The organism is Streptococcus sp. SPS1, assembly GCF_030439915.1.
In the GTDB taxonomy this organism is placed as follows: Bacteria; Bacillota; Bacilli; order Lactobacillales; family Streptococcaceae; genus Streptococcus.
This window is the reverse complement of record NZ_JAQFJG010000009.1, coordinates 1-90127: the sequence shown is the minus strand read 5'-3', so window position 1 is coordinate 90127 and position 90127 is coordinate 1. Positions and strand designations below refer to the sequence as shown.

Genomic DNA, 90127 nt, shown 5'->3' with positions numbered 1-90127 from the left:
GCTCCAATGACTTACCAAGAAACAATGACGAGCGACTTTTTTGAAGCTTGGTTTCAGAAGTTTCTCTTACCAACATTAAATACACCATCAGTTATTATTATGGATAATGCAAGATTCCATAGAATGGCTAAGATAGAACTCTTGTGTGAAGAGTTTGGGCATAAACTTTTACCTCTTCCTCCCTACTCACCTGAGTACAATCCTATTGAGAAAACATGGGCTCATATCAAAAAGCACCTCAAAAAGGTATTACCAAGTTGCAATACTTTTTTTGAGGCTCTTTCGTCCTGCTCTTGTTTTAATTAACTATATTAGTTGCTTATTTGCTTGCCTAGTAGTATACTAATCTTATACTCTTCAAAAATCTCTTCAAACCACGTCAGTGTCGCCTTACCGTACTCAAGTACAGCTTAAGGCTAACTTCCTAGTTTGCTTTTTGACTCTTATTGAGTATTCACCTTACAGAAAGTGGCAACAAATAATGAAAATGTCTACTTTTTTCAAAAAAAGTTTCTGGCCAACCTTTTTGATTGTTAACCAAACAGTTATACTATTCCATTTAAAGGATGGCTTGGATCGACAATACCTAACAACTGAGTCCATATATTGGGTGATAGGAACCTTTCTATTTGGAAATATTCTAGTGGCTGTGTTTAGTAATATGAAAATTTGGGATAAAAAGAGTGATAGTAGTAAGAAAAAATATATTCTGAAAAAGTAATCTGAGATGTAGGGAATGGGGTTGATTAAATCATGTTTTTACTTGACAAGTGCTAGTAGAAATAATAGAATAATAGAAAACCTTTAAAGCAGTCCAGAGAGGCAGCTAAGGTTAGACGGTGAAAGGGTGAAGACTACCCATTTTTCGTGGAACCTTGCTGTTGGCAGGTTCCTTTTTTCGTGGCTTCTTGTGGCCAGACTCTCTCACTAGCAAAGGTAAAAGGAGAAAACTATGCGAGAACATCGTCCAGTCATTGCTCTTGATTTTCCTAGTTTTGAGGCGGTCAAGGAATTTTTAGCTCTTTTCCCAGCAGAAGAAAGCCTTTATCTCAAGGTAGGGATGGAGCTTTATTACGCAACGGGGCCTGAGATTGTGTCCTACTTGAAAGGCTTGGGTCACAGTGTCTTTTTGGATCTCAAGCTGCATGACATTCCCAATACAGTCAAATCAGCTATGAAGGTCCTGTCTCAGCTTGGTGTAGATATGACCAATGTTCATGCGGCTGGTGGTGTAGAGATGATGAAGGCTGCGCGTGAAGGTCTTGGAAGTCAAGCTAAATTGATCGCTGTCACTCAGCTCACATCAACGTCAGAAGTCCAGATGCAGGAGTTTCAAAATATCCAAACCAGCCTGCAAGAGTCTGTGATTCATTATGCCAAGAAGACAGCTGAAGCGGGATTAGATGGTGTCGTTTGCTCGGCTCAGGAAGTACAAGTCATCAAGCAGGCTACCAATCCAGATTTTATCTGTCTGACACCGGGGATTCGTCCAGCAGGTGCTGCAGTTGGAGACCAAAAACGCGTCATGACACCTGCTGATGCCTATCAAATCGGCAGTGACTATATCGTAGTGGGACGTCCCATTACCCAAGCTGAGGATCCTGTTGCAGCTTATCATGCCATCAAGGATGAATGGACACAGGACTGGAATTAAAGAAATAGATTAGAAAAATAAAAGGAGAATACCATGACACTTGCTAAAGATATCGCTAGCCACCTCTTGAAAATCCAAGCCGTTTACCTCAAACCAGAGGAGCCTTTCACTTGGGCATCTGGTATCAAGTCACCGATTTATACTGATAATCGTGTGACACTAGCCTATCCAGAAACTCGTACCCTAATTGAAAATGGCTTTGTGGAAGCTATCAAAGAAGCCTTTCCTGAGGTTGAGGTGATTGCAGGAACTGCGACAGCAGGGATTCCTCACGGAGCCATCATTGCTGATAAGATGGACTTGCCTTTTGCCTACATCCGTAGCAAACCAAAAGACCACGGAGCTGGTAACCAAATCGAAGGTCGGGTAGCTCAAGGTCAAAAAATGGTAGTGATTGAAGACCTTATTTCAACAGGTGGTTCTGTTCTCGAGGCCGTAGCAGCCGCTAAACGCGAAGGAGCAGATGTGCTTGGAGTAGTAGCAATTTTCAGCTATCAGTTGCCAAAAGCGGATAAGAACTTTGCGGATGCTGGTGTTAAGTTAGTCACACTTTCAAACTACAGCGAACTCATCCATCTAGCCCAAGAAGAAGGCTATATCACACCAGAAGGCCTTGATCTTCTAAAACGCTTTAAAGAAGACCAAGAAAATTGGCAAAATGCTTAAGACATAGAAAATCAGGTAGTCACTAGGATTACCTGATTTCTTTTTGTGATTTTCGAAGAGTATTAGTCGACTTTTCCACCCTCAACAACTAGGTCATCTGCTTTAGCAGCGTCACCGTAGGTTGGGTGAAGTGTTTTTTCATAGGCCTTGTGGAAGAAGTTTTCCTTACCTAATTTTTCAATATCTTTATTGATGAAGTCTAGCAATTCTTGGTTGCCTTTTTGAACTGCTGCCGCAATGGTATCTGGATTACCGAGGGAAGTAATTCCTACTTCAAAGCCTTTATTTTCAAGCGCCCAAGCTAGAACTTCCGTATTGTCAGTTGAAAAGGCATCTCCACGTCCGTCAAGAAGGGCTTGGTAGGCATCGCTATATTGGTCGTATTTTTGGAGTTTTACTTCTGGGTGATTTTTCTCAAAATAAGTTTCAGCGGTCGTTCCTTTTGTGACAATCAAGGTTTTACCTTCAAGTTGTTTGACGTCTGTAATGAGACCAGTCTTAGGTGATACGACACCCAGAGAAACTTTCATATATGGAAGGGCAAAATCAACTTGTTTCTTACGTTCGTCAGTTACTGTAAAGTTGGCAAGGGTAATATCTACCTTGTTTGAAATCAAGTATTCAGCACGGTTGGCAGCGTCGACTGAAACGTATTTAACCTTCACCCCAAGGTCTTGTGCTAATTGGTTCCCAAGTTCAATATCGTAACCTTGGTAAGAACCGTCATTGTCAACGTAGCCAAAGGGTTTTTTGTCTCCAAATACGGCGACTCGTAGCTCACCGCTTTTTTTGATTTCATCGATTGTGCGAGCCTTGGCAGTGGTTTTACCTGACGATGCACCACCATTTCCACCTGAGCTACAAGCTGTGACAAAGATAAGGGCAAATGCAAGAGCCAAAACAGTTAAGAGTGGTTTGAGTAGTTTCATAAAAATCTCCTTTATAGATATGAGCCAAATTGGCTAAAGTCAAAGACGTTTAAAAATTCCTGGGCTCGTTTAGTTTGAGGATTGGTAAAGAAGGCTTGAGCCGTTCCTTCTTCAGCGATTTTTCCTTGGTCTAGGAAGATAATCCGATCGGCAATAGCTTGGGCAAACTGCATTTCATGGGTTACTAAAATCATGGTGCGACCTTCTTGGGCCAAATCATTGATAAGTTCCAGCACCTCACGCACCATTTCTGGATCAAGCGAAGCAGTCACTTCGTCAAAGAGGATAATTTCTGGGTGCATGAGGAGGGCACGAACAATTGCAACCCGTTGCTTCTGTCCACCAGATAATTGACGGGCAAAGCTATGTTGTTTGTCTAGCAAATCAACACGTTCCAGTAGTTGCAAAGCTTCTTCCGTTACTTCCTTCTTGTCCCTTCCCTGAGCCTTGATAGGGCCTAGGATGAGGTTTTGTAAGACATCCAGATGGGGAAAGAGTTCATAACTTTGAAAGACCATGCCAATCTTTTGGCGAACTAGGTGAAAATCTTTCTGATTGCCAATAATGGACTGGCCATCCAGAAGAATATCTCCACCTTGAATACTTTCTAAGCCGTTGAGGCAACGAAGTAGGGTACTTTTCCCACAACCAGATGGCCCTAGGATAACCACAACTTCTCCTTTTTTGATTTGCAGGGATAGACCTTGGAGGATGGGATTGTCTCCGAAGGATTTTTTTAGTTCCTTGATTTCTAAGATAGTTTCAGACATTTAGTTCCTCCAATGTTTTTCTAAGTGAGTGGATAGTTTGGAAATAGGAAAGCAGACTGCGAAATACAAGACCAGAATGGTTCCATAAATCCAGAAGGAAGCGGTTGGGATGGTTAAGCGATTGCTATCGATGATTTGTTGTCCAACTTTGGTCACTTCCACAACCCCAATCAAAACAACTAAGGAAGTGGTTTTAATCATCCGAGTGACAAGGTTGATGGCTTGCGGTAGCAGTCTTCTCAAGACCTGTGGGATGATGATGTGGTAGTAAAGTTGAACATTGGTTAAGCCTAGTGCCTGTCCACTTTCAAACTGATGCTTAGGGAGGGAAGTAATGGCTCCACGTACCAAGTCTCCCATTTCAGCTGTTCCCCAGAGGGTAAAAACGATAATAGCTGAAGTCTCACCTGAGATATTGATATTAAAGTTTCGAGCTAAGCCAAAGTAAACGATGAAGAGCAACACCAGCTGGGGCATGATACGGATAAATTCCAGATACAATCGTGTTAAAAATCGTATGATTCTAGAATGGGAGGTCATGATGATTCCCATGACTGTTCCGAACATCATGGATAAGAGGACAGAAAGGATGGATATACCAATCGTAACGCCCAATCCCTGTAAGATTCTCAAGAGATTATTTCCCTGAAAGAGTACTTGGATTCCCGAATCCTGCATGGCGGAGCCTCCTTTCTATCCAGCTAAAGACCAGTGAGATAGGTAGCAGCATGATTAGATAAGCAACTACCAACATAGCAAGCGCGATGTCTGTTTCATAGTAGAGCCCAATCAAGTCTTTGGCGACGTACATGAGGTCGGCCAAAGCTACTGCTGAGAAAACAGAGGTTTCCTTGATGAGGAAAATGACATTGGCACTAAAAGACGGTAGGGCCACCGCTGTTGCTTGCGGCAGAACCACATAGCGAAAGACCTGTATAGGTGTCAGACCGATAGCTAATCCAATCTCCTGCTGGGTTTGACTAACGGCTTCCAGCCCACTTCGGAAAGATTCTGCCATATAGGAGCCTCCTAAAAAGACCAGTCCTAAAGTGGCACAGACTTCTGAAGATAGGACAATCCCTACTCTAGGAAGACCGAAATAGAGAAAGAAAAGTTGAATCAAAAGGGGTGTGTTGCGTGACAATTCAATGTAGGCTGTCGCTACTTGCGCCAAAACGGGAATTCGATAATGCCGGATGATACTAACGATTAAACCGAGCAGAAAGGATCCCAAAATTCCCCAAACTGCAATATGCAGGGTTAGAAGAAATGCCTTTTGATATAGTGGTAGATATTGTTCAACAATGGACCAATCCAAAAATAGAACCTCCTATCTAGAAATAATACAGTTATTGTAGCACTTAAAATCTTTTTTGGATAATATCTATTTTTTATTGCCGTTATAAGGATTTTTTATCATAGACATAAAATTTCTGAAATCTCCAAACAAAATATTTGAAAAGTTTTGAAAAAAGAGTTAAGATATTTTTGTAATATACAAAGTAAACGCTTACTTATCAAGGAGGGCATTTTATGTCATACAAAACAAGCAATGCAGAAGGTCATGTAGATTTCATCAATACCTATGATTTGGAGCCAATGGCGCAACAAGTGATTCCTAAAGCAGCATTTGGCTATATCGCTAGTGGGGCGGAAGATACTTTCACTTTGCGTGAGAATATCCGCGCCTTTAACCACAAACTCATCGTTCCGCATACGCTTTGCAATGTAGAAAATCCAAGTACAGAGATTGAATTTGCAGGTGAAAAATTGTCTTCACCAATCATTATGGCGCCTGTTGCGGCTCATAAATTGGCAAATGAACAGGGTGAAGTGGCGACTGCGCGTGGTGTTCATGAGTTTGGTTCCCTCTATACAACCAGTTCTTACTCTACTGTCGATCTTCCTGAAATTACGGAAGCTCTTCAAGGGACACCTCACTGGTTCCAATTTTACTTTAGTAAGGATGATGGCATTAACCGCCACATCATGGATCGTGTGAAGGCTGAAGGCTACAAAGCGATTGTCTTGACGGCAGATGCTACTGTAGGGGGTAATCGTGAGGTTGATAAGCGTAATGGTTTTGTCTTCCCAGTTGGCATGCCGATTGTTGAAGAATACCTGCCAGAAGGTGCTGGTAAATCAATGGACTTTGTTTACAAATCAGCTAAACAACGCTTGTCTCCACGTGATGTAGAATTTATCGCTGAATACTCTGGACTTCCTGTTTATGTCAAGGGACCACAATGCCGTGAGGATGTTGAACGTTCGCTTGCTGCGGGAGCTTCTGGTATCTGGGTAACCAACCACGGTGGTCGTCAAATCGACGGTGGACCAGCTGCCTTTGACTCGCTTCAAGAAGTGGCAGAAGCAGTTGACAAACGTGTGCCAATTGTCTTTGACTCTGGTGTTCGTCGTGGTCAACATGTCTTTAAAGCCTTGGCTTCAGGAGCAGACTTGGTAGCTATTGGTCGCCCGGTTATCTATGGCTTGGCTCTCGGCGGTAGTGTTGGTGTGCGTCAAGTCTTTGAACACTTGAATGCGGAATTGAAGACAGTCATGCAGTTGTCTGGAACTCAGACGATTGAAGATGTCAAACACTTCAAGCTTCGTCACAACCCATACAACCCAACTTTCCCAGTTGACCCTCGTGACTTAAAATTGTATTGATAAAACAGCTTGCCTCCACTTGATGTGGAGGTTTTTGCTTGTGTTTTATACTCTTCGAAAATCTCTTCAAACCACGTCAGCTCTATCTGCAACCTCAAAACAGTGTTTTGAGCTGACTTTGTCAGTTCTATCTACAACCTCAAAGCAGTGCTTTGAGCAACCTGCGGCTAGCTTCCTAGTTTGCTTTTTGATTTTCATTGAGTATAAACACTTTTGAAATAAAGATTTTAAAAAAAGAGAAATATTTGAATTTTATAATTGACAAATGTAGATTTTAAGAGTATACTATTTAATGTAATTGACAAATGTAGATTTTGGAGGTGTGATTATGCAGATTTCAGATGCAGAATGGCAGGTCATGAAGATTATTTGGATGCAAGGAGAGCAGACCAGTACGGATTTGATCAGGGTTCTGGCGGAGCGGTTCGACTGGTCCAAGTCAACCATTCAAACTCTTTTGGCTCGTTTGGTTGAGAAAGAGTGTCTGACTCGAAAAAAAGAAGGCAAGTCCTTTGTTTATTCAGCCCTTTTAACTTTGGATCAAAGTCGAGATTTGCTTGTCCAAGATATCAAGGACAAGGTTTGTTCTCGTAGGATTAAGAACTTGTTGGCTGATTTGATTGCTGAATGTGATTTTACTTTTGCTGACTTGGAAGACTTAGAAGCTGTGATTTCTGAGAAGAAATCAAGCGCTGTAACAGAAGTAAGATGTAATTGTATGTAAAGGAGACGTCATGTTGAATATTATTGTAACCATTATTTGTATTGCCCTTATCGCGTTTATCTTGTTTTGGTTTTTTAAAAAGCCTGAAAAATCTGGACAAAAAGCCCAGCAAAAAAACGGCTACCAAGAGATTCGAGTGGAGGTCATGGGGGGCTATACGCCTGAGTTGCTTATCCTCAAGAAATCAGTGCCAGCCCGCATTGTCTTTGACCGTAAGGACCCTTCACCCTGTTTGGATCAGATCGTCTTTCCAGACTTTGGTGTCCATGCGGACCTGCCTATGGGGGAGGAGTATGTAGTGGAAATCACGCCTGAGCAGGCTGGAGAGTATGGTTTCTCTTGTGGCATGAATATGATGCACGGCAAGATGATTGTAGAATAGGAGAATGATATGACTGAAATTATAAAAGCAAATCTTGAAAATGGTGTTCAAAAAATCCGTATCACGGCAGACAAAGGCTACCATCCAGCCCACATTCAACTGCAAAAAGGAGTTCCTGCTGAGATCACCTTTCACCGTGTGACACCTTCAAACTGTTATAAGGAAATTCTGTTTGAAGAAGAAGGCATCTTGGAACCAATCGGCGTAGATGAGGAGAAAGTCATTCGTTTTACACCTCAAGAATTAGGTCAACACGAATTTTCTTGTGGTATGAAGATGCAAAAGGGAAGTTATACAGTCGTTGAGAAGACTCGAAAATCTCTATCACTTTTACAGCGTTTTTGGATTACTAGTATCTTTACTGTGCCTCTTGTGATTCTCATGATTGGGATGTCGACAGGAGGAATTAGTCACCAAGTCATGCGTTGGGGCACCTTTTTAGCCACAACACCGATTATGCTAGTAGCAGGTGGTCCTTATATCCAAAGTGCTTGGGCTAGTTTTAAAAAGCACAATGCCAACATGGATACCTTGGTTGCTCTGGGAACCCTAGTGGCCTATTTCTATAGCTTAGTTGCCCTCTTCGCTGGTCTCCCCGTTTACTTTGAAAGTGCTGCCTTTATCTTCTTCTTCGTTCTTATGGGAGCCGTTTTTGAGGAGAAAATGCGGAAAAATACTTCCCAAGCTGTGGAGAAATTACTGGATTTGCAGGCTAAAACTGCAGAAGTCTTGCGTGAGGATAACTATGTTCAAGTCCCCTTGGAGCAAGTCAAGGTAGGTGACCTGATTCGAGTGCGTCCCGGTGAAAAGATTGCTGTTGATGGTGTCGTAGTAGAAGGTGTCTCTAGTATTGACGAATCCATGGTGACAGGTGAGAGTCTGCCTGTGGACAAGACAGTTGGAGATACCGTCATTGGCTCAACCATCAATAATAGTGGAACACTTGTTTTTAGAGCAGAAAAAGTTGGTTCAGAGACTGTTTTGGCTCAGATTGTGGATTTTGTGAAGAAAGCTCAGACAAGTCGTGCGCCGATTCAGGACTTGACGGATAAAATTTCAGGCATTTTTGTCCCAGCAGTTGTCATTTTAGGAATTGTGACCTTTTGGGTTTGGTTTGTCTTGCTCAGGGATAGTGTAGTCGTGCTTGGAGCTAGCTTTGTCTCTTCTCTTCTCTATGGGGTGGCTGTTTTGATTATTGCCTGCCCTTGTGCCTTGGGTCTTGCAACACCGACAGCCCTTATGGTAGGGACAGGACGCAGTGCCAAGATGGGAGTTCTTCTCAAAAATGGAATGGTTCTACAGGAAATCCAGAAAGTTCAAACGATTGTCTTTGATAAGACTGGGACTTTGACGGAAGGGAAGCCTGTGGTAACAGATATCATCGGCGACGAAGTAGAAGTGCTTGGATTGGCAGCTTCCTTGGAAGAAGCTTCTCAACACCCACTGGCTGAGGCCATTGTCCAGCGAGCGACTGAAATTGGACTTGAGCTTCATACTGTGGAAAATTTCCAAGCCTTGCACGGAAAAGGTGTCTCAGGGCAAATCAATGGAAAACAAGTTCTGCTTGGAAATGCTAAAATGCTGGATGGTCTGAACATTTCAAGCACTTATCAGGAAAAACTAGAAGAACTGGAAAAAGAAGCTAAGACAGTTGTGTTCTTGGCTGTGGACAATGAAATCAAAGGCTTGCTTGCTCTGCAAGATATTCCCAAGGAAAATGCCAAGCTAGCCATCAGTCAGTTGAAAAAACGTGGTCTTAAAACAGTCATGCTGACAGGAGACAATGCAGGTGTGGCGCGTGCTATTGCGGATCAGATCGGAATCGAAGAGGTCATTGCAGGTGTCTTACCAGAAGAAAAAGCCCATGAAATCCATAAACTACAAGCGGCTGGCAAAGTAGCCTTTGTTGGGGACGGTATCAATGATGCACCTGCCCTCAGTGTAGCGGATGTGGGGATTGCCATGGGAGCTGGAACAGATATCGCCATCGAGTCAGCGGATTTGGTGTTGACAACCAATAACCTCTTAGGAGTGGTTCGTGCCTTTGACATGAGTAAGAAAACCTTTCATCGAATTCTGCTCAATCTTTTCTGGGCTTTTATCTACAATGTTGTCGGAATTCCGATTGCAGCAGGAATCTTTTCAGGTGTTGGACTGGCTCTCAATCCAGAATTGGCAGGTCTAGCCATGGCCTTTAGCTCTGTATCTGTTTTGATCAGTTCACTCATGCTAAACGTTACTAAGATAGACTAAAAGCGGGCTTGCTCGCTTTTTATACTCTTCGAAAATCTCTTCAAATCACATCAGCTGTACCTGCAACCTTAAAGCTGTGCTTTGAGCAGCCTGCGGCTAGCTTCCTAGTTTGCTCTTTGATTTTTATTGAGTATTATTATAAAACAGAAACTAAAAACGTTTTCAAACTGTACTGTAATAGAGAATAGAAACTTCTGAGCAGATTCTTAGTAAACTAAAAATAAATGTGATAAATTAGTAGTGTAAAAATTTACTGAAACGTTTTCAAAAATTATATGAAACCTTTTTTAGTAGATTTAAAAATATTTGAAGGAGAGTTATCATTATGACTCAAGGGAAAATTACTGCATCTGCAGCAATGCTTAACGTATTGAAAACATGGGGCGTAGACACAATCTACGGTATCCCATCAGGAACACTCAGCTCATTGATGGACGCTTTGGCTGAAGAAAAAGATATCCGCTTCTTGCAAGTTCGCCACGAAGAAACAGGTGCTCTTGCAGCGGTTATGCAAGCTAAATTCGGTGGCTCAATCGGGGTTGCAGTTGGTTCAGGTGGTCCAGGTGCGACTCACTTGATTAACGGTGTTTACGATGCAGCTATGGATAACACTCCATTCCTAGCGATCCTTGGATCACGTCCAGTTAACGAACTCAACATGGATGCTTTCCAAGAATTGAACCAAAACCCAATGTACAACGGTATCGCTGTATACAACAAACGTGTAGCTTACGCTGAGCAATTGCCAAAAGTTATTGACGAAGCTTGCCGTGCTGCAGTTTCTAAAAAAGGTCCAGCTGTTGTTGAAATCCCAGTAAACTTTGGTTTCCAAGAAATCGACGAAAACTCATACTATGGATCAGGTTCATACGAGCGTTCATTCATCGCTCCTGCTTTGAACGAAGTTGAAATCGACAAAGCTGTTGAAATCTTGAACAATGCTGAACGTCCAGTTATCTATGCTGGTTACGGTGGTGTTAAAGCTGGTGAAGTGATTACTGAATTGTCACGTAAAATCAAAGCACCAATCATCACAACTGGTAAAAACTTTGAAGCTTTCGAATGGAACTATGAAGGTTTGACAGGTTCTGCTTACCGTGTTGGTTGGAAACCAGCCAACGAAGTGGTCTTTGAAGCAGACACAGTTCTTTTCCTTGGTTCAAACTTCCCATTTGCTGAAGTTTACGAAGCATTCAAGAATACTGAAAAATTCATCCAAGTGGATATCGACCCTTACAAACTTGGTAAACGTCATGCCCTTGATGCTTCAATCCTTGGTGATGCAGGTCAAGCAGCCAAAGCTATCCTTGACAAAGTGAATCCAGTTGAATCTACTCCATGGTGGCGTGCAAACGTTAAGAACAACCAAAACTGGCGTGATTACATGAACAAACTCGAAGGTAAAACTGAGGGTGAATTGCAATTGTATCAAGTTTACAATGCAATCAACAAACATGCTGATCAAGACGCTATCTACTCAATCGACGTAGGTGACACTACTCAAACATCTACTCGTCACCTTCACATGACACCTAAGAACATGTGGCGTACATCTCCACTCTTTGCGACAATGGGTATTGCCCTTCCTGGTGGTATCGCTGCTAAGAAAGACAATCCAGATCGCCAAGTATGGAACATCATGGGTGACGGTGCATTCAACATGTGCTACCCAGACGTTATCACAAACGTTCAATACGACCTTCCAGTTATCAACGTTGTCTTCTCAAATGGTAAATATGCCTTCATCAAGGACAAATACGAAGACACAAACAAACACTTGTTTGGTTGTGACTTCCCTAATGCTGACTATGCGAAAATCGCTGAAGCTCAAGGAGCGGTTGGATTTACAGTTGACCGTATCGAAGACATCGATGCAGTTGTTGCAGAAGCTGTTAAATTGAACAAAGAAGGTAAAACTGTTGTGATCGATGCTCGCATCACTCCACACCGTCCACTTCCAGTAGAAGTACTTGAATTGGATCCAAAACTTCACTCAGAAGAAGCAATCAAAGCCTTCAAGGAAAAATACGAAGCAGAAGAACTCGTACCATTCCGTCTCTTCTTGGAAGAAGAAGGGTTGCAATCACGCGCAATTAAATAATTCCTCTCGCCGAAAATCAAAGATAAATTTATAGACTTCTTTATTAGCTTACTGCCGACGATTCCATCATTGAAACCATAAATTTCAATGATGGAATCTAGTGTGGAGCCTAGAAAAAGTCCCAAAGGATTTTTCGTAGTTTGATGAGCAAATATTTGCCATCAAACTTGGTTTCACCTTGTTTATTCTTTGATTTTCATAGAGCAGAACTTGAAAAGATCGGAGAAATCCGGTCTTTTTATGGAGGATAGTAAATGAATTTAAATCAATTAGATATTATCGTTTCAGATGTTCCTCAAGTTTGTGCTGACTTGGAGCGTATTTTGGATAAAAAGTCCGATTATGTTGATGACAGTTTTGCTCAGTTTACGATTGGCAGTCACTGTCTGATGTTGTCCCAAAATCATTTGATTCCTTTGGAAGATTTTCAGTCAGGAATCATTCTTCACATTGAGGTTGAGAATGTAGACCAGAATTACCAACGGTTGAAAGAGATTGGTATCGATATTTTACACGGTATTTGTGAAACGGATTGGGGAACAGAGTCCTTATTAGTTAAAGGCCCTGCTGGTCTAGTGATTGATTTTTATCGTATGAAATAGGACGCTTAGTCATTTGACGTTAACCTTAACCATTCTTAAAATAGAAATTGAGAATATGAACTATTGAAAGATCGGAGCAATCCGGTCTTTTTATATAAAGAAATTGCATATAAATAGTTGACAGCGCTTTCCCAAAATCTTATAATAAAAATATAACAGTAGAAAATGAAACTGATATGGAAAGGAGAAATATTTTTTAAACAGCAGTAGTAAGTGGATTTTCTTATTTCATTGGAACTTGGGATTGAAATATCTCCATGAATAGATAGTAGGAGGAAAGAGATGCAAAAAAAGGATATTTATCTAATCTGTGTGACCATGATTATCTGTTCAGTTATTATAGGACTGATTATAGGAAGTTTTATTTTGCATGGTCTTGAAGATATTGCAGCAATAATTAACCACGGCTTACTGACAATCAATCAGTCCATCCATTGATTGACAATAGCTATTCATTTTTACATTTTATGGATCAAACAGATCGGAGCAATCCGGTCTTTTTCTTATCACAAGACTGTGATAGTTTACATTTTTATAACAAAAATCTTAAACTCTTGCTTGTTTTTGCATCAAACATAAAAGCAAGCTCAGCTCCATCATTACCCAGATAGTTCCAAACTTTTTGTCCTCTTTTTAGTATAATAGAACTAATGAATTAAGTGAGGTAAAGTGATGACAGAAAGACTACAATTTCCAGATGGTTTCCTCTGGGGTGGTGCTACGGCAGCTAATCAATGTGAGGGTGCTTATAATTTAGACGGTCGTGGGTTGGCGAACGTTGATGTTGTTCCCATTGGTCCAGACCGTGAAGCCATTATCACAGGTCAGAAAAAGATGTTTTCGTTTGAGGAGGGCTATTTTTACCCAGCCAAAGAAGCCATTGATATGTACCATCATTACAAGGAAGATATTGCTCTTTTTGCAGAGATGGGCTTTAAGACTTATCGGCTTTCCATTGCTTGGACTCGGATTTTTCCTAAGGGTGACGAAACCGAGCCAAATGAAGCTGGTCTAGCCTTTTATGAGGATTTGTTTAAGGAATGTCACAAGTATGGAATCCAACCTCTGGTAACCATTACTCATTTCGACTGTCCTATGCACTTGATTACAGAGTACGGTGGATGGCGCAATCGTCGGATGTTAGACTTCTATGAAAAACTTTGTCGCACACTCTTTACCCGCTATAAGGGTTTGGTCAAATATTGGCTTACCTTCAACGAAATCAACATGATTCTCCATGCCCCCTTTATGGGAGCTGGGCTCTGTTTTGAAGAAGGAGAAAATCAAGAACAGGTTAAATATCAGGCTGCTCACCATGAGTTGGTGGCTTCAGCCATGGCGACTAAGATTGCCCACGAAATTGACCCAGAAAACAAGGTGGGATGTATGTTGGCAGCAGGGCAATACTATCCTAACACAGCCCATCCGAGAGACTACTGGGCAGCCATGGAGGAAGACCGCAAGAGTTACTTCTTCATTGATGTTCAAGCGCGTGGGGAATACCCAAATTATGCCAAGAAGCAATGGGAGCGTGAGGGGATTGAGATTCATATGACGGCAGAGGATCTGGACTTGTTGAAGAACAATACTGTTGACTTTGTTTCCTTCTCTTACTATGCAAGTCGAGTGGCGTCAGGTGATCCAGAAGTTAAAGAATTAACTGCTGGAAATGTCTTTGCCTCCCTCAAAAATCCTTATCTTGAATCCTCAGAATGGGGGTGGCAGATTGACCCGCTTGGGCTTCGTATCACCCTAAATGCCATCTGGGATCGTTACCAAAAGCCTATGTTTATCGTAGAAAATGGTCTCGGTGCTATGGATACACCAGATGAGAATGGTTATGTAGCAGATGACTATCGGATTGCTTACTTAGAAGCTCATATCAAGGCTATGCGAGATGCCATTTACCAAGATGGAGTTGACTTGCTTGGTTATACGACTTGGGGCTGTATCGATCTGGTTTCAGCTGGAACAGGCGAAATGAACAAGCGCTATGGCTTTATCTATGTGGATCGAGATAATGCTGGTCATGGAAGTCTAAAACGGACCAAGAAGAAATCCCTTTACTGGTACAAGGATGTCATTGCCAGCAATGGTACAAGCATTAAATAGAGCACATTTGTTTACTATTTTTACAAAATCTTCTCCCTACTTTATAAGATGTGAAAAAAGAGTTCAAATGGAACTCTTTTTTTGCTATAATGAGGGGAGAAAAATCAGACAGGAGATCAAGATGTCAGAACCATTATTTTTACAATCAGTTATGCAAGAAAAAATCTGGGGTGGAACCAAGCTACGTGATGAGTTTGGCTACGACATCCCAAATGAAAAAATCGGAGAATATTGGGCTATCTCAGCTCATCCAAATGGAGTCTCTAAAGTTGCCAATGGTCGTTTCGAGGGAACAAATCTGGCTACTTTATATGCAGAGCACCGTGAATTGTTTGGTAATCGTCCTGAGACTGTATTTCCACTCTTGACCAAGATTCTTGATGCCAACGACTGGCTCAGCGTCCAAGTTCACCCAGACGATGCTTATGGACTGGAGCATGAAGGCGAACTCGGAAAAACAGAGTGCTGGTACATTATCGCTGCGGATGAAGGTTCAGAGATTATCTATGGTCACAATGCCAAGTCAAAAGAAGAACTTCGTCAGCAAATCGAAGCTAAAAACTGGGATGACTTGTTGACTAAAGTCCCTGTTAAAGCTGGAGATTTCTTCTATGTACCAAGCGGCACCATGCATGCTATTGGAGCAGGTATCTTGATTCTTGAAACCCAACAATCTAGTGACACCACCTATCGCGTCTATGACTTTGACCGTAAGGATGATAATGGTAACTTGCGTGAACTTCACCTTGAAAAATCCATTGATGTATTAAACATTGGTGAGCCTGCAAATAGCCGTCCTGTAACTGTCAAAGCTGATTATTTATGCTCAACTCTCCTTGTATCCAATGATTTTTTTGCAGTTTACAAGTGGGAAATCACTGGAAAAGTTGATTTTGAGAAGATAGCTGATTACAGCTTGTTTAGTGTCTTAGCTGGTCAAGGTCAGCTAACTGTTGATGGAAAAAACTATTCAATTCAAAAAGGTAGCCACTTTATCCTACCTAGTGATGTTGAGGCTTGGACTCTGGAAGGGCAAGGTTTGGAATTGATTGTTAGCCATCCATAAAAAAGAAAGGGCCTGAGTTTACTACTCAAGTCCTTTTTGATTACATAAATTGGGCGATGAAGACCACGATGATGATGATTGGAATGATGAAACGAAGAAGGAAGAGCCAGACTTGGAAAAGTCCTTGTTTCCATGCCGTTTCATCGAGATGGAGTTCCTCCATTGCAAGAGCCTTTTTAAAGATATAGCCTGTAAAAAGTGAAAGGCAGAGAGCTCCAAATGGCATGAGGAGATTGGAAACCAAGAAGTCCATAGCGTCAAAGAAGGTCTTCCCAAAGATGTGAACATCCGCCATGACACCGTAAGATAGGGCTGAAGGAATTCCAAAGACAAAGGTCAAGATTCCTAAAATGGCACTCCATTTGGCACGTTTGCTGTTGTCCTGGTTGGTGATATTGCCCACATTGATTTCCAGCATCACGACAGAAGAAGTGACAGTCGCAAAGAGGAAGAGCAAGAGGAAGAGGATGTAGAAAATGGTTCCAAAAGGCATCTTGTCAAAGAGTTGAGGCAAGACGATAAAGAGTAAGCTAGGCCCCCCTTCAGACTGGATATTGAAAGCTGACATGGCTGGGAAAATGGCTAGACCTGCCATGATGGATACCGAGATGTTCATGGCTACAATGGAAATCCCTGACTGGACTAGATTGGTTTTCTTGTCCAAATAAGAAGCATAGGTAAGCATGGCTGTAACCCCTAGTGAGAGGGCGAAGAAAGCTTGTCCCAGAGCATAGAGGAGACCAGTACTTGTCAGCTTAGAGAAGTCTGGTTTTAGGAAGTAGAGAACGCCCTCCATGGCATTTGGCAAACTGAGAGAACGACCGATGATGATGACAAAGATGATAAAGAGCAGAGGCATCATGACTTTCGAAGCTCTTTCAATCCCTTTTTGAACCCCACGTGATACAATAAAGATATTCAACAGGATAAAGGCAGCTTGAGCTCCTAAGGCAATGGCTGGATTGGAAATAATATCGGTAAAGAGCTGAGCATAGTCACCCGTTCCGCTAAGTTGGAACAATTTTCCAAACTCAATGCCTAGATAGACTAAAATCCATCCTCCAATAACACTGTAGAAAGATAAGAGGATAAAGAGGGCAAAGGCACCAATCCAACCGATAAAGTTGTACTTGCTATTCTTGCCCAGTTTTCCAAAGGTTTTGATTGCTGAGACACCAGCGCTTCGGCCGAGGGCGAATTCAGCAAGCAAGAGGGGGAAACCGATTAAAATAGTGGAAACGAGAAAGACCAGTAAAAAGCCTCCTCCACCGTTAGCAGCAGTCATGTAGGGGAATTTCCAAACGGCACCAAGTCCGATAGCTGAACCAGCAGATGCTAGGATAAAGCCCAGTTTAGAACCCCATTGCGATTTTTCAGACATAGTTAAACTCCTAAAATTAGTGTTACAAAAGAAAAAGCTACTGCCCTTGGCAAATAGCCTCATCAGTACTCAAAGTGAGCGTTTCTTTTGATTGATAGACTTGACTATCCTATCATGTTTTCTAAGGTCTGTCAAGAAAACCATTTTCATGTTATGATAAAGTAAAAAATTTCGCAAAAACGCTTGACTCTGACCTAAGGGGAGGGGTTATACTATCAATGTAAGGAGGAAATCATGTACCATATAAAAGAAGCTGCCCAGCTTTCAGGTGTCTCTGTCAAGACCCTGCACCACTACGATAAGATAGGACTCTTAGTCCCCTTAAAGTCAGGAAACGGTTATCGAACTTACAGTCAAGAGGATTTGGAACGTCTCCAGGTCATTCTTTACTATAAATATCTAGGCTTTTCTTTAGAAAAGATAGCAGAGCTATTAAAGGAAGAAAGGACAGATTTATTGCCTCATTTGACCAGGCAGTTGGACTATTTGACTCGAGAAAGGGAACATCTGGATACCTTGATTTCAACCTTGCAAAAAACCATTCAAGAACAAAAAGGAGAAAGAGAAATGAGCATTCAAGAGAAATTTGCTGGATTTAACTACCAAGACCATCAAAAATACCACAAAGAGGCGGTAGAGAAGTATGGACAAGAAGTCATGGACCAAGCGCTGGAGCGCCAAAAAGGTCACGAAGATGAGGCTACGGTTGCCTTTAACCAAGTCTTTCAAGCCTTGGCACAAAATCTTCAAGCTGGTCTACCTGTAACAGCAACCGAAAATCAAGAAGAAGCCGCTAAACTCTTGCAAGCCATTCGGACTTATGGATTCGACTGTACTATTGAAGTCTTCGGTCATATCGGTAAAGGCTACGTCTATAATCCAGAGTTTAAGGAAAATATTGACAAATTTGGACCTGGAACAGCCCAGTACACATCAGATGTGATTGCTCACTATGTCCAAACTCAGACAAAATAAAATCGGAGGAGTATTCTTCCGATTTTTACTAAATTCAAGCACTACTTGCTTAATAATTTTTCTACTACATTTAGTTTTCGCATTGTCAAATCTACATTGAAAAGCTTTTCAAGATAGTTGGTATGGAGTTTCTTTTGTTTTGCAGTTCTAGGGAGATAGAGGAAAAGACAATGGTTACCGATACAAATTTCTTCTTCACCGTAATCAATTTTCAATTTTTCTAAAGGGAGGCTTTGAATAGATTCTTGATAAAAAATCACGTGTATACGGTCATAAAGATAGTGTTCTCCAAAAGGGTTTTCTTGGACAATTTTTGTAAAATCACTTTTGTTCTTGATTACCATTTTTAAGTCGGCCCCAATTTTTTCCTTTATCAGAGTATGAACACGTTCTCGTATTGTTTCTAAATCTAAGTCACTTTCAAGAATGATATTCCCACTTTGAATATAGGTTCGAACTTGTTGAAAACCAACTTCTGTCAAGATATCTACTAGATAAGACATTTTAGGGATAGCATTTTTTCCATTAGGAGTAACTCCTCTTAACAAGATAATATGTTCCAAAGGACTTCCTTTCTTTTGGGGAGGATTGTTCCATTGAGTACTGTATATTTAGATTGGGTTTGATCCTGCCACCCAACCAGTGCAGAGAGCAGAAGTGATGTTAAAGCCACCTGTGTGGGCATTGATATCCAGTACCTCGCCCGCAAAGTGGAGGCCAGGGACCAGCTTACTTTCAAGGGTTTTAGGGTTGATTTCCTTAAGACTGACGCCACCTTTGGTGACAAAGGACTTGGCAAGGGACATTTTGCCAGTCACAGGGATTTTGAGAGCCTTGATAGACTGGACAAGTTTTTCACGTTCCTTTTCAGTCAACTGTTTGACTTTTTCAGGATAGCCTTGCACAAAAAATTCTGCCAAACGCTCTGGTAATAAAGTTTTTAAAGCGTTTTTCAAGGATTTTTCCCGAATTTCTTCTAAAAATGCAGCCAAGTCCTTCTCAGAAAGTTGAGGTAAAACATCTAGCGAGAGAACCTCCCCACCCTTGACAAAACTAGACATACGCAGAGCAGCAGGGCCTGACAAACCAAAGTGGGTAAAGAGCAAATCGTGAGTGATGACATGCTTACCATAGCTTAGGGCCACATCGTCCAGCGAAATACCCTGCAAGGCCTTGTGTGGAAAATCTGTCAACAATGGACTTTCAGCTGCCTCAAGCTCGGTAATGGTGTGTTTAAAATGACGGGCAATCTCGTGACCAAAACCAGTCGAGCCAGTGGAAGGATAGGATTTCCCACCAGTTGTGACAATGAGCTTATCGCAAGTAAAGCTTTGGCCTGCGGACTTAAGGACAAACTGGTCGCCGATTTTTTTAACCGAAACAATTTCGGTTTGAGTAGCAACTTGGCCACCTAGTTCAGTGATTTTCTTTTCCAAGGCTTCGATAATGGTTCGCGATTTGTCGCTAGTAGGAAAGACGCGTCCGTGGTCTTCGATCTTAAGTTTAACACCATTTTCAGTAAAAAAGTTAATGATATCATGATTATCAAATTGGGAGAAGACACTGTAGAGAAAGCGCCCATTTCCAGGGATGCCAGCTAGCAGGTCGTCCAAGCTACCATTGTTGGTTACATTGCAACGTCCCCCACCAGTCCCAGCTAATTTTTTTCCAAGTTTCCGATTTTTTTCGATGAGGAGGGTTTTCTGTCCATAAAAGCTACTGGAAATTGTAGCCATCATTCCAGCAGGTCCTCCACCGATGACGATAGTATCAAAATGTTTCATAGCTCTATTGTACCACAAAAAAACAAGAGATGATGGTCACCTCTTGTTAAGAATGGAATTAATCAATTTCATATCCCATCAGCAAACCACCATCTTCTGCATAAAAACTGCAGAGACCAGATGTCGGGAGAATTTTAATATCCGCCTGTGGGAAATTTTCACGGATTCGGTCTGAAAGCTGTTGGCAACATTTCTCGTTATTGCGTTGGGCCATGACAATACGACCACCAGCATATCCTGCTTTCACTAACTCTTCATAGGCTGCTTGAATCGATTTCTTTGGTCCTCTTGCTTTTTGTAGCAATTCGAGAGTTCCAGTTTGACTAGCTTCTCCGACCATACGGATATTGAGGAGGCCAACGACCGTACCGATAAGTTTGCTCAAACGGCCGTTCTTCACCAAGTTATCGACTTTAGCTAGGACAAAGAGCAACTTGGTTTTTTCTTGATAGGCAGTGATAGCTTCAACTACTTCTTCAAAAGATAAGCCCTGGTCAATCAAATCATTTAATTTTTCTACGAGCAAGTCAACCTCACCGCCAGCAGACAAACTATCAATTACATGAATCTTAGTATCAGGATGGTCTTCCAGATAAATATTCTTGGCCAGTTGCGCACTATTGTGGCTGCCAGAGAGAGTACCAGTGATGGTTACTAGGAAAATATTTTTGGCTCCTTCAAATGCTCGCAAATAATCATCTGGGCTTGGACAAGCTGATTTTGAAGCTTCTGCGGTTGCATACATGGTTTCCATCATTTGGTCAATATCAAGATTAGCATCATCAACAAAGATCTGATCAGCTACTTGAATGGTTAAGGGGACACTTACAAAGGTTGTGTCAATAGCTGGTTTTGCCAGTTGACGATAATCACAACCAGAGTCAGCAATAATCTTCCAAGTCATAGAAATTCTCCATCTTTGTCAGTTATACATTGACAAAGGTTCTGTCTTTTTTTACAATTATATCATGAAAGCCCTTGAAACAAAAGCCTCATCTGTCTGTTGTGACAAGTAGAAAGAAAATGTTATGTCTGAACGTAGAATCTCTGAAAAGTCTCTTGAAAATCTCAGAAAATCAAACCAAGAATCCAATTTATTAACTAGAGAAGCCATCGAAACAGCCCTCTTGCAACTCTTGGAAAAAAAGGACTTGACCAAGATTAGTATTTCTGAATTGGTCAAACGTGCAGGCGTTTCGCGTGCGGCCTTTTATCGCAATTATGATTCCAAAGAGGAGATTTTAGAAAGCGTCTTTAAACGAACTGTCCACAATATTATGGAACAGTTGCATCATTATGATTTAAAGACAGACCTTTATCTGGTCTGGGTTCACCTTTTCCGCGAGGCAAGAAAAGAAGCCAGAGTGATTCAACTGGCCTTGGATTACCATCTGGAAAAAATCTTTGTCCAAGCCATGCAGGAGTTTCTGGAAAAATACCATGGAAAATCAAAAGGTGTCAGATCTTATCTTCATTCCTTCTGGAGTTCAGCCATCGTCTCAGTCCTTCTAAAATGGATCAAGGATGGCATGAAGGTACCAGCTGAAAAGATTGCGGATTTACGGTTACCATTTTTTAAAAAATAGAGAAAAAGGAGAAGAGATATGACTGAAAAAAGACTAGCATGGGATGAGTATTTTGCAGCCCAAGCCTTACTAATTGCCAATCGTTCCACTTGTAAACGTGCCAAAGTGGGCGCGATTCTGGTAAAAGATAATAAGGTTATTTCCACTGGTTACAATGGTTCGGTGTCAGGGACTGAGCATTGTATTGACCACGAATGTTTGGTCATTGAAGGACACTGTGTTCGCACCCTTCACGCTGAGGTCAATGCTATCCTTCAAGGTGCAGAACGTGGTGTTCCAAAAGGTTTTACAGCCTATGTAACCCATTTTCCTTGTCTGAACTGTACCAAACAATTGCTGCAGGTCGGTTGCAAGCGCGTGGTTTATATCAACCAGTACAGAATGGACGACTATGCCCAATACCTTTATCAAGAAAAGGGAACAGAATTGACCCATTTACCACTTGAGACAGTACAGGCAGCTCTTAAAGAGGCTGATCTAATGTAAAAATTATCAAAAATAAATGGTTTAGAAAGATTTTTAAACCGTTTTTTGGTATAATAAGAAGAATAAATTGAAAGAAGGAATTCCAAAAATGGGAAAAATTGAAGTTATTAATCACCCGCTGATTCAACACAAATTGTCAATCTTGCGTCGTACAGATACTTCTACAAAAGCTTTTCGTGAGCTAGTAGATGAGATTGCAATGTTGATGGGGTATGAAGTACTTCGTGATCTTCCACTAGAAGATGTGGAAATCGAAACACCAATTACAAAAACAGTTCAAAAACAATTGGCAGGTAAGAAATTGGCCATCGTTCCAATTTTGCGTGCAGGTATCGGGATGGTTGATGGTCTCTTGAGCTTGGTTCCAGCTGCTAAAGTTGGTCACATCGGTATGTACCGTGATGAAGAAACACTTCAACCAGTTGAGTACTTGGTAAAATTGCCTGAAGATATTGACCAACGTCAAATTTTTGTGGTAGACCCAATGTTGGCAACAGGTGGATCAGCAATCTTAGCTGTCGACTCACTTAAAAAACGTGGGGCATCAAATATCAAGTTTGTCTGCCTTGTATCTGCTCCAGAAGGTGTAAAAGCCCTTCAAGAAGCTCATCCAGATGTAGAAATCTTTACAGCAGCCTTGGATGAACGCTTGAACGAACACGGTTATATCGTTCCAGGTCTTGGAGATGCTGGAGACCGCTTGTTCGGTACGAAATAAAATTAAAAGAAGAATGACTTGGAAAAGGATTTCCAGTCACGAAAGGAGGTTGAATTTTTGTTTCTGTCTAATGAAAACAGAGCAAAAATTTGACCTTTTTTGACCAAGATATTATAATAGTCTTATCTTCAGTCATTTGACCAACAAAATTAAAACTCAAAAGGAGAAATGAATGATTCCTGTCGTTATTGAACAAACAAGCCGTGGAGAACGTTCCTACGATATTTACTCACGTCTTCTCAAAGACCGCATCATTATGCTGACAGGTCCAGTTGAAGACAATATGGCCAACTCTGTTATTGCCCAGTTGCTTTTCTTGGATGCCCAAGATAGTACAAAAGATATTTACCTTTATGTCAATACACCAGGTGGTTCCGTTTCAGCTGGTTTGGCAATCGTTGACACCATGAACTTTATCAAGGCAGATGTCCAAACCATCGTTATGGGAATGGCTGCATCTATGGGGACTGTCATCGCATCAAGTGGAGCAAAAGGCAAACGTTTCATGCTTCCAAATGCTGAATACATGATTCACCAACCAATGGGCGGTACAGGCGGTGGTACCCAACAAACTGATATGGCGATTGCTGCAGAACACTTGCTTAAAACTCGTAACACCTTGGAAAAAATCTTGGCTGAAAATTCAGGTCAGTCAATCGAAAAAGTCCATGCTGATGCAGAACGTGATAACTGGATGAGTGCCCAAGAAACACTTGAATATGGCTTTATTGATGAAATCATGGCCAACAATTCTTTGAACTAATGATCAAAGAAGGCAAACTCGACTGGGTTTGCTTTTTTTGGTATAATAGGGAGAGATTTCTTAGAAAGAGGATTTATCATGTTTGAAAAAGTCAATCGTTCTGGCTTGATTATCTATCTTTACTATAATCGTGATGCCAAAAAATTGCAGGATTATGGAGATATTACCTATCATTCCAAGAAACATCGCTACTTACAACTCTATGTTCCAACTCAAGAAGTGGAGCAAGTGGTCGGGCGCTTGAGCAAGGAAAAGTTTATAAAAAAAGTCAGAGTTTGTCATATCCAAGAGCTGGAAACACCCTTTGTTGGCAATCTTTATCGAGAGGAAAACGTTATCATCGAAAAAATTCAAGAAAAGTGTTGACAATTTTCTGATAATTCGGTATATTCTTAACATGCTATTTATTTAAGAAATAAGGAGACAAAAAAGATGAAGAAAAAATTTGCCCTATCGTTTGTGGCGCTTGCAAGTGTAGCACTTCTTGCAGCCTGTGGAGAAGTGAAATCTGGAACAGCCAACGCTGCTGGTAACTCAGTAGATGAAAAGACAATCAAAATCGGATTTAACTTTGAAGAAACTGGTGCCGTAGCAGCCTACGGGACATCTGAACAAAAAGGTGCCCAACTTGCTGTTGATGAAATCAATGCAGCAGGTGGTATCGACGGAAAACAAATCGAAGTAGTCGATAAAGATAACAAGTCTGAAACAGCTGAGGCGGCTTCAGTAACAACTAACCTTGTAACTCAATCTAAAGTATCAGCAATCGTAGGACCTGCGACATCTGGTGCGACTGCAGCTGCGGTAGCGAACGCTACAAAAGCAGGTGTTCCATTGATCTCACCAAGTGCGACTCAAGATGGATTGACTAAAGGTCAAGATTACCTCTTTATCGGAACTTTCCAAGATAGCTTCCAAGGAAAAATTATCTCAAACTATGTTTCTGAAAAATTAAATGCTAAGAAAGTTGTTCTTTACACTGACAATGCCAGTGACTATGCTAAAGGTATTGCCAAAGCCTTCCGTGAAGCTTACAAGGGTGAGATCGTTGCAGATGAAACTTTCGTAGCAGGTGACACAGACTTCCAAGCAGCCCTTACAAAAATGAAAGGGAAAGATTTTGATGCTATCATCGTCCCTGGTTACTACACTGAAGCTGGTAAAATTGTAAACCAAGCGCGTGGTATGGGAATTGACAAACCAATCGTTGGTGGTGATGGATTCAACGGTGAAGAGTTTGTACAACAAGCAACTGCTGAAAAAGCATCAAACATCTACTTTATCTCAGGCTTCTCAACTACTGTAGAAGTTTCAGCTAAAGCAAAAGCCTTCCTTGATGCTTACCGTGCTAAGTACAATGAAGAGCCTTCAACATTTGCAGCCTTGGCTTATGACTCAGTTCACCTTGTAGCAAATGCAGCAAAAGGTGCTAAAAATTCTGGTGAAATCAAGGATAACCTTGCTAAAACAAAAGATTTTGAAGGTGTAACTGGTCAAACAAGCTTTGATGCAGACCACAACACAGTCAAAACTGCTTACATGATGACCATGAACAATGGTAAGGTTGAAGCAGCAGAAGTTGTAAAACCATAATCGAAAAATGTTGAAATAGGGAATGAGCCTCGGACTCACTCCCTGTTTCGATGTTTAAGAACCTATCAAAAGGTGAGGGAAAACCCTCGGAATTATAAATAGAAAGAGTGAATCTTATGCTCCAACAACTAGTAAATGGTTTGATTCTAGGTAGTGTTTATGCGCTGTTAGCACTAGGATATACCATGGTTTACGGAATTATCAAGCTCATCAACTTCGCCCATGGTGATATTTATATGATGGGAGCCTTTATCGGTTATTTCTTGATCAATTCTTTCCAAATGAATTTCTTTGTAGCGCTTATTGTAGCCATGCTAGCGACAGCTATTCTTGGTGTCGTGATTGAGTTCCTTGCTTACCGACCTTTGCGTCACTCTACTCGTATTGCTGTTTTGATTACAGCTATTGGGGTTTCTTTCCTATTGGAGTATGGCATGGTCTATCTGGTTGGTGCCAATACTCGTGCCTTTCCTCAAGCGATTCAAACAGTTCGCTATGATTTGGGACCAGTTAGCCTAACAAACGTGCAGTTAATGATCTTGGCCATTTCCTTGATTTTGATGATTTTGTTACAGGTCATTGTCCAAAAAACGAAGATGGGGAAAGCCATGCGTGCTGTATCTGTAGATAGCGATGCGGCACAATTGATGGGGATCAATGTAAACCGTACGATCAGCTTTACCTTCGCTTTGGGTTCAGCTCTTGCGGGTGCGGCTGGTGTTCTGATTGCCCTCTATTATAACTCTCTTGAGCCTTTGATGGGGGTTACTCCAGGTCTTAAGTCTTTCGTTGCTGCAGTACTTGGTGGTATCGGAATTATTCCTGGTGCGGCTCTTGGTGGCTTTGTGATTGGTCTATTGGAAACCTTTGCGACAGCCTTTGGAATGTCAGACTTCCGTGATGCCATTGTTTATGGAATCTTGTTGTTGATCTTGATTGTCCGCCCAGCTGGTATCCTTGGTAAAAATGTGAAAGAGAAGGTGTAAACGATGAAGGAAAATTTAAAAGTTAATATTCTATGGTTACTCCTTTTGTTAGCTGGCTATGGATTGATTAGTGTACTGGTTTCAGTCGGAGTACTCAATCTATTCTATGTACAGATTTTACAACAAATTGGAATTAATATTATTCTTGCTGTTGGTCTCAACTTAATCGTTGGTTTTTCAGGACAATTTTCACTTGGTCATGCTGGTTTCATGGCGATTGGTGCCTATGCTGCAGCTATTATTGGTTCTAAATCACCAACCTACGGTGCCTTCTTTGGAGCTATGATTATAGGCGCTTTGCTTTCAGGAGCAGTTGCCTTACTTGTCGGAATTCCAACCTTGCGTTTGAAGGGGGACTATCTTGCAGTAGCAACTCTCGGTGTTTCTGAAATTATCCGTATCTTTATCATCAATGGTGGAAGCATTACAAATGGTGCGGCAGGTATCTTGGGAATTCCTAACTTTACAACTTGGCAAATGGTATACTTCTTTGTCGTGATTACAACCATTGCAACCTTGAACTTCTTGCGTAGTCCAATTGGTCGTTCAACCCTCTCCGTTCGTGAAGATGAAATCGCTGCTGAGTCAGTTGGGGTTAATACGACTAAAATTAAAATCATCGCTTTTGTCTTTGGTGCCATTACTGCAAGTATTGCAGGGTCACTTCAGGCAGGATTTATCGGTTCAGTTGTACCGAAAGATTACACCTTCATCAACTCAATCAACGTTTTGATCATTGTTGTATTTGGTGGACTTGGTTCAATTACAGGTGCGATTGTATCGGCTATTGTTTTGGGAATTTTGAATATGCTTCTCCAAGATGTTGCTAGTGTGCGTATGATTATTTACGCTTTGGCCTTGGTATTGGTAATGATTTTCAGACCAGGTGGACTTCTTGGAACGTGGGAATTGAGCCTATCACGTTTCTTTAAAAAATCTAAGAAGGAGGAACAAAACTAATGGCATTACTTGAAGTAAAACAGTTAACCAAACATTTTGGCGGTCTAACAGCTGTTGGAGATGTGACTCTTGAATTGAACGAAGGGGAACTGGTTGGACTAATCGGTCCAAATGGAGCTGGGAAAACCACTCTTTTCAACCTTTTGACCGGTGTTTATGAACCAAGTGAGGGAACAGTTACCCTTGATGGTCACCTTTTGAATGGAAAGGCACCTTATAAGATTGCTTCTTTGGGACTTGGACGTACTTTCCAAAATATCCGTCTCTTTAAAGATTTAACAGTTTTGGACAATGTTTTGATTGCTTTTGGCAACCATCACAAACAACATGTTTTTGCTAGTTTTTTACGCTTACCAGCTTTTTACAAGAGTGAAAAAGAATTAAAAGCTAAAGCTTTGGAATTGCTGAAAATCTTTGATTTGGATGGTGATGCAGAAACTCTAGCTAAAAATCTTGCCTACGGACAACAACGTCGTTTGGAAATTGTTCGTGCCCTCGCTACGGAACCTAAAATTCTCTTTTTAGATGAACCAGCCGCAGGTATGAACCCACAGGAAACAGCGGAATTGACTGAGTTAATTCGTCGCATCAAAGATGAATTTAAGATTACAATCATGCTGATTGAACACGATATGAATCTGGTCATGGAAGTAACAGAACGCATCTACGTACTTGAATATGGCCGTTTAATTGCTCAAGGAACTCCAGACGAAATTAAGACCAATAAACGCGTTATCGAAGCTTATCTAGGAGGTGAAGCCTAATGTCTATGTTAAAAGTTGATAATCTTTCTGTGCATTACGGCATGATCCAAGCAGTCCGTGATGTAAGCTTTGAAGTGAATGAAGGAGAGGTTGTTTCCCTTATCGGTGCCAATGGTGCAGGTAAGACAACCATTCTCCGTACCTTGTCTGGTTTAGTTCGACCAAGCTCAGGAAAGATTGAATTTTTAGGTCAAGAAATCCAAAAAATGCCAGCTCAAAAAATCGTGGCAGGTGGTCTTTCACAAGTTCCAGAAGGCCGCCACGTCTTCCCTGGCTTGACTGTTATGGAAAATCTTGAAATGGGAGCTTTCTTAAAGAAAAATCGTGAAGAAAATCAAGCTAATTTGAAGAAGGTTTTCTCACGCTTTCCTCGTCTTGAAGAACGCAAGAACCAGGACGCAGCCACTCTTTCAGGAGGAGAACAACAAATGCTTGCCATGGGACGCGCTCTTATGTCAACACCAAAACTTCTTCTTTTAGATGAACCATCAATGGGACTTGCACCAATCTTTATCCAAGAAATTTTTGATATCATTCAAGATATCCAGAAACAAGGAACGACCGTCCTCTTGATTGAACAAAATGCCAATAAAGCACTCGCAATCTCTGACCGAGGATATGTATTGGAAACAGGAAAAATCGTTCTATCAGGAACAGGAAAAGAACTCGCCTCATCAGAAGAAGTCAGAAAAGCATATCTAGGTGGCTAAAACAATCCAGTGGATTGTTTTAGTCGGCAGATGAAGATTGCGTAAGCAATCTTCGCATAGTCTGGGAGACTAGTTTAGGTTGCGGATGGAGATTACGAAGTAATCATCATTATAGTCCGGGGGACCTTTTTAGTCGGTGAATAGAGATTGCGAAGCAATTATCTTATCCAGTGGATTGTTTTAGTCGGCAGATGAAGATTACGAAGTAATCATTATTATAGTCCGGGGGATCTTTTTAGTCGGCATATTTAGATTGCAAAGCAATCTTCATCTACATTAAAAGGTTAGCTTCTGATAATTGAAATAAAATCGAATGAAACGTATCTTACCTTCATTCACAGAGCTCGATTTCAGAGCTCTTTTTGCTAGCTTATTCATACTTTTCTGAATTTTGAAAAAGAAATGTAAGCGTTTGATAGATTTACAAAAAGATTGTATAATAGGGATAAGAATAGAAAAGGAGAAGTCTCATGGCAGTTAAAGATTTTATGACCCGCAAGGTAGTGTATATTAGTCCAGATACAACAGTATCTCATGCAGCAGATTTGATGAGAGAGCAAGGGTTGCACCGCTTGCCTGTTATCGAAAATGATCAATTAGTTGGTTTGGTAACTGTGGGAACTATTGCACAAGCAAGTCCATCAAAAGCAACCAGTCTTTCTATCTATGAGATGAATTATCTTCTAAATAAGACCAAAGTAAAAGATGTCATGATTCGCGATGTTGTCACTGTCTCAGGCTATGCGAGTCTAGAAGATGCAACTTATCTGATGTTGAAAAACAAGATTGGTATTCTGCCTGTCGTAGATAACCATCAAGTCTATGGAGTTATTACGGATCGTGACGTTTTCCAAGCCTTTCTCGAAATTGCTGGTTATGGTGAGGAAGGAATTCGTGTGCGCTTTGTTACAGAAGATGAAGTTGGCGTTCTTGGTAAGATTGTTTCTCTAATCGTTGAAGAAAATTTGAATATTTCCCATACAGTCAACATTCCGCGTAAGGATGGTAAGGTCATTATCGAAGTGCAAATCGATGGATCAATTGATTTACCAGCCTTGAAAGAAAAATTTGAAGGAAATGGTATTCAAGTGGAAGAAATCACTCGCACTTCAGCAAAAGTCTTGTAAGAAGGGAAGCCGAAAGGCTTCTTTTTTCTTTTTTCATAAAAAAGGGATTATAGCAAAAGATGGAAAGAAATGATAAAATATGCTATAATGAAATGATGTAAAAAGGAGTATTTATGGACATTTCAGTAATTCGTCAGAAAATTGACGCAAATCGTGAAAAATTAGCTTCTTTCAGGGGGTCTCTTTGACCTCGAAGGGCTAGAGGAAGAGATTGCCATCTTGGAAAACAAGATGACAGAACCTGATTTTTGGAACGATAATATCGCGGCCCAAAAAACGTCGCAAGAATTAAATGAATTAAAAAATACCTATAACACCTTCCACAAAATGGAAGAGTTGCAGGATGAAGTCGAAATTTTATTGGACTTTTTAGCAGAAGACGAGTCGGTTCAAGAAGAACTGGTCGAACAGTTATCAGAACTTGATAAGATGATGACCAGCTATGAGATGACTCTACTCTTGTCAGAACCTTATGACCACAACAATGCTATCTTGGAAATCCATCCAGGTTCTGGTGGTACTGAGGCGCAGGACTGGGGCGATATGTTGCTTCGTATGTATACTCGTTATGGCAATGCTAAAGGCTTTAAAGTGGAAGTATTGGATTACCAAGCAGGTGATGAGGCTGGTATTAAGTCGGTAACCTTATCATTTGAAGGGCCTAATGCCTATGGTCTTCTCAAGTCAGAAATGGGTGTGCACCGTTTGGTGCGAATCTCACCATTTGACTCTGCCAAACGTCGCCATACATCTTTCACATCCGTAGAAGTGATGCCAGAATTGGATGATACTATTGAAGTGGAAATCCGTGAAGATGATATCAAAATGGATACCTTCCGTTCAGGTGGTGCTGGTGGACAAAACGTCAATAAGGTTTCAACAGGTGTACGTTTAACCCACATTCCAACTGGAATTGTTGTCCAATCAACAGTGGATCGGACCCAGTATGGAAATAGAGATCGTGCCATGAAGATGTTGCAGGCTAAGCTCTATCAAATGGAGCAAGAGAAGAAGGCTGCGGAGGTAGATTCTCTCAAGGGTGAGAAAAAAGAAATCACATGGGGAAGCCAAATCCGTTCTTATGTCTTCACACCTTATACTATGGTAAAAGATCACCGAACTAGCTTTGAGGTTGCTCAGGTAGATAAGGTTATGGATGGGGACCTAGATGGTTTTATCGATGCCTATCTCAAGTGGCGAATTAGCTAATATAGAAAGGAAGTCACATGTCAATCATTGAAATGAGAGATGTCGTCAAAAAATACGACAACGGAACGACTGCTCTACGCGGTGTTTCGGTCAGCGTTCAACCGGGGGAATTTGCTTACATCGTAGGACCTTCAGGAGCAGGGAAGTCAACTTTTATTCGTTCTCTGTATCGTGAAGTAAAAATCGATAAAGGAAGTCTATCAGTTGCTGGTTTTAATCTGGTTAAAATTAAAAAGAAAGATGTCCCGCTTCTACGTCGTAGTGTTGGGGTTGTCTTCCAGGATTATAAATTGTTGCCAAAGAAAACGGTCTATGAAAATATTGCTTACGCTATGGAAGTAATCGGGGAAAATCGCCGTAATATCAAAAAACGTGTGATGGAAGTTTTAGACTTGGTTGGGTTGAAGCACAAGGTTCGTTCTTTCCCAAATGAGCTCTCAGGTGGAGAGCAACAGCGGATTGCGATTGCACGTGCTATTGTAAACAATCCAAAAGTATTGATAGCCGATGAACCAACAGGAAATCTGGATCCGGATAATTCATGGGAAATTATGAATCTCTTGGAACGGATTAACTTACAAGGGACAACTATTTTGATGGCGACTCATAATAGCCAGATTGTAAATACCTTGCGCCACCGTGTCATTGCCATTGAAAATGGTCGTGTTGTTCGTGACGAATCAAAAGGAGAGTATGGATACGATGATTAGTAGATTTTTTCGCCATTTATTTGAAGCCTTAAAAAGTTTGAAACGAAATGGTTGGATGACAGTAGCTGCTGTCAGTTCAGTCATGATTACTTTGACCTTGGTGGCAATATTTGCATCTGTTATTTTCAATACAGCAAAACTAGCTACAGATATTGAAAATAATGTCCGTGTAGTAGTTTATATCCGAAAGGATGTGGAAGATAACAGTCAGACAATTGAAAAAGAAGGTCAAACTGTTACAAATAATGACTACCACAAGGTATATGATTCTTTGAAAAACATGTCTACTGTTAAGAGTGTTACCTTTTCAAGTAAAGAAGAACAATATGAAAAATTAACCGAGACAATGGGAGATAACTGGAAAATCTTTGAAGGAGATGCCAATCCTCTCTATGATGCCTATATTGTAGAGGCAAACACTCCAAATGATGTAAAAACTATAGCCGAAGATGCTAAAAAAATTGAAGGTGTCTCTGAGGTTCAAGATGGCGGTGCCAATACAGAAAGACTCTTCAAGTTAGCTTCATTTATCCGTGTTTGGGGACTAGGGATTGCTGCTTTGTTAATTTTTGTCGCAGTTTTCTTGATTTCAAATACCATTCGTATTACCATTATTTCTCGTAGCCGCGAGATTCAAATCATGCGCTTGGTCGGAGCTAAAAACAGTTATATCCGTGGACCGTTCTTGTTAGAGGGAGCCTTTATCGGTTTATTGGGAGCTATCGCACCATCTGTTTTGGTCTTTATTGTTTATCAAATGGTTTACCAATCTGTCAACAAATCGTTGGTAGGTCAAAATCTTTCTATGATTGCGCCAGAGGTATTTACTCCTCTGATGATTGCCCTACTATTTGTGATTGGGATTTTCATTGGTTCATTGGGATCAGGAATATCCATGCGCCGATTCTTGAAGATTTAGGTAAAATAATTATTTTTATGAGGAGGTTGTAAAATCTCCTTTTTTTGCTACAAAAATTTTAGAAAAGGGACTTCTAATACTCAATGAAAATCAAAGAGCAAACTAGGTAGTTCGCCACAGGATGCTCAAAATACTGTTTTGAGGTTGTAGAAAGTCAGTCACATATATACGGTAAGGCGACGCTGACGTGGTTTGAAGAGATTTTCGAAGAGTATAAAGAAGTCGCTCAGAGAAGACTTCTTGATGGCTAATTTGAACTTGAAATTTGGCACTAGAAATTTTTTTGAAAAAAGAGTATTTTTTTGAATAAAAGCCTTTACAAAAAAAATTAAAGTGGTATAATTAAATCATAAAAGGCGCAAACGTTTTCGTAAAACGTTTGCCTAAATAAAAATAAAGGAGATTTGAATGATGAAAGATACATTCAAAAATGTCTTGTCTTTCGAATTTTGGCAAAAATTCGGTAAGGCTTTGATGGTGGTTATCGCGGTTATGCCGGCTGCTGGTTTGATGATTTCAATCGGTAAGTCTATCGTGATGATTAACCCAACCTTTGCACCACTTGTCATCACAGGTGGAATTCTTGAGCAAATCGGTTGGGGGGTTATCGGTAACCTTCACATTTTGTTTGCCCTAGCCATTGGAGGAAGCTGGGCTAAAGAACGTGCTGGTGGTGCTTTCGCCGCTGGTCTTGCCTTCATCTTGATTAACCGTATCACTGGTACAATCTTTGGTGTATCAGGCGATATGTTGAAAAATCCAGATGCTATGGTAACTACTCTCTTTGGTGGTTCAATCAAAGTTGCTGATTACTTTATCAGTGTTCTTGAAGCTCCAGCCTTGAACATGGGTGTATTCGTAGGGATCATCTCAGGTTTTGTAGGGGCAACTGCTTACAACAAATACTACAACTTCCGTAAACTTCCTGATGCACTTTCATTCTTCAACGGAAAACGTTTCGTACCATTTGTAGTTATTCTTCGTTCAGCAATCGCTGCAATTCTACTTGCTGCTTTCTGGCCAGTAGTTCAAACAGGTATCAATAGCTTTGGTATCTGGATTGCCAACTCACAACAAACTGCACCAATTCTTGCACCATTCTTGTATGGTACTTTGGAACGCTTGCTCTTGCCATTTGGTCTTCACCACATGTTGACTATCCCAATGAACTACACAGCTCTTGGTGGTACTTATGACATTTTAACTGGTGCAGCTAAAGGTACTCAAGTATTTGGTCAAGACCCACTATGGCTTGCATGGGTAACAGACCTTGTTAACCTTAAAGGTACAGATGCAAGTCACTACCAACAATTGTTAGATACTGTTCACCCAGCTCGTTTCAAAGTTGGACAAATGATCGGTTCATTCGGTATCTTGATGGGTGTGATCGTGGCTATCTACCGTAATGTTGATGCTGACAAGAAACACAAATACAAAGGTATGATGATTGCGACAGCTCTTGCGACATTCTTGACAGGGGTTACTGAACCAATCGAATACATGTTCATGTTTGTAGCAACACCTATGTATCTTGTTTACTCACTTGTTCAAGGTGCTGCCTTCGCTATGGCTGACGTAGTAAACCTACGTGTCCACTCATTCGGTTCAATTGAATTCTTGACTCGTACACCACTAGCAATTAATGCTGGTATTGGTATGGATATCGTTAACTTTATCTGGGTAACTGTTCTCTTTGCTGTAATCATGTACTTTATCGCAAACTTCATGATTCAAAAATTCAACTACGCAACTCCAGGACGTAATGGAAACTACGAAACTGCTGAAGGTTCAGAAGAAGGTAGCAGCGAAGTGAAAGTTGCAGCAGGCTCTCAAGCTGTAAACATTATCAACCTTCTTGGTGGACGTGCAAACATCGTTGATGTTGACGCATGTATGACTCGTCTTCGTGTAACTGTTAAAGATGCAGATAAAGTAGGAAATGCAGAGCAATGGAAAGCAGAAGGAGCTATGGGGCTTGTCATGAAAGGACAAGGGGTTCAAGCTATCTACGGACCAAAAGCTGACGTATTGAAATCTGATATCCAAGATATCCTTGATTCAGGTGAAATCATTCCTGAAACTCTTCCAAGCCAAATGACTGAAGCACAACAAAACACTGTTCACTTCAAAGGTCTTACTGAGGAAGTTTACTCAGTAGCAGACGGTCAAGTTGTTGCTTTGGAACAAGTAAAAGATCCAGTATTTGCTCAAAAAATGATGGGTGATGGATTTGCAGTAGAACCTGCAAATGGAAACATTGTATCTCCAGTTTCAGGTACTGTATCAAGCATCTTCCCAACAAAACATGCTCTTGGTATTGTGACTGAAGCAGGTCTTGAAGTATTGGTTCACATTGGTTTGGACACAGTAAGTCTTGAAGGTAAACCATTTACAGTTCATGTTGCTGAAGGACAAAAAGTTGCAGCAGGTGATCTCCTTGTCACAGCTGACTTGGATGCTATCCGTGCAGCAGGACGTGAAACTTCAACAGTAGTTGTCTTCACAAATGGTGATGCAATTAAATCAGTTAAATTAGAAAAAACAGGTTCTCTTGCAGCTAAAACAGCAGTTGCTAAAGTAGAATTGTAATATACTTGAGGTTGGAAGCTGTATTCCAACCTCTTATTTTGGGAGAAAAGCATGAAATTTTTAACACTCAATACTCACAGTTGGATGGAGAAAGAAGCAGAGGAAAAATTCCAGATTTTGCTTGAGGATATTCTTGAAAAGGACTATGATTTGATTTGTTTCCAAGAAATCAATCAGGAGATCACTTCGCCAGTGGTGGAGGTTAATGACCTTTATCAAGCTTTGCCAGCAGCTGAGCCTATTCACCAAGATCACTATGTTAGACTCTTGGTTGAAAAGTTGTATGAGCAAGGGAAAAATTACTACTGGACTTGGGCCTATAACCATATCGGTTATGATCGCTACCACGAAGGTGTGGCTATCTTGTCTAAAACACCTATTGAAGCCAGAGAAATTTTAGTTTCAGATGTGGATGATCCAACAGACTATCATACTCGTCGTGTTGCCGTGGCTGAAACTGTAGTTGATGGTAAGGAGCTTGCAGTTGCAAGTGTCCACCTTTCTTGGTGGGATAAAGGTTTCCAAGAAGAATGGGCACGATTTGAGGCTGTCTTGAAAGAATTGAACAAGCCGCTTTTGCTAGCTGGAGATTTCAACAATCCGGCTGGACAGGAAGGCTACCAAGCTATTTTAGCTAGTCCATTAGGCTTACAAGACGCTTTTGAAGTTGCTCAAGAGAAAAGCGGTAGCTATACCGTTCCACCAGAAATTGATGGCTGGAAAGGGAACACTGAACCCCTTCGAATCGACTATGTTTTTACTACCAAAGAGTTAGAGGTAGAAAATTTACATGTTGTATTTGGTGGTAACAATAGTCCGCAAGTTAGTGATCACTATGGCTTGAATGCTATTTTAAACTGGAAATAATGACTGAAAAGAGGTTGGAATTATAACATTCCAGCCTTTTTCTGATTAGAAAAGCTACTGGAAATAGCCTAATACTCTTCGAAAATCAAATTCAAACCACGTCAGCTTCACCTTGCCGTACTCAAGTACAGCCTGCGGCTAGCTTCCTAGTTTACTCTTTGATTTTCATTGAGTATAAATAAGTGAGGCTACTGAAATGGAATAAAATATGGTATAATTGGTAAGATAGATAGAATCGAGGATATTATGTCATTTACGAAATTTCAATTTAAAAACTATATTAGAGAAGCCCTGCAGGAGTTGAAATTTACAACTCCAACAGAGGTACAAGATAAGTTGATTCCCATTGTCCTGTCAGGCCGAGATTTGGTTGGAGAATCAAAAACAGGTTCGGGTAAGACTCATACTTTCTTGTTACCGATTTTCCAGCAATTAGATGAAGCTAGCGATAGTGTACAAGCAGTGATTACTGCACCGAGTCGTGAGTTGGCTACTCAAATTTACCAAGCAGCCCGTCAGATTGCTGCCCACTCAGACGTGGAAGTTCGTGTGGTTAATTACGTGGGAGGGACAGATAAGGCTCGCCAGATTGACAAATTGGCAAGCAATCAACCTCATATTGTTATCGGAACTCCAGGCCGTATCTACGACTTGGTTAAATCTGGTGATCTAGCTATTCACAAGGCTAAGACCTTTGTTGTTGATGAGGCAGACATGACCTTGGATATGGGATTCTTGGAAACTGTTGATAAGATTGCTGGCAGTCTTCCAAAAGACTTGCAATTTATGGTCTTCTCAGCGACTATTCCACAAAAGTTGCAACCATTCTTGAAAAAATACTTGTCAAATCCAGTTATGGAAAAAATCAAGACCAAAACGGTCATTTCTGACACTATTGATAATTGGTTGATTTCAACCAAGGGACGTGACAAGAATGCTCAAATTTACCAGTTGACTCAGTTGATGCAGCCTTATTTGGCCATGATTTTTGTTAATACTAAAACGCGTGCTGATGAATTGCATTCATATCTGACTGCTCAAGGTTTGAAGGTAGCGAAGATTCATGGAGATATTGCCCCTCGTGAACGTAAGCGAATCATGAATCAGGTGAAAAATCTGGATTTTGAGTACATTGTCGCAACAGATTTGGCAGCGCGTGGAATTGACATTGAAGGTGTCAGTCATGTCATCAATGATGCCATTCCGCAAGACTTATCCTTCTTTGTGCACCGAGTTGGTCGTACTGGACGAAACGGCCTACCAGGTACTGCTATTACCCTTTATCAGCCAAGCGATGACTCGGATATCCGTGAGTTGGAGAAATTAGGAATCAAGTTCACTCCTAAGATGGTCAAAGATGGAGAATTTCAAGATACCTATGACCGTGATCGTCGTGCCAACCGTGAGAAAAAACAAGATAAGCTTGATATCGAAATGATTGGTTTGGTTAAAAAGAAAAAGAAAAAAGTTAAACCGGGCTATAAAAAGAAAATTCAATGGGCGGTTGATGAAAAACGCCGCAAAACCAAGCGTGCAGAAAATCGCGCTCGTGGACGTGCAGAGCGTAAAGCAAAACGCCAAACATTTTAATAGTAATCGTTGGAGTAATGTGCTCCAACTTTTTGCTTTATGAGAACGAAATATCTACATTGAAACACTACATTAAAGACTGCAAATTGCGCTTAAAAATGGTATAATGGTAAAGTTATATAGTCCCGATAAGATGGTAGGTATTCATTACTAAGAGTTTTCAGTACTTTGTAACTCGCAAAGAATGACGGCTCCAAAGTAGTCGCTCGTCATTCTACGGTTGCCACTATAAGGCAGTCACCCTATGCGCCTTACTAGCTTCAGAAATAAAAGAGTATCGTTTTTATTTCTTTCGCGTCGTAACTCGCAAAGAATGACGGCTCCAAAGTAGTCGCTCGTCATTCTACGGTTGCCGCTATAAGGCAGTCACCCTATGCGCCTTACTAGCTTCAGAAATAAAAAAGTATCGTTTTTATTTCTTTCGCGTCGTAACTCTTAGAAAATGAAAATACCTATCAGTACTTTGTAACTCTATAACACTATTTTTAAGGGGGGACATTTTTATGTCAGAACGTAAATTATTCACGTCTGAATCTGTATCTGAGGGGCACCCAGATAAGATTGCAGATCAAATTTCAGATGCGATTTTGGATGCTATTTTAGCCAAGGATCCAGAGGCGCACGTTGCTGCTGAGACAGCTGTATATACTGGTTCCGTCCACGTTTTTGGTGAAATTTCTACAAATGCCTATGTGGATATTAACCGTGTGGTTCGTGATACCATTGCAGAGATTGGCTATACCAATACAGAATATGGATTTTCTGCTGAGACAGTGGGAGTCCATCCGTCACTTGTTGAGCAGTCACCGGATATCGCCCAAGGTGTTAACGAAGCCTTGGAGGTTCGTGGAAATGCAGATCAAGATCCACTTGATTTGATTGGTGCTGGAGACCAAGGTCTCATGTTTGGTTTTGCGGTAGATGAAACAGAAGAACTCATGCCACTTCCAATCTCACTCAGTCACAAGTTGGTTCGTCGTCTGGCAGAACTTCGTAAGTCTGGGGAAATTAGCTATCTTCGCCCAGATGCCAAATCACAGGTTACGGTTGAGTACGATGAAAATGACTGTCCAGTACGTGTGGACACAGTCGTTATTTCAACTCAGCACGATCCAGAAGTCAGCAACGAACAAATTCACAATGATGTGATTAACAAGGTTATCAAAGAGGTTATTCCATCCTCTTACTTGGATGAGCAAACAAAATTCTTCATCAATCCAACTGGTCGCTTTGTAATCGGTGGACCTCAAGGAGACTCAGGCTTGACTGGTCGTAAGATTATCGTGGATACCTATGGTGGCTACTCTCGTCATGGTGGTGGTGCCTTCTCTGGTAAGGATGCGACTAAGGTGGACCGTTCTGCGTCATATGCAGCTCGTTATATTGCCAAGAATATTGTTGCAGCGGGTCTTGCTAAGAAGGCGGAAGTACAATTGGCTTACGCTATCGGTGTTGCCCAACCTGTTTCTGTCCGTATCGATACCTTCGGTACAGGAACGGTAGCTGAAAGCAAGCTTGAAAAAGCGGCTCGTCAAATCTTTGACCTTCGCCCTGCAGGAATTATCCAAATGTTGGATCTTAAACGTCCAATCTACCGTCAAACAGCAGCTTATGGACACATGGGACGTACAGATATTGACCTTCCATGGGAACGTTTGGACAAGGTAGATGCTTTAAAAGAAGCAGTCAAATAAATGAATTGAAGAAAGAGGGAACTCCCTCTCTTTTTAATATACTATTTCCTCCAAAATCATTGAAATTATAGCTTGAATTTGATATGATGGTCTTATGGATAAAAGTAGAGCAAAGCGTGAGAATCACGATAAGATAAGAATGAGTCTAATAGCCCTGGTAGCTATCTTTTCGGTAAGTATTTGCGTCCTTGGTTCAATGATTGGATACAAAGTATATACAAAGCAAAGTTTCGAAAAAAAAATTGAGTCTTTAAAAAATGATAAAGATAATCAATTAAGTGAGGGAAATCAGAAGGATCATTTTCGTAAGGGTCAAACCGAAGTGATTGCCTATTATCCTCTCCAAGGCTCGGAAGTGATTTCGTCTGCTAAGGAGCTGATAAATCAAGACATTAAGGACAAATTAGAAAGTAAGGACAATCTTGTTTTCTACTATACAGAGCAAGAAGAGTCAGGTTTAAAGGGAGTCGTCAATCGTAATGCGACCAAACAAATCTATGATTTAGTTGATTTTAAGGTTGAAGAGACTGAAAAGACCAGTCTAGGAAAGGTTCACTTAACAGAAGATGGGCAACCTTTTACACTTGACCAACTGTTTTCAGATGCTAGTAAGGCTAAGGAACAACTGATAAAAGAATTGACCTCCGTCCTAGAGGATAAGAAAATAGAGCAAGACCAGAGTAATCAGATTGTAAAAAGCTTCTCCGACCAAGACTTATCTGCATGGAATTTTGATTACAAGGATAGCCAAATTCTTATTTATCCGAGTCAGCCTGTTGAAAATCTGGATGAGATTGCCTTGCCGGTATCTAGTTTCTTTGAAGTTATTCAGTCTTCTTATTTATTAGATAAGGATGCAGAGCTATATAAGGCTTATTATGAAAAGAAAAATCGTAAAGTAGTGGCCTTGACTTTTGATGATGGACCAAATCCTGCGACGACAAATCAAGCATTAGATACACTTTCTAAGTATGGTATCAAGGCAACTTTCTTTGTTTTAGGTAAGAATGTTTCTGGCAATGAAGAGATTTTGAAACGAATGAAAGCAGATGGTCATGTTATTGGAAACCATAGTTGGAGTCATCCAGTGCTTTCAAAACTTTCCCTTGATGAAGCTAAAAAACAAATTACTGATACGGAGGATGCGCTAACTAAGGTGCTGGGTTCTAGCTCTAAACTTATGCGTCCCCCTTATGGAGTCATTACAGACGACATTCGCAATAGCCTGGATTTAAGCTTTATTATGTGGGATGTGGATAGTCTGGACTGGAAGAGTAAAAATGAAGCAGCTATTTTGACAGAAATTCAACGTGAAGTCAAGAATGGTTCTATCATTCTCATGCATGATATCCATGCTGAGACGGTCAATGCTCTACCTAAGGTTATTGACTATTTGAAAGGGCAAGGTTATGACTTTGTAACCATACCAGATTTGTTAGACACTCGTCTTAAAGCTCACCAGCTTTACTATGACCGTGATCAATAATACACAAAATCTAAAGAGATAAGTTTTCCTTGAAAATTTGTTTCTTTGGATTTTCTTCACATAGAAAGGAAAAATAATGAAATCTTATACTTTAAATAATGGTGTTACGATTCCAGTTCTGGGATTTGGAACCTGGAAAGCTGAAAATGGAGAGATTGCCTATCAAGCTGTCCTAGAGGCTTTAAAGGCTGGTTATCGTCATATTGATACGGCGGCGATTTATCAGAATGAAGAAAGTGTTGGTCAAGCAATCAAAGATAGCGGAGTTCCACGAGAGGAATTGTTCGTAACTACCAAGCTTTGGAATAGCCAACAAACCTATGAGCAAGCTCGTCAGGCTTTTGCAAAGTCTTTAGAGAAGCTGGGCTTGGATTATTTGGATCTGTATTTGATTCATTGGCCGAACCCAAAACCGCTCAGAGAAAATGACGCATGGAAAACTCGCAATGCGGAAGTTTGGAGAGCTATGGAAGACCTCTATCAAGAAGGCAAAATCCGTGCTATTGGAGTTAGTAATTTCCTTCCCCATCATTTGGATGCCTTGCTTGAAACGGTAACTATCGTTCCAGCGGTCAATCAAATCCGCTTGGCGCCAGGTGTGTATCAAGAGAAAGTCGTAGCTTACTGTAGAGAAAAAGGAATTTTATTGGAAGCTTGGGGACCTTTTGGTCAGGGAGAACTGTTTGATAGCAAGCAAGTGCAAGAAATTGCGGCAAATCATGGAATGTCTGTTGCTCAGATAGCCTTGGCCTGGAGCTTAGCAGAAGGATTTTTACCACTTCCGAAATCTGTTACAGCCTCTCGTATTCAGGCTAATCTTGATTGCTTCGGAATTGAACTGAGTCATGAGGAGCGAGAAACCTTAAAAACGATAGCGGTTCAGTCGGGTGCTCCACGAGTTGATGATATGGATTTTTAGAAAATCATAAAAAGAATTGTACATTGTTCTAATTTTTGATATAATAGTCAGCAGGAAAGAAAGTCTTATGGCGTTCTTCAAGCGAGCTTGGGATAGTGGGAGCCAAGTAGAGCAAAATAAAGTGCTGGCGCTTTCTGTAGTATTTTCAAAAACAATGAAGTAATAAATTAGGGTGGAACCGCGTTTCTGACGCCCCTAGGTTAAATCAACCTAGGATTGTCGGACGCGGTTCTTTTGCTTATTCAGTCTATTGTGTGAAAGAAAGGAGAGACGTGGAAAACCTTTATCTTGTAAAAGACGATAGTCAACTAGCTGCATTTCGTGATTTTGTAGTAAGAAATACTGAAAAGTTGAAAGATTATCAATATTTTTTAAAGAATGAACTTGCAGTCTGTGATTTACCACAAGCTGTTATTTGGTCAAGTTTTAATGCTGCCACACAGATTATTAGGGAAAGTGCTGTTCCAGCCTATACAAATAATAGACGAATGGTTATGACGCCTGATTTAGCTGTTTGGAAAGAGTTGTATTTGTATCAGTTGATGGACTACGAGTGTTCTCAGCAAACTCAAGCAATAGAAAGTCACTATCATTCTTTATCTGAAAATTTCCTCTTGCAGATTGTAGGACATGAGTTAGCTCATTGGTCGGAGTATTTTTTAGATGATTTTGATGGTTACGACTCTTATATCTGGTTCGAAGAGGGGATGGTTGAATATATTAGTCGCAAGTATTTCTTGACAGAAGAGGAATTTCAAGCGGAAAAAATTTGTAATCAGTCTCTTGTAGAACTTTTTCAGAAGAAGTATGGTTGGCATTCATTGAATGATTTTGGTTCTTCGACTTATGATAAGAACTATGCAAATATTTTTTACGAATACTGGCGTAGTTTTTTGACAATAGATAAGTTGGTAGAAAATCTAGGTAGTGTACAAGCGGTCTTCGATTCTTATCATTTATGGGCAAATACAGATAAAACTCTTCCCTTGTTAGATTGGTTTGTTCAGCAGAAGTTAATTGAAAAAGAAATATAAAAACTAAAGGAGTAAACAATGTCTAAAAAATTGACTTTCCAGGAAATCATCCTTACTTTGCAACAATTTTGGAATGACCAAGGTTGTATGCTCATGCAGGCTTATGACAATGAAAAAGGTGCGGGAACAATGAGTCCTTACACTTTCCTTCGTGCTATCGGACCTGAACCATGGAATGCGGCTTATGTAGAACCATCACGTCGTCCTGCTGACGGTCGTTACGGAGAAAATCCTAACCGTCTTTACCAACACCACCAATTCCAAGTGGTCATGAAGCCATCTCCATCAAATATCCAGGAACTGTACCTTGAGTCTTTGGAAAAATTGGGAATCAATCCTTTGGAGCACGATATTCGTTTCGTTGAGGACAACTGGGAAAACCCATCAACTGGTTCAGCTGGTCTTGGTTGGGAAGTTTGGCTTGATGGGATGGAAATTACTCAGTTCACATATTTCCAACAAGTAGGTGGATTGGCAACTGGCCCTGTGACTGCGGAAGTTACCTATGGTTTGGAACGTTTGGCTTCTTACATCCAAGAAGTAGACTCTGTCTATGATATTGAGTGGGCTGATGGTGTAAAATACGGAGAAATCTTTATTCAGCCTGAGTATGAGCACTCAAAATATTCATTTGAAATTTCGGATCAAGAAATGTTGCTTGAAAACTTTGATAAGTTTGAAAAAGAAGCTGGTCGTGCCTTGGAAGAAGGATTGGTGCACCCTGCCTATGACTATGTTCTCAAATGTTCACATACCTTTAACCTACTTGATGCGCGTGGTGCCGTATCTGTAACAGAACGCGCAGGCTATATCGCACGTATCCGTAACTTGGCCCGCGTCGTAGCCAAAACCTTTGTCGCAGAGCGCAAACGCCTAGGCTACCCACTTTTAGATGAAGCTACAAGAGCTAAACTCTTAGCAGAAGACGCAGAATAGTGAGAGTGACAAATTACGAAAATGGGCGAACAGAGTGAGCCCTGAGCCAGTTGCCGCAGTGATGAAGGTATCCTTAGTGAAACTAAGGATACTAGGCAAAATTGGAGACTTTTGGCTCCAACTTTAGCAATGAAACAACGAAGTTGGTTGCTTGCGTGCCAATCACATAAGGCAAACTGGAAAATAAAAAGATACTTTTCGGAGAAAAAATATGACAAAAAACTTATTAGTAGAACTCGGTCTTGAAGAATTACCAGCCTATGTTGTTACGCCAAGTGAAAAACAACTAGGCGAAAAAATGGCAGCCTTCCTCAAGGAAAACCGCCTGTATTTTGAAGCTGTTCAAACCTTCTCAACACCACGTCGTTTGGCTGTTCGTGTGACTGGTCTTGCAGACAAACAGTCTGATTTGACAGAAGATTTCAAGGGTCCAGCAAAGAAAATTGCCTTGGATAGTGATGGAAACTTCACCAAAGCAGCTCAAGGATTTGTCCGTGGGAAAGGCTTGACGGTTGAAGATATTGAATTCCGTGAAATCAAGGGTGAAGAATATGTCTATGTTACCAAGGAAGAAGTGGGTCAACCAGTTGAAGCCATTGTTCCAGGTGTAGTAGACGTCTTGAAGTCCTTGACTTTCCCTGTCAGCATGCACTGGGCTAACAACACCTTTGAATACATTCGTCCTGTTCACACTTTAACTGTTCTTTTAGATGAAGAAGAGTTTGATTTGGATTTCCTTGATATTAAGGGAGGGCGTGTGAGCCGTGGCCATCGTTTCTTGGGACAAGAAACCCAGATTCAGTCAGCTTTGAGCTATGAAGAAGACCTTCGTCGTCAGTTTGTAATTGCAGACCCACGTGAACGTGAGCAAATGATTGTTGACCAAATCAAAGCAATCGAAACTGAGCATGGTGTACATATCGAAATTGATGCGGATTTGCTGAATGAAGTCTTGAACTTGGTTGAATACCCAACTGCCTTTATGGGAAGCTTTGATGCCAAATACCTTGAAGTTCCAGAAGAAGTCTTAGTGACTTCGATGAAGGAACATCAACGTTACTTTGTTGTTCGTGATCAAGACGGTAAACTCTTGCCAAACTTCATTTCTGTTCGTAACGGAAACGCAGAGCATTTGGAAAATGTCATCAAAGGAAATGAAAAAGTTTTGGTAGCCCGCTTGGAAGACGGAGAATTCTTCTGGCGTGAAGACCAAAAATTGGTGATTTCAGATCTTGTTGAAAAATTAAACAATGTGACTTTCCATGAGAAAATTGGTTCCCTTCGTGAACACATGATTCGTACTGGTCAGATTGCTATTCTCTTGGCAGAAAAAGCAGGTTTATCAGCTGATGAAACAGTTGACCTAGCCCGTGCAGCAGCCATTTACAAGTTTGACTTGTTGACAGGTATGGTTGGTGAATTTGACGAGCTCCAAGGAATTATGGGTGAAAAATATGCCCTTCTTGCTGGTGAAACTCCAGCAGTGGCAGCTGCTATTCGTGAACACTACATGCCTACATCAGCCGAAGGAGAACTTCCAGAGAGCAAGGTTGGAGCCATTCTAGCCATTGCAGACAAATTGGATACGATTTTGAGTTTCTTCTCAGTAGGCTTGATTCCATCAGGTTCTAATGACCCTTATGCCCTTCGTCGTGCGACGCAAGGTGTGGTTCGTATCTTGGATGCCTTTGGTTGGCACATTGCTATGGATGAGCTGATTGATAGCCTTTATGCTTTGAAATTTGACAGCTTGACTTATGAAAATAAAGCAGAAGTTATGAACTTTATCAAGGCTCGTGTTGATAAGATGATGGGTTCTACTCCAAAAGACATCAAGGAAGCCGTTCTTGCAGGATCAAACTTTGTTGTGGCGGATATGTTGGAAGCAGCAAGTGCTCTCGTAGAAGCAAGCAAGGAAGAAGATTTCAAACCATCTGTCGAATCCCTCTCTCGTGCCTTCAACTTGGCTGATAAGGCAGAAGGAGTAGCTACAGTTGATTCAGCTCTCTTTGAGAATGAAGAAGAGAAAATCTTGGCAGAAGCAGTAGAATCACTCGTTTTGTCAGGGGCTGCAAGTCAGCAATTGAAACAGCTCTTTGCGCTTAGTCCAGTTATTGATGCTTTCTTTGAAAATACTATGGTTATGGCCGAAGATCAGGCTGTCCGTCAAAATCGTTTGGCTATCTTGTCTCATTTAACTCAAAAAGCAGCTAAACTTGCACGCTTTAACCAAATCAATACCAAATAAAATCTGTTAAACGGATTAAATCTTATCATAAAGGAGAGAAACATGGATCCTAAAAAAATTGATCGTATCAACGAGCTTGCCAAAAAGAAAAAAACAGAAGGCTTGACCCCAGAAGAAAAAGTAGAACAAGCCAAACTACGTGAGGAGTACATCGAAGGTTATCGTCGCACTGTTCGTCACCACATCGAAGGGATCAAAATTGTGGACGAAGAAGGAAACGATGTTACACCAGAGAAACTACGTCAAGTCCAACGTGAAAAAGGGTTACATGGTCGTAGTCTCGATGATCCAAATTCATAATCAGTATTCTTTCTTTTAACAAAGATAGATGAAATAATAACCAAAAGACTAGCAGACATAAATGGGCTGTACCCCAAAAGTGAGACAGAAAAAATAATCTAATACTAGACCAAAATCAAAAAGCATTATATAATAGTGATATGAAATCAACTAAAGAAGAAATCCAAGTCATCAAAACACTTTTAAAAGACTCTAGTACAGCTAAATATCATAAACGCCTTCAAATCGTTCTATTTCGTCTGATGGGCAAATCTTATAAAGAGATTATAGAGCTTTTAGACTGTAATCAAACAACGATTTGGCGAAATGTAAAAAAATATGAGGAGTTAGGATTCAATCTCATTAAGTTAAGAAATTCAAATACAATTCTGTATTTGGGTTTCTTTTTTATGTGATAAACTATAGTTAAGGAGGTGCTTTCCATGATAAAACAGATAAAATCCCACTTGAATAAGAGTATTCATAGTATCATTGGTCAAAAAGTTGAGTTCGTCAAACAAGCTGAACAGGCCTTTACTCATAAAAGAAGGTTATCACTAGAAACTATGATTCGTACCATTCTGGGAATGGGAGGGAAATCCTTGTCAAAAGAATTACTAGATACCAGACTGACAGTTTCAAATTCAGCCTTTGTTCAAAGACGCTATCAAATAAAACCTGCTATGTGTTCCTCCTTCAACTTGCCAAATACGGAGTGTTTTGAGCAAACATTTTCTCTAACATTATCACGAAAGCAAACCAATCAGCTCAAAAAACTTTATCATGATTTTCCCAATGACTATCATTTTATTCCACACAATTCTACTTTTGATTTTCTTCCAGAAACAAGTCAAAAACAAGATCCTGTAGCACTCTATGAACTTCCTTTTCGTATGGTGCGTTTAGAAGTGAAAGAAGGAAAATACGAAACTCTGGTGACGAATACAGACTATTCAGTCCAAGAATTAAAAAATCTCTACGCCAGCAGATGGGACATAGAGACTAGTTTTCGTGATCTGAAATACAGTATTGGCTTGGTCAATTTTCATGCCAAAAAGAAGGAAGGGATGCTCCAAGAAATTTTTGCTCGCTTTACAAATTTTAACTTTTGTCGTTGGGTAACCTCGCAAGTTGCCATCGACAATAGTCACAAAAAACAAAGATATAAAGTGTGTTTCTCAGATGCGGCTTATGCCTGCCGTTTGTTTTTTAACGGTTCCCTTTCTTCTCTCCAGTTGAAAAACTACCTCAAGAAACAGTTATCTATTATTCGATCGAATCGAAAATATCCAAGAAAGATAAAAGCTCAATCGGTAGTTGATTTCATCTATAGAGTAACATAAATCTCAAAAAACAGGGTAAAAAACCTTTATTTGTTATGCAAAAAATAGAAGATGCGATAGAGAATCACTTTGATGACCTCAATCATATCTCCTATTACAGTAGTTAGATCACTAACTTAATGACATTGGACGAATGTCTCGCTTTTTTGCGAGGAATAGAAGATGAAAGATTTAACGTTTAGACAATTCCAAGACTACTTACTCGAACATTACCAGCAGTCTCGGACTGAGGAAGGTCTCTTTATGAAGTTAGTGGAGGAAGTCGGAGAAGTAGCTGAGGTTTTGAATGGTCGTTCTGGTAGAAAAGAAGGGATAGGATTCGAACGAGGAACTTGCCAGAGAACTGGCTGATATCATTCACTACACCGTCGCAATCGCAGCTATTAATCATATTGACCTTACCAAGACTATCTTTGAGAAAGACAAAACCGCAGCCGTTAACTACCAACATGAACGTGATTTGGAAGGATTTTTGAAGGTGAAGGAGAATTGATGTCCCCTTCCTCCAACTTGAGAAAATCCTTGGAACGTGATAAAATAAGGGATAAGGATTTTTAATAATTCATTATATAGAACGAGTGGATTTCTTTATGAAGAGGATTGAAGTATCTACGAAAATTGGTAGTCTCTCTGTTACTTATCAAAAGCAAAAGAAAGTGCTAGTTTGTTTAAATGGAGCAGGTTTGCTACCAAGTTATGAAAATTTTTCACTTATACTTGAAAAACTTCCTCCTACAATTGGTTATTTGACAATTGATTTTCCGAACACAGGTAGGAGTCCGATTCATGACCAATCTGACAAAAATCTGGATAATCTTGTAGATGCAGTTTATGAAGTACTTGAAGAATTAGGGATTTCTGAATATATACTTTGTGTACATAGTTTGAGTGGAATTTTAGCTTGTAAATTGCTCAACAAACCAATTAAGTGTCAGGCTTTAGTAGCAATTGAACCGACAACTAAAAATGTCATGTTTGCTGATTTTTCAGAAAATCCTTATCCAGAAATGGAAGAGCAGATGAGGCTGATTGACGAGTGTGGTCCTGAACTTTATTTTAAGAACTTAACTCAAGCAACATTTAGTACTGAAATGAATAAAGAAATCTGGGAAATAATGCAAGAAAAAGGCTTAGAGTTAGAAAAACAAAATCCAGGATTTCAGATATCTGGAGAGATTACTGAGGAAGATTTTGAGGATGTATCAATACCAGATTGTATCCCTGTATTTGTTTTTTGTCAGCCTTATAGAGAAAAAGAGTACAGAGAATCAGAATATTGGACTTCCAATGCTAGACTCATTTTAGGAGGGAATCACCATTATTTACAATGGTCAGAATCCGAAAAAATTGCGGCTATTATTCGAGAATTGTCAGAATAAGATGGAAAGAAGGAGACTACAGGAGACAAGATGAACTACTTTAATGTTGGGAAAATCGTCAATACGCAGGGATTACAGGGTGAGATGCGAGTCTTGTCTGTGACGGATTTTGCAGAAGAACGGTTTAAAAAAGGTATTGAGCTGGCCTTGTTTGATGAAAAAGATCAGTTCGTTCAAACAGTGACCATTGCTAGCCACCGTAAACAGAAGAACTTTGACATTATTAAATTCAAAGATATGTACCATATCAACGCTATCGAAAAGTATAAGGGATACAGTCTCAAGGTTGCTGAGGAAGATTTGAATGATTTAGACGACGGTGAATTCTACTATCACGAGATTATCGGCTTGGAGGTCTATGAGGGTGATAACTTGATTGGAACCATCAAAGAAATCCTGCAACCAGGTGCTAACGATGTCTGGGTGGTCAAGCGAAAAGGCAAGCGTGACTTGCTCTTGCCTTATATCCCACTAGTGATTCTCAATGTTGATATTCCGAATAACCGCGTCGATGTGGAAATCTTAGAAGGGTTAGACGATGAAGATTGATATTTTAACCCTCTTTCCGGAGATGTTTTCTCCACTGGAGCACTCAATCGTTGGAAAGGCTCGAGAAAAAGGGCTCTTGGATATCCAGTATCATAATTTCCGAGAAAATGCTGAAAAGGCCCGCCATGTCGACGATGAGCCCTACGGAGGCGGTCAGGGGATGCTGCTCCGAGCCCAACCTATTTTCGATGCCTTTGATGCTATTGAAAAGAAAAATCCGCGCGTCATTCTCCTTGATCCTGCTGGAAAGCAGTTTGATCAGGCTTATGCTGAGGATTTGGCCCAAGAGGAAGAACTTATCTTTATCTGCGGTCACTATGAGGGCTATGATGAGCGGATCAAGACCTTGGTGACAGATGAGATTTCCTTGGGCGACTATGTCTTGACTGGTGGAGAGTTGGCGGCTATGACCATGATTGATGCTACGGTACGCCTGATTCCAGAAGTGATTGGCAAGGAGTCTAGCCACCAAGATGATAGTTTTTCTTCAGGCCTTCTTGAATACCCTCAGTACACACGTCCCTATGATTATCGAGGCATGGTTGTCCCAGATGTTCTGATGAGCGGGCACCATGAAAAGATTCGTCAGTGGCGCCTGTATGAGAGTTTAAAGAAAACCTACGAGCGCAGACCGGATTTGCTTGAAGATTATCAACTGACAGCAGAAGAAGAAAAAATGCTGGCAGAAATTAAAGAAAACAAAGAATAAAGGAGAAACCTATGCAAGTAATCAAACGTGATGGAGAAATTGCTGAATTTAATCCAGATAAGATTTACCAAGCTATCTTAAAGGCAGCCCAGACTGTCTATGTATTGACAGATGATTTGCGTCAAAACCTTGCACAAGTCACTAAGAAAGTGGTTTTGGATTTGGAAGAGGCCAAGGTGGAACGTGCTACTATCAGCATGATTCAGTCTATGGTTGAACATCGTCTACTGGGTGCAGGTTACATTACCATTGCAGAACACTACATTTCCTATCGTTTACAACGTGACTTGGAAAGAAGTGGTTATGGAGATCATATCGCAGTTCATTTACATTTTGAACAAATTCGCTAAGAAAAAAGAGTGGGATGAAGCAACTACATCTCACTCTTTCTTAAATCTATTTTTTTGGGCTGTTTGGACAGTTGAAGGGACAAATCGCAGGCGTTGAATATCGCTTATGCGGATAATACGGGTCACATTTTTGGCAAAATTTTTCACAATAATTTGCTGTCCTTGCTGATCGTATTTGATGATGTCACCTGTAAAACTTGTCTCTGACAAGATAAGGTGAACAGCGGTTTGTTTCTGGATAGCCTCTTCAATAGTGGCTGTAAGGGAGTTGCTTTCAGTCTGGTCTGGTTGGTCATGTCCATTTAAAAAGTCATGTATTTTACCTAGAACTTGCTGGAATTTATGTCTCATAGTGGCCTCCCTTCTTTTATATCAATATTATATAAAATTTTCCTAAAATCTACAAGATTTTACGAATAATCAGATGAAAGTTAAAAAAGGAGAAGAAAATGGCAGAATTTACATTTGAAATCGAAGAGCACTTGTTGACTCTTTCTGAAAACGAAAAAGGTTGGACTAAGGAAATCAACCGTGTGAGCTTTAATGGTGCCCCTGCAAAGTTTGATATTCGTGCTTGGAGTCCAGATCATACTAAAATGGGCAAGGGGATTACTCTCTCCAATGAAGAATTTCAAACAATGGTGGATGCTTTTAAAGGCAACTAAGTTTTCAAAATGAAAGAAAAGGATATTGAGTCATGACAACTCGATATCCTTTTTTAGTTAGCAAAGTAAGCCTGATTTTTAAGGCGTTGAAGTAGGGGACGGCTAATAAAACTAATAGCCAGAAGTTTACCAAGGTCTGGAATGATAAAGGGAATGACCCCCACAACAAGAGCTTTTTCAAATGCCATTCCAGCAAGAAAATGTAAGCTGAGAATCCCGCCGACAAAGACAAGGGCATCACCCAAGAGGTTTGCAAGAAAAATCTTGACAATACCACTCTCGCTGTTAGTTAGGGAAGAAGTAAGTCCAGAGTATACAAGATAAAACCAAAGATAACCTGCAGTAGGACCAACTAAAGCTTGAAAACCAGCTCCACCTCCTGCAAAAACAGGAAGACCGATAGCACCTAGAAGAAGATAGAGTCCAACAGAAAGTACAGCCTCTCTCGGTCTAAAGACAGTAGCAATCAAGCCGATTGCAAAGTTTTGCAGAGTGAAGGGGACAGGTCCAATTGGAAGACTGATTTGTGCCAAAACAGCAATGAGAGCAGCCCCAATAGCAGGGGTAGCATAAACGTGAGCTTTTTTCAAAATAGTTAACCTCTTTTCTGATATATAGTAACTATTATACTCGTAGAGTAATCATTGTCAACCTATTTTTAAAAACAAGGTAACAAAAATTGTAACAGCCGATTTTGCTTACTGGTTGAGTTGGATAATTGTTTTGTAGATTTGTAAGAAATTAAAAAAAGAAGCAGACACATTTGTATCAGCTTCCTTTATTTCGATTAACGCATGGTTACAAATTCTTCGGATGCAGTTGGGTGAATCGCTACAGTTGCATCAAAGTCAGCCTTGGTTGCTCCCATTTTGATAGCAACAGCAAATCCTTGAATCATTTCATCAACACCATAGCCAATTCCATGAAGTCCGACAACTTTTTCTTCTGAACCAGCTGTGATCAATTTGAAACGGGATTCTTGTCTATTGCTAGTAACGGCAGAGTACATAGATGCAAAGCTTGATTTGTAAACCTTGATTTGGTCTTGACCATATTCTTTGATAGCTTGCTCTTCTGTCAATCCGACAGTTCCGATAGCAGGGTGTGAAAAGACAACAGTTGGAATAGTTGAGTAGTCCATTTTTGCAGTTGTTTTTCCGTTAAAGAGACGTTCTGATAGGGTACGCCCAGCCTTGATTGCAACTGGAGTCAGTTCTTTCTCGCCTGTTACATCACCTAGAGCATAGATTCCCTCAACAACAGTATTTTGGTATTCATCCACTTGGATAAAGCCACGTTCGTTCAGGGTTACTCCAGCTTTTTCAAGTTGCAAGCCCTTAACGTTTGGACGGCGGCCTGTAGCCCAGATAACTTGGCTAGCTGTGTGACTAGTACCATCTTCGAAATGAATGGTAATGCCGTCAGTAGTTTTTTCTAACTTGACAGGGACTTTGTGAGTATGAAGTGGTAAGTTTGTTCTTTCCATTTCCTTGACCAGACCTTCAACGATGTAGGAATCAAAACCACGTAAAGGGCGATCACGGCGAACAAAGAGGTCTGTCTTGACACCAAAAGTGTGGAGTACGCCAGCCAATTCAACGGCGATATAACCAGCGCCTAGAATTGCAACTGACTCTGGCAATTCTTCCCAGGCAAATACATCATCAGAAGAGCCACCTAGTTCAGCACCAGGAATGTTTGGAATACTTGGATGGGCACCAGTAGCAATCACGATATGTTTAGCACGAATCAGCTCACCATTTACGCTAACAGTATGAGAATCTACAAATTCAGCATGACCTTCAATCAAGTCTACTCCGTTGCGTTTAAAACTGCCATCATAAGAAGAACGAGCGCGATCAATGTAGGCTTCACGATTGCGACGTAGGGTTGCAAAGTCAAAGTTAAGATCAGTAGTTTTAAAGCCGTAGTCTTCTCCAAATTGATGGAAAGTCTCAGCGATTTGCGCCCCGTACCACATGATTTTCTTAGGAACACAGCCGACGTTGACGCAGGTTCCACCTAGTTTCTTTTCCTCAATAACGACAGCTTTGGCTCCATGTTCACCAGCACGGTTCATGGTGGCAATTCCTCCGCTACCTCCACCGATAGCAATGATATCGTATTCTCTCATTGAAAACTCCTTTGTACTCTTCTAAATAGTAGAGTGTCATTTTTTGATAGTCATATTCTATCTTTTTTTTGATGTGATTGCAAAAATCTGCTACGTACAAAAAATTCAAGAAAAGGCTTGCAAAAAAGAAAAATAAAGTGTATGATATAACTAGTACAATGATTGTAAAATAAATTCCGAACAATAATTAAATCCTGAAATGTCATTATTTCAAATTGATAATTTTTGTATAATATTGTTAAGAACTTTAAATCAAAAAGGAGTTTCATTATGAAGAAAAAGAATGGTAAAGCTAAAAAGTGGCAATTGTATGCAGCAATCGGTGCTGCCAGTGTAGTTGTATTGGGTGCCGGGGGGATTTTACTCTTTAGACAACCTTCTCAGACTGCTGTAAAAGATGAGCCTACTCATCTTGTTGTTGCCAAGGAAGGAAGCGTGGCCTCCTCTGTTTTATTGTCAGGGACAGTAACAGCAAAAAATGAACAATATGTTTATTTTGATGCTAGTAAGGGAGATTTAGATGAAATCCTTGTTTCTGTGGGTGATAAAGTCAGTGAAGGACAGGCTTTAGTCAAGTACAGTAGTTCAGAAGCCCAGGCAGCCTATGATTCAGCGAGTCGAGCAGTAGCTAAGGCAGATCGTCATATCAACGAACTCAACCAAGCGCGAAATGAAGCCGCTTCAGCTCCGGCTCCTCAAGCCTCTGCGCCAGCAGGAGGAGAAGATGCAACGGTGCAAAGTCCAACTCCAGTGGCTGGAAATTCTGTTGCTTCTATTGACGCTCAGTTGGGTGATGCCCGTGATGCGCGTGCAGACGCTGCGGCGCAATTAAGTAAGGCTCAAAGTCAGTTAGATGCAATGACGGTTCTCAGTACCCTAGAGGGAACTGTGGTCGAAGTCAACCACAATGTTTCTAAATCTCCAACAGGAGCTAGCCAAGTAGTCGTTCATGTCGTAAGTAATGAAAACTTGCAAGTTAAGGGAGAACTGTCTGAATATAACCTCGCCAACCTATCTGTAGGTCAAGAAGTAAGCTTTACTTCTAAAGTGTATCCTGATAAAAAATGGACTGGGAAATTAAGCTATATTTCTGACTATCCTAAAAACAATGGTGAAGCAGCTAGTCCAGCTGCCGCAGCTTCTGGTAATTCTGGTTCTAAATATCCATACACTATTGATGTTACAAGTGAAATCGGTGATTTGAAACAAGGATTCTCAGTAAGTGTTGAGGTCAAAAATAAGAGTAAAGCCATTTTGGTTCCTCTAACAAGTGTTGTGACTGAAAATGATAAGAATTATGTCTGGGTGCTTGACGAGCAGAAAAAGGCCAAGAAAGTGGAAGTTGGTTTGGGCAATGCTGATGCAGACAACCAAGAAATCACTTCAGGTCTGACAAATGGAGTCAAGGTCATCAGTAACCCAACGTCTTCCTTGGAAGAAGGAAAAGAGGTGAAGGCTGATGAAGCAACTAATTAGTCTAAAAAATATCTGCAGAAGCTACCGTAACGGTGACCAAGAACTGCAGGTTCTCAAAAATATCAACCTAGAAGTGAATGAGGGTGAGTTTGTTGCCATTATGGGACCATCTGGTTCTGGTAAGTCTACTCTCATGAATACGATTGGCATGTTGGATACACCAAGTAGTGGAGAGTATTATCTTGAAGGTCAAGAAGTGGCTGGATTGGGTGAAAAACAACTAGCTAAGGTTCGCAACCAACAAATCGGTTTTGTCTTTCAGCAGTTCTTTCTTCTATCGAAACTCAATGCTCTGCAAAATGTAGAATTGCCCTTGATTTACGCAGGAGTTTCGGCTTCAAAACGTCGCAAGTTAGCTGAGGAATATCTAGATAAGGTTGAATTGACAGAACGTAGTCATCATTTGCCTTCGGAATTATCTGGTGGTCAAAAGCAACGTGTGGCTATTGCGCGTGCCTTGGTAAACAATCCTTCTATTATCTTAGCAGACGAACCGACAGGAGCCTTGGATACCAAAACAGGAAATCAAATTATGCAACTATTGGTTGACTTGAACAAAGAAGGAAAAACCATTATCATGGTAACGCATGAGCCTGAAATAGCTGCTTATGCCAAACGTCAGATTGTCATTCGCGATGGAGTTATTTCATCTGATAGTGCTCAGTTAGAAAAGGAGGAAAACTAAGATGCAGAATCTGAAATTTGCCTTTTCATCTATTATGGCTCACAAGATGCGTTCTTTGCTTACCATGATTGGGATTATTATCGGTGTTTCATCGGTTGTTGTGATTATGGCTCTGGGTGATTCCATGTCTCGACAGCTTAATAAAAACATGACCAGATCTCAGAAGAATATTAGTGTCTTTTTCTCTTCTAAAAAAAGTAAAGATGGGTCTTTTACTCAGAAACAATCAGCTTTTACGGTTTCTGGAAAAGAAGAGGAAGTTCCTGTTGAACCACCAAAACCGCAAGAATCTTGGGTTAAGGAGGCAGCCAAACTCAAGGGAGTGGATAATTACTATGTAACCAACTCAACGAACGCCATCTTGACTTATCAAGATAAAAAGGTTGAAAATGCCAATTTGACAGGCGGGAATAGAACCTATATGGACGCTGTTAAGAATGAAATTCTTGCAGGTCGTAGTCTGAGAGAGCAAGATTTCAAAGAGTTTGCAAGTGTTATTTTGCTTGATGAAGAATTATCCATTAGTCTATTTGGCTCTCCTCAAGAGGCTATTAACAAGGTTGTAGAAGTCAATGGTTTTAGTTATCGAGTCATTGGTGTTTATACTAGCCCAGAATCTAAAAATTCAAAAATATATGGTCTTGGCGGCTTGCCTATTACCACAAATATCTCCCTTGCTGCGAATTTTAATGTAGATGAAATAGCTAATATTGTCTTTCGAGTGAATGATACAAGCTTGACTCAAACTCTGGGGCCAGAATTAGCACGAAAAATGACAGAGCTTGCTGGCTTGCAACAGGGAGAATATCAAGTAGCAGATGAGTCAGCTGCATTTGCAGAAGTTCAACAATCGTTTAGTTTTATGACGACGATTATTAGTGCTATCGCAGGAATTTCTCTCTTTGTTGGAGGAACTGGTGTTATGAATATCATGCTGGTTTCTGTTACAGAGCGTACCCGTGAGATTGGTCTCCGTAAGGCTTTGGGTGCAACGCGTGCCAATATTTTAATCCAGTTTTTGATTGAATCCATGATTTTGACCTTGTTAGGTGGCTTGATTGGCTTGACAATTGCAAGTGGTTTAACTGCCTTAGCAGGTTTGTTACTGCAAGGTTTGATTGCGGGTATAGAAGTTGGAGTATCAATTCCAGTTGCCCTATTTAGTCTTACAGTTTCGGCTAGCGTGGGTATGATTTTTGGAGTCTTGCCAGCCAACAAGGCATCGAAACTTGACCCAATCGAAGCCCTTCGTTATGAATAATTTAAAAGATAAAAAACGAGATAGACATCAGTCTGTCTTGTTTTTGTATGGATTTCCTTATCGAAAATCCTTAAAAATGTGATATAATGAAGTGTTAGAAAAACAGGTTTCATTTGCCTGGAAAGGAAAAATTATGTCTGAAAAGAATTTTTATATTACAACGCCGATTTACTACCCATCTGGTAAACTTCATATCGGTTCTGCCTACACAACCATCGCTTGTGATGTCCTAGCACGTTACAAACGCCTGATGGGCTACGATGTCTTTTATTTGACAGGTCTTGATGAACATGGTCAGAAAATCCAGCAGAAAGCGGAAGAAGCTGGAATCACCCCTCAAGCCTATGTTGATGGGATGGCAGTTGGAGTCAAAGAACTCTGGCAATTACTAGATATCTCATACGATAAATTTATCCGTACAACTGATGACTACCATGAAAAAGTGGTAGCACAGGTCTTTGAGCGCTTGCTTGCTCAAGATGACATCTATTTGGGTGAATACTCTGGTTGGTACTCAGTATCAGATGAGGAATTCTTTACAGAAAGCCAGCTTGCGGAAGTTTTCCGTGACGAAGCTGGAAACGTGACAGGTGGAATTGCTCCATCAGGACACGAGGTTGAATGGGTATCTGAAGAATCATACTTCCTTCGCCTCAGCAAATACCAAGATCGTTTGGTAGACTTTTTCAAAGCCCATCCTGAATTTATCACTCCAGATGGTCGTCTGAATGAAATGCTTCGCAACTTCATTGAGCCAGGTTTAGAGGATTTGGCGGTATCTCGTACCACCTTTACCTGGGGTGTACCAGTCCCATCAAATCCAAAACACGTTGTCTATGTTTGGTTTGATGCTCTACTCAACTATGTGACAGCTCTTGGCTACGATCAAGACGAACACGCTAACTTTGACAAGTTCTGGAACGGAACAGTCTTCCATATGGTTGGAAAAGACATCCTTCGTTTTCACTCAATCTACTGGCCAATCCTTCTTATGATGTTGGATATCAAATTGCCAGAACGTTTGATTGGTCATGGTTGGTTTGTCATGAAAGACGGCAAGATGTCTAAATCAAAAGGGAATGTTGTCTATCCTGAAATGTTGATAGAGCGTTTTGGACTAGATCCACTTCGTTACTACCTCATGCGTAGCCTTCCAGTTGGTTCAGATGGAACCTTCACTCCAGAAGACTATGTAGGCCGTATCAACTACGAATTGGCCAATGACCTTGGGAACCTCCTCAACCGTACGGTTTCTATGATTAACAAGTACTTTGATGGACAAATTCCTGCCTATGTAGAAGGTGTAACAGAGTTTGACCATGCTCTTGCTCAAGTAGCTGCTGAATCAATCGCTGACTACCATACTCACATGGAAGCAGTTGACTACCCACGTGCCCTTGAAGCAGTCTGGACCCTTATCTCTCGTACTAACAAATACATCGACGAGACAGCTCCGTGGGTCTTGGCCAAGGATGAAGTACTCCGCGATCAATTGGCAAGTGTTATGAGCCACTTGGCAGCTAGCCTTCGTGTCGTCGCTCACTTGATTGAGCCGTTTATGATGGAAACCAGTCGTGCAGTCTTGAATCAACTTGGCTTGGAAGAAGTAGCGAGCCTTGAAAACTTGAGCTTGGCTGACTTCCCAGAAAATGTGACTGTAGTTGCTAAAGGAACTCCAATCTTCCCACGTCTGGATATGGAAGAAGAAATCGCCTATATCAAGGAACAAATGGAAGGAAACAAACCAGCAGTCGAAAAAGAATGGAATCCAGACGAAGTCGAACTCAAACTAAACAAGGATGAAATCAAGTTTGAAGACTTTGACAAGGTCGAAATCCGTGTCGCAGAAGTCAAAGAAGTGTCTAAAGTAGAAGGTTCAGATAAGTTGCTTCAATTCCGCTTGGATGCTGGTGATGGTGAAGATCGTCAAATCCTCTCAGGAATTGCCAAATACTATCCAAACGAACAAGAATTGGTCGGCAAGAAAGTCCAAATCGTTGCCAATCTCAAACCACGTAAAATGATGAAAAAATATGTCAGCCAAGGTATGATCCTCTCAGCTGAACATGATGGACAATTAACCCTTCTCACAGTTGATCCAGCTGTACCAAACGGAAGTGTGATTGGGTAAAAATAGACAGGACTAGTTCATGCTAGTTCTGTTTTTTTATTTACACTCAATGAAAATCAAAGAGTAAACTAGGAAACTAGCCACAGGTTGCTCAAAACATGGTTTTGAGGTTGTAGATGAAACTGACGAAGTCAGCTCAAAACACCGTTTTGAGGTAGTAGATAAGACTGACGAAGTCAGTTACATATACATACGCTAAGGCGACGCTGACATGGTTTGAAGAGATTTTCGAAGAGTATTAACTATTATGCTTTACAAACTAGTGTAAAAGTGGTATATTATTGATGAAGCTACTAGTAGGTATTACAAAATAGATTAGAAGGGGGAAGGGATGAAGGAAACTCAACTATTAAAAGGTGTTCTTGAAGGTTGTGTCTTGGATATGATTGGTCAAAAAGAGCGGTATGGTTATGAGTTGGTTCAGACTTTGCGAGAGGCTGGATTTGACACTATCGTTCCAGGAACTATTTATCCTTTGTTGCAAAAGTTAGAAAAAAATCAATGGATAAGAGGCGACATGCGCCCGTCGCCAGATGGTCCAGATCGGAAGTATTTTTCATTAACGAAAGAAGGAGAAGAGCGTGTCTCCGTCTTTTGGCAACAATGGGACGATTTGAGTCAAAAAGTAGAAGGGATTAAGAATGGGGGGTAAACCATGAAGAAAATGAAGTATTACGAAGAAACAAGCGCTTTGCTGCATGAGTTTTCTGAGGAGAATCAGCAGTATTTTGAGGAACTGTGGGATAGTTTTAATCTTGCTGGATTTCTCTATGATGAAGACTATCTCAGAGAGCAGATTTATTTGATGATGTTAGATTTTTCAGAAGCAGAACGAGATGGCATGAGTGCAGAGGATTATTTAGGTAAGAATCCTAAAAAAATAATGAAAGAGATTCTCAAGGAAGCACCACGCAGTTCTATCAAGGAGTCCCTTTTGACACCAATTTTTGTCCTAGTGATATTACGTTACTATCATCTACTGGGTGATTTTTCTAAAGGTCCTCTCTTAACAGTCAATTTGCTTACTTTTTTAGGGCAACTTCTTCTTTTTCTGATTGGATTTGCTCTTGTGGCCACAATCTTACGTTGGGGCTTAGTCCAAGATTCTCCTAACATAAAAATTGGCACCTATATTGTCGTTGGGATTCTTGTTCTGCTAGTTGTTCTGGGATATGTAGGAATAGGAAGTTTTGTACAAGAAGGAGCATTTTATCTTCCTGCTCCCTGGGATAGTTTGTCTGTCTTTACGATTTCCCTAGTCATCAGTATTTGGAATTGGAAAGAACCGATTTTTCGTCCATTTGTTAGTATGATTATTGCCCACCTTATTGTAGGTTCTCTGCTCCGTTACTATGAGTGGATGGGAATTTCAAATGTTTTTCTTACAAAAGTTATTCCTTTAGCTGTCCTCTTTATTGGAATCTTTGTCTTGTTCCGTGGGTTTAAGAAGATAAAATGGAGTGAAATATAGTCAAAAAGCCGTTGCAAAGCGGTTTTTTGTTATAATGAAGGGAAGAATGTTAGAAATTTAAGGAGAAAAATTTGATGAGATACATAACTCTTGGTCAAGATGACAAAGAATTATCAGAAATTGTTCTCGGAATGATGAGAATAAAAGATAAGTCTGTAAAAGAAGTTGAAGAGCTTGTAGAAACAGCACTTTCTGTTGGAATCAATGCTTTCGACTTGGCTGATATATATGGTCGTGGTCGTTGTGAAGAACTGTTAGGTCTTGTCCTAAAAAATCGTCCAGATTTAAGAGAAAAGATGTGGATTCAGTCCAAATGTGGCATTCGCATAGAAGAATTTACCTATTTTGATTTTTCTAAGGACTATATTATAAAATCAGTAGACGGTATTTTGCAAAGATTGAAGATTGATCATCTGGACAGCTTGCTTCTTCATCGACCAGATGCTTTGATGGAATCTGACCAAGTAGCAGAAGCCTTTGATCTCCTTTATAAACAAGGTAAGGTTCGAAATTTTGGAGTTTCTAATCAAAATCCCATGATGATGGAGTTTCTTAAAAAAGATGTCAAGCAGCCGTTAGCTGTTAATCAGCTACAATTGAGTGCGGCTTTTACTCCAGGATTCGAATCAGGTTTTCATGTTAATATGGAAGATAGTCAAGCAGCTATGCGAGATGGCAGCATTTTTGAATATTGCAAATTACACGATGTGGTCATTCAAGCATGGTCTGTCTTACAATTCGGGTATTTTAGAGGGAATTTTGTTGGCAATGAGAAATTTCAAGCTTTAAATCAAGTACTTGAGCGTTTAGCTATTAAATATGGAGTAACTTCTTCAACTATTGCCATTTCTTGGATATTACGCTACCCAGCCAAAATGCAGGCAGTCGTAGGTACAACAAATCCTAAGCACTTGAGAGAAGTTAGCCAAGTGGGAAACTTTAGCTTAACAAGAAAAGAATGGTATGAAATTTATCTTGCAGCAGGGAATAATTTGCCCTAGGTAGAAGCAGATGTAAATAAATCACAGTCAAAAAGCCGTTGCGAAGCGGTTTTTTTGTTATAATGAAGGAGAGAATTATTGATATTTAAGGAGAAAAACATGACATTTGAAGAAATCCTGCCTGGGTTAAAGGTTAAGAGAAAATATGTACGAACTGGTTGGGGAGGTGCTGAAAACTATGTCCAACTTTTTGACACTATCGAGCAAAATGGGGTTGCACTTGAAGTGACACCTTATTTCCTAATCAACGTGTCTGGAGAAGGAGAAGGTTTTTCCATGTGGAGTCCGACACCTTGTGATGTTTTAGCGACGGATTGGGTAGAAGTGCATGACTAGACGTGTATTGATTACGGGAGTGAGTTCAGGAATCGGTCTGGCTCAAGCTCGCCTTTTTTTAGAGAAGGACTATCAAGTTTATGGAGTTGACCAAGGTGAAAATCCACTCTTAGAGGGTGATTTTCATTTTTTACAGAGAGATTTGACCTTGGACTTGGAGCCTATTTTTGACTGGTGTCCTCAGGTAGATATTTTGTGCAATACTGCTGGAGTGTTGGATGCTTATAAACCCCTATTGGAACAATCAGCGCAGGAAATTCAAGAAATTTTTGAAATTAACTACGTGACTCCTGTTGAGTTGACTCGCTATTATTTGACGCAAATGCTGGAAAATAAAAAGGGAATTATTATCAATATGTGCTCTATTGCTTCGAGCCTAGCAGGTGGAGGTGGTCACGCCTATACTTCCTCTAAGCATGCCTTAGCTGGCTTCACCAAGCAGTTGGCTCTAGACTATGCTGGAGCTGGGATTCAGGTCTTTGGGATTGCTCCAGGAGCAGTCAAGACAGCTATGACTGCTGCCGACTTTGAACCAGGTGGCTTAGCAGACTGGGTGGCTAGTGAAACACCAATCAAGCGCTGGATTGAACCAGAGGAAGTAGCAGAAGTCAGTCTCTTTTTGGCTAGTGGAAAGGCATCTGCCATGCAGGGACAAATTCTGACAATAGACGGTGGATGGTCTTTGAAGTAGGAGGAGTTGGATGGAAATCAAAAATCACTTTGGAGTCTACGCTGTTTGCTTTGAAAATGGGAAGTTACTCTGCATTGAAAAAACGAGAGGTCCTTATCAACATCGTTCTGATCTACCTGGAGGCAGTCAGCAACTTGGTGAAGGACTGACGGAAACGCTGACTAGAGAAGTCATGGAAGAGACGGGATTTACTGTTAGAAGCAACTCTAATACTCGAATCTACGATGTTTTCGTCAGGGAAGAGTTAAAAAATTTTATGGTTCACCATGTCATGGCCTTGTATGATGTTGAAATGAATGAGAGTGCACCTCAAGTTACGACTTCGGAAGCTGTCTCTGATGGTGCGAATGATTCACTTGGATATATTTGGATGGATATTCAAGAGATTACAGAAGAAAATGCATCGCCATTAGTCTTGAAGGTTAAGTCTGAATTATTAGGATTTCCAGAACTGGACAAGACTTCTTACATGAATTGGAAGGTGAATGATGAGAAATCAACTTGCCCTTAGTGGAGAAAAAATTCTTGAAAAAGTTTATCCTCAACTATTTCACCACATTGGAATGATTCGTGGGGAATACTTGTTGAGAGAGCTCAATCAAAACATCATATTAGCAAGTTGTCAGCAATTTGTAAAAGATTATCTAGATACTATTTGCTCCTTGTACTCAGATGAAGAAATCTGGTATCGTTTTTCAGAATTAACAAATACAGAAGCTAATTGTTTAGAGGGGACTAAAGAGTATTTTGATGAAGGGCATCCCTTGTTTGGTTATAGAGGGACTAGGCGTTTACTGGCGTGTCCGGATGAATTTCAGGCTGAAGCAAATGTTGTTACAGAAGTTTATCAAACTAATCCCAATCTGTCTCTTATTTTTCCTTTTGTCAATGATGCCGACCAATTAAAGCAAGCTATTACAGTATTACGTCAGCATGGCTTTACTGGGAAAGTCGGCACGATGATTGAATTACCGTCAGCGTATTTTGACTTAAATAGGATACTGGAAACGGGCATTTCAAAGATTGTAGTTGGAATGAATGATTTGACTTCTTTTATTTTTGCCACTGTGAGAAACAGTCAATGGCATGATATGGAAAGTCCAATTATGTTAGATATGCTAAGAGATATGCAGGATAAAGCAAGGATGAAAAAGATTGACTTTGCTGTAGCAGGCTATCTGAATGATTCTTTCATACAAAAAATGAATCAGTTGGGTATCAAGTGCATTATTCACTACAGTTCTATTCTAGAGATTTTTGATTTAGAAATTGACCATCCAGATCATCTTAAACACATAAAAGAAGAAAGTAAAAAATTACAAAGGAGCACCCATGACACCGCAAGAAATGTGGAAGGCATATAAGAAAATCAACCCCTCTATAGGAGATGAAATCGATGCTTGGGCTTTTGGAGTGGAACCAGACCTTTTAGCAGATTTGGTTTTAAGAGGCGAAAAGACTGCAACAGCTTCAGCCTACGACCTCTATGCACTAGAAGCCGAGTCTCTTCCTCAAGAAGGAACTTTTGATGTCATTTTAGATAGTCAAAATCAGGCTGTCTGTATTGTCGAAATTACAAAGGTTTCCGTTCAGCCTTTCAGTCAAGTTTCGGCTGACCATGCCTATAAGGAAGGTGAGGGAGACAAGACACTTGTATATTGGCGCCAGGTTCATGAGGATTTTTTCAGAGACTGCTTGGGTGAAGCAGGATTGACTTTTACACCTGAAAGCAAGGTTGTTTTAGAAGAATTTCGCAAGGTCTACCCTCTGTAGACTGCTAGACGGAAGAAAGTTTTGGAAATCGCTGTCCAATCCTTTTTTCTTAGGCAAAACATGTTATAATAAGTTTGTTTGAAGAAGAGCTATAGCTCTTAAACTTAGAATAGGAGAAAACTATGCAAGCAGTTGAACATTTTATTAAGCAATTTGTTCCTGAACACTATGATTTATTTTTAGACTTGAGTCGTGAGACCAAGACGTTTTCAGGGAAGGTGACCATCACTGGTCAAGCACAGAGTGACCGCATTTCCCTTCATCAAAAAGACTTGGAAATCGCTTCTGTAGAAGTTGCAGGTCAAGCTCGTCCATTTACAGTTGACCATGAAAATGAAGCCCTTCATATCGAATTGGCTGAGGCTGGTCAAGTTGAATTGGTTCTTGTCTTTTCTGGTAAAATTACAGATAACATGACAGGGATTTATCCTTCATACTACACAGTTGATGGTGTCAAGAAGGAAGTCTTGTCAACACAATTCGAGAGCCACTTTGCGCGCGAAGCCTTCCCATGTGTGGATGAGCCTGAAGCCAAAGCAACTTTTGACCTCTCTCTACGTTTTGACCAAGCAGAAGGTGAATTGGCCTTGTCTAACATGCCAGAAATCGATGTTGAAAACCGTAAGGAAACAGGTATCTGGAAGTTTGAGACAACACCTCGCATGTCTTCTTACTTGTTAGCCTTTGTTGCGGGTGATTTGCAAGGTGTGACGGCTAAAACTAAAAACGGTACCCTCGTAGGTGTCTACTCAACCAAAGCCCATCCACTATCTAACCTTGATTTCTCACTGGATATTGCTGTTCGCTCTATCGAGTTTTACGAAGATTACTATGGAGTTAAGTACCCAATCCCTCAATCTCTCCATATCGCCCTTCCTGACTTCTCAGCTGGAGCTATGGAAAACTGGGGTCTTGTGACCTACCGTGAAGTTTACTTGGTTGTGGATGAGAACTCTACCTTTGCCAGCCGTCAACAAGTTGCCCTAGTTGTGGCACATGAGTTGGCTCACCAATGGTTTGGTAACCTTGTTACTATGAAATGGTGGGATGACCTTTGGCTCAATGAAAGCTTTGCTAACATGATGGAGTACGTCTGTGTGGATGCTATTGAACCAAGCTGGAATATTTTTGAAGACTTCCAAACAGGTGGAGTGCCTCTTGCTCTTGAACGTGACGCGACTGATGGTGTTCAGTCTGTTCACGTCGAAGTCAAACACCCAGATGAAATCAATACGCTCTTTGATGGTGCTATCGTCTATGCCAAAGGAAGCCGTCTCATGCACATGCTTCGCCGTTGGCTAGGAGATGCTGATTTTGCTAAAGGTTTGCACGCTTACTTTGAAAAACACCAATACAGCAACACCATTGGTAGTGACCTTTGGGATGCCCTTGGTCAAGCGTCAGGACGTGATGTCGCAGCCTTCATGGATTCTTGGTTGGAACAGCCTGGTTACCCAGTTCTTACTGTCAAAGTTGAAAATGATGTCTTGAAGATTTCACAAAAACAATTCTTCATCGGTGAGCACGAAAATAAGAACCGTCTCTGGGTTGTGCCACTCAATAGTAACTGGAAAGGCTTGCCTGATACACTTGAAACTGAAAGTATCGAAATTCCTGGCTACGCAGCTCTTCTTGCTGAAAACAAAACAGCACTTCGCCTCAACACAGAAAATACAGCCCACTACATTACAGACTATCAAGGAGACTTGTTAGAAGCTGTTCTTGCTGACCTAGTTGATCTTGATAACACAAGCAAATTGCAAATCGTCCAAGAACGTCGTTTGCTTGCTGAAGCAGGGCACATTTCTTATGCTGACTTGCTCCCAGTTCTTGATAAACTTGCTAAGGAAGAATCTTACCTTGTCGTTTCAGCTGTTTCTGAAGTAATTTCTGCTCTTGAGCGCTTTATCGATGAAGGAACAGAAGCTGAAAGAGCCTTCAAAGCCTTGGTTGCTAAATTGGCTCGTCACAACTATGACCGTCTTGGTTTTGCAGCTAAAGACGGAGAATCAGATGAGGATGAATTGGTTCGTCAGTTGGCTGTTTCTATGATGATTCGCTCAAATGATGCAGAAGCTAGTCAAGTCGCTAGCCAAATCTTCGCGGCTCACAAGGAGAATCTAGCAGGACTTCCAGCAGCTATTCGCTCACAAGTTCTAATCAATGAGATGAAACATCATGAGACTAAAGACTTGTTAGCACTTTATCTTGATACTTATACTCATGCAACAGATGCTGTCTTTAAACGTCAGTTGGCAGCTGCTCTTGCCTATAGTAAAGATGCGGACAATATCCAAACCTTGATTGCTGCTTGGAAGGACAAATTTGTGGTTAAACCACAGGACTTGTCTGCTTGGTATTACCAATTCTTAGGTCATCAAGCAACTCAGGAAACAGCTTGGTCTTGGGCGCGTGAAAACTGGGCTTGGATTAAGGCAGCCCTTGGAGGAGATATGAGCTTTGATAGCTTTGTTATCCTTCCTGCACACGTATTTAAGACTCAGCAACGTTTGGCAGAGTACAAGGAATTCTTTGAACCGCAACTTTCTGACCTTGCTCTTAGCCGTAACATCGGTATGGGAATCAAAGAAATTGCAGCGCGTGTTGACTTGATTAACCGTGAAAAAGCTGCAGTGGAAGCAGTTGTTCTTCAATACGGAACTAAATAATTAAGACTAAATAAAAGAAAACTCAGCTATCTCATATAAAATGCAGAGAGTTGAGTTTTTTTTAAGGCAAATTTGGTATAATGGTTTTAATAAGGAGGAGTTTCTCATGATAAAAATCTTATTAGTTGAGGATGACCTAGGCCTGTCAAATTCAGTATTTGACTTTTTAGACGATTTTGCGGATGTCATGCAGGTATTTGATGGAGAAGAAGGTCTCTACGAAGCTGAAAGTGGCGTCTATGACTTGATTTTGCTCGATTTGATGTTACCTGAAAAAAATGGTTTCCAAGTCTTGAAAGAATTGCGTGAAAAGGGGATTACGACTCCAGTTCTGATTATGACTGCCAAGGAAAGTTTGGATGACAAGGGACATGGATTTGAACTGGGAGCGGATGATTATCTGACCAAGCCTTTCTACCTAGAAGAACTCAAAATGCGGATTCAGGCCCTTCTCAAACGTTCAGGTAAGTTTAATGAAAATACGCTATCTTATGGAGATATTCTCATCAATTTATCAACAAATACCGTTAAGGTTGAAGATACTACTGTCGAATTGCTGGGGAAAGAGTTCGATTTACTAGTTTATTTCCTTCAAAATCAAAATGTTATTTTGCCTAAGACGCAGATTTTTGATCGTCTATGGGGATTTGATAGTGACACAACGATTTCAGTTGTCGAAGTTTATGTTTCAAAAGTCCGTAAGAAATTAAAAGGAACCACTTTTGCAGAGAATTTGCAAACCTTGCGCAGTGTTGGGTATATTTTAAAAGATGTTCAGTAAACTAAAAAAAACATGGTATGCGGATGACTTTAGTTATTTTATCCGCAACTTTGGTGTCTTTACCTTGATTTTCTCGACAATGACTCTGATTATTTTACAGGTCATGCATTCGAGTCTTTATACTTCAGTAGATGATAAGCTCCACGGACTGAGTGAAAATCCTCAGGCAGTTATTCAGCTGGCAGTAAATAGGGCAACAGAAGAGATTAAAGATTTAGAAAATGCCGCTACAGATACTAGCAAGACTGAGATAAAACCCAATGTCAGTTCCAATACGGAAGTCATTCTCTTTGATAAGAACTTTACTCAACTTCTTTCTGGAAATCGATTTTTGGGCTTGGATAAGATTAAGCTAGAAAAGAAAGAACTAGGCCATATCTACCAGATTCAGGTTTTTAATAGCTATGGGCAGGAAGAAATCTATCGTATGATATTGATGGAAACCAATATTAGTTCGGTTTCAACCAATATCAAGTATGCCGCTGTCTTGATAAATACCAGTCAGTTAGAGCAGGCCAGTCAAAAGCATGAGCAATTGATTGTCGTTGTGATGGCAAGTTTCTGGATTTTGTCTTTGCTTGCCAGTCTCTATCTAGCTAGGGTCAGTGTTAGGCCCCTGCTTGAAAGTATGCAGAAGCAGCAGTCTTTTGTGGAAAATGCCAGTCATGAGTTACGAACTCCACTTGCAGTTTTGCAAAATCGCTTAGAGACCCTTTTCCGTAAGCCAGAAGCAACCATTATGGATGTGAGCGAAAGCATTGCATCGAGTTTGGAAGAAGTCCGAAATATGCGTTTTTTGACAACGAACTTGTTGAACTTAGCTCGGAGAGATGATGGGATTAAGCCGGAGCTTGCAGAAGTTCCAACCAGTTTTTTCAATACGACTTTCACAAACTATGAGATGATTGCTTCGGAAAATGATCGTGTCTTCCGTTTTGAAAATCGGATCCATCGTCCGATTGTGACGGATCAACTTCTCTTGAAGCAGTTGATGACGATTCTCTTCGATAACGCCGTCAAGTATACTGAAGAGGATGGTGAAATTGATTTTCTTATCTCGGCGACCGATCGCAATCTGTATTTACTGGTTTCTGATAATGGAGTCGGTATTTCGACAGAAGATAAGAAGAAAATTTTTGACCGCTTTTATCGAGTTGATAAGGCTAGAACCCGGCAAAAAGGTGGTTTTGGTTTAGGATTATCTCTGGCCAAGCAAATTGTAGATGCTCTAAAAGGAACTATTACTGTCAAAGATAATAAACCAAAAGGAACAATCTTTGAAGTGAAGATTGCCATTCACACACCATCTAAAAAGAAAAAATAAACATATCGCTCCGACTAGGGCGATATGTTTATTTTTTAAGTTTTCGTTTGATAAAAGAGCGTTGGACTTTTAAAACAAGTAAGCTGGATACTATTGCTGCAGGTAAGGCGAGCACAGTTGTTAATTTTAGTGATAAAAAGATAAAACTAAAGATGGCAATGCAGATACAAAAAACAGCGATATTGACAAAAAATAAAATTTCTTTGAGATTGCTATCAGCTTGTGCTTCAGGTGTATAAGCTTGATAATGAGGAAGTTGCTGGTTTAATTCTTCTTGATAGTCTACCTCATAGGATTGTAATTTTCTTACGGGCATGATTCTCTCCTTAACAGTACATACCTATTTTATCATTTTTTCAGTAGAGAATTATTACAGAAAGGTTACAAAAAGAATAAAGTCCCTTTTCATTTTCAAAGAATAGCTGATTTTTGAGAAATATGGTATAATTTTTCCTATGGAAAAGATTATCATTACAGCAACTGCTGAAAGTATTGAACAAGTTAAACAATTGCTTGAAGCTGGCCTAGACCGTATCTATGTCGGTGAGAAAGATTTTGGCCTTCGTCTGCCAACAATCTTTAGTTATGACCAATTGCGTGAAATCGCTAATCTGGTTCATGATGCTGGTAAGGAATTGATTATTGCGGTTAACGCCCTCATGCACCAAGATATGATGGACCGTATCAAGCCTTTCTTAGACTTTTTGGAAGAAATCAAGACAGACTACATTACGATTGGGGATGCAGGCGTTTTTTACGTGGTCAACCGCGATGGTTATTCATTTAAGACCATCTATGATGCTTCAACCATGGTGACAAGCAGTCGTCAGATAAACTTCTGGGGACAAAAAGCTGGCGCATCTGAGGCTGTTTTGGCGCGTGAAATTCCATCAGCTGAACTCTTCAAAATGCCAGAGATTTTGGAAATTCCTGCTGAAGTTTTGGTTTACGGAGCTAGTGTTATTCACCATTCTAAACGTCCACTCTTGCAAAACTACTATAACTTTACGCACATCGATGATGAAAAGACGCGTAAGCGTGACCTCTTCTTGGCTGAGCCAAGTGACCCAGAGAGCCACTACTCCATTTTTGAAGACAATCATGGAACCCACATTTTTGCCAACAATGACCTTGATTTGATGACAAAATTGATAGAATTGGTAGAGCATGGTTTCACTCACTGGAAACTAGAAGGGCTCTACACTCCTGGTCAGAAATTTGTTGAGATTGCAAAACTCTTTATCCAAGCACGTAGTTTGATTCAAGAGGGCAACTTTAGCCATGACCAAGCTTTCTTGCTGGATGAGGAAGTACGCAAGTTACACCCTAAAAACCGTTTCCTTGATACAGGATTCTATGATTACGATCCTGATATGGTTAAATAAAGTAAATGATTCGTTGAGAGAGGGAAGATGCAAACAGTTCTTCTCTCAATTTTTTCTTATTCTCCAATATTTTCAAAGAATTAATAGGCTAGGATGCTCTGTTTGCTGGGATTTTTAATACAAGTAACCTTCTTGAGTTTGAAAATTATCCCATGTTTGCAGGTGCCAAATGGCCCTTTTTTTGGTATAATTTTTTATAATGAAAACGATTGGTAATCGCTATGTTGTGGTTGATTTAGAGGCAACTAGCACAGGTAGTAAGGCTAAAATTATCCAAGTGGGAATTGTCGTGATTGAGGACGGAAAAATCGTCGATCACTATACGACGGATGTCAATCCACATGAACCCTTGGATGCTCATATCAAAGAACTGACAGGATTGACAGACCAACGTCTGGCGCAAGCACCTGATTTTTCTCAAGTTGCCAGAAAAATCTTTGACTTGGTGGAGGATGGGATTTTTGTAGCCCATAATGTTCAGTTTGATGCTAATCTCTTGGCGGAAAATTTATTTTTTGAGGGCTATGAACTAAAAAATCCTCGTGTTGACACGGTCGAATTGGCTCAGGTCTTTTTCCCTGAACTGGAAAAATATAGCTTGCCGATATTGTGTCGAGAATTAGGAATTCCTCTTAAACACGCTCACACAGCCCTTTCAGATGCCCAAGCTACTGCGGAATTACTCTTATTTCTACGGAAAAAGATGGCCCAACTTCCTAAAGGACTCTTGGAACGTTTACTGGAAATGGCTGACGCCCTCTTGTATGAGTCCTACCTGGTTATTGAAGAAATTTATCGCAGCCAATCTGTCCTGAGTTCTCCAGACTTGGTCGAAGTTCAAGGACTGTATTTCAAGAAAACTGGAGCTCCCCTGGAGCCACGAAAACTATCTCAAGGTTTTTCTAAGAATATTTCTCTGTTGAACCTTGAAGTGAGGGAGGATCAAGAAAATTTTGCTAAAGAGGTTGGCTTGCTATTGAAAGATGAGCCTGTCTCTCTGATTCAAGCGCCGACAGGGATTGGGAAAACCTATGGCTATCTCTTACCCGCTTTATCTCAAGCCAAAGAGCATCAAATTGTTCTTAGTGTTCCGACAAAGATTCTTCAAAATCAAATCATGGAAGAAGAAGGTAAACATCTCAAGGAAGTGTTCCATATAGATATTCATAGTTTAAAGGGACCACACAATTATCTGAAGCTGGATTCCTTTTATCGTTCCTTGCAGGAAAATGATGAAAATCGCTTATTTAGACGCTTTAAAATGCAACTCTTGGTCTGGCTGACTGAGACAGAGACAGGAGATTTGGATGAAATTGGTCAACTCTACCGTTACCAACATTTTCTAACAGATCTTCGTCATGACGGGAATTTATCATCTCAAAGCTTATTTGTGACGGAAGATTTTTGGAAACGTAGTCAAGAAAGAGCACAAACCTGCAAGCTTTTAGTGACCAATCATGCCTATCTTGTAACCAGACTGGAAGATAATCCTGAATTTGTCAGCGACCGTTTATTGATTATTGATGAAGTCCAAAAAGTTTTGTTGGCTCTAGAAAATCTGCTTCAAGCGACCTACGATATCCAGTCTATTGTCGATTTGCTTGATAAGGCTCTACTGGAGGAGCAAAATAAGGTCCAGCAACGAATACTAGAAAGTATTCGCTTTGAGTGCCTCTACTTGATAGAACAATTTCAGTCTGGCAAATCTAGGAAAAATATCTTAGATTCTCTGGCCAATCTCCATCAGTATTTTTCAGAATTAGAGGTAGAAGGCTTTGGGGAACTGGTTCGCTATTTTACAGCTGACCGAGATTACTGGCTTGAAGCAACTGAAACGAGTCAAAAGAAAATTCAGATTTCTTCTACAAAATCAGGCCGTATTCTCCTATCTTCTTTAGTACCTAATTCATGTCAAGTCTTGGGAGTGTCGGCTACTCTTGAGATTAGTCAGAGAGTTTCTTTGGCAGACCTTCTAGGCTATCCTGAAGCCAAATTTGTTAAGATTGAAGCTGGTAAAAAACAGGATCAAGAAGTGGTCTTGGTCAAAGATTTTCCTCTAGTAACAGAAACTTCCTTAGAAGTCTATGCCAAAGAGGTAGCTGAATTGCTGATGGAAGTTAAAGATTTCCAACAACCGATTTTGGTTCTCTTTACTGCTAAAGACATGCTTCTAGCAGTATCGGATTTACTCCCTGTAAGTCACTTGGCCCAGTATAAAAATGGTGATGTTCATCAGCTAAAGAAACGCTTTGAAAAAGGTGAACAACAAATCCTGCTTGGTGCAGCAAGTTTCTGGGAGGGAGTTGATTTTTCAAGTCATCCTTTTGTGATTCAAGTTGTACCAAGACTTCCTTTCCAAAATCCCCAAGAACCCTTGACGAAAAAGATCAATCAGGAACTGAATCAAGAAGGGAAGAATGCCTTTTATGATTATCAATTGCCGATGGCTATTATTCGTTTAAAACAGGCTTTGGGAAGAAGTATGAGACGTGAACACCAACGTTCCTTAACCCTCATTCTGGATAGGAGAATCGTCGGAAAACGATACGGCAAGCAAATAGTGATTTCTCTAGAAAAAGAAGCGACTGTTAAAACCGTCTCTCGATCCGAAGTTGATGAGGCTGTTGATAAATTTTTAAATGAACTTTGATAAATAGTATTGTATGAAAGTATAAGGTTAGTATATATGAAACGTTCTCTCGACTCTAGAGTCGATTATAGTTTGCTATTGCCAGTATTTTTTCTACTGGTTATTGGCGTGGTGGCTATCTATATAGCTGTTAGTCATGATTATCCAAACAATATTCTGCCCATTTTAGGGCAGCAGGTCGCCTGGATCGCCTTGGGGCTTGTGATTGGTTTTATCGTCATGCTCTTTAATACAGAATTTCTTTGGAAGGTGACACCCTTTCTGTATATTTTAGGCTTGGGACTTATGGTCTTGCCGATTGTCTTTTATAATCCAAGCTTAGTTGCATCAACGGGTGCCAAAAACTGGGTATCGGTAAATGGTGTTACCTTGTTCCAACCGTCAGAATTTATGAAGATATCCTATATCCTTATGTTGGCTCGTGTGATTGTCCAGTTTACCAAAAAACATAAGGAATGGAGACGCACAGTTCCGCTGGATTTCTTGTTGATTTTCTGGATGATTCTCTTTACCATTCCAGTCCTAGTTCTTTTGGCACTTCAAAGTGACTTGGGAACGGCTTTGGTTTTTGTAGCCATTTTCTCAGGAATCGTCTTGCTGTCAGGAGTTTCTTGGAAAATTATTATCCCAGTATTTGTGACTGCTGTAACAGGAATTGCTGGTTTCTTAGCTGTTTTTATCAGCAAGGACGGCCGTGCTTTTCTCCATCAACTGGGGATGCCGACCTACCAAATCAATCGGATTTTGGCTTGGCTCAATCCCTTTGAGTTTGCCCAAACAACGACTTACCAGCAGGCTCAAGGGCAGATTGCTATTGGGAGTGGTGGCTTATTCGGCCAAGGTTTTAATACTTCAAATCTGCTTATTCCAGTTCGTGAGTCGGATATGATTTTCACGGTTATTGCAGAAGATTTCGGCTTTATAGGCTCTGTCCTTGTTATCGCCCTTTATCTTATGCTCATTTACCGTATGTTGAAGATTACTCTTAAATCAAATAACCAGTTCTACACTTATATTTCCACTGGCTTGATTATGATGTTGCTCTTCCACATCTTTGAGAATATCGGTGCTGTGACGGGCTTGCTTCCTTTGACTGGGATTCCACTGCCTTTTATTTCACAAGGGGGATCGGCTATTATCAGTAATTTGATCGGTGTTGGCTTGCTTTTATCGATGAGTTATCAAACCAATCTAGCTGAAGAAAAGAGTGGAAAAGTCCGATTCAAGCGGAAAAAGGTTGTATTAAAACGAATCAAATAAGGAGAAAATCATGGTTAAAGTAGCCGTTATGTTAGCTCAGGGCTTTGAAGAAATTGAAGCCTTGACAGTTGTAGATGTCTTGCGTCGTGCAAATATCACTTGTGATATGGTTGGTTTTGAAGAGCAAGTGACGGGTTCGCATGCAATCCAAGTAAGAGCAGATCGTGTCTTTGATGGTGATTTATCAGACTATGACATGATTGTTCTTCCTGGGGGCATGCCTGGTTCTGCACATTTGCGTGACAATCAGGCCTTAATTCAAGAATTGCAAAATTTCGAGCAAGAAGGGAAGAAACTGGCAGCTATTTGTGCGGCGCCAATTGCCCTCAATCAGGCAGGGCTATTGAAAAACAAGCAGTACACTTGTTATGACGGCGTTCAAGAGCAAATCCTTGATGGTCAATATGTCAAGGAAACAGTAGTGGTAGATGGACATTTGACAACCAGTCGAGGTCCCTCTACAGCCCTTGCTTTTGCCTACGAGTTGGTGGAGCAACTAGGAGGGGACGCAGAGAGTTTACGAACTGGAATGCTCTATCGAGATGTTTTTGGTAAAAATAAGTAAAACGGGAGTTATTCTCTCGTTTTTTATGTGGAAAAATCAGGGAAATCATCGCTTTTTTCATAAAAAAATGCTATAATGAAGGGTATGAAATATCACGATTATATCTGGGATTTAGGTGGAACTTTACTGGATAATTATGAAACTTCAACAGCCGCATTTGTTGAAACATTGGCACTGTATGGCGTCACACAAGACCATGACAGTGTCTATCAAGCTTTAAAGGTTTCTACTCCTTTTGCGATTGAGACATTCGCTCCCAATTTAGAGAATTTTTTAGAAAAATACAAGGAAAATGAAGCCAGAGAGCTTGAACACCCGATTTTGTTTGAAGGAGTTTCTGACCTATTGGAAGACATTTCAAAACAAGGTGGACGTCATTTTTTGGTCTCTCATCGAAATAATCAGGTCTTAGAAATTTTAGAAAAAACTTCTATAGCAACCTATTTTACGGAAGTAGTGACTTCTAGCTCAGGTTTTAAGAGAAAGCCAAATCCTGAGTCCATGATTTATTTAAGAGAAAAGTATCAGATTAGCTCTGGTCTTGTAATTGGTGATCGTCCTATTGACATCGAAGCAGGTCAAGCTGCAGGACTAGCTACCCACTTGTTTACCAGTATCGTGAATTTAAGACAAGTATTAGACATGTAAGAAAAAGGAATAAGATGACAGAAGAAATCAAAAATCTGCAGGCACAAGATTATGATGCCAGTCAAATTCAAGTTTTAGAGGGCTTAGAGGCTGTCCGTATGCGTCCAGGGATGTATATCGGGTCAACCTCAAAAGAAGGTCTTCACCATCTAGTCTGGGAAATTGTTGATAACTCAATTGATGAGGCCTTGGCAGGATTTGCTAGCCATATTCAAGTCTTTATTGAGCCAGATGATTCGATCACTGTTGTCGATGATGGGCGTGGTATCCCAGTCGATATTCAGGAAAAAACAGGCCGGCCTGCCGTTGAGACTGTCTTTACAGTCCTTCATGCTGGAGGAAAGTTTGGCGGTGGTGGATACAAGGTTTCAGGTGGTCTTCACGGAGTGGGGTCATCAGTAGTTAATGCCCTTTCCACTCAATTAGACGTTCATGTCCACAAAAACGGTAAAATTCATTACCAAGAATACCATCGTGGTCATGTTGTTGCAGACCTTGAGGTGGTTGGGGATACAGATAGAACTGGAACAACGGTTCACTTCACACCGGACCCAGAAATCTTTACGGAAACAACAACTTTTGATTTTGATAAATTAAATAAACGGATTCAAGAGTTGGCCTTTCTAAATCGCGGTCTTCAAATTTCTATCACAGATAAGCGCCAAGGTTTGGAACAAACCAAACATTACCATTATGAAGGTGGGATTGCTAGTTACGTTGAATACATCAATGAGAACAAGGATGTAATCTTTGATACACCAATCTATACAGACGGTGAGATGGATGATATCACAGTTGAGGTAGCCATGCAGTACACAACGGGTTACCATGAAAATGTCATGAGTTTCGCCAATAATATTCATACACATGAAGGTGGAACGCATGAACAAGGTTTCCGTACAGCTCTGACTCGTGTTATCAACGATTATGCTCGTAAGAATAAGTTACTGAAAGACAATGAAGACAACCTAACTGGGGAAGATGTTCGCGAAGGATTAACTGCAGTTATCTCAGTTAAACACCCAAATCCCCAGTTTGAAGGACAAACTAAGACCAAATTGGGAAATAGCGAAGTGGTCAAGATTACCAATCGTCTCTTCAGTGAAGCCTTCTCCGATTTCCTCATGGAAAATCCACAGATTGCCAAACGTATTGTAGAAAAAGGAATTTTGGCTGCCAAGGCTCGTGTGGCTGCCAAGCGTGCTCGTGAAGTCACTCGTAAAAAATCTGGTTTGGAAATTTCCAATCTTCCAGGGAAACTAGCAGACTGTTCTTCTAATAACCCTGCTGAAACAGAACTCTTCATCGTCGAAGGAGACTCAGCTGGTGGATCAGCCAAATCTGGTCGTAACCGTGAGTTTCAGGCTATCCTTCCAATTCGCGGTAAGATTTTGAACGTTGAAAAAGCAAGTATGGATAAGATTCTAGCTAACGAAGAAATTCGTAGTCTTTTCACAGCCATGGGAACAGGATTTGGCGCAGAATTTGATGTTTCGAAAGCCCGTTACCAAAAACTCGTTTTGATGACCGATGCCGATGTCGATGGAGCCCACATTCGTACCCTTCTTTTGACCTTGATTTATCGTTATATGAAACCAATCCTAGAAGCTGGTTATGTTTATATTGCCCAACCACCAATCTATGGTGTCAAGGTTGGAAGCGAGATTAAAGAATATATTCAGCCAGGAGCAGATCAAGAAATTAAACTCCAAGAAGCCTTGGCTCGCCATAGTGAAGGACGTGCCAAACCAACCATTCAGCGTTATAAAGGTCTGGGTGAAATGGATGATCACCAATTATGGGAAACAACCATGGATCCCGAACATCGCTTGATGGCCAGAGTTTCTGTGGACGATGCTGCAGAAGCAGATAAAATCTTTGATATGTTGATGGGGGATCGAGTAGAGCCTCGTCGTGAGTTTATCGAGGAAAATGCCGTTTATAGTACACTTGATGTCTAAAAAATCGGGAGAAGTAGTTCCCTTGGTCTAAAAAATATGATATAATCATTACGATTGTTTCAAGTAAAAAGGAGTTTGATATGTCTAATGGACAACTAATTTATTTAATGGTTGCAATTGCAGTCATTTTAGTTCTGGCTTATGTAGTGGCAATCTTTCTACGTAAGCGAAATGAGGGAAGATTAGAGGCGCTAGAAGAAAGAAAAGAAGAACTATACAATCTTCCAGTAAATGATGAAGTAGAAGCTGTAAAAAATATGCACTTGATTGGACAAAGTCAAGTGGCTTTCCGTGAATGGAATCAAAAATGGGTCGATTTATCTCTCAACTCTTTTGCCGATATTGAAAATAATCTCTTTGAAGCAGAAGGCTATAACCATTCATTTCGTTTTCTCAAGGCCAGTCATCAAATTGACCAAATTGAGAGTCAAATTACTTTGATTGAAGAAGATATTGCTGAAATTCGCAATGCTTTGGCAGACTTAGAGAAGCAAGAATCTAAAAATAGTGGTCGTGTTCTTCATGCTTTGGATTTATTTGAGGAACTTCAGCATAGAGTTGCTGAAAATTCAGAACAGTATGGTCAAGCCTTGGATGAAATTGAAAAACAATTAGAAAATATCCAATCTGAATTTTCACAATTTGTAACCTTGAATTCATCGGGTGACCCTGTGGAAGCTGCTGTGATTTTGGATAATGCTGAAAATCATATCTTGGCTTTGACACATATTGTTGATCGTATACCAGCAATTGTAACAACATTATCTAAAGAGCTACCAGATCAACTAGAAGATTTAGAAGATGGTTATCGTAAGCTCTTAGATGCTAATTATCATTTTGTTGAAACGGATATTGAAGCGCGTTTCCACTTGCTTTATGAAGCATTCAAGAAAAACCAAGAGAATATTCGCCAGTTGGAATTGGATAATGCCGAATATGAGAATGGACAGGCACAAGAGGAAATCAATGCCTTGTATGATATTTTTACTCGAGAAATTGCTGCTCAGAAAGTAGTGGAAAATCTACTTGCAACTCTTCCAACTTACCTTCAACATATGAAAGAGAATAATACTTTATTGGGAGAAGATATTGCACGTTTGAGCAAGACCTATTTACTTCCTGAGACAGCTGCAAGCCATGTTCGTCGTATTCAGACAGAATTAGAGAGTTTTGAGGCAGCTATTGCTGAGGTAACTTCAAATCAAGAAGAACCAACCCAAGCTTATTCAGTTCTTGAAGAAAATCTTGAGGATTTACAAACTCAACTAAAAGATATTGAAGATGAGCAAATTTCAGTTAGTGAGCGCCTGACACAAATTGAGAAAGATGATATCAATGCACGTCAAAAGGCCAATGTTTATGTCAATCGTCTCCATACTATCAAGCGATACATGGAAAAACGCAATCTGCCAGGTATTCCACAAACTTTCTTGAAGTTATTCTTTACGGCAAGCAATAATACTGAGGATTTAATGGTTGAGTTAGAACAGAAAATGATTAACATTGAATCTGTTACCCGAGTTCTTGAAATTGCAACGAATGATATGGAAGCTTTAGAAACGGAAACTTATAATATTGTACAGTATGCAACCTTGACAGAGCAACTATTGCAATATTCTAACCGCTATCGCTCATTTGATGAACGCATTCAAGAAGCATTTAACGAAGCTTTAGATATTTTTGAAAAAGAATTTGATTATCACGCTTCATTTGACAAGATTTCGCAAGCATTGGAAGTGGCAGAGCCTGGTGTAACCAATCGCTTTGTTACCTCATATGAGAAAACACGTGAAACGATTCGTTTTTAATAAAAGAAAAAGATTTGATTGTGTGAGAAACAGAATCAAATCTTTTTCTATAGTAGTATCTTTAGCAAAAGATTTCAAAATGATAAAAACGCATAATAGCAGGTGTAGAAACTCTTGCTACTATGCGTTTTATTATGGAAAGACTTATTGGACTTTCGCTCAAGTCGAGTTTTTACTCAATTTCCTTACTTGATTGGGATTGAAATTCCAATTAATTTCTCTGAGTAGAGTGTCTTGATATTGGCTTCATCAATAGAGTCCTTATCAATTTTACGTTTCAAGAAAAATTCTTGAATGGTTTCGATTTCAGGTTCACGAATAGCACGGTGTTTGTTTGAGATGAGGATTTCATAGTGAAGCGGCGCTTGGGTAAAAATAACATCTGTATTCCCCGCAGAATAAACCTCAACAAGGGTTGCATCGGTACTTTCTAGCTGACTTTTTACAAGTTGCGAGTGTGAGTTTGTCGTATTGATAAGCTTCATAATATTTCCTCCGATTTTCTAATTCTATTATAGCACTTTTTGAATAAAGTCGCTTGATTTATACTCAATGAAAATCAAAGAGCAAACTAGGAAGCTAGCCGCAGGTTGCTCAAAACACAGTTTTGAGGTTGTAGATAAGACTGACAAAGTCAGTGACCATATCTACGGTAAGGCGATGCTGACGTGGTTTGAATTTTATTTTCGAAGAGTATTAGCCAATCTTATGCTGCTTTTTCCAAGATTGAATGGCCCATTTATGGCTACCACGTTTGAGGTTCTCAATAGCCTCGTCAATAGGGAACCAGGCAATATGATTAAAGTCTTCTAGTGGCTTTTGAACTTCTTTGAAAGAAGTCGCTTCATAGAGGTAAGCAGGATTGTAGTAGTAGGTATCACGGTGACGAGAGTAGAAATATTCGTCAGCTTGTCCGTAATAGGTACCAATTTCAGCTGTGAATCCAAGCTCTTCAATCAATTCACGTTTTAGGGCTTCCTGATGATTTTCACCTGCTTCAATTTCGCCACCTGGTAAGAACCAAGCGCCATTAGGAGCTTGAACTAAAACTATTTGTTTTTGTTCAGCGTCAGGGATAACTGCATACACTCCATAGCGTGCAACATAGTCTGTATTCGCTTTTTTTTCTCCGAAAGTTGGGTTTGCCATTGAATTTTCCTCATTATCTAGTATCGTTATTATTATCATAATGGACAAAGGGCAAGCTGTCAAGAACTTACAGTTATTTTAGTAAAAAAGAAGCAGAAAATTTTCATTTTCTACTCCTTTTCTATAGGATTTATTTTTCTTTTTCAGAAGTTTTAATTTCAGCTTTTTTGGCAGATTTAATTTGAATGTTTCCCTTGCTAGTCATAACTGCCTTGAGGTCTTTTTCGCTTGGATTTTCAAGGTAGTAATCAGTGATTGCGTCTTCAATATAGTCTTGAATAGTGCGGCGAAGTGGGCGGGCTCCCATTTTTGGATCATAACCGAGGTCAACCAACTTTTCCTTAACCTTGTCAGTTACATCCAAATGAATGTTGTTGCTAGAAAGGCGCTTGTTAACATCTGCTAGCATAAGCTCGACAATCTGAAGGAGGTTATCCTTGCTGAGAGCCTTAAATTCGATAATACCATCAAAACGGTTTATAAACTCTGGGCTAAAGAAGTTACCGAGTTCACCGAGAACAGAGTTGGTACGTCCTTCTCTGGCAGCCCCAAATCCAACGCTGGCTTCGGCCTTACCTGTACCTGCATTTGAAGTCATGATGATGATGGCATCCTTGAAGCTAACGGTACGTCCTTGCCCATCTGTCAAACGACCATCGTCCAAGACCTGGAGGAACATGTGCATAACATCTGGATGGGCTTTCTCTACTTCATCCAAGAGAATAAGAGAATACGGATTGCGGCGAACTTTTTCAGTTAATTGCCCAGCCTCATCATAGCCAACATAACCTGGAGGGGCACCGACCAACTTAGCCACGCTGTGTTTTTCCATGTATTCGCTCATGTCAAAGCGAATCATGCTGTCAGCAGAACCAAAGAGTTCGATAGCTAGTTGTTTGGAAAGTTCTGTCTTACCGACCCCAGTTGGCCCGACAAAGAGGAAGCTTCCGATTGGACGGTTTGGCGTACCAAGTCCGACACGATTACGGCGAATAGCCTTGGCAATCTTATCGACAGCATCATCTTGGCCAATAACATGAGACTTGAGATCTTCGGCTAGATGGATGAGTTGAGATTGTTCTTTCTCTTTCAATTCGCCAACAGGGATATTGGTTTTCTGCTCGATAATGTGCTCAATAGTTTTCTCGCTTATGATAGGTGTGTCTTGGTCTGTGACTTTTTTCTTTTGCATTTCCTTATACTTGGCAATCTGGTCGCGGAAATAAGCTGCTTTTTCAAAGTCTTCGTCACGGGTTGCCTGAGCCTTGAGATTTTCGGCCTCAATCAGACGTTGGTCAATGACCTTAGGATCAACAAAGTTGAGGGTCAAATTCATCTTAGAACCAGCTTCATCTAGGAGGTCAATGGCCTTGTCTGGTAAGAAGCGGTCTTGAATGTAACGATTGGAAAGAGTTGCAGCTGCTTCAATTGCAGCATCGGTATATTGAACGTGGTGGTAGTCTTCGTATTTCTTTTGAATTCCTTTGAGGATAGTGATTGTTTCGTCCACTGTTGGTTCATCTACCTTAACAGGTTGCATACGGCGCTCTAAGGCAGCATCTTTTTCAATGATACGGTATTCATTAAGGGTAGTAGCACCGACAAGTTGCAGTTCACCACGGGCAAGGGCTGGCTTGAGGATATTTCCTGCATCCATATTGCCATCGCCTGCAGAACCAGCACCGACAATTTCATGAATTTCATCGATAAAGAGGATGATGTCCTCACGTTTGCGAATTTCTTCCATGAGTTTTTGCATGCGTTCTTCAAATTGTCCACGGATACCCGTTCCTTGCACCAAGCTAACCACATCCAGACGGATGACTTGTTTACCTTGGAGTTTATGTGGAACATCGCCATCAACGATTTTCTGAGCTAGACCTTCGACAACGGCCGTTTTTCCGACACCTGGTTCACCGATAAGAACAGGATTATTCTTGGTTCTACGATTGAGAATCTCGATGACACGGATAATCTCATCGTCGCGCCCAATAACAGGGTCTATATCTCCACGACGGGCAATCTCAGTTACATTGATACCAAATTCTTCCAGCAGGCCTTTTTCTTGGCTTGGGGGCGGAGTTTGGGCAGGTCCACGATTTTGGGAACCGTAACCGCCATTTCCACCGTAACCTCCACCTGATTGGGTTGGGGGAGTCGGAGGAGTATTGCTAGAAGGTCTGAAACTGTTTAGATCATTGAAGAAATCACCAAAGGGGTCAAAGTCACGATTGTTCAAATCTGTCATTCCTTTAAAGAGACTGTTGTTAGGATCTGTTTTGATAATCTTGTAGCAGTTTTGACAGAGGTCAATTTGTTTTTGTTTTCCATTGAGATTGGTGTAAAGATGAATTGTTGAGTCGTTGATTTTACAGTTTTGACAAAGCATACATCTACCTCATTTCTTTCTTTAGCCTGACCTGTTTAAAGGTCAAAAATAGTCAAATTTCTATACTTTCATTATAACAGGATTGGGGTGTAAAGCAAGTAAAAAGATTGCAGCTTTGAGAAGTTGTTACAATGAAAATTTTTGTGAATTTGGACTATAAAAAAATCCTATTTGTGAGACAAAAAGGATTTTGGTTAGACATGCAGGGGGTAATCCTGCTTGTTTTACATTAGTAAAGGAGTTCGTAAATCTCCATTGCAATTAAGTCAATGCTATCAAACGTATACGTTTCGCGAGCTTCTACGTCACGAAGGGTAAAGATTGAGCCGTTTTCTTCATCGTGGCTGTATGCAACTTCTGCAACAACAACTCCTTCGCGTTCAAAATTACGTTTTAAATTTCCGCCGTCTTTTGCCATTGCTTCAAGGCGGTTGATGATTCTAACCAAATGTGATTCCATTTTGATTCTCCTTCATTTCTTATCGTTACTATTTTACCACAAAGGAGGCCAACTTGACTAGAAAAAACTAAGATTTCTCGCTAATTCTACCAGCTTAAAGTTTTTTTTTAATAAATTGGATAAAATGTTTGAATTTTAATTCAACACATGTTATAATCATACAGTATTCTATTTTAGAAAGCAGTGTGACTATGAATTTTTCTTTTTTACCTAAGTATTTACCTTATTTTAACTATGGGGCTGTGGTGACGGTTCTCATTTCTATCTGTGTTGTCTTTTTGGGAACTATTTTGGGTGTTGTCTTGGCTTTTGGGCAACGTTCAAAGTTTAAACCGCTTGTCTGGCTGGCCAACTTGTACGTTTGGATTTTCCGTGGGACACCGATGATGGTTCAGATTATGATTGCCTTTGCTCTTATGCATATCAATGCTCCGACTATTCAGGTTGGGATTTTGGGTGTCGATCTTTCTCGCTTGATTCCAGGGATTTTGATTATCTCTATGAACAGTGGTGCTTATGTTTCTGAGACTGTTCGTGCCGGAATCAATGCAGTTCCAAAAGGTCAGCTAGAGGCGGCTTATTCGCTAGGGATTCGTCCTAAAAATGCCATGCGTTATGTGATTTTGCCACAAGCTATCAAAAATATCTTGCCAGCATTGGGGAACGAATTTATCACCATTATCAAGGATAGCTCCCTCTTATCAGCTATTGGTGTCATGGAGTTGTGGAACGGGGCTACAACAGTTTCTACAACAACCTATCTACCTTTGACACCACTTTTATTTGCAGCCTTTTACTACTTGATTATGACTTCTATTTTGACCGTAGCCTTGAAAGCTTTTGAAAAACGTATGGGACAAGGAGATAAGAAATAATGACAGATACCTTGATAAAAATTGAAAATTTACATAAATCCTTTGGAAAGAATGAAGTATTAAAGGGAATCAACCTCGAGATTAAACGTGGAGAGGTTGTCGTTATCATCGGTCCTTCAGGGAGTGGGAAATCTACCTTGCTTCGCTCTATGAATTTATTGGAAGAAGCAACCAAAGGGAAGGTTATCTTTGAGGGAGTCGATATCACGGACAAGAAGAATGACCTCTTTGCCATGCGTGAGAAGATGGGGATGGTTTTCCAACAATTTAACCTCTTTCCTAATATGACTGTGATGGAAAATATCACCTTGTCACCTATCAAGACAAAAGGTGAGAGCAAGGCAGTGGCTGAGAAGAGAGCCCAAGAGCTTTTGGAAAAAGTTGGTTTACCAGATAAGGCAGACGCTTATCCACAGAGTTTGTCAGGTGGGCAGCAACAGCGGATTGCCATAGCACGTGGTTTGGCTATGGAACCAGATGTTTTGCTTTTTGACGAGCCGACTTCAGCCCTGGACCCTGAAATGGTAGGTGAGGTGTTGGCTGTTATGCAAGACCTTGCCAAGTCAGGCATGACCATGGTTATCGTAACACATGAGATGGGATTTGCCCGTGAGGTGGCAGACCGTGTCATCTTTATGGCAGACGGTGTGGTTGTTGAAGATGGAACACCTGAACAGATTTTTGAACAAACCCAAGAACAACGGACTAAAGATTTCTTGAGTAAGGTTTTATAATCTATTTTAAAATTTCAAGACAAGATTAGTGAAAAGCTCAACCAGAGCTTTTTCTTATAGTTTGAAACTATAGGATTGCCTAGGAAAGAAGTGTTAGAGGGTGCTGGCAGTTTTTGGTATAATGGAAGATATTTGAAAGAAAAGAGAAGTGATATGACACAGATTATTGATGGGAAAGCTTTAGCGGCCAAATTGCAAGGACAGTTGGCTGAAAAGACTGCAAAATTAAAGGAAGAAACAGGTCTAGTACCTGGTTTGGTAGTGATTTTGGTCGGGGACAATCCAGCCAGCCAAGTCTACGTTCGCAACAAGGAGAGGTCAGCTCTTGCGGCTGGTTTCCGTAGCGAAGTAGTGCGAGTTCCAGGGACCATTACTCAAGAGGAATTATTAGATCTGATTGCTAAATATAATCAGGATCCAGCTTGGCATGGGATTTTGGTTCAGTTGCCATTACCAAAACACATTGATGAAGAGGCGATTCTATTGGCTATTGACCCAGAAAAGGATGTGGATGGTTTTCATCCTCTAAATATGGGACGCCTTTGGTCAGGTCATCCAGTCATGATTCCTTCGACACCTGCAGGAATTATGGAAATGTTTCATGAATATGGGATTGATTTGGAAGGTAAAAATGCGGTCGTCATCGGTCGTTCCAATATCGTTGGAAAACCCATGGCTCAGCTTCTTTTGGCCAAGAATGCAACAGTGACCTTGACCCACTCACGCACCCATAATCTTGCTAAGGTGGCTGCTAAAGCAGATATTCTGGTGGTCGCAATCGGTCGTGCCAAGTTTGTGACTGCTGACTTTGTCAAACCAGGTGCGGTAGTCATTGACGTTGGGATGAATCGTGATGAAAATGGTAAGCTCTGTGGGGATGTGGATTATGAGGCAGTTGCCCCACTTGCTAGCTATATTACGCCAGTTCCTGGAGGTGTCGGTCCTATGACCATTACTATGCTGATGGAGCAAACCTATCAGGCGGCACTTCGGACATTAGATAGAAAATAAGAGAAAATTCGCTGAAGAGAGTGTATTTTCTATAGCTATATCTGAAATGGCAGAAATGAATATTAAATTTTAGATATAAGATTACAAAAGACAAACTATAAGAAAAGTCAATAGTTTTATCTAAAATACTTCTTGTCTCAAATTTGCTGATTTTAGAGCACGTCAAAAATCCTTTGAAAAAATTCATTTTTTCAAAGGTAATCCTGTGTCAAATTCAGAAGTTACATCACTTTTTGTTCGTCAAAGGGTAGCTCGTTTTTGAGAAGATAAAACAGCATTCTGATAAGTTTTTTTGCAAGGTGAATGATGGCTACATTGTAATGTTTTCCTTGTTCTAACTTATATTCATCTGTTTTCAAAAAGCATTCTAGTCCATCGCCGATTAACGATGGACTTTATCATTTCCTTCTCCATTCCTTGTATGGCATCTTCCAAAGTTCGAAAGGCTTTATTCTTAGATCCACGTTTACGAATCTCTTTCCACACTTGTTCAATGGGGTTCATCTCTGGTGTGTGTGGAGGAATAAATGCAAAGCCAATATTACTCGGAATCTTTAAGGTACTTGATTTATGCCATATAGCATTGTCTATGACAAGTAAAAGATAATCATCTGGATAAACTTGTGAAAGCTCTTCTAAAAAGGCGTTCATCCACTAGACTTCCTGCGAAACAAAAATATGATACAATAGAATTATGAAGCAAGTAAACAATTAACTGATGTTCGGTTTAAGCGCCTTGTTGGTGTTCAGCGTACTACTTTTGAAGAGATGTTAGCTGTGTTAAAAACAGCTTATCAACTTAAACACGAAAAAGGTGGACGAAAACCTAAATTAAGCCTAGAAGACTTTCTTATGGCCGCTCTTCAATACACGCGAGAATACCGCACTTATGAACAAATTGCGGCTGATTTTTGCATTCACGAAAGCAACTTAATCTGTCGGAGTCAATGGATTGAAGTGACTCTTCTTTAAAGTGGTTTTACGATTTCAAAAACTCACCTTAGTGCTGAGGATATGGTGATTGTGGATGCAACAGAGGTAAAAATCAATCGTCCTAAAAAAAACAATTAGAGAATTATTCTGGTAAAAAGAAATGCCATGCTATGAAGGTTCAGGCGATTGTCACAAGCCAAGGGAGAATTGTTTCTTTGGATATTGCGGTGAACTATTGCCACGATATGAAGTTGTTCAAAATGAGTCGTAGAAATATCGGACAAGCTGGTAAAATCTTGGCTGACAGTGGCGGTTATCAAGGGCTCATGAAGATGTATTCACAAGCGCAAACTCCGAGGAAATCAAGCAAACTTAAGCAACTAACTCTTGAAGATAAATCCTATAATCATGTGCTATCTAAAGAAAGAATCAAGGTTGAGAATATTTTTGCCAAAGTAAAAACGTTTAAAATGTTTTCAACAACCTATCGAAATTATCGTAAACGCTTCGAATTACGAATGAATTTAGTTGTTGCTATTATCAACCGTGAACTAGGACTTTAGTTTTGTAGGAAGTCTAATAAAATATATGAATTTGTGGAAGGTGAAAGAAAATCATATCCTGGTGAAATATGTTTTAAAAAATGTGATATTGACATGTGCGATGTATTGATATTTAACAAAACCTTGGGTGAAGGACGTTTCAATGGAAAGTCTATTGGTTTACAACAATTTATGGATGAATATACAGACTCAGAATTTGAAATCATTATTGAAGGCTATTATGGGAACACAACTACATATACAGGATGGCTGCGGGAAGATGGGAAACGACCAGTGTCGGCAATTATGTATGTTTGGAATATCGGAGATATGGTGTATAACGTAAAAAAGTAAACGATTTAAAACAATAATTTTATATGATAATTATTTTGGGAAAAAGAGGTATTGAATTTAAAGATGATAAAATACACAAATATAAAAGATATCGTTGAATATGGATTAGATGCTATTTCTGATAAGGAAAAAATAACAATGAACCTGAAAGACTTTCTATACATTAGACGAGTTTTAGAGGAATATATGCGTTATCTACATAATCCTGATCATTATCCCGATATAGAAGCAATTCAAAATTTTTTAGGTGATACTTCTTCGGGAGGCGGATTTGAATGTTTAAGCACAGCTATTTATAAAAAAGTATATAAAGTTGATTTGCCAGCGAAGATTGAGAAAATGATTGATGATGGTTTATTTGAACACCCTCTTTATCCCAGTTACTATAAGAAAAATGAATAAGTAATAATTGGATAGTATTGAAATAGTAGAAAATATAAATATATGTGGATACGTAAATTCGAAGCTGTAGGAAAGGATAAAAAGTAGAAATAGTGTTTGTTAAATTTTAACTAATGAGGAGTACAGATTTTGATAAATGAAATAAAGGCATATTGGGACAAGCAGAAAAAAGAATATGAGGATAGATATAAAGAGACATTTTTAAAAGACTATGAAAGATCAACAGAATACCTTAAAAAAATGGAAAGCTACTTGTTATCCAAACAAAAAGAATATCCTTCTGATCTTGATATAGTATGTACGCTTGCTTCTTTAAAGTTAGAGCTTAGACGCGGTGAGTATATAAGATATTTAAATTCTTTTTTAAATAAATTTGAAATTTATTTAGATAATGCTCAAAAAGCAAGAGTTTACACCAATATTGCATTTAACCATGATTATACTGTAGAAGCATTAGAATATTTACTAAAAGCAAAGAATTTAGATTCTCCTTTTGTTGAAACATATACAGGATTGGGGCTTTATTACTTTAGTATGTACCAATCTAATGAAGATAAAGAATGGCTTATATTGAGTCAAAAATATTTTGAAAAAGCTAAAAATATTGATGATAGTTATGAATATTCCTTCAATCATGCAGTATCTTTATATGAACTCAAAGAATATGAGAAAGCTAAAGAAATATTTTTAGAATTATTAAAAAAATATCCTGATAGAATGAGTCTATTGCTTAGCATTGCATACTGCGAAGTATATCTTGGTAATAAAGATAAAGCAATATCTTGGTTAGAAAAAGTAAAGTCAGGAGAAGATGAAAATCACAATTTGAAAACAGATGATATTTCTGCGGAGCAAATTTTTGATGCCTATTATGTACTTGAAGAATTCGATGAATTTTTAGATTACTATAGCAATGATGTTATTTGTCAATACTATACAGTTGACTTTGAACACTATTATTATGCATTATGGTTAAAGGATGAAAAAGCAAAATTTTTTGTCCGTGAAGAAAAAAATAGACTCTATTTAGTGGATGCTATTAAAGAAGCTATAGTTGATGATGACTATGTGAGCGAGGAAGATAAGAAGAAATATATTGAGGAATTGGAAAAAGATAAAAGAGAATATGAAGCAATGATTTCTCGTGTAAAATCTTTAACTTTCAAACCAAAAGTGAGGCTTAAGCTGTATCCAGAGTTTTCTTGCTTCATGGTAGACTGTGTGAGACATAAATTTAAATGAAATGTTGTAAAAATTTGAAGTTGGTGCTGCAACAATTATGATAAATGAATAAGTTATAAAAAAGTTGCATATGTCTTGGGGAGCTATAGCAGTTTTGATTATCCTAGCAGGCGCTGTGTTTGAAGAAATAGAAAAAGCGACAGACTGATTTACATATTGTATTTCGGGGATCTGTCGCTTTTTATTGCAAATTATATAAATTTAAAAAATGAGAAATCAAATAGAAGATATGGTTAATAATAACCACAAGGACTTCGTTAAGGCAATTATAAGCGTGGAAAAAGGTATCAACGATGAAAGTGCTTTGGACAAGCTCTATGATGCTTATATGGACAATGACACCGTTAATTTTATTTGAAAGTGCAAAGAAATATCTCCAAGAACATTTAGGCGAGAGCAAGACCCTGAATATATCCAAATGGAAGGCAGAAATTGGCACTATGAGGAAAGAAAAAGATAGTCTATATTCTCAAATCAAAGATATACGAAAAGAAGTGGAACAGGCTGAAAGTGTCAGAAGCTGTATAGATAAATTACTGCAAGAAAAGTGAGGATTAACACAGGTAAAGAAGAAAGAGTTAGAGGTATAAAATTCGAATAAAATCAAAATAATAGTATGATACTAAACGAATTTTTGAGTGAAGAAATATGAATAAATATTGGGTAAATTCCCAAACTAACTTCCACCGCTAATCCAAGTGGAAGTTAGTCTGATAAAAATCGTAAAAACCAGTGGAAATCCGTGTCAGGGTAAGTTCCGCTGGTTTTAATCATGCTTGATTTCATCGC

89 protein-coding genes and 6 pseudogenes are annotated in these 90127 nt (G+C 40.1%); 76 read left to right on the top strand and 19 right to left on the bottom strand.

Going from position 1 to position 90127, the window contains the following annotated elements; all coding sequences use genetic code 11:
• The 4 genes from PCY12_RS07720 to pyrE all read left to right on the top strand — a co-directional run.
• Positions 1–306, top strand: a 306-nt coding sequence (locus PCY12_RS07720) for a transposase (protein WP_301352321.1), incomplete at its 5' end; no start/stop codon positions are given.
• A gap of 175 nt (positions 307–481) precedes the next feature.
• On the top strand, positions 482–721 hold the full coding sequence (locus PCY12_RS07715; RefSeq protein ID WP_261061509.1) for a hypothetical protein: 240 nt from the start codon (positions 482–484) through the stop codon (positions 719–721).
• A 231-nt stretch (positions 722–952) separates the two neighbouring features.
• Positions 953–1654: an orotidine-5'-phosphate decarboxylase gene (gene pyrF, locus PCY12_RS07710; protein ID WP_301352319.1), complete on the top strand. Its 702-nt coding sequence runs from the start codon at positions 953–955 to the stop codon at positions 1652–1654.
• 33 nt (positions 1655–1687) lie between these two features.
• Positions 1688–2320 (top strand): orotate phosphoribosyltransferase, encoded by a 633-nt coding sequence (pyrE, locus tag PCY12_RS07705; protein ID WP_301352317.1) that lies wholly within the window; start codon positions 1688–1690, stop codon positions 2318–2320.
• Between the two features lie 62 nt (positions 2321–2382).
• Here pyrE and PCY12_RS07700 read toward each other — a convergent pair whose 3' ends face one another.
• From PCY12_RS07700 to PCY12_RS07685, 4 genes are read right to left on the bottom strand one after another with little or no spacing between them, the layout of a single operon-like run.
• Entirely contained in the window at positions 2383–3249 is an 867-nt protein-coding gene (locus tag PCY12_RS07700; protein ID WP_301352316.1) for a cysteine ABC transporter substrate-binding protein, read from the bottom strand.
• Between the two features lie 11 nt (positions 3250–3260).
• Positions 3261–4019, bottom strand: a complete 759-nt coding sequence (locus PCY12_RS07695; protein ID WP_301352313.1) for an amino acid ABC transporter ATP-binding protein — start codon at positions 4017–4019, stop codon at positions 3261–3263.
• A complete protein-coding gene (locus tag PCY12_RS07690; RefSeq protein ID WP_001154146.1) occupies positions 4020–4697 on the bottom strand; it encodes an amino acid ABC transporter permease in 678 nt (225 codons plus the stop codon). It abuts the gene before it with no gap.
• Positions 4657–5337 carry an amino acid ABC transporter permease gene (locus PCY12_RS07685; RefSeq protein WP_301352312.1) on the bottom strand — a complete coding sequence of 227 codons (681 nt, stop codon included), beginning with the start codon at positions 5335–5337 and terminating at the stop codon, positions 4657–4659. Before PCY12_RS07685 ends, PCY12_RS07690 begins: the two co-directional genes overlap by 41 nt.
• Positions 5338–5552: 215 nt before the next feature.
• Between PCY12_RS07685 and lctO the strand changes: the two genes are divergently transcribed.
• Positions 5553–6689 (top strand): L-lactate oxidase, encoded by a 1137-nt coding sequence (gene lctO / locus PCY12_RS07680; protein ID WP_049524544.1) that lies wholly within the window; start codon positions 5553–5555, stop codon positions 6687–6689.
• A gap of 66 nt (positions 6690–6755) precedes the next feature.
• Here lctO and PCY12_RS07675 read toward each other — a convergent pair whose 3' ends face one another.
• Positions 6756–6887, bottom strand: a complete 132-nt coding sequence (locus PCY12_RS07675; protein ID WP_301352310.1) for a hypothetical protein — start codon at positions 6885–6887, stop codon at positions 6756–6758.
• Positions 6888–7017: 130 nt separating this feature from the next.
• On the opposite strand from PCY12_RS07675, the gene PCY12_RS07670 reads away from it, so the two are divergent.
• The 8 genes from PCY12_RS07670 (at position 7018) to manA (ending at position 15929) form a co-directional block, all read left to right on the top strand.
• Positions 7018–7413, top strand: coding sequence for a CopY/TcrY family copper transport repressor (locus PCY12_RS07670; protein ID WP_301352308.1), 396 nt, complete (start codon positions 7018–7020; stop codon positions 7411–7413).
• A 10-nt stretch (positions 7414–7423) separates the two neighbouring features.
• A complete protein-coding gene (locus PCY12_RS07665) occupies positions 7424–7795 on the top strand; it encodes a cupredoxin domain-containing protein (protein ID WP_301352307.1) in 372 nt (123 codons plus the stop codon).
• A gap of 9 nt (positions 7796–7804) precedes the next feature.
• Positions 7805–10048: a heavy metal translocating P-type ATPase gene (locus PCY12_RS07660; RefSeq protein ID WP_301352306.1), complete on the top strand. Its 2244-nt coding sequence runs from the start codon at positions 7805–7807 to the stop codon at positions 10046–10048.
• Positions 10049–10373: 325 nt separating this feature from the next.
• On the top strand, positions 10374–12149 hold the full coding sequence (spxB, locus tag PCY12_RS07655; protein WP_049511582.1) for a pyruvate oxidase: 1776 nt from the start codon (positions 10374–10376) through the stop codon (positions 12147–12149).
• 254 nt (positions 12150–12403) lie between these two features.
• A complete protein-coding gene (locus tag PCY12_RS07650) occupies positions 12404–12751 on the top strand; it encodes a VOC family protein (protein ID WP_301352305.1) in 348 nt (115 codons plus the stop codon).
• A 282-nt stretch (positions 12752–13033) separates the two neighbouring features.
• Positions 13034–13189 (top strand): hypothetical protein, encoded by a 156-nt coding sequence (locus PCY12_RS07645; RefSeq protein ID WP_173233699.1) that lies wholly within the window; start codon positions 13034–13036, stop codon positions 13187–13189.
• A gap of 234 nt (positions 13190–13423) precedes the next feature.
• Positions 13424–14863: a 6-phospho-beta-glucosidase gene (locus tag PCY12_RS07640; protein ID WP_301352303.1), complete on the top strand. Its 1440-nt coding sequence runs from the start codon at positions 13424–13426 to the stop codon at positions 14861–14863.
• A gap of 121 nt (positions 14864–14984) precedes the next feature.
• Complete coding sequence (manA, locus tag PCY12_RS07635; protein ID WP_301352302.1) at positions 14985–15929, top strand: mannose-6-phosphate isomerase, class I; 945 nt, start codon at positions 14985–14987, stop codon at positions 15927–15929.
• Positions 15930–15969: 40 nt separating this feature from the next.
• Here the strand turns inward: manA and PCY12_RS07630 are convergent, their stop codons facing one another.
• Complete coding sequence (locus tag PCY12_RS07630) at positions 15970–17310, bottom strand: sodium-dependent transporter (RefSeq protein WP_301352301.1); 1341 nt, start codon at positions 17308–17310, stop codon at positions 15970–15972.
• Positions 17311–17544: 234 nt separating this feature from the next.
• On the opposite strand from PCY12_RS07630, the gene PCY12_RS07625 reads away from it, so the two are divergent.
• Positions 17545–18285 carry a MerR family transcriptional regulator gene (locus tag PCY12_RS07625; protein ID WP_301352299.1) on the top strand — a complete coding sequence of 247 codons (741 nt, stop codon included), beginning with the start codon at positions 17545–17547 and terminating at the stop codon, positions 18283–18285.
• 41 nt (positions 18286–18326) lie between these two features.
• On the opposite strand, the gene PCY12_RS07620 is transcribed toward PCY12_RS07625, so the two are convergent.
• From PCY12_RS07620 to PCY12_RS07610, 3 genes are read right to left on the bottom strand one after another with little or no spacing between them, the layout of a single operon-like run.
• Entirely contained in the window at positions 18327–18848 is a 522-nt protein-coding gene (locus PCY12_RS07620; RefSeq protein WP_301352298.1) for a DUF1697 domain-containing protein, read from the bottom strand.
• 48 nt (positions 18849–18896) lie between these two features.
• On the bottom strand, positions 18897–20069 hold the full coding sequence (locus tag PCY12_RS07615; protein WP_301352296.1) for an NAD(P)/FAD-dependent oxidoreductase: 1173 nt from the start codon (positions 20067–20069) through the stop codon (positions 18897–18899).
• Between the two features lie 58 nt (positions 20070–20127).
• Positions 20128–20973, bottom strand: a complete 846-nt coding sequence (locus PCY12_RS07610; protein ID WP_301352294.1) for a DegV family protein — start codon at positions 20971–20973, stop codon at positions 20128–20130.
• 124 nt (positions 20974–21097) lie between these two features.
• Between PCY12_RS07610 and PCY12_RS07605 the strand changes: the two genes are divergently transcribed.
• From PCY12_RS07605 to PCY12_RS07455, 31 genes and pseudogenes are all read left to right on the top strand, one after another.
• A complete protein-coding gene (locus PCY12_RS07605; RefSeq protein ID WP_301352293.1) occupies positions 21098–21655 on the top strand; it encodes a TetR/AcrR family transcriptional regulator in 558 nt (185 codons plus the stop codon).
• An 18-nt stretch (positions 21656–21673) separates the two neighbouring features.
• Entirely contained in the window at positions 21674–22141 is a 468-nt protein-coding gene (locus PCY12_RS07600; RefSeq protein WP_000136973.1) for a cytidine/deoxycytidylate deaminase family protein, read from the top strand.
• A gap of 88 nt (positions 22142–22229) precedes the next feature.
• Positions 22230–22859 (top strand): uracil phosphoribosyltransferase, encoded by a 630-nt coding sequence (gene upp, locus PCY12_RS07595; RefSeq protein WP_000515974.1) that lies wholly within the window; start codon positions 22230–22232, stop codon positions 22857–22859.
• Between the two features lie 172 nt (positions 22860–23031).
• Entirely contained in the window at positions 23032–23622 is a 591-nt protein-coding gene (gene clpP / locus PCY12_RS07590) for an ATP-dependent Clp protease proteolytic subunit ClpP (RefSeq protein ID WP_000613475.1), read from the top strand.
• Positions 23623–23700: 78 nt separating this feature from the next.
• Entirely contained in the window at positions 23701–23988 is a 288-nt protein-coding gene (locus tag PCY12_RS07585; RefSeq protein ID WP_301352292.1) for a YlbG family protein, read from the top strand.
• 66 nt (positions 23989–24054) lie between these two features.
• The gene (locus tag PCY12_RS07580; RefSeq protein ID WP_301352290.1) at positions 24055–25215 is read left to right on the top strand and encodes an ABC transporter substrate-binding protein; all 1161 of its coding nucleotides are present in this window, start codon (positions 24055–24057) and stop codon (positions 25213–25215) included.
• 116 nt (positions 25216–25331) lie between these two features.
• Positions 25332–26201: a branched-chain amino acid ABC transporter permease gene (locus tag PCY12_RS07575; protein ID WP_000941427.1), complete on the top strand. Its 870-nt coding sequence runs from the start codon at positions 25332–25334 to the stop codon at positions 26199–26201.
• A gap of 3 nt (positions 26202–26204) precedes the next feature.
• Entirely contained in the window at positions 26205–27161 is a 957-nt protein-coding gene (locus PCY12_RS07570) for a branched-chain amino acid ABC transporter permease (protein WP_176139061.1), read from the top strand.
• Positions 27161–27925, top strand: a complete 765-nt coding sequence (locus PCY12_RS07565) for an ABC transporter ATP-binding protein (RefSeq protein ID WP_001185995.1) — start codon at positions 27161–27163, stop codon at positions 27923–27925. The genes PCY12_RS07570 and PCY12_RS07565 overlap by 1 nt, the downstream gene beginning before the upstream one ends.
• Positions 27925–28635, top strand: coding sequence for an ABC transporter ATP-binding protein (locus PCY12_RS07560; protein ID WP_000062200.1), 711 nt, complete (start codon positions 27925–27927; stop codon positions 28633–28635). Before PCY12_RS07565 ends, PCY12_RS07560 begins: the two co-directional genes overlap by 1 nt.
• 470 nt (positions 28636–29105) lie before the next feature.
• Positions 29106–29762, top strand: coding sequence for a CBS domain-containing protein (locus PCY12_RS07555; RefSeq protein ID WP_301352288.1), 657 nt, complete (start codon positions 29106–29108; stop codon positions 29760–29762).
• A 113-nt stretch (positions 29763–29875) separates the two neighbouring features.
• Positions 29876–30971 (top strand): peptide chain release factor 2 gene (gene prfB, locus PCY12_RS07550; protein WP_301352286.1). Its coding sequence is split into 2 segments (ribosomal slippage): positions 29876–29947 and positions 29949–30971, totalling 1095 coding nucleotides; the frame shifts between segments, so codons are not numbered across the junction.
• A 17-nt stretch (positions 30972–30988) separates the two neighbouring features.
• Complete coding sequence (gene ftsE, locus PCY12_RS07545; protein ID WP_000022265.1) at positions 30989–31681, top strand: cell division ATP-binding protein FtsE; 693 nt, start codon at positions 30989–30991, stop codon at positions 31679–31681.
• Positions 31674–32600, top strand: coding sequence for a permease-like cell division protein FtsX (ftsX, locus tag PCY12_RS07540; protein ID WP_061766278.1), 927 nt, complete (start codon positions 31674–31676; stop codon positions 32598–32600). Before ftsE ends, ftsX begins: the two co-directional genes overlap by 8 nt.
• 408 nt (positions 32601–33008) lie before the next feature.
• Complete coding sequence (locus PCY12_RS07535) at positions 33009–35189, top strand: PTS transporter subunit IIBC (protein ID WP_301352284.1); 2181 nt, start codon at positions 33009–33011, stop codon at positions 35187–35189.
• A 51-nt stretch (positions 35190–35240) separates the two neighbouring features.
• A complete protein-coding gene (locus tag PCY12_RS07530) occupies positions 35241–36056 on the top strand; it encodes an endonuclease/exonuclease/phosphatase family protein (protein ID WP_301352282.1) in 816 nt (271 codons plus the stop codon).
• Positions 36057–36302: 246 nt separating this feature from the next.
• A complete protein-coding gene (locus PCY12_RS07525; RefSeq protein WP_301352280.1) occupies positions 36303–37646 on the top strand; it encodes a DEAD/DEAH box helicase in 1344 nt (447 codons plus the stop codon).
• A gap of 503 nt (positions 37647–38149) precedes the next feature.
• A complete protein-coding gene (gene metK, locus PCY12_RS07520) occupies positions 38150–39340 on the top strand; it encodes a methionine adenosyltransferase (protein WP_301352278.1) in 1191 nt (396 codons plus the stop codon).
• A gap of 94 nt (positions 39341–39434) precedes the next feature.
• Positions 39435–40826 (top strand): peptidoglycan-N-acetylglucosamine deacetylase PgdA, encoded by a 1392-nt coding sequence (pgdA, locus tag PCY12_RS07515; protein WP_301352276.1) that lies wholly within the window; start codon positions 39435–39437, stop codon positions 40824–40826.
• A gap of 76 nt (positions 40827–40902) precedes the next feature.
• A complete protein-coding gene (locus PCY12_RS07510) occupies positions 40903–41745 on the top strand; it encodes an aldo/keto reductase (protein ID WP_301352275.1) in 843 nt (280 codons plus the stop codon).
• A 272-nt stretch (positions 41746–42017) separates the two neighbouring features.
• On the top strand, positions 42018–42779 hold the full coding sequence (locus PCY12_RS07505; protein ID WP_301352273.1) for an elongation factor Tu: 762 nt from the start codon (positions 42018–42020) through the stop codon (positions 42777–42779).
• An 18-nt stretch (positions 42780–42797) separates the two neighbouring features.
• A complete protein-coding gene (gene glyQ / locus PCY12_RS07500; RefSeq protein ID WP_000038733.1) occupies positions 42798–43715 on the top strand; it encodes a glycine--tRNA ligase subunit alpha in 918 nt (305 codons plus the stop codon).
• A 211-nt stretch (positions 43716–43926) separates the two neighbouring features.
• A complete protein-coding gene (gene glyS, locus PCY12_RS07495; protein ID WP_301352272.1) occupies positions 43927–45963 on the top strand; it encodes a glycine--tRNA ligase subunit beta in 2037 nt (678 codons plus the stop codon).
• Between the two features lie 42 nt (positions 45964–46005).
• A complete protein-coding gene (locus PCY12_RS07490) occupies positions 46006–46263 on the top strand; it encodes a DUF896 family protein (protein WP_000371299.1) in 258 nt (85 codons plus the stop codon).
• A 140-nt stretch (positions 46264–46403) separates the two neighbouring features.
• Positions 46404–46589: pseudogene (locus PCY12_RS07485) on the top strand (helix-turn-helix domain-containing protein); the annotation flags it as partial.
• Between the two features lie 96 nt (positions 46590–46685).
• Entirely contained in the window at positions 46686–47585 is a 900-nt protein-coding gene (locus PCY12_RS07480; protein WP_301352271.1) for a transposase, read from the top strand.
• A gap of 162 nt (positions 47586–47747) precedes the next feature.
• Positions 47748–48078: pseudogene (locus PCY12_RS07475) on the top strand (MazG nucleotide pyrophosphohydrolase domain-containing protein).
• A gap of 97 nt (positions 48079–48175) precedes the next feature.
• Entirely contained in the window at positions 48176–48964 is a 789-nt protein-coding gene (locus PCY12_RS07470) for an alpha/beta hydrolase (RefSeq protein WP_301352269.1), read from the top strand.
• A 30-nt stretch (positions 48965–48994) separates the two neighbouring features.
• On the top strand, positions 48995–49513 hold the full coding sequence (gene rimM, locus PCY12_RS07465) for a ribosome maturation factor RimM (protein ID WP_301352267.1): 519 nt from the start codon (positions 48995–48997) through the stop codon (positions 49511–49513).
• Positions 49503–50222 (top strand): tRNA (guanosine(37)-N1)-methyltransferase TrmD, encoded by a 720-nt coding sequence (gene trmD / locus PCY12_RS07460; RefSeq protein ID WP_138707214.1) that lies wholly within the window; start codon positions 49503–49505, stop codon positions 50220–50222. The genes rimM and trmD overlap by 11 nt, the downstream gene beginning before the upstream one ends.
• 11 nt (positions 50223–50233) lie before the next feature.
• A complete protein-coding gene (locus tag PCY12_RS07455; protein ID WP_001196040.1) occupies positions 50234–50572 on the top strand; it encodes an ATP cone domain-containing protein in 339 nt (112 codons plus the stop codon).
• A 30-nt stretch (positions 50573–50602) separates the two neighbouring features.
• Here the strand turns inward: PCY12_RS07455 and PCY12_RS07450 are convergent, their stop codons facing one another.
• Complete coding sequence (locus PCY12_RS07450; protein ID WP_172930969.1) at positions 50603–50923, bottom strand: hypothetical protein; 321 nt, start codon at positions 50921–50923, stop codon at positions 50603–50605.
• A 98-nt stretch (positions 50924–51021) separates the two neighbouring features.
• On the opposite strand from PCY12_RS07450, the gene PCY12_RS07445 reads away from it, so the two are divergent.
• Complete coding sequence (locus tag PCY12_RS07445) at positions 51022–51237, top strand: YdbC family protein (protein ID WP_000807422.1); 216 nt, start codon at positions 51022–51024, stop codon at positions 51235–51237.
• Positions 51238–51290: 53 nt separating this feature from the next.
• Here PCY12_RS07445 and PCY12_RS07440 read toward each other — a convergent pair whose 3' ends face one another.
• Positions 51291–51827 carry a biotin transporter BioY gene (locus PCY12_RS07440; RefSeq protein ID WP_301352265.1) on the bottom strand — a complete coding sequence of 179 codons (537 nt, stop codon included), beginning with the start codon at positions 51825–51827 and terminating at the stop codon, positions 51291–51293.
• 197 nt (positions 51828–52024) lie between these two features.
• Entirely contained in the window at positions 52025–53371 is a 1347-nt protein-coding gene (gene gor, locus PCY12_RS07435; protein WP_301352263.1) for a glutathione-disulfide reductase, read from the bottom strand.
• 270 nt (positions 53372–53641) lie between these two features.
• On the opposite strand from gor, the gene PCY12_RS07430 reads away from it, so the two are divergent.
• The 15 genes from PCY12_RS07430 to ciaH all read left to right on the top strand — a co-directional run bounded on the left by PCY12_RS07430 (position 53642) and on the right by ciaH (position 68970).
• Positions 53642–54847 (top strand): efflux RND transporter periplasmic adaptor subunit, encoded by a 1206-nt coding sequence (locus PCY12_RS07430; protein WP_301352262.1) that lies wholly within the window; start codon positions 53642–53644, stop codon positions 54845–54847.
• Positions 54831–55532, top strand: a complete 702-nt coding sequence (locus tag PCY12_RS07425) for an ABC transporter ATP-binding protein (protein ID WP_000811469.1) — start codon at positions 54831–54833, stop codon at positions 55530–55532. The genes PCY12_RS07430 and PCY12_RS07425 overlap by 17 nt, the downstream gene beginning before the upstream one ends.
• A gap of 1 nt (position 55533) precedes the next feature.
• Entirely contained in the window at positions 55534–56793 is a 1260-nt protein-coding gene (locus PCY12_RS07420; RefSeq protein ID WP_301352261.1) for an ABC transporter permease, read from the top strand.
• Between the two features lie 133 nt (positions 56794–56926).
• Positions 56927–58924, top strand: a complete 1998-nt coding sequence (gene metG / locus PCY12_RS07415; protein ID WP_301352259.1) for a methionine--tRNA ligase — start codon at positions 56927–56929, stop codon at positions 58922–58924.
• Positions 58925–59255: 331 nt separating this feature from the next.
• Positions 59256–59576, top strand: a complete 321-nt coding sequence (locus PCY12_RS07410) for a PadR family transcriptional regulator (protein WP_000665422.1) — start codon at positions 59256–59258, stop codon at positions 59574–59576.
• A 3-nt stretch (positions 59577–59579) separates the two neighbouring features.
• Positions 59580–60395 carry a hypothetical protein gene (locus PCY12_RS07405; RefSeq protein ID WP_301352258.1) on the top strand — a complete coding sequence of 272 codons (816 nt, stop codon included), beginning with the start codon at positions 59580–59582 and terminating at the stop codon, positions 60393–60395.
• A 74-nt stretch (positions 60396–60469) separates the two neighbouring features.
• The gene (locus PCY12_RS07400) at positions 60470–61396 is read left to right on the top strand and encodes an aldo/keto reductase (protein WP_301352256.1); all 927 of its coding nucleotides are present in this window, start codon (positions 60470–60472) and stop codon (positions 61394–61396) included.
• A gap of 99 nt (positions 61397–61495) precedes the next feature.
• Positions 61496–61732, top strand: a complete 237-nt coding sequence (locus PCY12_RS07395; protein ID WP_061439294.1) for a DUF2829 domain-containing protein — start codon at positions 61496–61498, stop codon at positions 61730–61732.
• The gene (locus PCY12_RS07390) at positions 61725–62423 is read left to right on the top strand and encodes a 3-oxoacyl-ACP reductase (protein WP_301352254.1); all 699 of its coding nucleotides are present in this window, start codon (positions 61725–61727) and stop codon (positions 62421–62423) included. The genes PCY12_RS07395 and PCY12_RS07390 overlap by 8 nt, the downstream gene beginning before the upstream one ends.
• 10 nt (positions 62424–62433) lie before the next feature.
• Entirely contained in the window at positions 62434–62934 is a 501-nt protein-coding gene (locus tag PCY12_RS07385; protein ID WP_301352252.1) for an NUDIX hydrolase, read from the top strand.
• The gene (locus tag PCY12_RS07380; protein WP_301352322.1) at positions 62912–63787 is read left to right on the top strand and encodes a putative PEP-binding protein; all 876 of its coding nucleotides are present in this window, start codon (positions 62912–62914) and stop codon (positions 63785–63787) included. Before PCY12_RS07385 ends, PCY12_RS07380 begins: the two co-directional genes overlap by 23 nt.
• Positions 63756–64196 (top strand): ASCH domain-containing protein, encoded by a 441-nt coding sequence (locus PCY12_RS07375; RefSeq protein ID WP_301352250.1) that lies wholly within the window; start codon positions 63756–63758, stop codon positions 64194–64196. Before PCY12_RS07380 ends, PCY12_RS07375 begins: the two co-directional genes overlap by 32 nt.
• A 122-nt stretch (positions 64197–64318) precedes the next feature.
• Positions 64319–66865 (top strand): M1 family metallopeptidase, encoded by a 2547-nt coding sequence (locus PCY12_RS07370; protein WP_301352248.1) that lies wholly within the window; start codon positions 64319–64321, stop codon positions 66863–66865.
• Positions 66866–66971: 106 nt separating this feature from the next.
• The gene (gene ciaR, locus PCY12_RS07365; RefSeq protein ID WP_000590628.1) at positions 66972–67646 is read left to right on the top strand and encodes a two-component system response regulator CiaR; all 675 of its coding nucleotides are present in this window, start codon (positions 66972–66974) and stop codon (positions 67644–67646) included.
• Positions 67636–68970 (top strand): two-component system sensor histidine kinase CiaH, encoded by a 1335-nt coding sequence (gene ciaH / locus PCY12_RS07360; protein WP_050390167.1) that lies wholly within the window; start codon positions 67636–67638, stop codon positions 68968–68970. The genes ciaR and ciaH overlap by 11 nt, the downstream gene beginning before the upstream one ends.
• A 28-nt stretch (positions 68971–68998) precedes the next feature.
• Here the strand turns inward: ciaH and PCY12_RS07355 are convergent, their stop codons facing one another.
• Positions 68999–69286: a DUF3270 domain-containing protein gene (locus PCY12_RS07355; RefSeq protein WP_261061764.1), complete on the bottom strand. Its 288-nt coding sequence runs from the start codon at positions 69284–69286 to the stop codon at positions 68999–69001.
• A gap of 139 nt (positions 69287–69425) precedes the next feature.
• Here PCY12_RS07355 and PCY12_RS07350 point away from each other — a divergent pair, with 139 nt between their 5' ends.
• From PCY12_RS07350 to ezrA, 7 genes are all read left to right on the top strand, one after another.
• Positions 69426–70355 carry a peptidase U32 family protein gene (locus PCY12_RS07350; protein ID WP_301352246.1) on the top strand — a complete coding sequence of 310 codons (930 nt, stop codon included), beginning with the start codon at positions 69426–69428 and terminating at the stop codon, positions 70353–70355.
• Positions 70356–70554: 199 nt separating this feature from the next.
• Positions 70555–73005 (top strand): bifunctional DnaQ family exonuclease/ATP-dependent helicase, encoded by a 2451-nt coding sequence (locus PCY12_RS07345; RefSeq protein ID WP_301352244.1) that lies wholly within the window; start codon positions 70555–70557, stop codon positions 73003–73005.
• 36 nt (positions 73006–73041) lie between these two features.
• The gene (locus tag PCY12_RS07340; RefSeq protein WP_301352243.1) at positions 73042–74265 is read left to right on the top strand and encodes an FtsW/RodA/SpoVE family cell cycle protein; all 1224 of its coding nucleotides are present in this window, start codon (positions 73042–73044) and stop codon (positions 74263–74265) included.
• Between the two features lie 10 nt (positions 74266–74275).
• On the top strand, positions 74276–74830 hold the full coding sequence (locus PCY12_RS07335) for a DJ-1 family glyoxalase III (protein ID WP_301352242.1): 555 nt from the start codon (positions 74276–74278) through the stop codon (positions 74828–74830).
• An 84-nt stretch (positions 74831–74914) separates the two neighbouring features.
• Positions 74915–75478 carry an HAD family hydrolase gene (locus PCY12_RS07330; RefSeq protein WP_179133211.1) on the top strand — a complete coding sequence of 188 codons (564 nt, stop codon included), beginning with the start codon at positions 74915–74917 and terminating at the stop codon, positions 75476–75478.
• Positions 75479–75492: 14 nt separating this feature from the next.
• Positions 75493–77439 (top strand): DNA topoisomerase (ATP-hydrolyzing) subunit B, encoded by a 1947-nt coding sequence (gene gyrB / locus PCY12_RS07325; protein WP_301352241.1) that lies wholly within the window; start codon positions 75493–75495, stop codon positions 77437–77439.
• 80 nt (positions 77440–77519) lie between these two features.
• Positions 77520–79247, top strand: coding sequence for a septation ring formation regulator EzrA (ezrA, locus tag PCY12_RS07320; protein WP_301352240.1), 1728 nt, complete (start codon positions 77520–77522; stop codon positions 79245–79247).
• A gap of 185 nt (positions 79248–79432) precedes the next feature.
• Here ezrA and PCY12_RS07315 read toward each other — a convergent pair whose 3' ends face one another.
• The 4 genes from PCY12_RS07315 to PCY12_RS07300 all read right to left on the bottom strand — a co-directional run bounded on the left by PCY12_RS07315 (position 79433) and on the right by PCY12_RS07300 (position 83245).
• The gene (locus tag PCY12_RS07315; protein WP_000767194.1) at positions 79433–79732 is read right to left on the bottom strand and encodes a DUF1827 family protein; all 300 of its coding nucleotides are present in this window, start codon (positions 79730–79732) and stop codon (positions 79433–79435) included.
• 211 nt (positions 79733–79943) lie between these two features.
• Positions 79944–80396: an NUDIX hydrolase gene (locus tag PCY12_RS07310; RefSeq protein WP_112443514.1), complete on the bottom strand. Its 453-nt coding sequence runs from the start codon at positions 80394–80396 to the stop codon at positions 79944–79946.
• A 130-nt stretch (positions 80397–80526) separates the two neighbouring features.
• Entirely contained in the window at positions 80527–82785 is a 2259-nt protein-coding gene (locus tag PCY12_RS07305; RefSeq protein WP_301352237.1) for an ATP-dependent Clp protease ATP-binding subunit, read from the bottom strand.
• Positions 82786–83014: 229 nt separating this feature from the next.
• Positions 83015–83245 carry a DUF1797 family protein gene (locus PCY12_RS07300; RefSeq protein WP_000443570.1) on the bottom strand — a complete coding sequence of 77 codons (231 nt, stop codon included), beginning with the start codon at positions 83243–83245 and terminating at the stop codon, positions 83015–83017.
• Positions 83246–83436: 191 nt separating this feature from the next.
• Between PCY12_RS07300 and PCY12_RS07295 the strand changes: the two genes are divergently transcribed.
• The 3 genes from PCY12_RS07295 to PCY12_RS07285 all read left to right on the top strand — a co-directional run bounded on the left by PCY12_RS07295 (position 83437) and on the right by PCY12_RS07285 (position 85865).
• Positions 83437–84120 carry an amino acid ABC transporter permease gene (locus tag PCY12_RS07295; protein ID WP_001011642.1) on the top strand — a complete coding sequence of 228 codons (684 nt, stop codon included), beginning with the start codon at positions 83437–83439 and terminating at the stop codon, positions 84118–84120.
• Positions 84120–84854: an amino acid ABC transporter ATP-binding protein gene (locus PCY12_RS07290; protein WP_261083751.1), complete on the top strand. Its 735-nt coding sequence runs from the start codon at positions 84120–84122 to the stop codon at positions 84852–84854. The genes PCY12_RS07295 and PCY12_RS07290 overlap by 1 nt, the downstream gene beginning before the upstream one ends.
• 153 nt (positions 84855–85007) lie before the next feature.
• Positions 85008–85865 carry a bifunctional methylenetetrahydrofolate dehydrogenase/methenyltetrahydrofolate cyclohydrolase gene (locus PCY12_RS07285; protein ID WP_301352235.1) on the top strand — a complete coding sequence of 286 codons (858 nt, stop codon included), beginning with the start codon at positions 85008–85010 and terminating at the stop codon, positions 85863–85865.
• Positions 85866–86086: 221 nt separating this feature from the next.
• Here the strand turns inward: PCY12_RS07285 and PCY12_RS10350 are convergent.
• A pseudogene (locus PCY12_RS10350) lies at positions 86087–86233 on the bottom strand (IS110 family transposase); the annotation flags it as partial.
• A pseudogene (locus PCY12_RS07280) lies at positions 86211–86519 on the bottom strand (transposase); the annotation flags it as partial. The pseudogenes PCY12_RS10350 and PCY12_RS07280, both read right to left, overlap by 23 nt.
• 36 nt (positions 86520–86555) lie before the next feature.
• Here PCY12_RS07280 and PCY12_RS07275 point away from each other — a divergent pair.
• From PCY12_RS07275 to PCY12_RS07255, 5 genes and pseudogenes are all read left to right on the top strand, one after another.
• Positions 86556–87361, top strand: a pseudogene (locus tag PCY12_RS07275) (IS5 family transposase); the annotation flags it as partial.
• A 33-nt stretch (positions 87362–87394) separates the two neighbouring features.
• On the top strand, positions 87395–87694 hold the full coding sequence (locus PCY12_RS07270) for a hypothetical protein (RefSeq protein WP_301352233.1): 300 nt from the start codon (positions 87395–87397) through the stop codon (positions 87692–87694).
• Between the two features lie 63 nt (positions 87695–87757).
• Positions 87758–88096 (top strand): hypothetical protein, encoded by a 339-nt coding sequence (locus PCY12_RS07265; protein ID WP_301352231.1) that lies wholly within the window; start codon positions 87758–87760, stop codon positions 88094–88096.
• Positions 88097–88225: 129 nt separating this feature from the next.
• On the top strand, positions 88226–89338 hold the full coding sequence (locus PCY12_RS07260) for a tetratricopeptide repeat protein (RefSeq protein ID WP_301352230.1): 1113 nt from the start codon (positions 88226–88228) through the stop codon (positions 89336–89338).
• Between the two features lie 208 nt (positions 89339–89546).
• A pseudogene (locus PCY12_RS07255) lies at positions 89547–89687 on the top strand (DNA-binding protein); the annotation flags it as partial.
• Between the last annotated feature and the right edge of the window lie 440 nt (positions 89688–90127).

Excerpts from the sequence above, each read along its gene's own strand:
- PCY12_RS07585 (WP_301352292.1), top strand. The coding sequence starts at position 23,701 with ATGTTTGAAAAAGTCAATCGTTCTGGCTTGATTATCTATCTTTACTAT.
- upp (WP_000515974.1), top strand. The coding sequence starts at position 22,230 with ATGGGAAAAATTGAAGTTATTAATCACCCGCTGATTCAACACAAATTG.
- clpP (WP_000613475.1), top strand. The coding sequence starts at position 23,032 with ATGATTCCTGTCGTTATTGAACAAACAAGCCGTGGAGAACGTTCCTAC.
- PCY12_RS07645 (WP_173233699.1), top strand. The coding sequence starts at position 13,034 with ATGCAAAAAAAGGATATTTATCTAATCTGTGTGACCATGATTATCTGT.
- PCY12_RS07510 (WP_301352275.1), top strand. The coding sequence starts at position 40,903 with ATGAAATCTTATACTTTAAATAATGGTGTTACGATTCCAGTTCTGGGA.
- gor (WP_301352263.1), bottom strand. The coding sequence starts at position 53,371 with ATGAGAGAATACGATATCATTGCTATCGGTGGAGGTAGCGGAGGAATT.
- spxB (WP_049511582.1), top strand. The coding sequence starts at position 10,374 with ATGACTCAAGGGAAAATTACTGCATCTGCAGCAATGCTTAACGTATTG.
- PCY12_RS07355 (WP_261061764.1), bottom strand. The coding sequence starts at position 69,286 with ATGCCCGTAAGAAAATTACAATCCTATGAGGTAGACTATCAAGAAGAA.
- PCY12_RS07375 (WP_301352250.1), top strand. The coding sequence starts at position 63,756 with ATGACACCGCAAGAAATGTGGAAGGCATATAAGAAAATCAACCCCTCT.
- PCY12_RS07330 (WP_179133211.1), top strand. The coding sequence starts at position 74,915 with ATGAAATATCACGATTATATCTGGGATTTAGGTGGAACTTTACTGGAT.
- PCY12_RS07340 (WP_301352243.1), top strand. The coding sequence starts at position 73,042 with ATGAAACGTTCTCTCGACTCTAGAGTCGATTATAGTTTGCTATTGCCA.
- pyrE (WP_301352317.1), top strand. The coding sequence starts at position 1,688 with ATGACACTTGCTAAAGATATCGCTAGCCACCTCTTGAAAATCCAAGCC.
- PCY12_RS07420 (WP_301352261.1), top strand. The coding sequence starts at position 55,534 with ATGCAGAATCTGAAATTTGCCTTTTCATCTATTATGGCTCACAAGATG.
- PCY12_RS07675 (WP_301352310.1), bottom strand. The coding sequence starts at position 6,887 with ATGAAAATCAAAAAGCAAACTAGGAAGCTAGCCGCAGGTTGCTCAAAG.
- PCY12_RS07570 (WP_176139061.1), top strand. The coding sequence starts at position 26,205 with ATGAAGGAAAATTTAAAAGTTAATATTCTATGGTTACTCCTTTTGTTA.
- gyrB (WP_301352241.1), top strand. The coding sequence starts at position 75,493 with ATGACAGAAGAAATCAAAAATCTGCAGGCACAAGATTATGATGCCAGT.
- PCY12_RS07410 (WP_000665422.1), top strand. The coding sequence starts at position 59,256 with ATGAAGGAAACTCAACTATTAAAAGGTGTTCTTGAAGGTTGTGTCTTG.
- PCY12_RS07700 (WP_301352316.1), bottom strand. The coding sequence starts at position 3,249 with ATGAAACTACTCAAACCACTCTTAACTGTTTTGGCTCTTGCATTTGCC.
- PCY12_RS07350 (WP_301352246.1), top strand. The coding sequence starts at position 69,426 with ATGGAAAAGATTATCATTACAGCAACTGCTGAAAGTATTGAACAAGTT.
- glyQ (WP_000038733.1), top strand. The coding sequence starts at position 42,798 with ATGTCTAAAAAATTGACTTTCCAGGAAATCATCCTTACTTTGCAACAA.
- ftsE (WP_000022265.1), top strand. The coding sequence starts at position 30,989 with ATGTCAATCATTGAAATGAGAGATGTCGTCAAAAAATACGACAACGGA.
- rimM (WP_301352267.1), top strand. The coding sequence starts at position 48,995 with ATGAACTACTTTAATGTTGGGAAAATCGTCAATACGCAGGGATTACAG.
- PCY12_RS07300 (WP_000443570.1), bottom strand. The coding sequence starts at position 83,245 with ATGGAATCACATTTGGTTAGAATCATCAACCGCCTTGAAGCAATGGCA.
- metG (WP_301352259.1), top strand. The coding sequence starts at position 56,927 with ATGTCTGAAAAGAATTTTTATATTACAACGCCGATTTACTACCCATCT.
- PCY12_RS07560 (WP_000062200.1), top strand. The coding sequence starts at position 27,925 with ATGTCTATGTTAAAAGTTGATAATCTTTCTGTGCATTACGGCATGATC.
- manA (WP_301352302.1), top strand. The coding sequence starts at position 14,985 with ATGTCAGAACCATTATTTTTACAATCAGTTATGCAAGAAAAAATCTGG.
- PCY12_RS07335 (WP_301352242.1), top strand. The coding sequence starts at position 74,276 with ATGGTTAAAGTAGCCGTTATGTTAGCTCAGGGCTTTGAAGAAATTGAA.
- pgdA (WP_301352276.1), top strand. The coding sequence starts at position 39,435 with ATGGATAAAAGTAGAGCAAAGCGTGAGAATCACGATAAGATAAGAATG.
- PCY12_RS07610 (WP_301352294.1), bottom strand. The coding sequence starts at position 20,973 with ATGACTTGGAAGATTATTGCTGACTCTGGTTGTGATTATCGTCAACTG.
- PCY12_RS07445 (WP_000807422.1), top strand. The coding sequence starts at position 51,022 with ATGGCAGAATTTACATTTGAAATCGAAGAGCACTTGTTGACTCTTTCT.
- PCY12_RS07315 (WP_000767194.1), bottom strand. The coding sequence starts at position 79,732 with ATGAAGCTTATCAATACGACAAACTCACACTCGCAACTTGTAAAAAGT.
- PCY12_RS07555 (WP_301352288.1), top strand. The coding sequence starts at position 29,106 with ATGGCAGTTAAAGATTTTATGACCCGCAAGGTAGTGTATATTAGTCCA.
- glyS (WP_301352272.1), top strand. The coding sequence starts at position 43,927 with ATGACAAAAAACTTATTAGTAGAACTCGGTCTTGAAGAATTACCAGCC.
- PCY12_RS07290 (WP_261083751.1), top strand. The coding sequence starts at position 84,120 with ATGACAGATACCTTGATAAAAATTGAAAATTTACATAAATCCTTTGGA.
- PCY12_RS07395 (WP_061439294.1), top strand. The coding sequence starts at position 61,496 with ATGACATTTGAAGAAATCCTGCCTGGGTTAAAGGTTAAGAGAAAATAT.
- PCY12_RS07640 (WP_301352303.1), top strand. The coding sequence starts at position 13,424 with ATGACAGAAAGACTACAATTTCCAGATGGTTTCCTCTGGGGTGGTGCT.
- PCY12_RS07405 (WP_301352258.1), top strand. The coding sequence starts at position 59,580 with ATGAAGAAAATGAAGTATTACGAAGAAACAAGCGCTTTGCTGCATGAG.
- PCY12_RS07470 (WP_301352269.1), top strand. The coding sequence starts at position 48,176 with ATGAAGAGGATTGAAGTATCTACGAAAATTGGTAGTCTCTCTGTTACT.
- PCY12_RS07715 (WP_261061509.1), top strand. The coding sequence starts at position 482 with ATGAAAATGTCTACTTTTTTCAAAAAAAGTTTCTGGCCAACCTTTTTG.
- PCY12_RS07425 (WP_000811469.1), top strand. The coding sequence starts at position 54,831 with ATGAAGCAACTAATTAGTCTAAAAAATATCTGCAGAAGCTACCGTAAC.
- pyrF (WP_301352319.1), top strand. The coding sequence starts at position 953 with ATGCGAGAACATCGTCCAGTCATTGCTCTTGATTTTCCTAGTTTTGAG.
- PCY12_RS07660 (WP_301352306.1), top strand. The coding sequence starts at position 7,805 with ATGACTGAAATTATAAAAGCAAATCTTGAAAATGGTGTTCAAAAAATC.
- ciaH (WP_050390167.1), top strand. The coding sequence starts at position 67,636 with ATGTTCAGTAAACTAAAAAAAACATGGTATGCGGATGACTTTAGTTAT.
- PCY12_RS07285 (WP_301352235.1), top strand. The coding sequence starts at position 85,008 with ATGACACAGATTATTGATGGGAAAGCTTTAGCGGCCAAATTGCAAGGA.
- PCY12_RS07600 (WP_000136973.1), top strand. The coding sequence starts at position 21,674 with ATGACTGAAAAAAGACTAGCATGGGATGAGTATTTTGCAGCCCAAGCC.
- PCY12_RS07305 (WP_301352237.1), bottom strand. The coding sequence starts at position 82,785 with ATGCTTTGTCAAAACTGTAAAATCAACGACTCAACAATTCATCTTTAC.
- PCY12_RS07265 (WP_301352231.1), top strand. The coding sequence starts at position 87,758 with ATGATAAAATACACAAATATAAAAGATATCGTTGAATATGGATTAGAT.
- PCY12_RS07345 (WP_301352244.1), top strand. The coding sequence starts at position 70,555 with ATGAAAACGATTGGTAATCGCTATGTTGTGGTTGATTTAGAGGCAACT.
- PCY12_RS07295 (WP_001011642.1), top strand. The coding sequence starts at position 83,437 with ATGAATTTTTCTTTTTTACCTAAGTATTTACCTTATTTTAACTATGGG.
- PCY12_RS07615 (WP_301352296.1), bottom strand. The coding sequence starts at position 20,069 with ATGAAACATTTTGATACTATCGTCATCGGTGGAGGACCTGCTGGAATG.
- PCY12_RS07670 (WP_301352308.1), top strand. The coding sequence starts at position 7,018 with ATGCAGATTTCAGATGCAGAATGGCAGGTCATGAAGATTATTTGGATG.
- PCY12_RS07650 (WP_301352305.1), top strand. The coding sequence starts at position 12,404 with ATGAATTTAAATCAATTAGATATTATCGTTTCAGATGTTCCTCAAGTT.
- PCY12_RS07665 (WP_301352307.1), top strand. The coding sequence starts at position 7,424 with ATGTTGAATATTATTGTAACCATTATTTGTATTGCCCTTATCGCGTTT.
- PCY12_RS07450 (WP_172930969.1), bottom strand. The coding sequence starts at position 50,923 with ATGAGACATAAATTCCAGCAAGTTCTAGGTAAAATACATGACTTTTTA.
- PCY12_RS07630 (WP_301352301.1), bottom strand. The coding sequence starts at position 17,310 with ATGTCTGAAAAATCGCAATGGGGTTCTAAACTGGGCTTTATCCTAGCA.
- PCY12_RS07490 (WP_000371299.1), top strand. The coding sequence starts at position 46,006 with ATGGATCCTAAAAAAATTGATCGTATCAACGAGCTTGCCAAAAAGAAA.
- PCY12_RS07690 (WP_001154146.1), bottom strand. The coding sequence starts at position 4,697 with ATGCAGGATTCGGGAATCCAAGTACTCTTTCAGGGAAATAATCTCTTG.
- PCY12_RS07390 (WP_301352254.1), top strand. The coding sequence starts at position 61,725 with ATGACTAGACGTGTATTGATTACGGGAGTGAGTTCAGGAATCGGTCTG.
- ftsX (WP_061766278.1), top strand. The coding sequence starts at position 31,674 with ATGATTAGTAGATTTTTTCGCCATTTATTTGAAGCCTTAAAAAGTTTG.
- PCY12_RS07525 (WP_301352280.1), top strand. The coding sequence starts at position 36,303 with ATGTCATTTACGAAATTTCAATTTAAAAACTATATTAGAGAAGCCCTG.
- PCY12_RS07430 (WP_301352262.1), top strand. The coding sequence starts at position 53,642 with ATGAAGAAAAAGAATGGTAAAGCTAAAAAGTGGCAATTGTATGCAGCA.
- PCY12_RS07310 (WP_112443514.1), bottom strand. The coding sequence starts at position 80,396 with ATGGCAAACCCAACTTTCGGAGAAAAAAAAGCGAATACAGACTATGTT.
- PCY12_RS07480 (WP_301352271.1), top strand. The coding sequence starts at position 46,686 with ATGATAAAACAGATAAAATCCCACTTGAATAAGAGTATTCATAGTATC.
- ciaR (WP_000590628.1), top strand. The coding sequence starts at position 66,972 with ATGATAAAAATCTTATTAGTTGAGGATGACCTAGGCCTGTCAAATTCA.
- ezrA (WP_301352240.1), top strand. The coding sequence starts at position 77,520 with ATGTCTAATGGACAACTAATTTATTTAATGGTTGCAATTGCAGTCATT.
- PCY12_RS07695 (WP_301352313.1), bottom strand. The coding sequence starts at position 4,019 with ATGTCTGAAACTATCTTAGAAATCAAGGAACTAAAAAAATCCTTCGGA.
- trmD (WP_138707214.1), top strand. The coding sequence starts at position 49,503 with ATGAAGATTGATATTTTAACCCTCTTTCCGGAGATGTTTTCTCCACTG.
- PCY12_RS07400 (WP_301352256.1), top strand. The coding sequence starts at position 60,470 with ATGAGATACATAACTCTTGGTCAAGATGACAAAGAATTATCAGAAATT.
- PCY12_RS07530 (WP_301352282.1), top strand. The coding sequence starts at position 35,241 with ATGAAATTTTTAACACTCAATACTCACAGTTGGATGGAGAAAGAAGCA.
- PCY12_RS07455 (WP_001196040.1), top strand. The coding sequence starts at position 50,234 with ATGCAAGTAATCAAACGTGATGGAGAAATTGCTGAATTTAATCCAGAT.
- PCY12_RS07370 (WP_301352248.1), top strand. The coding sequence starts at position 64,319 with ATGCAAGCAGTTGAACATTTTATTAAGCAATTTGTTCCTGAACACTAT.
- PCY12_RS07535 (WP_301352284.1), top strand. The coding sequence starts at position 33,009 with ATGATGAAAGATACATTCAAAAATGTCTTGTCTTTCGAATTTTGGCAA.
- PCY12_RS07605 (WP_301352293.1), top strand. The coding sequence starts at position 21,098 with ATGTCTGAACGTAGAATCTCTGAAAAGTCTCTTGAAAATCTCAGAAAA.
- PCY12_RS07385 (WP_301352252.1), top strand. The coding sequence starts at position 62,434 with ATGGAAATCAAAAATCACTTTGGAGTCTACGCTGTTTGCTTTGAAAAT.
- metK (WP_301352278.1), top strand. The coding sequence starts at position 38,150 with ATGTCAGAACGTAAATTATTCACGTCTGAATCTGTATCTGAGGGGCAC.
- PCY12_RS07380 (WP_301352322.1), top strand. The coding sequence starts at position 62,912 with ATGAGAAATCAACTTGCCCTTAGTGGAGAAAAAATTCTTGAAAAAGTT.
- PCY12_RS07575 (WP_000941427.1), top strand. The coding sequence starts at position 25,332 with ATGCTCCAACAACTAGTAAATGGTTTGATTCTAGGTAGTGTTTATGCG.
- PCY12_RS07580 (WP_301352290.1), top strand. The coding sequence starts at position 24,055 with ATGAAGAAAAAATTTGCCCTATCGTTTGTGGCGCTTGCAAGTGTAGCA.
- lctO (WP_049524544.1), top strand. The coding sequence starts at position 5,553 with ATGTCATACAAAACAAGCAATGCAGAAGGTCATGTAGATTTCATCAAT.
- PCY12_RS07625 (WP_301352299.1), top strand. The coding sequence starts at position 17,545 with ATGTACCATATAAAAGAAGCTGCCCAGCTTTCAGGTGTCTCTGTCAAG.
- PCY12_RS07565 (WP_001185995.1), top strand. The coding sequence starts at position 27,161 with ATGGCATTACTTGAAGTAAAACAGTTAACCAAACATTTTGGCGGTCTA.